103 protein-coding genes, 2 tRNA genes, 4 pseudogenes and 1 riboswitch are annotated in these 115,343 nt (G+C 54.5%); of the genes and pseudogenes, 60 read left to right on the top strand and 49 right to left on the bottom strand.

Features of this window, described 5'->3' with window-relative positions; all coding sequences use genetic code 11:
* Window positions 1-115: 115 nt before the first annotated feature.
* Window positions 116-1,543 (top strand): TIR domain-containing protein, encoded by a 1,428-nt coding sequence (locus ACCW76_RS04385; protein WP_436337860.1) that lies wholly within the window; start codon window positions 116-118, stop codon window positions 1,541-1,543.
* Between the two features lie 140 nt (window positions 1,544-1,683).
* Here ACCW76_RS04385 and ACCW76_RS04380 read toward each other — a convergent pair.
* A pseudogene (locus ACCW76_RS04380) lies at window positions 1,684-2,241 on the bottom strand (phage portal protein); the annotation flags it as partial.
* A gap of 51 nt (window positions 2,242-2,292) precedes the next feature.
* Window positions 2,293-2,643: pseudogene (locus tag ACCW76_RS04375) on the bottom strand (oxidoreductase); the annotation flags it as partial.
* Window position 2,644: 1 nt separating this feature from the next.
* Between ACCW76_RS04375 and ACCW76_RS04370 the strand changes: the two are divergent.
* Together ACCW76_RS04370 and ACCW76_RS04365 are read left to right on the top strand one after the other, a co-directional pair.
* Window positions 2,645-2,782 (top strand): annotated as a pseudogene (locus ACCW76_RS04370) (phage late control D family protein); the annotation flags it as partial.
* A gap of 63 nt (window positions 2,783-2,845) precedes the next feature.
* Window positions 2,846-3,064 (top strand): ogr/Delta-like zinc finger family protein, encoded by a 219-nt coding sequence (locus ACCW76_RS04365; protein ID WP_235765155.1) that lies wholly within the window; start codon window positions 2,846-2,848, stop codon window positions 3,062-3,064.
* Window positions 3,065-3,179: 115 nt separating this feature from the next.
* On the opposite strand, the gene ACCW76_RS04360 is transcribed toward ACCW76_RS04365, so the two are convergent.
* From ACCW76_RS04360 to ACCW76_RS04350, 3 genes are all read right to left on the bottom strand, one after another.
* The gene (locus ACCW76_RS04360) at window positions 3,180-4,088 is read right to left on the bottom strand and encodes a hypothetical protein (RefSeq protein WP_436337859.1); all 909 of its coding nucleotides are present in this window, start codon (window positions 4,086-4,088) and stop codon (window positions 3,180-3,182) included.
* Between the two features lie 293 nt (window positions 4,089-4,381).
* Window positions 4,382-4,457, bottom strand: a tRNA-Ile gene (locus tag ACCW76_RS04355).
* 203 nt (window positions 4,458-4,660) lie between these two features.
* Window positions 4,661-5,443: an SDR family NAD(P)-dependent oxidoreductase gene (locus tag ACCW76_RS04350; RefSeq protein WP_436337858.1), complete on the bottom strand. Its 783-nt coding sequence runs from the start codon at window positions 5,441-5,443 to the stop codon at window positions 4,661-4,663.
* Window positions 5,444-5,579: 136 nt separating this feature from the next.
* Here ACCW76_RS04350 and ACCW76_RS04345 point away from each other — a divergent pair, with 136 nt between their 5' ends.
* From ACCW76_RS04345 to ACCW76_RS04335, 3 genes are all read left to right on the top strand, one after another.
* Window positions 5,580-6,167: a TetR/AcrR family transcriptional regulator gene (locus tag ACCW76_RS04345; RefSeq protein ID WP_436337857.1), complete on the top strand. Its 588-nt coding sequence runs from the start codon at window positions 5,580-5,582 to the stop codon at window positions 6,165-6,167.
* Window positions 6,164-6,679 (top strand): G/U mismatch-specific DNA glycosylase, encoded by a 516-nt coding sequence (gene mug, locus ACCW76_RS04340; RefSeq protein WP_436337856.1) that lies wholly within the window; start codon window positions 6,164-6,166, stop codon window positions 6,677-6,679. The genes ACCW76_RS04345 and mug overlap by 4 nt, the downstream gene beginning before the upstream one ends.
* An 88-nt stretch (window positions 6,680-6,767) precedes the next feature.
* Complete coding sequence (locus ACCW76_RS04335) at window positions 6,768-7,526, top strand: substrate-binding domain-containing protein (protein WP_436337855.1); 759 nt, start codon at window positions 6,768-6,770, stop codon at window positions 7,524-7,526.
* 47 nt (window positions 7,527-7,573) lie between these two features.
* On the opposite strand, the gene rpoD is transcribed toward ACCW76_RS04335, so the two are convergent.
* From rpoD to rpsU, 3 genes are all read right to left on the bottom strand, one after another.
* Complete coding sequence (gene rpoD, locus ACCW76_RS04330) at window positions 7,574-9,418, bottom strand: RNA polymerase sigma factor RpoD (protein ID WP_436337854.1); 1,845 nt, start codon at window positions 9,416-9,418, stop codon at window positions 7,574-7,576.
* Between the two features lie 423 nt (window positions 9,419-9,841).
* Window positions 9,842-11,587, bottom strand: a complete 1,746-nt coding sequence (gene dnaG / locus ACCW76_RS04325; RefSeq protein WP_436337853.1) for a DNA primase — start codon at window positions 11,585-11,587, stop codon at window positions 9,842-9,844.
* Window positions 11,588-11,705: 118 nt separating this feature from the next.
* Window positions 11,706-11,921: a 30S ribosomal protein S21 gene (gene rpsU / locus ACCW76_RS04320; protein WP_001144069.1), complete on the bottom strand. Its 216-nt coding sequence runs from the start codon at window positions 11,919-11,921 to the stop codon at window positions 11,706-11,708.
* 278 nt (window positions 11,922-12,199) lie between these two features.
* Between rpsU and tsaD the strand changes: the two genes are divergently transcribed.
* A complete protein-coding gene (gene tsaD / locus ACCW76_RS04315; protein WP_436337852.1) occupies window positions 12,200-13,213 on the top strand; it encodes a tRNA (adenosine(37)-N6)-threonylcarbamoyltransferase complex transferase subunit TsaD in 1,014 nt (337 codons plus the stop codon).
* Window positions 13,214-13,244: 31 nt separating this feature from the next.
* Here the strand turns inward: tsaD and plsY are convergent, their stop codons facing one another.
* The gene (gene plsY, locus ACCW76_RS04310; protein ID WP_034828352.1) at window positions 13,245-13,844 is read right to left on the bottom strand and encodes a glycerol-3-phosphate 1-O-acyltransferase PlsY; all 600 of its coding nucleotides are present in this window, start codon (window positions 13,842-13,844) and stop codon (window positions 13,245-13,247) included.
* Between the two features lie 107 nt (window positions 13,845-13,951).
* Between plsY and folB the strand changes: the two genes are divergently transcribed.
* Both folB and bacA read left to right on the top strand, forming a co-directional pair.
* Complete coding sequence (gene folB / locus ACCW76_RS04305; RefSeq protein ID WP_034828354.1) at window positions 13,952-14,311, top strand: bifunctional dihydroneopterin aldolase/7,8-dihydroneopterin epimerase; 360 nt, start codon at window positions 13,952-13,954, stop codon at window positions 14,309-14,311.
* Between the two features lie 191 nt (window positions 14,312-14,502).
* Entirely contained in the window at window positions 14,503-15,321 is an 819-nt protein-coding gene (gene bacA, locus ACCW76_RS04300) for an undecaprenyl-diphosphate phosphatase (RefSeq protein WP_038644661.1), read from the top strand.
* Between the two features lie 17 nt (window positions 15,322-15,338).
* On the opposite strand, the gene ACCW76_RS04295 is transcribed toward bacA, so the two are convergent.
* Both ACCW76_RS04295 and ACCW76_RS04290 read right to left on the bottom strand, forming a co-directional pair.
* The gene (locus tag ACCW76_RS04295; protein WP_436337851.1) at window positions 15,339-16,571 is read right to left on the bottom strand and encodes a multifunctional CCA addition/repair protein; all 1,233 of its coding nucleotides are present in this window, start codon (window positions 16,569-16,571) and stop codon (window positions 15,339-15,341) included.
* Between the two features lie 140 nt (window positions 16,572-16,711).
* Window positions 16,712-17,335, bottom strand: coding sequence for a TIGR04211 family SH3 domain-containing protein (locus tag ACCW76_RS04290; protein ID WP_034828360.1), 624 nt, complete (start codon window positions 17,333-17,335; stop codon window positions 16,712-16,714).
* A gap of 204 nt (window positions 17,336-17,539) precedes the next feature.
* Between ACCW76_RS04290 and ACCW76_RS04285 the strand changes: the two genes are divergently transcribed.
* The 3 genes from ACCW76_RS04285 to hldE all read left to right on the top strand — a co-directional run bounded on the left by ACCW76_RS04285 (window position 17,540) and on the right by hldE (window position 23,293).
* On the top strand, window positions 17,540-18,850 hold the full coding sequence (locus ACCW76_RS04285) for an inorganic triphosphatase (protein WP_436337850.1): 1,311 nt from the start codon (window positions 17,540-17,542) through the stop codon (window positions 18,848-18,850).
* 31 nt (window positions 18,851-18,881) lie between these two features.
* The gene (glnE, locus tag ACCW76_RS04280; protein ID WP_436337849.1) at window positions 18,882-21,740 is read left to right on the top strand and encodes a bifunctional [glutamate--ammonia ligase]-adenylyl-L-tyrosine phosphorylase/[glutamate--ammonia-ligase] adenylyltransferase; all 2,859 of its coding nucleotides are present in this window, start codon (window positions 18,882-18,884) and stop codon (window positions 21,738-21,740) included.
* Window positions 21,741-21,868: 128 nt separating this feature from the next.
* Window positions 21,869-23,293, top strand: coding sequence for a bifunctional D-glycero-beta-D-manno-heptose-7-phosphate kinase/D-glycero-beta-D-manno-heptose 1-phosphate adenylyltransferase HldE (hldE, locus tag ACCW76_RS04275; protein ID WP_045814806.1), 1,425 nt, complete (start codon window positions 21,869-21,871; stop codon window positions 23,291-23,293).
* A gap of 240 nt (window positions 23,294-23,533) precedes the next feature.
* Here hldE and ubiK read toward each other — a convergent pair whose 3' ends face one another.
* A complete protein-coding gene (ubiK, locus tag ACCW76_RS04270) occupies window positions 23,534-23,839 on the bottom strand; it encodes a ubiquinone biosynthesis accessory factor UbiK (protein ID WP_034828368.1) in 306 nt (101 codons plus the stop codon).
* A 171-nt stretch (window positions 23,840-24,010) separates the two neighbouring features.
* A riboswitch (FMN riboswitch) is annotated at window positions 24,011-24,160 on the top strand.
* Between the two features lie 111 nt (window positions 24,161-24,271).
* On the opposite strand from ubiK, the gene ribB reads away from it, so the two are divergent.
* Window positions 24,272-24,928, top strand: a complete 657-nt coding sequence (ribB, locus tag ACCW76_RS04265; protein WP_034828370.1) for a 3,4-dihydroxy-2-butanone-4-phosphate synthase — start codon at window positions 24,272-24,274, stop codon at window positions 24,926-24,928.
* Window positions 24,929-25,147: 219 nt separating this feature from the next.
* Window positions 25,148-25,933 carry a 4,5-DOPA dioxygenase extradiol gene (ygiD, locus tag ACCW76_RS04260; RefSeq protein WP_436337848.1) on the top strand — a complete coding sequence of 262 codons (786 nt, stop codon included), beginning with the start codon at window positions 25,148-25,150 and terminating at the stop codon, window positions 25,931-25,933.
* Window positions 25,934-25,970: 37 nt separating this feature from the next.
* Here ygiD and ACCW76_RS04255 read toward each other — a convergent pair whose 3' ends face one another.
* The 3 genes from ACCW76_RS04255 to tolC form a co-directional block, all read right to left on the bottom strand.
* Complete coding sequence (locus ACCW76_RS04255; RefSeq protein ID WP_436337847.1) at window positions 25,971-27,134, bottom strand: glutathionylspermidine synthase family protein; 1,164 nt, start codon at window positions 27,132-27,134, stop codon at window positions 25,971-25,973.
* A gap of 8 nt (window positions 27,135-27,142) precedes the next feature.
* The gene (locus ACCW76_RS04250; RefSeq protein ID WP_038644673.1) at window positions 27,143-27,832 is read right to left on the bottom strand and encodes a DUF1190 family protein; all 690 of its coding nucleotides are present in this window, start codon (window positions 27,830-27,832) and stop codon (window positions 27,143-27,145) included.
* 141 nt (window positions 27,833-27,973) lie between these two features.
* Window positions 27,974-29,446: an outer membrane channel protein TolC gene (gene tolC, locus ACCW76_RS04245; RefSeq protein ID WP_436337846.1), complete on the bottom strand. Its 1,473-nt coding sequence runs from the start codon at window positions 29,444-29,446 to the stop codon at window positions 27,974-27,976.
* Window positions 29,447-29,658: 212 nt separating this feature from the next.
* On the opposite strand from tolC, the gene nudF reads away from it, so the two are divergent.
* From nudF to ACCW76_RS04190, 11 genes are all read left to right on the top strand, one after another.
* Window positions 29,659-30,294 (top strand): ADP-ribose diphosphatase, encoded by a 636-nt coding sequence (nudF, locus tag ACCW76_RS04240; protein ID WP_034828380.1) that lies wholly within the window; start codon window positions 29,659-29,661, stop codon window positions 30,292-30,294.
* A complete protein-coding gene (locus ACCW76_RS04235) occupies window positions 30,291-30,716 on the top strand; it encodes a DUF1249 family protein (protein WP_034828381.1) in 426 nt (141 codons plus the stop codon). The genes nudF and ACCW76_RS04235 overlap by 4 nt, the downstream gene beginning before the upstream one ends.
* A gap of 37 nt (window positions 30,717-30,753) precedes the next feature.
* Window positions 30,754-31,581: a 3',5'-cyclic-AMP phosphodiesterase gene (gene cpdA, locus ACCW76_RS04230; protein WP_038644678.1), complete on the top strand. Its 828-nt coding sequence runs from the start codon at window positions 30,754-30,756 to the stop codon at window positions 31,579-31,581.
* Between the two features lie 3 nt (window positions 31,582-31,584).
* Window positions 31,585-32,166, top strand: a complete 582-nt coding sequence (gene yqiA, locus ACCW76_RS04225) for an esterase YqiA (RefSeq protein ID WP_045831821.1) — start codon at window positions 31,585-31,587, stop codon at window positions 32,164-32,166.
* Window positions 32,167-32,213: 47 nt separating this feature from the next.
* Window positions 32,214-34,109 (top strand): DNA topoisomerase IV subunit B, encoded by a 1,896-nt coding sequence (gene parE, locus ACCW76_RS04220; RefSeq protein ID WP_436337845.1) that lies wholly within the window; start codon window positions 32,214-32,216, stop codon window positions 34,107-34,109.
* Window positions 34,110-34,255: 146 nt separating this feature from the next.
* Window positions 34,256-34,771 (top strand): RNA polymerase sigma factor, encoded by a 516-nt coding sequence (locus ACCW76_RS04215; RefSeq protein WP_436337844.1) that lies wholly within the window; start codon window positions 34,256-34,258, stop codon window positions 34,769-34,771.
* On the top strand, window positions 34,768-35,520 hold the full coding sequence (locus tag ACCW76_RS04210) for an anti-sigma factor family protein (protein ID WP_436337843.1): 753 nt from the start codon (window positions 34,768-34,770) through the stop codon (window positions 35,518-35,520). Before ACCW76_RS04215 ends, ACCW76_RS04210 begins: the two co-directional genes overlap by 4 nt.
* A gap of 105 nt (window positions 35,521-35,625) precedes the next feature.
* Window positions 35,626-36,639 carry a YncE family protein gene (locus tag ACCW76_RS04205; protein WP_436337842.1) on the top strand — a complete coding sequence of 338 codons (1,014 nt, stop codon included), beginning with the start codon at window positions 35,626-35,628 and terminating at the stop codon, window positions 36,637-36,639.
* Between the two features lie 30 nt (window positions 36,640-36,669).
* Window positions 36,670-36,915: a hypothetical protein gene (locus ACCW76_RS04200; RefSeq protein ID WP_436337841.1), complete on the top strand. Its 246-nt coding sequence runs from the start codon at window positions 36,670-36,672 to the stop codon at window positions 36,913-36,915.
* An 18-nt stretch (window positions 36,916-36,933) separates the two neighbouring features.
* Complete coding sequence (locus tag ACCW76_RS04195) at window positions 36,934-37,095, top strand: hypothetical protein (RefSeq protein WP_436337840.1); 162 nt, start codon at window positions 36,934-36,936, stop codon at window positions 37,093-37,095.
* Between the two features lie 114 nt (window positions 37,096-37,209).
* Window positions 37,210-38,109, top strand: a complete 900-nt coding sequence (locus tag ACCW76_RS04190) for a LysR substrate-binding domain-containing protein (protein WP_436337839.1) — start codon at window positions 37,210-37,212, stop codon at window positions 38,107-38,109.
* A gap of 32 nt (window positions 38,110-38,141) precedes the next feature.
* Here ACCW76_RS04190 and ACCW76_RS04185 read toward each other — a convergent pair whose 3' ends face one another.
* Together ACCW76_RS04185 and ACCW76_RS04180 are read right to left on the bottom strand one after the other, a co-directional pair.
* Window positions 38,142-38,450 (bottom strand): putative quinol monooxygenase, encoded by a 309-nt coding sequence (locus tag ACCW76_RS04185; RefSeq protein WP_436337838.1) that lies wholly within the window; start codon window positions 38,448-38,450, stop codon window positions 38,142-38,144.
* Between the two features lie 31 nt (window positions 38,451-38,481).
* Window positions 38,482-39,063 carry an NAD(P)H-dependent oxidoreductase gene (locus tag ACCW76_RS04180; protein WP_038644688.1) on the bottom strand — a complete coding sequence of 194 codons (582 nt, stop codon included), beginning with the start codon at window positions 39,061-39,063 and terminating at the stop codon, window positions 38,482-38,484.
* 163 nt (window positions 39,064-39,226) lie between these two features.
* On the opposite strand from ACCW76_RS04180, the gene ACCW76_RS04175 reads away from it, so the two are divergent.
* Window positions 39,227-39,991 (top strand): transporter substrate-binding domain-containing protein, encoded by a 765-nt coding sequence (locus ACCW76_RS04175; RefSeq protein WP_045831819.1) that lies wholly within the window; start codon window positions 39,227-39,229, stop codon window positions 39,989-39,991.
* 96 nt (window positions 39,992-40,087) lie between these two features.
* On the opposite strand, the gene ACCW76_RS04170 is transcribed toward ACCW76_RS04175, so the two are convergent.
* From ACCW76_RS04170 to ACCW76_RS04145, 6 genes are all read right to left on the bottom strand, one after another.
* On the bottom strand, window positions 40,088-40,951 hold the full coding sequence (locus ACCW76_RS04170; RefSeq protein ID WP_436337837.1) for a ketose-bisphosphate aldolase: 864 nt from the start codon (window positions 40,949-40,951) through the stop codon (window positions 40,088-40,090).
* Between the two features lie 245 nt (window positions 40,952-41,196).
* Window positions 41,197-42,048 carry a class II fructose-bisphosphate aldolase gene (locus ACCW76_RS04165; protein ID WP_436337836.1) on the bottom strand — a complete coding sequence of 284 codons (852 nt, stop codon included), beginning with the start codon at window positions 42,046-42,048 and terminating at the stop codon, window positions 41,197-41,199.
* Window positions 42,049-42,057: 9 nt separating this feature from the next.
* Window positions 42,058-43,149, bottom strand: coding sequence for a PTS fructose transporter subunit IIC (locus ACCW76_RS04160; protein ID WP_034828408.1), 1,092 nt, complete (start codon window positions 43,147-43,149; stop codon window positions 42,058-42,060).
* A gap of 11 nt (window positions 43,150-43,160) precedes the next feature.
* Window positions 43,161-43,475 (bottom strand): PTS fructose transporter subunit IIB, encoded by a 315-nt coding sequence (locus tag ACCW76_RS04155; protein WP_034828411.1) that lies wholly within the window; start codon window positions 43,473-43,475, stop codon window positions 43,161-43,163.
* Window positions 43,476-43,499: 24 nt separating this feature from the next.
* Window positions 43,500-43,970: a PTS sugar transporter subunit IIA gene (locus ACCW76_RS04150; RefSeq protein WP_034828413.1), complete on the bottom strand. Its 471-nt coding sequence runs from the start codon at window positions 43,968-43,970 to the stop codon at window positions 43,500-43,502.
* An 18-nt stretch (window positions 43,971-43,988) separates the two neighbouring features.
* Window positions 43,989-45,551, bottom strand: coding sequence for a BglG family transcription antiterminator (locus ACCW76_RS04145; protein ID WP_045814795.1), 1,563 nt, complete (start codon window positions 45,549-45,551; stop codon window positions 43,989-43,991).
* A 411-nt stretch (window positions 45,552-45,962) separates the two neighbouring features.
* Between ACCW76_RS04145 and parC the strand changes: the two genes are divergently transcribed.
* The 3 genes from parC (at window position 45,963) to ftsP (ending at window position 50,549) form a co-directional block, all read left to right on the top strand.
* Window positions 45,963-48,236: a DNA topoisomerase IV subunit A gene (gene parC, locus ACCW76_RS04140; RefSeq protein WP_097118135.1), complete on the top strand. Its 2,274-nt coding sequence runs from the start codon at window positions 45,963-45,965 to the stop codon at window positions 48,234-48,236.
* A 38-nt stretch (window positions 48,237-48,274) separates the two neighbouring features.
* Window positions 48,275-49,012, top strand: coding sequence for a 1-acylglycerol-3-phosphate O-acyltransferase (locus ACCW76_RS04135; protein ID WP_436337835.1), 738 nt, complete (start codon window positions 48,275-48,277; stop codon window positions 49,010-49,012).
* A 109-nt stretch (window positions 49,013-49,121) separates the two neighbouring features.
* The gene (gene ftsP, locus ACCW76_RS04130) at window positions 49,122-50,549 is read left to right on the top strand and encodes a cell division protein FtsP (protein ID WP_038644703.1); all 1,428 of its coding nucleotides are present in this window, start codon (window positions 49,122-49,124) and stop codon (window positions 50,547-50,549) included.
* A gap of 156 nt (window positions 50,550-50,705) precedes the next feature.
* Here the strand turns inward: ftsP and dkgA are convergent, their stop codons facing one another.
* The gene (gene dkgA / locus ACCW76_RS04125) at window positions 50,706-51,533 is read right to left on the bottom strand and encodes a 2,5-didehydrogluconate reductase DkgA (RefSeq protein ID WP_436337834.1); all 828 of its coding nucleotides are present in this window, start codon (window positions 51,531-51,533) and stop codon (window positions 50,706-50,708) included.
* Window positions 51,534-51,738: 205 nt separating this feature from the next.
* Here dkgA and ACCW76_RS04120 point away from each other — a divergent pair, with 205 nt between their 5' ends.
* The gene (locus ACCW76_RS04120; protein WP_038644707.1) at window positions 51,739-52,647 is read left to right on the top strand and encodes an AraC family transcriptional regulator; all 909 of its coding nucleotides are present in this window, start codon (window positions 51,739-51,741) and stop codon (window positions 52,645-52,647) included.
* Between the two features lie 152 nt (window positions 52,648-52,799).
* On the opposite strand, the gene ACCW76_RS04115 is transcribed toward ACCW76_RS04120, so the two are convergent.
* From ACCW76_RS04115 to ACCW76_RS04095, 5 genes are all read right to left on the bottom strand, one after another.
* Window positions 52,800-53,462, bottom strand: coding sequence for a DedA family protein (locus ACCW76_RS04115; protein WP_038644709.1), 663 nt, complete (start codon window positions 53,460-53,462; stop codon window positions 52,800-52,802).
* A gap of 105 nt (window positions 53,463-53,567) precedes the next feature.
* Window positions 53,568-54,758 (bottom strand): cystathionine beta-lyase, encoded by a 1,191-nt coding sequence (gene metC, locus ACCW76_RS04110; protein ID WP_436337833.1) that lies wholly within the window; start codon window positions 54,756-54,758, stop codon window positions 53,568-53,570.
* A 133-nt stretch (window positions 54,759-54,891) separates the two neighbouring features.
* Window positions 54,892-56,178, bottom strand: coding sequence for a TRAP transporter large permease (locus ACCW76_RS04105; protein WP_436337832.1), 1,287 nt, complete (start codon window positions 56,176-56,178; stop codon window positions 54,892-54,894).
* 15 nt (window positions 56,179-56,193) lie between these two features.
* A complete protein-coding gene (locus ACCW76_RS04100) occupies window positions 56,194-56,700 on the bottom strand; it encodes a TRAP transporter small permease (protein ID WP_436337831.1) in 507 nt (168 codons plus the stop codon).
* Between the two features lie 49 nt (window positions 56,701-56,749).
* Window positions 56,750-57,724, bottom strand: a complete 975-nt coding sequence (locus ACCW76_RS04095) for a TRAP transporter substrate-binding protein (protein ID WP_436337830.1) — start codon at window positions 57,722-57,724, stop codon at window positions 56,750-56,752.
* A 353-nt stretch (window positions 57,725-58,077) separates the two neighbouring features.
* On the opposite strand from ACCW76_RS04095, the gene exbB reads away from it, so the two are divergent.
* The 3 genes from exbB (at window position 58,078) to ACCW76_RS04080 (ending at window position 60,738) form a co-directional block, all read left to right on the top strand.
* Window positions 58,078-58,806 carry a tol-pal system-associated acyl-CoA thioesterase gene (gene exbB / locus ACCW76_RS04090; RefSeq protein WP_072050559.1) on the top strand — a complete coding sequence of 243 codons (729 nt, stop codon included), beginning with the start codon at window positions 58,078-58,080 and terminating at the stop codon, window positions 58,804-58,806.
* 5 nt (window positions 58,807-58,811) lie between these two features.
* Window positions 58,812-59,234 (top strand): TonB system transport protein ExbD, encoded by a 423-nt coding sequence (gene exbD, locus ACCW76_RS04085; RefSeq protein WP_034828432.1) that lies wholly within the window; start codon window positions 58,812-58,814, stop codon window positions 59,232-59,234.
* Between the two features lie 181 nt (window positions 59,235-59,415).
* Window positions 59,416-60,738, top strand: a complete 1,323-nt coding sequence (locus ACCW76_RS04080) for an MFS transporter (protein WP_436337829.1) — start codon at window positions 59,416-59,418, stop codon at window positions 60,736-60,738.
* A gap of 150 nt (window positions 60,739-60,888) precedes the next feature.
* On the opposite strand, the gene ACCW76_RS04075 is transcribed toward ACCW76_RS04080, so the two are convergent.
* Genes ACCW76_RS04075 through ACCW76_RS04055 form a run of 5 tightly spaced genes read right to left on the bottom strand, consistent with a single transcriptional unit; the run spans window position 60,889 to window position 66,117 of the window.
* Complete coding sequence (locus tag ACCW76_RS04075; RefSeq protein ID WP_436337828.1) at window positions 60,889-61,854, bottom strand: Csu type fimbrial protein; 966 nt, start codon at window positions 61,852-61,854, stop codon at window positions 60,889-60,891.
* Window positions 61,851-64,289: a fimbria/pilus outer membrane usher protein gene (locus tag ACCW76_RS04070; RefSeq protein WP_436337827.1), complete on the bottom strand. Its 2,439-nt coding sequence runs from the start codon at window positions 64,287-64,289 to the stop codon at window positions 61,851-61,853. The genes ACCW76_RS04075 and ACCW76_RS04070 overlap by 4 nt, the downstream gene beginning before the upstream one ends.
* Window positions 64,286-64,981 (bottom strand): fimbrial biogenesis chaperone, encoded by a 696-nt coding sequence (locus ACCW76_RS04065; protein ID WP_436337826.1) that lies wholly within the window; start codon window positions 64,979-64,981, stop codon window positions 64,286-64,288. The genes ACCW76_RS04070 and ACCW76_RS04065 overlap by 4 nt, the downstream gene beginning before the upstream one ends.
* Window positions 64,982-65,009: 28 nt before the next feature.
* Window positions 65,010-65,525, bottom strand: coding sequence for a Csu type fimbrial protein (locus ACCW76_RS04060; protein WP_436337825.1), 516 nt, complete (start codon window positions 65,523-65,525; stop codon window positions 65,010-65,012).
* 22 nt (window positions 65,526-65,547) lie between these two features.
* Window positions 65,548-66,117 (bottom strand): spore coat protein U domain-containing protein, encoded by a 570-nt coding sequence (locus tag ACCW76_RS04055; protein WP_045814784.1) that lies wholly within the window; start codon window positions 66,115-66,117, stop codon window positions 65,548-65,550.
* A 547-nt stretch (window positions 66,118-66,664) separates the two neighbouring features.
* Between ACCW76_RS04055 and ACCW76_RS04050 the strand changes: the two genes are divergently transcribed.
* The 3 genes from ACCW76_RS04050 (at window position 66,665) to ACCW76_RS04040 (ending at window position 72,701) form a co-directional block, all read left to right on the top strand.
* Window positions 66,665-68,767: a putative bifunctional diguanylate cyclase/phosphodiesterase gene (locus tag ACCW76_RS04050; protein WP_436337824.1), complete on the top strand. Its 2,103-nt coding sequence runs from the start codon at window positions 66,665-66,667 to the stop codon at window positions 68,765-68,767.
* Window positions 68,768-68,927: 160 nt separating this feature from the next.
* Window positions 68,928-71,018 (top strand): putative bifunctional diguanylate cyclase/phosphodiesterase, encoded by a 2,091-nt coding sequence (locus ACCW76_RS04045; RefSeq protein ID WP_436337823.1) that lies wholly within the window; start codon window positions 68,928-68,930, stop codon window positions 71,016-71,018.
* Between the two features lie 267 nt (window positions 71,019-71,285).
* A complete protein-coding gene (locus tag ACCW76_RS04040) occupies window positions 71,286-72,701 on the top strand; it encodes a PLP-dependent aminotransferase family protein (RefSeq protein WP_436337901.1) in 1,416 nt (471 codons plus the stop codon).
* Between the two features lie 146 nt (window positions 72,702-72,847).
* Here the strand turns inward: ACCW76_RS04040 and ACCW76_RS04035 are convergent, their stop codons facing one another.
* Entirely contained in the window at window positions 72,848-73,330 is a 483-nt protein-coding gene (locus tag ACCW76_RS04035) for a YlaC family protein (RefSeq protein WP_045814780.1), read from the bottom strand.
* A gap of 253 nt (window positions 73,331-73,583) precedes the next feature.
* Here ACCW76_RS04035 and ACCW76_RS04030 point away from each other — a divergent pair, with 253 nt between their 5' ends.
* From ACCW76_RS04030 to ACCW76_RS03980, 11 genes are all read left to right on the top strand, one after another.
* The gene (locus tag ACCW76_RS04030; RefSeq protein WP_045814779.1) at window positions 73,584-74,198 is read left to right on the top strand and encodes a cupin domain-containing protein; all 615 of its coding nucleotides are present in this window, start codon (window positions 73,584-73,586) and stop codon (window positions 74,196-74,198) included.
* A 125-nt stretch (window positions 74,199-74,323) separates the two neighbouring features.
* Complete coding sequence (locus tag ACCW76_RS04025; protein WP_038644733.1) at window positions 74,324-75,763, top strand: circularly permuted type 2 ATP-grasp protein; 1,440 nt, start codon at window positions 74,324-74,326, stop codon at window positions 75,761-75,763.
* On the top strand, window positions 75,757-76,686 hold the full coding sequence (locus tag ACCW76_RS04020) for an alpha-E domain-containing protein (protein ID WP_038644735.1): 930 nt from the start codon (window positions 75,757-75,759) through the stop codon (window positions 76,684-76,686). The genes ACCW76_RS04025 and ACCW76_RS04020 overlap by 7 nt, the downstream gene beginning before the upstream one ends.
* Window positions 76,683-77,483: a transglutaminase family protein gene (locus ACCW76_RS04015; RefSeq protein ID WP_436337822.1), complete on the top strand. Its 801-nt coding sequence runs from the start codon at window positions 76,683-76,685 to the stop codon at window positions 77,481-77,483. Before ACCW76_RS04020 ends, ACCW76_RS04015 begins: the two co-directional genes overlap by 4 nt.
* A gap of 21 nt (window positions 77,484-77,504) precedes the next feature.
* Window positions 77,505-78,209, top strand: a complete 705-nt coding sequence (locus ACCW76_RS04010; protein WP_038644739.1) for a proteasome-type protease — start codon at window positions 77,505-77,507, stop codon at window positions 78,207-78,209.
* A 271-nt stretch (window positions 78,210-78,480) separates the two neighbouring features.
* The gene (locus ACCW76_RS04005) at window positions 78,481-80,199 is read left to right on the top strand and encodes a lysophospholipid acyltransferase family protein (RefSeq protein ID WP_436337900.1); all 1,719 of its coding nucleotides are present in this window, start codon (window positions 78,481-78,483) and stop codon (window positions 80,197-80,199) included.
* A gap of 122 nt (window positions 80,200-80,321) precedes the next feature.
* A complete protein-coding gene (locus ACCW76_RS04000; protein ID WP_436337821.1) occupies window positions 80,322-81,389 on the top strand; it encodes an ABC transporter ATP-binding protein in 1,068 nt (355 codons plus the stop codon).
* Window positions 81,390-81,414: 25 nt separating this feature from the next.
* Entirely contained in the window at window positions 81,415-82,404 is a 990-nt protein-coding gene (locus ACCW76_RS03995) for an ABC transporter substrate-binding protein (protein ID WP_436337820.1), read from the top strand.
* Between the two features lie 2 nt (window positions 82,405-82,406).
* Complete coding sequence (locus ACCW76_RS03990) at window positions 82,407-84,149, top strand: ABC transporter permease (RefSeq protein ID WP_436337819.1); 1,743 nt, start codon at window positions 82,407-82,409, stop codon at window positions 84,147-84,149.
* Complete coding sequence (locus tag ACCW76_RS03985; RefSeq protein WP_436337818.1) at window positions 84,137-85,255, top strand: MBL fold metallo-hydrolase; 1,119 nt, start codon at window positions 84,137-84,139, stop codon at window positions 85,253-85,255. The genes ACCW76_RS03990 and ACCW76_RS03985 overlap by 13 nt, the downstream gene beginning before the upstream one ends.
* Before the next feature lie 166 nt (window positions 85,256-85,421).
* On the top strand, window positions 85,422-88,265 hold the full coding sequence (locus ACCW76_RS03980) for a sensor domain-containing protein (RefSeq protein WP_436337817.1): 2,844 nt from the start codon (window positions 85,422-85,424) through the stop codon (window positions 88,263-88,265).
* Window positions 88,266-88,415: 150 nt separating this feature from the next.
* Here the strand turns inward: ACCW76_RS03980 and ftnA are convergent, their stop codons facing one another.
* Complete coding sequence (ftnA, locus tag ACCW76_RS03975; protein WP_436337816.1) at window positions 88,416-88,925, bottom strand: non-heme ferritin; 510 nt, start codon at window positions 88,923-88,925, stop codon at window positions 88,416-88,418.
* Between the two features lie 238 nt (window positions 88,926-89,163).
* On the opposite strand from ftnA, the gene ACCW76_RS03970 reads away from it, so the two are divergent.
* From ACCW76_RS03970 to mrdA, 11 genes are all read left to right on the top strand, one after another.
* Window positions 89,164-90,267 carry a M20 peptidase aminoacylase family protein gene (locus ACCW76_RS03970; RefSeq protein WP_436337815.1) on the top strand — a complete coding sequence of 368 codons (1,104 nt, stop codon included), beginning with the start codon at window positions 89,164-89,166 and terminating at the stop codon, window positions 90,265-90,267.
* Window positions 90,268-90,754: 487 nt separating this feature from the next.
* Window positions 90,755-92,344, top strand: a complete 1,590-nt coding sequence (prfC, locus tag ACCW76_RS03965; RefSeq protein WP_436337814.1) for a peptide chain release factor 3 — start codon at window positions 90,755-90,757, stop codon at window positions 92,342-92,344.
* A 259-nt stretch (window positions 92,345-92,603) separates the two neighbouring features.
* The gene (gene osmY / locus ACCW76_RS03960; protein ID WP_436337813.1) at window positions 92,604-93,191 is read left to right on the top strand and encodes a molecular chaperone OsmY; all 588 of its coding nucleotides are present in this window, start codon (window positions 92,604-92,606) and stop codon (window positions 93,189-93,191) included.
* Between the two features lie 95 nt (window positions 93,192-93,286).
* Window positions 93,287-93,448 (top strand): DUF1328 domain-containing protein, encoded by a 162-nt coding sequence (locus ACCW76_RS03955; protein ID WP_013510475.1) that lies wholly within the window; start codon window positions 93,287-93,289, stop codon window positions 93,446-93,448.
* A gap of 178 nt (window positions 93,449-93,626) precedes the next feature.
* Window positions 93,627-94,679, top strand: coding sequence for a patatin-like phospholipase family protein (locus ACCW76_RS03950; RefSeq protein ID WP_436337812.1), 1,053 nt, complete (start codon window positions 93,627-93,629; stop codon window positions 94,677-94,679).
* Complete coding sequence (locus ACCW76_RS03945; protein WP_436337811.1) at window positions 94,676-95,452, top strand: TatD family hydrolase; 777 nt, start codon at window positions 94,676-94,678, stop codon at window positions 95,450-95,452. Before ACCW76_RS03950 ends, ACCW76_RS03945 begins: the two co-directional genes overlap by 4 nt.
* 292 nt (window positions 95,453-95,744) lie before the next feature.
* Entirely contained in the window at window positions 95,745-96,524 is a 780-nt protein-coding gene (gene deoC, locus ACCW76_RS03940) for a deoxyribose-phosphate aldolase (RefSeq protein ID WP_436337810.1), read from the top strand.
* 79 nt (window positions 96,525-96,603) lie between these two features.
* Window positions 96,604-97,926 (top strand): thymidine phosphorylase, encoded by a 1,323-nt coding sequence (gene deoA, locus ACCW76_RS03935; RefSeq protein WP_038644763.1) that lies wholly within the window; start codon window positions 96,604-96,606, stop codon window positions 97,924-97,926.
* A 91-nt stretch (window positions 97,927-98,017) separates the two neighbouring features.
* Complete coding sequence (deoB, locus tag ACCW76_RS03930; protein ID WP_436337809.1) at window positions 98,018-99,241, top strand: phosphopentomutase; 1,224 nt, start codon at window positions 98,018-98,020, stop codon at window positions 99,239-99,241.
* A 33-nt stretch (window positions 99,242-99,274) separates the two neighbouring features.
* Window positions 99,275-99,988, top strand: coding sequence for a purine-nucleoside phosphorylase (deoD, locus tag ACCW76_RS03925; RefSeq protein WP_034828492.1), 714 nt, complete (start codon window positions 99,275-99,277; stop codon window positions 99,986-99,988).
* A 272-nt stretch (window positions 99,989-100,260) separates the two neighbouring features.
* Window positions 100,261-102,138, top strand: a complete 1,878-nt coding sequence (gene mrdA, locus ACCW76_RS03920) for a penicillin-binding protein 2 (protein WP_436337808.1) — start codon at window positions 100,261-100,263, stop codon at window positions 102,136-102,138.
* Window positions 102,139-102,239: 101 nt separating this feature from the next.
* Here the strand turns inward: mrdA and ACCW76_RS03915 are convergent, their stop codons facing one another.
* From ACCW76_RS03915 to ACCW76_RS03895, 5 genes are all read right to left on the bottom strand, one after another.
* Entirely contained in the window at window positions 102,240-102,950 is a 711-nt protein-coding gene (locus tag ACCW76_RS03915; protein WP_080748190.1) for a GGDEF domain-containing protein, read from the bottom strand.
* Entirely contained in the window at window positions 102,947-103,333 is a 387-nt protein-coding gene (locus ACCW76_RS03910) for a DUF1987 domain-containing protein (RefSeq protein ID WP_034828496.1), read from the bottom strand. The genes ACCW76_RS03915 and ACCW76_RS03910 overlap by 4 nt, the downstream gene beginning before the upstream one ends.
* A gap of 7 nt (window positions 103,334-103,340) precedes the next feature.
* Window positions 103,341-103,892, bottom strand: a complete 552-nt coding sequence (locus tag ACCW76_RS03905; RefSeq protein WP_038644769.1) for a SiaB family protein kinase — start codon at window positions 103,890-103,892, stop codon at window positions 103,341-103,343.
* Between the two features lie 11 nt (window positions 103,893-103,903).
* On the bottom strand, window positions 103,904-105,127 hold the full coding sequence (locus tag ACCW76_RS03900; protein WP_038644771.1) for a SpoIIE family protein phosphatase: 1,224 nt from the start codon (window positions 105,125-105,127) through the stop codon (window positions 103,904-103,906).
* Window positions 105,128-105,228: 101 nt separating this feature from the next.
* Complete coding sequence (locus ACCW76_RS03895; protein WP_436337807.1) at window positions 105,229-106,551, bottom strand: methyl-accepting chemotaxis protein; 1,323 nt, start codon at window positions 106,549-106,551, stop codon at window positions 105,229-105,231.
* Window positions 106,552-106,745: 194 nt separating this feature from the next.
* On the opposite strand from ACCW76_RS03895, the gene ACCW76_RS03890 reads away from it, so the two are divergent.
* Window positions 106,746-106,821: transfer RNA gene (locus tag ACCW76_RS03890), tRNA-Phe, on the top strand.
* A gap of 147 nt (window positions 106,822-106,968) precedes the next feature.
* Here ACCW76_RS03890 and ACCW76_RS03885 read toward each other — a convergent pair.
* Window positions 106,969-107,133: pseudogene (locus tag ACCW76_RS03885) on the bottom strand (type VI secretion system tube protein Hcp); the annotation flags it as partial.
* Window positions 107,134-108,028: 895 nt separating this feature from the next.
* Between ACCW76_RS03885 and ACCW76_RS03880 the strand changes: the two are divergent.
* A complete protein-coding gene (locus ACCW76_RS03880; protein WP_436337806.1) occupies window positions 108,029-108,196 on the top strand; it encodes a DUF4223 family protein in 168 nt (55 codons plus the stop codon).
* A gap of 143 nt (window positions 108,197-108,339) precedes the next feature.
* On the opposite strand, the gene ACCW76_RS03875 is transcribed toward ACCW76_RS03880, so the two are convergent.
* The 7 genes from ACCW76_RS03875 to ACCW76_RS03845 all read right to left on the bottom strand — a co-directional run bounded on the left by ACCW76_RS03875 (window position 108,340) and on the right by ACCW76_RS03845 (window position 115,222).
* Complete coding sequence (locus ACCW76_RS03875; RefSeq protein WP_436337805.1) at window positions 108,340-108,681, bottom strand: hypothetical protein; 342 nt, start codon at window positions 108,679-108,681, stop codon at window positions 108,340-108,342.
* 85 nt (window positions 108,682-108,766) lie between these two features.
* Window positions 108,767-110,809 (bottom strand): FAD-binding oxidoreductase, encoded by a 2,043-nt coding sequence (locus tag ACCW76_RS03870; RefSeq protein WP_436337804.1) that lies wholly within the window; start codon window positions 110,807-110,809, stop codon window positions 108,767-108,769.
* A gap of 10 nt (window positions 110,810-110,819) precedes the next feature.
* A complete protein-coding gene (locus ACCW76_RS03865) occupies window positions 110,820-111,437 on the bottom strand; it encodes a glutathione S-transferase family protein (RefSeq protein ID WP_436337899.1) in 618 nt (205 codons plus the stop codon).
* 221 nt (window positions 111,438-111,658) lie between these two features.
* Window positions 111,659-113,011 (bottom strand): PTS cellobiose transporter subunit IIC, encoded by a 1,353-nt coding sequence (gene celB, locus ACCW76_RS03860; RefSeq protein WP_436337803.1) that lies wholly within the window; start codon window positions 113,009-113,011, stop codon window positions 111,659-111,661.
* A gap of 193 nt (window positions 113,012-113,204) precedes the next feature.
* Window positions 113,205-114,521: a 6-phospho-beta-glucosidase gene (locus ACCW76_RS03855; RefSeq protein ID WP_436337802.1), complete on the bottom strand. Its 1,317-nt coding sequence runs from the start codon at window positions 114,519-114,521 to the stop codon at window positions 113,205-113,207.
* Entirely contained in the window at window positions 114,514-114,855 is a 342-nt protein-coding gene (locus tag ACCW76_RS03850) for a PTS lactose/cellobiose transporter subunit IIA (RefSeq protein ID WP_436337801.1), read from the bottom strand. Before ACCW76_RS03850 ends, ACCW76_RS03855 begins: the two co-directional genes overlap by 8 nt.
* Window positions 114,856-114,916: 61 nt before the next feature.
* Complete coding sequence (locus ACCW76_RS03845) at window positions 114,917-115,222, bottom strand: PTS sugar transporter subunit IIB (protein ID WP_200536693.1); 306 nt, start codon at window positions 115,220-115,222, stop codon at window positions 114,917-114,919.
* Between the last annotated feature and the right edge of the window lie 121 nt (window positions 115,223-115,343).

Here is a 115,343-nt window from a genome sequence, read left to right as displayed (position 1 = left end):
ATTAGTCTGTAGTCATGTCATTAGTTGCGTTTTTAAATTGTAAATCTCCTTCTAATTTATTAATGTGGTTTTAATAGTAAATTTTTCAAAATTATAGCTAGAGTGAGGTGAACTAATGATTCAGCCAAAAGTGTTCATATCTTATAGTTGGTCAAGCAAAACACATCAACAGCATATAAAAGACATCGCAGATAGATTGGCAGCTGATGGCGTCGAATCAGTTGTAGACATTTTTGACTTAAATGAAGGTGATGACAAATACCATTATATGGAGAGGATGGTACAAGATAGTTCCGTTACACATGTCTTAGTAATTTGCGATCAAAAATACTCTGAAAAAGCAGACGCAAGGAAAGATGGTGTGGGTGTTGAGTCGATGATTATTTCGCAAGAAATATACTCAAAGGTTTCTCAGTCAAAATTTATACCTTTGATATTTGAATATAAGGATGGTGGTGAACCTTACACTCCAACTTTTTTGAAGAGCAGAATATATATAGATTTCTCTACTCCTGAAAAAGAGAATGACAACTGGGAACGATTGATTAGAGTTTTATTTGGTCAGCCGGAGTTCACTAGACCAAAGTTAGGAAAGCCACCGGCATACTTACAGCAAAGCACTTTAGCGCCAACTTATGAACTTCATGCGAAGTTCAATAACCTTAAATCTGCCATTTCCAACCAAAGAAGTAATATTAAAGAATGCAGGCGTCAGTTCTTAGATACGGTATATGAGTACTGTGAGTCATTAAGAATTGTTGAAAATCCTTCTGATGATATTCCGGGTGAAGTAATACTAGTCCATAAAAATCTCATCTCAGCTCGCGATATTTTAATTGATTGGATTTTACTTGAGGGGGAAAGTGAAGGCGATGAATTTACTAAAAACATGTTGCATGTAACTGAGTGGTTATTCGGAATTAAAGAACGGCCAGAATCTCTGCGCGCGTATAGTGATGTTTGGTTTCTTCCGCACAGAATTTTCGCTTATGAGACCTTCTTATATGCTGTCGCTGCTTTGGTAAAAGTTGAAGCATTCAGTAGAATTTATGAGTTGTTGAATTCAAGCTATTTACTTCCTGCTCACATTCGCAGTAGAGGAATGGAATTTTCTGATTTTAGCGAGTTATATATAAACTCGGATTACCTTCAGAGTAAACTTGCTCCTGAGAATTATCGATTAAATTCCCCTGTTGCAGAATTGATAAAATTAAGTGCAACTCGAGCAGATATAACTTTTGATGATGTAAAACAAGCGGATCTTGTGGTTTTGATGGTTAGCCTCATAAAAGGAAGGCATTGGTATCCCCAAACCTTACTATATTCTGGGCATTATGAAACTTATCCTCTTTTTACTAGAGCGATACAGCGTAGAGGATTTAAGAGTATTGCTGAAATAACTGGTATTAGTGATAGCGATGTTCTGGCGCAGAAAGTTAAAGAGGGTGACAATCTGGCTAACACCAGAAATTGGAATCAATTTGGTTTTGGTCGGAATTTTTTAGATGCCATGAATATTGATCGCCTAAACACACATAGCTGATAAATAGGCGCTCATCATTGAGCGCCTGATGATTTCAGAAGTCCATGCTATATGAATTAAATCGAATGATATCTTCACCAAGCCATTCATTTATTTGACCTAAGCGTTTTTGCAGCGGTAACAATTCATTGCGCACGAATAAGGTAGTATTTACGGCGAAACAGCGTTGCCGACTCGTTTAGCAGGGTGGACGGGATCGCCGAAAGATACTCCGGCAGGCCGTAAACCTCCTGATTTAAATCCGGCTCCATCAGGTGAAACACACTGCCTTTAGTGAACTCATAGGGCTGCGTGTTCATGCCGTACTGAACGAACCAGTAGGTTTCTAAATCGGTACCGCGTCGGGTGAATTTTGCCAGTGCCGGCTCAAGCGCCAGCACGCCGCCGAGCCTGCTGGTGCGCTTCTCCAGATAGGCGTTACCAAACACCAGATAGTCCTGCACAAAACGGCTGAACGCCTGCTGGCTCAGCAGCGGGTGAGGGATGAAGGTGCTGGTCAGGAAGTTGCGCTTCACGTTGATCGGCGAACTGTGATGCACGGCCGCGCGAAACGTGCGCGCCAGCCCGTCAAAGCTTACAGGTGGTTCATACCACTTATCCATGACCACACATTCCACGTAGTCCAGCAGCTCGCGACGGTCAAGAACCGGCACCGGATCGCCAAAGGTGAACGCTTCCGCCGCCGGGCCGCCGGTCATCTGTTGCTGCTGCACGGGCTGCGTGCGCGTGCGGTTCCTTCGTTTGCTCATTTAAAAAATCTCCATAATGTTGCCGGTGTGGGCGGCTTCGCCCTGTAGCGGTTCGTTTGCCAGCGCGTGCATGGTCGCCCACGCCAGATCGGCGTGGCTTGCGTCTTCGCTGCGGCTGGCTTCGTAGGTCGGGCGGTTGCCGCTGGCCGTGGTGGCACGGCGGATTGCCATAAATGACTGCGCGATGTCGAGGTGCCCAGCGTCGAACTCCAGACGCCCGCTGCTAATGATGTCGAACGCCTTCAGCACCAGGGCGTTTTTCACGTTCGGGTTATAAACGAACTCCTTCACCGCCGGATAAAACATCTTCACGTTTTCGTACACACCTAGGCCGACGCCGGTGGAGTCGATAAGGGTGAGCGGGTTTAAACAGCAGATTGATGCGGGGGAGTGGATTATTACCACACTCACGCATAGCCTGAGTGCTGACAGCGGCTTCACAACCAGCATTGATTTTGAAGTGAAAATAGATTCAATCGAAATGGAATGAATACTATCTCAAAATGGTTAATTTAAGTTTCATGCATTTCAATTGGATTGGGGAGGTGACGCGATGATGAATTGTCCTTTGTGCGGGAACGCCGCACATACACGCAGCAGCTTTCAGGTGTCAGCAACGACTAAAGAGCGCTATAACCAGTGTCAGAATATTAATTGCAGCTGTACTTTTAAATCTCATGAGACTGTATCAGAGATCATCATGAAGCCAGGAAGTGTTAAACCAGTGCCACCCCACCCGGGAAGAGACCAGCAGCAACCATTGTGGCTTTGATTTCTGTGGTTTATGCATTGCCGGTTCAGCACGGGCTAATTTATATCTTTAATGCATCAAACACCAGTCGAAGATTAGAAAAAATTAATTGGAAAATTAATTTTTTCTAATCATTTCATTGATACATTTCAATGAAATCATCAACATTCATTCTGAATGAGTGCGAAGTTAAATCTGTTAATGAGAATATACCTTCTTTATTAATAGGCCTTTTTATAATTAGTGGTATGCCTGGTTTATTTAGCTTTGGGGTCATAAGGCTTGTGCCATGATTGTGTATGAATCTACTGGCTATCTTCGCCACTCGTTTTTCATCGTTTTCGAGATGTGTAAAGTTCATAATGAATAAGCCCTCTACTTCATTGTCAATTCTTCTGATGAATGGCGTAACTCTTAATATATCTTGATATAATTTTGAGTCTTGTTCAAAACAACTAATTCCTAATGCCAGTAACAAGGATGCATCTGGTTTTTGCTGTAGTATTTTACCGTAAGCCAGTCTCCTCAATTTGCTATTCAACACTTCCCCATAACCCGTGCATATTATTTCATTTAGTGGCCTGCCGGGAAAAAGCTCAGCACCACTATAATAATTTTCAATGAATGAATCTCTTTCCGGTTTTTCACAGCTTCTTATCCTAAGGGTAATCCAATTTGAATCAAGTTTTACATAACTTGATTCATGAAAGTTAACCTCAGATATATAATCTAATTTTTCTTCCCATTCCCACATTTTGCAGGCATTAATTGCATCATTCCTCGATTCAAAGAAAAAAGCACCGCTTAGTCTGGATGGTTTGTCAGGGAATTTTGATGCACGAATTTTTTCTATATGAAACTCTGACTCTAGGTCGCTCATATATTTATCGTTAATAGACGATTTAATGTTGCTATATAACCATAATGAAGGTGCTATAAATTCTATGCCTTGTTCATCTTTAGGTGGGTTTGCTAAGACCCGGCCAATAGCAACCTCCCAGGCAACCATCGGGTGGTCTATATCAAGAATAGCGAACAACCTCATTTCTTAATCCCTTGTTAAACAATTTTTCAGTGTTTAGTAAAAAACATTCATTACATACATTGATTAAGCATCAATCTGACCTTTAGTTATGCCTGGATAAAGACTATTTCTTGCATGTGTTCAACACTAGAGGGTCAAAAGTAACAAGTTTCGAACCTGGTTCTGAATGGCATTCTGTGGCAACTAGGGAAGAAAGTATAAAATCTGCTGCCATTTTGCTGCCAATCGATTATTTGGCTACAAAAAAACCGCTTAGGAAAGCGGTTCAACTGCATGATTTATATCACTAAATTTGGTGGCCCCTGCTGGGTTTGAACCAGCGACCAAGCGATTATGAGTCGCCTGCTCTAACCACTGAGCTAAGGGGCCAGCGGAGCGGGGATTATAAAGTATCTCGGAGGGGTGATCCAGCGTTCGCCAATCGGTTGGTGAAAATTAGAACAATATCTGAGTCATTGATCTCCAAGCAAAAATCCCTTTTCACAGCATATCAACGCTCAACCCACATCCAGCCGTTGCTGTTTTTATGAGGCAAGGCACACCACGCACCTTGCCTTAGCAACGCCCAAAGCTTACAGATAACGTGATGCGGGCTTATTCAATGAGATGTACGGAATCATCGCACCACGCGCTTCATCAAGCTTCTGCCACAGGCTCATCTCTTCCACGGAAGGGATGGTAATCAGCTCGCCCGCATCCAGACCGCTCAAGGCTGCCGAGACCAGATCCTCGACTTCCATCATCTTCTCAGCCGGGATGTCATTAATCGATTTCCCGGCACGATCAAAGATCTCCGTCCGCGTGAAGCCGGGCAGCACGGCTTGCAGCACCACGCCGCTGCCTGCTAACTCGCGATCCATATTGCGCGTCAGCGATAGCACATAGGCTTTGCTGGCGTTGTAGGCGCCATTCATCACTTCATGTACCAGCGCGACCACTGAAGCGATGTTTACGATGGTGCCTTGCCCACGTGCACGGAAGGCTTGTGCAGCGCTGTGGGCCAGTTCGGTCAGCGCGATGATATTGAGCGACAGCATAGTTTGAATTGGCTGAATATCGGCGTCGGTAAATTCACCTTCCACCACCATTCCCGCATTGTTAACCAGCATCGTAATGTCGTGGTTGTCACGCAGTTCACGTGCCACTTTAGCCAGGTCATCCGTTTGCGTGAGGTCCGCTGCCAGCACGCGGACGTCAACGCCATGTGCCTCTCGCAGCGATTGCGCCAGCTGGTTAAGCCGTGAGGCATCACGCGCCACCAGAATCAAATTACTGCCGCGTGCGGCCAGCTGTTTCGCGTAAGTTGCACCAATGCCGCTGGATGCGCCGGTAATCAAAGCCAGTTGTTGTGTCATGGTCGGTTCCTGTAAATGATGGTTGTCATATCTGATGGAACTTAATATGACGATCATCATATTTTTCGTCAAGCTGGAATATGATGATCGTAATAATTACACTGATTGCCATTAACGATGAGCAGGATGGTGAGAGATGGAAAAGCAAAGCCACAAGGCGCGCACGCGGCAGCGCATACTGGATGAGGCAGCGGTGGTGATGCGCGAATGCGGCACCGAATGCATTGGCGTGGCGGCGCTGATGAAGCGCGCAGGATTAACTCACGGCGGCTTCTACGCCCACTTTGATTCGCGCGAAGCGCTGGTTGAAGCGGTGATTGCCGAAATGTTTGCTGATTCGGCGCAGCGCTTTGCGGCCATCACCAGCCTGGCCGATCCTGCCGAGCGGCTGACACAACTGATCGATAACTATCTCTCTGAGCATCATCGCAACACGCCTGGCGAAGGCTGCCCGATGCCTGCGCTGGTGAGTGAAATTGCCCATCTGCCGATTGAAACACGCACGCTGTTCTCGCAACGTCGCGATGCGGTGCGGCAACGGCTGGCACAAGCCCTCAACGAAATGCATCATCCTCAGGCTGATGACGTCGCCGCTAGCATGCTGGCCGAAATGGTCGGTGCGGTGGCGCTGGCGCGTGCCTGTCCGGATGATGAGGAAGCGCGCAATATGCTGGCGGTGAGTCGTCGGTTAGTGAAGCAAAGGGCGGGGCTGGAGAGCGCATGAGCGAGCACGATATTCAGGACATTATTGCGCCGGATTTGCAGGTGCTGTTTTGTGGCATCAATCCAGGCAAATCATCGGCGCACACCGGCTTCCACTTTGCTCATCCGGGTAATCGCTTCTGGAAGGTGATCCATCAGGCCGGTTTTACCCGCGAATTGCTGAAACCAGAACAGGAGCAGCGGCTGCTGGAAACCGGTTGTGGCATCACTATGCTGGTTGAGCGTCCCACCATTCAGACCAACGAGTTGGCGGGTGATGAGCTGCGCAATGGCGGGGCGCGTTTGCAGGAGAAGATCTTACGCTATCAGCCGCGTGCGCTGGCGGTGCTGGGCAAAGATGCGTTCCAGAAGGCGTTCCGACAGCGCAAAGTGGAGTGGGGCGAGCAGTCGCAAACCTTGGGTGAAACGCGCTTATGGGTGCTGCCCAATCCCAGCGGTTTGAACCGTGCGACGATAGAGGAGATGGCGGCAGCTTATCGCCAACTTCATGATTGGTTACAGAATAACGCGTGAGCGTGCTCCGCTTAACGCGGCCCTGAAGTTGTTCAATCTGTGGTTTCTGACTAAACCCAAATCTTTATGGCAAATAAAGAGAGGGAAGATGAAACGCACAATCGCGTTAGCGGCGCTGCTGGTGATGGCCCAACAGACGGCACAAGCGGAAACGCTGAAAGTATTTAGCTCCGGTGGCATGTATCCGGTGATTGAGAGCCTGAAGCAGGATTATCAGCAGCAAACCGGCAATACCCTACAGCTGGAAGCGGCACCCTCGATGGGCGATACGCCACAGGCTATCCCTAATCGTCTGAAGCGTCAGGATAATGCCGATGTGCTGGTGATGGTCGATTACGCCATCAAGCCGCTGGAGCAGGCTAAATTTGTGGATAGCAACAGCCATCAGGTGCTGGCGCACTCTTATATCGCGATGGCGGTGAAGCAGGGCATGACGCCGCCGGATATCAGCACGGTGGCGAAATTCAAACAGGTCCTCACGGAAGCCTCAAGCATCGCGATATCAGACAGTGCCAGCGGCAAATATATTCAAGGCAAGATGCTGAGCAAGCTGGAGTTGGGGCCGAAGACCGCCAGCAAAGTGTCAGTGATCCCCGCCACGCCGGTGGGTGAAGCGGTGGCGCAGGGGAAAGCGGAGCTGGGCTTCCAACAGAACAGCGAATTGCAGGCGGTGAAGGGGATCACCATTGTCGGTCTTATCCCGCCAACGGTGCAGCAGGACACGCTATACGGCGCGGTGATTACGCGCAGCACGCAGCAGAAGCAGGCGGCGGCGCAGTTTGTGAAGTATTTGCAGAGCGATAACGCGCGCAAAATGATGCAGGAAAAAGGGCTGACGCCGTTTTAAGGCAATAAAAAACCCCGGCAAGCCGGGGTTTTTCGTCTTAACGAGGATTAATCGTCAAGGAAGCTACGCAGCACTTCGGAGCGGCTTGGGTGACGCAGCTTACGCAGCGCCTTGGCTTCGATCTGACGAATACGCTCACGGGTAACGTCAAACTGTTTGCCAACCTCTTCCAGCGTGTGGTCGGTGTTCATATCGATACCGAAACGCATACGCAGGACTTTCGCTTCACGCGCAGTCAGACCCGCCAGCACGTCGTGGGTGGCTGAACGCAGGCTTTCTGAGGTAGCAGAATCCAGCGGCAGCTCCAGCGTGGTGTCTTCGATAAAATCGCCCAGATGTGAATCTTCATCATCACCAATCGGCGTCTCCATAGAGATCGGCTCTTTAGCAATTTTCAGCACTTTGCGAATCTTATCTTCTGGCATCAGCATACGCTCAGCCAGCTCTTCCGGCGTTGGCTCACGGCCCATCTCTTGCAGCATCTGGCGCGAAATACGGTTGAGCTTGTTGATGGTCTCAATCATATGCACCGGAATACGGATGGTACGTGCCTGGTCGGCGATAGAACGGGTGATAGCCTGACGAATCCACCAGGTCGCATAAGTTGAGAACTTATAACCACGACGGTATTCAAACTTATCAACCGCTTTCATCAGGCCGATGTTACCTTCCTGAATCAGATCGAGGAACTGCAGACCACGGTTGGTGTATTTCTTGGCGATAGAAATAACCAGACGCAAGTTTGCTTCAACCATCTCTTTCTTCGCACGACGCGCTTTGGCTTCGCCGATCGACATGCGACGGTTGATGTCTTTAACCTGCTCGATTGTCAGGCCGGTCTCTTCTTCAATCTGCTGCAATTTCTGCAGTGAACGCGTCACATCATCTTCAACTTCAAGCAGCTTCTCTGACCAGGGCTTATTCATGGCCAGCGCCGCTTTGAACCAGCTTGGGCTGGTTTCGTTGCCGGTGAACAGGGTGATGAAGTTCTTCTTCGGCATTTTGCAGATTTCAATACACAGCTTCATGATCAGGCGCTCTTGCGTACGCACGCGCTCCATCATGACGCGCATACTGTTCACCAGGTAGTCGAATTGCTTCGGCACCAGGCGGAACTGTTTGAACACTTCAGACAGGTTATTGATTTCTGCAACGGCATCAGCGTGGCTGCGGCCTTTGGCTTTGATCACGGTACGGGTGGTTTCGTACTGAGTGCGCAGATCGTTGAACTTCTCGCGCGCCAGTTCTGGATCGATGGAGTTATCATCGTCAGAGCTGTCATCGTCGCCATCTTCGTCTTCTTCATCGTCGTCGTTACGGTCTTCTTCAGACAGTTCAGAACCCACGTGAGTGGCGGTTGGCGCGATATCTTCTTCCGCGTTCGGGTCAACAAAGCCGGTGATCAGGTCAGACAGGCGAGATTCGCCCGCTTCCACACGATCATACTGATCGAGCAGATAGGTGATGGCTTCCGGATATTCGGCAACCGAGCACTGAACCTGGTTGATACCGTCTTCGATACGCTTAGCGATGTCGATTTCGCCTTCGCGCGTCAGCAGCTCAACGGTACCCATTTCGCGCATGTACATACGCACAGGGTCAGTAGTACGGCCAATTTCAGATTCAACGCTAGAGAGTACCTGCGCGGCAGCTTCTGCGGCATCTTCGTCAGTATCACTGCTGTTTTCATTCAGCATCAGATCATCGGCATCAGGTGCTTCTTCAACAACCTGAATACCCATGTCGTTAATCATCTGGATGATGTCTTCGATCTGATCGGAGTCGACGATATCTTCCGGCAGATGGTCATTGACCTCAGCATAGGTCAGAAAGCCCTGCTCCTTACCACGGGTGACAAGCAGCTTAAGCTGTGACTGCGGGTTTTGCTCCATAAGACGGTATCCACACTTCTGTTAATTAGATTGGTGTCGGTCGGCAGCGAGCCAACTATAACAGTGAAGGCGTTGTTCTTTTGCCGCTGCCTTCAACACGGCCAGGGCTTCAGCCCTTCATATATCGGCACTTAAGCCGCTTGAGTTCTTTCATTGCGGGCCTGGCTTACTCGCCATTTTCATCCCCGGCAGTGCTCGTACAAGTTGCTTTAGCAACTTGAACGCCCTTCAGGGCGGCCCCGAAGGGGCGAGCTTCGCGAGTCATCCTCACGTACTTCAGTACGCTCCGGTTACTGCGCGCTGGCGGTCACGAAACTGGCTTCGACGCCGACGGCCCTCGTACGGTGCGCTTAAAACCGAACCGAACGATCAAACCAAAACGGCAGCTTTAACAGCCTTCAACGTTCTGGTCTGGTAAAAATCTTATTTTTTCGCTAATGCCTGGCTTAAGGCCCAGAACTCGCGGCGTTCGGCGGCGCTCAGGCCATCGGTACGATCGCGTGCGATAAGCGCTTCAAGGCGCTGTTCAAGGGCTGAGTCGTAAAGACTCGCCAGTGAATCCTGGAACACGGCTTCTGCTTCTTCATCCACTATCATGTGGTTCCAGGTGGCCAGCGTTTCAAGGGGCTGGCTAAATTCTGTCCCGCGATATAACTCTAGTAGCTGTCCGGTCGTCAGGCCAGGATTCTCCGTACAACGACTGACTAACTCCACAAACAGCGGTAAACCCGCCATTTTTGACTGCTCAAGCCCATCCAGCGTAGGAACGATGGCGGCAAATTGCGGATTCTGCACCAGTAACGCAATCAACACGCGCATGGTGGTGCGCTTCAACGGGGGAGCCGTTGGCGCAGTCCCGCTTTCTGCCTGCTTTGGCATCAGCTTGTCTAACTGGTTATCGTCCAGAATGCCGAGTTTATTACCCAGATTCTGACGCATATAAATGCGTAAAGTTTCACCGGGGATCTGGCTAATTAACGGCAGCGCCAGCGTTGCCAGCTTGGTTTTACCGTCACGCGTGCTCAGATCGACCTGTGGCATCAGGCTGTCGAATAAAAACGTGGAGAGCGGTAAAGCCTGCTCCATCCGCGCTTCAAACGCCTCTTTGCCTTCTTTACGCACCAGCGTGTCCGGGTCCTCGCCATCAGGCAAAAACATAAAGCGTAGCTGACGACCGTCATTCATGTAGGGCAATGCGGTTTCCAGTGCACGCCATGCGGCTTCGCGCCCCGCGCGGTCGCCGTCGTAACAGCAAATCACCGTGTCGGTAGAACGGAACAGCAGCTGAATGTGCTCAGCGGTGGTCGAGGTGCCCAGCGAGGCAACGGCATAATCGATGCCAAATTGCGCCAGCGCCACCACGTCCATATAGCCTTCTACAACCAGCAAACGCGCGGGCTGCGGATGATTCTTTTGCGCTTCATACAGGCCATATAACTGACGGCCTTTATGGAAAATCGGTGTTTCCGGCGAGTTCAGGTACTTCGGCGTATCGTTGCCCAGTACACGTCCACCAAAACCAATGACGCGCCCACGCTTATCGCGAATCGGGAACATCACGCGATCGCGAAAACGATCATAAGTGCGGCCGGAATCGTTACTGACCAGCATGCCCGCTTCCATTAAGGATTCGCGGTCCTCTTTCTGCTGACCAAAACGTTTCAGCACGTTATCCCAGCCTGCTGGCGCATAACCAATCGCGAAGTGATCGATCACTTGCTGGCTGAGACCGCGTGTGGCGAGATAATTTTGTGCAGATGTCGCTTGCGGGTTACGCAGGCTTTGCTGATAGAAACCGTCGAGGCCTTCCAGCAGCTGATACAGACTTTGACGCTGATGACGTTCCATCGGGCTGGGGCCGTTGCCCGCTTCATACGGCACTTCTAAGCCGTGTTGCGTGGCCAGCTCCTCAACGCTTTCGACGAAATCCAGACGATCGTGATTCATCAGGAAATCGATGGCGTTACCTTTGGCGCCACAGCCGAAGCAGTAATAAAACTGCTTCTCACCGCTTACGGTGAAAGAGGGGGTTTTCTCGTTATGAAAAGGACAGCACGCGTGATAGTTCTTACCCTGCTTTTTCAGCTTAACGCGGGCATCGATAAGATCCACGATATCCGTGCGGGCAAGTAAGTCATTGATAAATACGCGTGGAATTCGTCCAGCCATAAGCCCCGGTTTTTCAGCTCATAAACGGCAACAAGCCGCGCTTCCTTTCGGAAAGCACGGCCTCTTACTTGACTCTGTCTGCGTTTAACACGCGGCGGAAGCGAACTTCCGAAAGAAATTAGTACAGACGAGTGCGGCGTGCGTTTTCGCGAGCCAGTTTCTTGGCGTGACGCTTAACAGCAGACGCTTTAGCGCGCTTACGCTCAGTCGTTGGTTTTTCATAAAACTCACGACGACGAACTTCCGCCAGAACACCTGCTTTCTCGCAAGAACGCTTGAAGCGACGCAGTGCTACGTCGAAAGGCTCGTTTTCACGTACTTTAATTACCGGCATGTAACTCTTACCTCGATAAATTCGGTTTTGCTGCTGACTGCGGCGCCAGCACTTTTAAAATGGTGCAGCATTTTACTCCAGCCGTAGCCGAGTTGTAAAGCACCATGAACAATTTAGAACCAACAGAGACATATGCCATCGCGGCTGCCGGTTTTTTCAGGCCGTGGAGTATAGCGCACTCTTTGTGCGACAGAAAAACACTTTTTCCTGGCAAAGTCGTCCAGCGTGTGATTCGCCTGTGCTACACTGCGCGCCGCAAGAAGAGGGTGATAAAAGCTATGCGAGTTCTGGGTATTGAAACGTCCTGCGATGAAACCGGCATCGCGATTTATGACGATGCGTCCGGTCTGTTGGCGAATCAATTATATAGCCAGGTCAAACTGCACGCCGATTACGGTGGCGTAGTGCCCGAACTGGCCTCACGTGACCACGTGCGCAAAACCGTTCCGCTGATTCAGGCTGCGCTGAAAGAAGCCGGATTAGCCGCAAAAGACATTGATGCCGTGGCCTATACCGCCGGTCCAGGTTTGGTCGGGGCGCTATTAGTCGGGGCGACTGTCGGCCGTGCACTGGCGTTCGCGTGGAATGTGCCTGCCGTGCCAGTCCATCATATGGAAGGCCATCTGCTGGCACCGATGCTGGAAGAGAATCCACCGGAGTTTCCGTTTGTGGCACTGCTGGTCTCCGGCGGTCACACGCAGTTAATCAGCGTCACTGGCATTGGTGAATACACTTTGCTGGGCGAATCGATTGACGATGCGGCGGGTGAAGCTTTCGATAAAACCGCCAAACTGCTCGGTCTGGATTATCCAGGCGGGCCGATGCTGTCACGCATGGCGCAACAGGGCACGCCGGGTCGCTTCAAATTCCCGCGCCCGATGACCGATCGCCCAGGGCTGGAATTCAGCTTCTCGGGTTTGAAAACCTTCGCCGCTAACACCATTCGTGAACATAACGGCGATGAGCAGGCGCGTGCCGATATCGCTCGTGCGTTTGAGGATGCAGTGGTGGATACGCTGATGATCAAGTGCAAACGCGCGCTGGAGCAGACCGGCTTTAAACGCCTGGTGATTGCCGGTGGTGTCAGCGCCAACCGCACGCTGCGTGAACGCATGGCCGAGATGATGCAAAAGCGCGGTGGCGAGGTGTTTTACGCGCGTCCGGAGTTCTGCACCGATAACGGCGCAATGATTGCCTATGCAGGCATGGTGCGGCTGAAAGGCGGTACGCGCGGTGGACTGGGCGTCAGCGTCCGGCCACGTTGGCCACTGGCCGAGTTGCCCGCCATCTAAAACGAAAAAACCGGCATCGCGCCGGTTTTTTTTATTTCTTTTTCTTTCGCTTCCAGATCTTATTTTCCTGGCCGCGCCACAAGCGCTGGATGTTGTCGTGATGGCGCAACAGAATCAAACAGGAGAGCATCGAAACCGGGAAGGTGAATTGGGGTTTGAACCACCACACGTAAAACGGCGCGATCAGCGCACTGACTATCGCACCCAGCGAGGAGTAGCCGCTCAGCAGTACCGTCAGCAGCCAGGTGCCGGTCATCAATCCCGTCAAATCCCAGCCAATCGGCGCAATCGCACCAAACGCGGTTGCTACGCCTTTACCACCACGGAAACGGAAGAACACCGGATAGATATGGCCGAGGCAGGCAGCAATCGCGGTTAAGCCGAGATACATCGGCGTGACGTGCAGCAGATAGGCGATCCATACCGGAATCATCCCTTTTGCCACGTCGAAAATCAGTACCGCAGCCGCAGCGGCTTTGCCACCAATGCGCAACACGTTGGTCGCGCCTGGGTTGCCGGAGCCAGCGGTACGCGGATCGGGTAAGCGCGCGAGTTTACAAACCAGGATCGCACTGGAAATCGAGCCGCAAAGATACGCGAAAATAATCATACCAAGCGCGATAGCACTCATAGCGTCGTACCGTTCCTTTTGGGTCGTTTTGTTCTCGATAAGCGTGGATAATACGCATAATCCGCCGGAAGTGGTATCCGGCTTAGCCAAAAACAGAGACTGACATCATGGATATCGTATTTATAGAACAACTCACCGTGTTCACCACCATTGGCGTTTACGACTGGGAACAGGGCATGCAGCAGAAGCTGGTGCTCGATGTCGAAATGGCGTGGGACAACCGTCGTGCCGCGGTGAGTGACGATGTGAACGACTGTCTGAGCTATGCCGATGTCACCGAGGTTATCCTCAATCATCTGCAGGGCCAGCGCTTTGCCTTAGTCGAACGCGTGGCGGAAGAAATTGCCGATCTGTTGATGAATCGTTTCAAAACCCCCGGAGTACGCATCAAAGTCGGGAAACCTGGCGCGGTGGCCCAGGCAGCGACCGTTGGCGTGCGTATTGAGCGCGGGACTATTCCTAAATAAATCATCCGTGATTGCCATCACAATGAAACCAAACCAAATTATGGTGTGTCTCACTTGAGGCCGTTGCGCTAACGGACGCGAAGTTGCCGATTTTCTTAAGGTTTCCTTCAGCGTGGCGCAGGCATAATTTTAGGCGGTAGCACCTTGCGACCGCCTTTTTACTGTTTAAAACGGATAGAGGAAAAATTTTGATGGCAGATATTCACCAGCTTTGGGTTGCTGCAATCCTGGGGGTTGTGGAAGGCCTCACGGAATTCCTGCCGGTCTCTTCTACGGGCCATATGATCATTGTTGGCCATCTGTTGGGTTTTGAGGGTGATAAAGCTGAAACCTTTGAAGTTGTCATTCAGCTGGGTTCAATTTTAGCGGTAGTGGTGATGTTCTGGCGCCGCCTGTTCGGACTGATTGGTATTCACTTCGGTAAGGAGCCGCATGAAGGCACCGGAACCGGGAAACTGACGCTGATTCACATCCTGTTAGGTATGGTTCCCGCGGTGGTGATTGGTCTGGTGCTCCACGATCAAATCAAAAGCCTGTTTAATCCGATTAACGTGATGTACGCGCTGGTCGTTGGTGGTGTGTTGCTGTTGGTCGCGGAGTACTTCAAGCCGAAACAGCCTAAAGCGGTAGGTATCGATGATATCACTTACCGCCAGGCGTTTATGATTGGCTGCTTCCAGTGTCTGGCGCTGTGGCCGGGCTTCTCGCGTTCGGGTGCCACCATTTCTGGCGGTATGCTGATGGGCGTGAGTCGTTATGCCGCATCGGAGTTCTCGTTCATCCTTGCGGTGCCAATGATGATTGGTGCGACTGGCTTGGATCTTTACAAGAGCATGGGCTTCCTGACGATGCAGGATTTCCCGATGTTCGCCGTCGGCTTCGTGACCGCCTTTATCGTTGCGCTGCTGGCCATCAAAGTGTTCCTGGAACTGATTAAGCGTATTTCGTTTGTCTCGTTCGCTATCTATCGCTTTATCGTGGCGGCGGCGGTTTACGCCATCTTCATGTAAGCGCGGCGTGCGGCCAGTTATGCTGGCCGCACGTTGATCAACCCTTCCTGTACTGCCATTACCCGACGACGCGTCAACTCTTCCCGCACGGCTGGACCTTTAAAACCTGCTGCAACTACCTCCTTCGTCGGTACCGCCTGAGACAGTGCAAACGCCTGACGTAAATAATCGCCTTGTGGATAGGCCAGGCTTTCCATTCCGGTGCGACCGCGCGCATCAGCTTCGCTGGTTAGCGCCATCTTCTCAACGCGATCGGGCTTACGCCACGCATCAATGCGATCAAACAGAGCCACCAGTGACTCCGCTGACTGACGCTCAATGGTGTGGACGATATCGTGGAATTCGGTGACGATTAACGCCAGATCGCGCACCTGATTGGGTACGCGTAGCCGCTGGCACAGTGCCTCGACAATCGGGACGCCAGCTAAACCGTGACCATGATGGCTCGGCCATTTTTCCGGCGGCGTCAGCGCCTTACCGACATCGTGGAACAGCGTGGCAAAGCGCACGTCCAACTCCTCTGAGAGGGCGGCAGACATCGTCAGCGTCATTAGCGCGTGCACGCCGGTATCAATTTCGGGATGCCATTTGATCGGCGCCGGAATGCCGTACAGCTTATCCAACTCCGGGAACAGCACCTGCAACGCACCGCAGTTACGCAATACCTGAAAATAGACCTGCGGGTTGCGGGTCAGCAGGGCTTTTTCGGTCTCTTTCCACACGCGTTCGGCCGTGAGGTCAGCTAACTCGCCGCTCTCCGCCATCTCACGCATTAAGGCCTGAGTTTCATCCGCGACACGGAAATTGAGGTGGGCAAAACGGGCAGCGAAACGCGCCACGCGCAGGACGCGCAGCGGATCTTCGTTAAAGGCGGCGGAGACATGGCGCAGGGTGCGATTCGCCAAATCCTGCTGTCCGCGATAAGGGTCGATTAAGCTGCCGTCGTCGGCCTGCGCAATGGCATTGATGGTGAGATCGCGGCGCTGCAAATCCTGCTCCAGCGTCACGTCCGGGGCAAATTGTGTGATAAAACCGGTGTAGCCTTTGCCATTTTTGCGTTCGGTACGCGCCAGTGCATACTCTTCACGACTGCGTGGGTGCAAAAAAACCGGAAAATCCCGGCCCACCTGCTGATAACCTTGTGCCAGCATCGCTTCAGGTGTGGCACCGACCACCACCCAATCTCTATCTTTTACCGGCAAACGCAGTAAGGCATCACGCACCGCGCCACCGACCAGAAACGTCTTCACTCAACCACTCCAGAGGCAATGTATTCTGCGCGCCGTGCACGCATGTTGCGTTATTGTTGCATACTTTGGCTAAATATCGGGCACGCCAAAAGGGGCATCTTACGATCCCCTTGAAGAAAAGAACAAATCGGCGTGGTGGTTTAGTTCATCCAGCGATCGTTTTTCTTACGGCGTGGCACCATGTGCGGCAATACCAAACCAAGCAGTAAGCCGACACCCAACACGCCGCCACCATACATAAACCACTGCATGATGATGGTGCGCTGTTTGTCATCCAGCTGGACGTTCGCGGCGCTGACTTTCTTCTGCGCGACAATCAGCTCATTTTTCAGCTTCTGATTTTCCGCTTTCAGGCCGTCAATGGTGCCGTCGCTGTTCGCCACTTTGCTCTGCATTTCAGAGGTGCGCTGATTCCAGCTGTTGTCGATATTCGCCAGCTTAGCGGTGAGATCTTTGACCTGTTGCTCCAGCTGCGGCACGCGGGTGCGCAGGCTAGGTTCGGCACTCAACTGGGACAGTGGGATCCAGTTGGTTTTCCCTTCGGCATCACGAATCTGACCATATTGGGAATCGTTGTTGACCTGCAACAGGGTGACTTCCTCTCCGGCATTCAGCTTGCCAATCAAGCGATATTGATCGCCCGGACCGCTGCGTACCCAAGTGGATAATTCATCGGAGATATAACGCTTTTCGTCAGCAGCATGAACGGGGGCGATGGCGCTAAATGCCAGCAAAGAAAGGGCAGCAAGTGTGATTTTTTTCATTCGATGTCGTTTTTTCTTAATGGCGTAAAATTACCGGCACAGTCTGGAGACGCTTCTCAAAAATCTGAATGAGAACTATCCTGGTCTCAATCTGGTGCGAAAAGGGTCGTAAAAGCACAAGAAAGCGGAGACAGCGGGCTTCCGGTGCATTACTCTTCGCCAGATTAAACTCGTAAGTGCCAGCAGCGTATTGAATAAAAAATTATGACCATCGAAATCGAATTAAAGTTCATTGCCACACCACAAGCCGCCGAAAAACTCGGTGAAACCCTTGCCGCGTGGCCACATCAGCACTTCGCCGCACGCGAGCTGACAAACATCTATTTTGAGACCGATGACAATCAGCTACGTCGTTGGGATATGGGCCTGCGCATCCGCGGTGTCGATCAGCGTTATGAGATGACGCTGAAGGCCGCCGGAAAAACCGTAGGCGGTCTGCATCAGCGCCCGGAATATAACGTCGACCTCACTGAGCCTACGCTGGATATCGCCCAGCTGCCGGCCGAAATCTGGCCAGAAGGCACCGATGTCGCGGCATTACAGCAGCGCCTGCAACCGCTGTTCAGCACCCACTTCCAGCGTGAAGCCTGGCTGGTGCAGTTTGGTGAGAGCGAAATTGAAGTGGCGTTTGATCGCGGAGACGTCGCCGCAGGTGAATTGAGCGAGCCTTTGTATGAAGTGGAGCTGGAGCTGAAAAGCGGCCAGCGTGCCGACATGCTGCAGTTCGCAGAAGCCTTGATCACCGCTGGCGGCCTGCGCCTGGGCAGTTTGAGCAAAGCGGCGCGCGGTTATCAGCTGGCTCAGGGCAATCCTGCCCGTCCACTGCGTGCGTTAGCGCTGCAAAAAATCGGCGCCAAAGCCACGGTAGAGCAGGGCATGGTCAATGCGATGACCGCCGGTCTTAACCAGTGGCAGTACCACGAAGAAGTCTGGCTGCGCGGAAATGCCGATGCCAAAGAAGCGGTGATGGATGCGCTGGAAACCCTGCGTCAGGCGTTTTCGTTGTTTGGTGCGCTGGTACCGCGCAAGGCGAGCAGCGATCTACGTCAGAAACTGACGCGTCTGGATGAGCTGTTAGCGGATGCGGAAATTGATGCGGAAACCGCCTGTTTCTCACCTGTCTCTGTTGATGCCCAGTTAGCACTTACTCACTGGCTAGTGGAGTCGAAATGGCAGAACTGGCTGGATGATAAGAGCAAAAGCAAGCTGCAGGGTTCGTTCAAACGCTTCAGCGACATCATGCTCAGCCGAATTGCTGCCGATCTGCGTGAGACCTTCGTCGATGTGCAGCTGTTTAACGAATTCCAGGACAAATCCACGCGCCTGAATCGCCAGCTGTTAGCGGTGCATCTGCTGGCAGGGGCTTACCCAGCGGAAGAGGTGAATGTCTGGCTGGCAGGCTGGCAGGAACTGCAGCATGCGATCCGCATCCAGCAGGATCGCGGGTTGATTCAACTGGTTAATCTGGCCATTCGGCCATCGCCGTTCTGGCTGAATAGCGGAGTGAAACGCTAAGCCGGACGCACAATCGAATCAGGGAGGGAAGATGTTGTTACCGTTACCGGCGCTGATGCAGGCGCAGTTAGCTATCGTGGCCGAGCGCCTGAATATGCCGCCTTCCGCCTTTACGGCAGAGCAGGCGGGCGCGCTGACCTTTAGTGACTTTATCGTTGATAACCTGCAGCAGCATCCGGAGTGGTGGCAACAGCTCCAGCAGCAACCGCCTGCACCAGATGAGTGGCAGCACTACAGCACCTGGCTGAATCAGGCGCTGACAGGTGTGGAAAATGAAACTTCCCTGATGCGCGAACTGCGTCTGTTCCGCCGCCATATGCTGGTGCGTATGGCGTGGATGCAGGCGCTACAACACGCCAGCACCGAACAGAGCCTGACACAACTCAGCACGCTGGCGGAGATTCTCATCGCTGCCGCTCGTGATTGGGTGTGGCAGGATTGCAGCCGCGATTTCGGCACGCCGTGCAATGAAGCCGGTGAAGCGCAGCCCATGCTTATCCTCGGCATGGGCAAGCTGGGCGGCGGCGAACTCAACTTCTCTTCCGATATCGACCTGATCTTTGCCTGGCCGGAAAACGGCGTGACGCAAGGTGGCCGTCGCGAACTCGATAACGCCCAATTCTTTACCCGCATGGGCCAGCGCCTGATCAAAGTGCTGGATCAGCCGACCGTGGATGGTTTCGTCTATCGCGTGGACATGCGCCTGCGTCCGTTTGGTGACAGTGGCCCGCTGGTACTGAGTTTTGCTGCACTGGAAGACTACTACCAGGAGCAGGGGCGTGACTGGGAGCGCTATGCGATGGTTAAAGCGCGCCTGATGGGCGACGATCAAGGCCACTGGAGCCAGGAGTTGCAGCAGATGCTGCGGCCGTTCGTCTATCGCCGCTACATCGATTTCAGTGTGATTCAGTCGCTGCGCAACATGAAAGGCATGATTGCCCGTGAAGTGCGGCGTCGTGGCCTGAAAGACAACATCAAACTCGGCGCGGGCGGCATTCGCGAAACCGAATTTATCGTGCAGGTGTTCCAGCTCATTCGTGGTGGACGTGAGCGCTCACTTCAGCTCCGTTCCCTGCTGCCAACGCTGCAGGCGATTGGTGAACTGGCTTTGCTGAGTCCGGCGCAGGTGAAACATTTGCGCGAGGCCTATCTGTTCCTGCGTCGTCTGGAAAATCTGCTGCAAAGCATCAATGATGAGCAGACGCAAACCCTGCCGGAAAACCCACTTGATCGTCAGCGTTTAGCCTGGGCGATGGGCGCGGCGGATTGGGATGCGCTGATGGTGCAACTTGAACAGCAGATGGCGGGGGTGCGCAGCATCTTTGATGAACTCATTGGTGATGATGCACCAGACGTGGACGATCAACCGCAGCTGGCAGAATTTGCGGGTCTGTGGCAGGACACGCTGGAGGAGAGCGATCTCATTCCTGTTGTGCCACAGCTGAACGAAGCGCAACGTCACGCGCTCTTCGAATCGCTGAACAGTTTCCGCCAGGATGTCAGCCGCCGTACCATCGGTCCGCGTGGGCGTCTGGCGCTTGATCAACTGATGCCGCGCCTGCTGAGCGAAGTCTGTCCACGCGAAGATGCTGATGTGGTGCTGGGGCGTCTGACACCGCTGCTGCTCGGTGTATTGACGCGTAGCACCTATCTGGAGCTGCTGACGGAATATCACGGGGCACTGCGCCATCTGATCCGCCTGTGTGCCGCCTCGCCGATGGTCGCCAGCCAGCTGGCACGTTATCCGCTGTTGCTGGATGAACTGCTCGATCCCGCCACGCTGTATCAACCCACGGCCACCGATGCCTATCGCGATGAACTGCGCCAGTATCTGCTGCGCATTCCCACCGATGATGAGGAACAGCAGCTGGAAGCGCTGCGCCAGTTCAAGCAGGCGCAGCATCTGCGCATTGCCGCGGCCGATATCGCTGAAACGCTGCCGGTGATGAAAGTGAGCGATCACTTAACCTGGCTGGCAGAAGCCATTATCGAATCGGTGGTGCAGCAAGCGTGGCAAATGATGGTGCAGCGCTATGGTCGTCCTTCGCACCTCACCAGTGACAGCGAACGCGGTTTTGCCGTGGTCGGCTACGGCAAACTGGGCGGCTGGGAGTTGGGTTACAACTCGGATCTGGATTTGGTGTTCCTGCATGACTGCCCGGACGATGCGGAAACCGATGGCGAACGCGTGATTGATGGCCGCCAGTTCTACCTGCGGCTGGCGCAGCGCGTGATGCATCTGTTTAGCACGCGCACCTCCTCTGGCATCTTGTATGAAGTCGATGCGCGCCTGCGTCCGTCTGGCGCGGCGGGCATGCTGGTGAGTACCTTTGCCGCCTTCGATGATTATCAGCGTAATGAAGCCTGGACCTGGGAACATCAGGCGCTGGTGCGCGCGCGTATTGTGTTTGGCGAGACGGCGCTCTGCGATCGTTTCAATGACATCCGTCGCGGCATTCTTTGCCTGCCGCGTGAGCGTCCTGCACTACAAAAAGAAGTGCGAGAGATGCGCGAGAAAATGCGTGCCCATCTTAGCAACAAACACAAAGGACGCTGGGAGATCAAAACCGATGAAGGCGGCATCACCGATATTGAATTCATCGCGCAATATCTTGTCTTAGGCTACGCGGCAGAGCAGCCTGCGTTGACGCGTTGGTCGGACAATGTGCGAATTTTTGAATTGATGGCGCGTCAGGAGATCATGGATACAGAGGAAGCGCAGGCGCTGACTCACGCATATGTCACGCTGCGTGATGCATTGCATCATCTCGCATTGCAAGAGCTGCCGGGGCACGTCGCGCCGGAATCTTTTGCTACTGAGCGTGCAGCCGTGCATCGCAGCTGGCAACGCTGGCTGGCTGCCACCGAATCTGATAGCGCGGAAGCGTAAAATAACGCTTCGCCCCTTAGTGACCCGGCATACAGGAAGGCGCGCAGCCCACGCACCTGTGGCTCGAAGTATCATCGGGGTATGTTATTATCCGCGCATAATTTTGACCGTAGTCTGGAGTCTTTGGAATGAAAGTAACGCTGCCCGCTTTTGGCAAAGCCGCTGTGCTGGTTGTTGGCGATGTCATGTTAGATCGCTACTGGTATGGCCCAACCAGCCGTATCTCGCCTGAAGCCCCGGTACCGGTGGTGAAAGTCGATACCATCGAAGAGCGTCCAGGCGGCGCGGCCAACGTGGCGATGAACATTGCTGCACTGGGTGCGGGCTCGCGTTTGATTGGCCTGACGGGTGAAGACGATGCGGCACGTGTGCTGAGCGAGACGCTGGAAAAGGTCAAAGTCGACTGTGATTTTGTCGCAGTGAAAAGCCATCCCACCATCACCAAACTGCGTGTGCTTTCGCGCAACCAGCAGCTGATCCGCCTCGATTTCGAAGAGGGTTTCGAGCAGGTTGATCCACAGCCTATCCACGATCGTATGCGTCAATCGCTGGCGCAGGCCGGTGCATTGGTGCTGTCAGATTACGCCAAAGGCGCGTTGAGCAGCGTGCAAACCATGATTCAGCTGGCGCGTGAAGCCAACGTGCCGGTGTTGATCGACCCGAAAGGCACGGATTTTGAGCGCTATCGCGGTGCGACTCTGCTGACGCCTAACCTGTCTGAGTTCGAAGCCGTGGTGGGTAAATGCAAAACCGTGGAAGAGATTGTGAGCCGCGGCATGCAGCTCATCGCCGATTATGAGCTCTCCGCGCTGCTGGTCACCCGCTCTGAAAACGGCATGACGTTACTGCAACCGGGCAAAGCGCCGCTGCATCTGCCGACGCAGGCGCAGGAAGTGTTTGACGTCACCGGTGCAGGTGACACCGTCATTGGCGTGCTGGCCGCCGTGCTGGCGGCCGGAGACAGTCTGGAAGAAGCCTGTTTCCTCGCCAATGCGGCAGCGGGCGTGGTCGTGGGCAAACTCGGGACTTCAACCGTGAGCACCGTTGAGCTGGAAAACGCCATTCATGCTCGTCCCGACAGCGGGTTTGGTGTGATGACCGAAGCCGAGCTTAAAGCGGCGGTGGCGCTGGCGCGCCAGCGCGGTGAAAAAGTGGTGATGACCAACGGCGTGTTCGACATCTTGCATGCGGGCCACGTTTCCTATCTTGCCAACGCACGTAAGCTGGGCGACCGTCTGATTGTTGCGGTAAACAGTGATGCTTCCACCAAACGTCTGAAAGGCGAAACCCGTCCGGTTAACCCGCAGGAAAACCGTATGATCGTGCTCGGTGCGCTGGAAGCGGTGGATTGGGTGGTGCTGTTTGAAGAAGACACGCCACAGCGTTTGATTGCGGGTGTGTTACCGGATCTGCTGGTGAAGGGCGGCGATTATAAGCCGGAAGATATTGCGGGCAGTAAAGAGGTTTGGGCCAACGGCGGTGACGTGCGGGTGCTGAACTTCGAAGACGGTATCTCCACCACCAACATCATCAAGACGATTCGCAGCCACTAACGGCGAGCACTGAGATCCCAGATGATTCGCCGTCACTACAAGCGAGCACTGGGATTTCGAATGATTCGCAGCCACTAACGGCAAACTCTGAGAGTTCAGACGATTCGCCGTCACTCACGGCGATCGTAGGGCAAGTGGATACAAACTCAACAGGCGGCCAAAAGGCCGCCTGTTATTGTCTGCGAGCAATGTATGCTCAACGGGTGCTGGCAAGTGATATATGCCCAGCGAGTCAGTGGTTTACTGCGGAGTGTCGATTTTACCCGCCGGATCCGGTGTCACTACCGCGGGTGCCGGTGCGGCTGGGCTCTCACTTTCCAGTTTTGCCAGGCGCTGTTCCAGTGCGGCCAGCTTCTCACGCGTGCGCAGCAGTACCTGCGTCTGCACATCAAACTCTTCACGATTAACTAAATCCATGCGGGTTAACTGCGCCTGCAATACCTGACGAATTTTCTTTTCGACATCGTCGCCAAAGTCGCGAATCCCTTTTGGCATGGCTTCATGGACCTGGCGAGCCAGTTGTTCAATTTTTTTCGTGTCGATCATGATGATTTCCTGGTTGCGGTGGCTGATAACAGCACGTGTTCCGACTCAACAAAGGTTAAGTGTAATGCCTGAAACGAAAAGGTTAAACCTGAATTCCGCATCGCAGTAAATGCAAAAGCATTTGCGCTTTTGTCGATTGCCCGTCCAGATGATTGGCGTTATAGTGACCTCGCTTATTCTCAGGGCGGGGCGAAATTCCCCACCGGCGGTAAATCAGCTTCGGCTGAAAGCCCGCGAGCGCTTTCGCTGCAAAGTGAAAGGTCAGCAGATCCGGTGTAATTCCGGGGCCGACGGTTAGAGTCCGGATGGGAGAGGGTAACGACATCAGCCGGGCTTACGCCCGCGTCACGTTTTTGCCATGTGTATTATTTGCGCACTCCTAAGCACGCCCTGGTTCTGGTAACTCATATATTTTTTATAAGGTTTTTTACCATGAATCAGACGCTTCTTTCTGAATTTGGCACGCCGGAACAGCGTGTAGAACGCGCCATCGATGCGCTGCGTAACGGTCGCGGTGTGATGGTGCTCGACGATGAAAATCGTGAAAACGAAGGTGACATGATCTTTGCCGCCGAAACCATGACCGTAGAGCAAATGGCATTAACCATTCGCCACGGCAGCGGCATTGTCTGCCTGTGCATCACTGAAGAACGCCGCCAGCAGTTGGATCTGCCGATGATGGTAGAAACCAACACCAGCTCTTATGGCACTGGCTTTACCGTCACCATTGAAGCAGCGGAAGGTGTCACCACCGGAGTTTCTGCCGCTGACCGAGTCACCACGATTCGTGCCGCTGTGGCAGATGGCGCTAAGCCGAGCGATCTCAACCGTCCAGGCCATGTCTTCCCGCTGCGCGCGCGCGAAGGTGGAGTGCTGACGCGTGGTGGTCACACTGAAGCCACCATCGATTTGGTGACGTTAGCAGGTTTCAAACCCGCCGGTGTGCTGTGTGAATTGACCAATGACGACGGCAGCATGGCGCATGCGCCAGAAGCGATTGTGTTTGCCAAACAACACGATATGCCGGTCGTGACGATTGAAGATCTGGTGGCATATCGCCGCGAGCGTGAAACGCGCCAGGCAAGCTAAGCCTCAGTTATCGTCATCAAAAAATCCGCGGCTTCTCCAGGCTGCGGATTTTTTTAGCGCTTAAGTACGTTTTTAAACCCCATTTTCACTGCCCATCGACTGCACAAATTCTTATTCAAATTCCCTGATAGAGATCATCACAGTTATCAGCGTTAATCCCGGCACGAAAGCGCGTATCGTAGCGGCTAATAAAGCGACACTTTCGTCAGAGGAACCATCATGAGCCACAACCGTATGCCCGCCCTGTTTTTAGGTCACGGCAGTCCGATGAACGTACTGGAAGACAATACCTATACCCGCGCATGGCAGCATCTGGGGGCAACATTGCCACGTCCGCGCGCCATTCTCGCAGTGTCGGCACACTGGTACACACGCGGTACGGCGGTGACGGCCATGCAGAATCCCCGCACCATCCATGATTTTGGCGGCTTCCCGCAGGCGCTGTTTGATGTGCGTTATCCGGCTCCGGGCTCGCCAGAGCTGGCACAGCAAGTGATCGATCTGCTGGCACCGATTGACGTCCATGCCGACCAGGAGTGGGGATTTGATCACGGCTCATGGGGCGTGCTGGCAAAAATGTATCCGCAAGCCGATATCCCGGTGGTGCAGTTAAGTATCGATGGGACGCAATCGGCGCAATGGCACTTTGAATTAGGTCGCAAACTGGCGTCACTGCGTGACGAAGGCGTGATGATCGTCGCCAGCGGTAACGTGGTGCATAACTTGCGGATGCTGCGCTGGCAGGGTGCCGCCACAAGCTATCCATGGGCAGAAAGCTTCAATGAATTTGTGCGTGAGAATTTGAGCTTTGCCGGTGAAGCAGCAGATCATCCGTTGGTGAATTATCTGCAGCACGAAGGTGCAGAGATGTCCAACCCAACGCCAGAACACTATCTGCCGTTGCTGTATATTCTCGGTGCGCGTGCAGCTGAGGAGTCGATCAGCATTCCGGTGGAGGGGATGGAGATGGGCGCAATCAGTATGCTTTCGGTGCAGGTAAGTTAATCAACTGGCCGCCCGCGTCTGACGGGCGGCACAGCATTTATTCAATAAAGGTATGCGGGTAGAAGCGTGACAGATCCTGAGTGATCAGCGCGCGATCTTCACGAATGCCGATACCAGCGGGTTGATCGTCAATCAGCCAGCTACCGATCAAGGTGTAGCTGTCGCTGAACTTCGGCAACGGATGGAACTGCTGGATGATCATTCCCTCTTCGCCGTACGGACCTTCAGCACGGGCGATCTCCTGACCATTTTCGATGATGCGAATATTGGCACCTTCACGTGAAAACAGCGGTTTCACCACATACTTGTCCATCTGCGGGGCATTTTTGTCGTCGGCAAAGTAGGCGGGCAGCAGGTTGGGATGGTCAGGGAACATCTCCCACAGCAGCGGCAGCAGCGCTTTATTCGAGATAATGCTTTTCCATGCCGGTTCTAACCAACGCACACCGGCATCTGCCAGCTTGGTGGAAAACACTTCACGCAGCATAAATTCCCACGGATAAAGCTTAAACAGGTTGCTGATCACCTGGTCATGCTGATCGGTAAACTGGCCTCTTTCACCCAACCCAATATCATCGATATACAGGAATTCATTCGGCAGGCCGGCTTCGGTGGCGCAATCCTGCATGTACTGCACTGTGGCGCGATCTTCTTCGGTATCACGGCAGCAGGCAAAGTGCAGCCAGTTAAAACCGTGCTCCTGATGCAACGCGGCAAAGCGCTCAATCAGCTTTTCCTGCAGGCTATTAAACTGGTCACTGCCTTGTGGCAGGTTGCCCGCATTGACTTGATCTTCCAGCCAGATCCACTGGAAAAAGGCCGCTTCATACAGAGAGGTCGGCGTGTCGGCGTTATTCTCCAGCAGCTTGGCATCGCCTTTACCGTCCCAGGCTAAATCCAGACGGGAATAGAGCGACGGCTGACGCAGCTTCCACGAGTCTCGTACGAAGTCCCAGGTGTGTTTGGGAATGCAGAAGCGGGTGAGCAGTTCATCACTGTTCACCACTTTTTCCACCGCCTGCAGACACATCTGATGCAGTTCAGCGGTGGTATCTTCTAATTGCTCAACCTGTGCGAGGGTGAACTGGTAATAAGCGTCTTCACACCAGTAAGGTTCACCGTACATGGTGTGAAATTGGAAGCCATATTCGTTGGCTTTTTCGCGCCAGTCCGGACGTTCGCTGATAGCAATACGTTGCATACTGCGGCTTAGCCTCCCATCGAGCGGCTGCTGCCAGTGCTGCTGCGATTGGTGCTGGTGGCATTGCTGCGCTGCATGGTGTTTTGTTTCGCAACGCTCTCACCGAAGCCACCACGCGTGATGGTGGAGGTGGTCGCTGGCTTAGGTGCCATGGCGGTTTTCGGCACGTTCATGCTGCGGCCTGAGGTCGCGGCACCATAGTTTTTGCCTGAAGCATCGACAAACTGACCGTTAGCCGGGCTGTTCGGGGTTTTCGGTGAGAACAACGGTTGCTGCGCAAAGCCCGCGCCGCCGCCCATCATGCGACCCATCATGTAACCGGCCATCAACGGCATCCAGAAGCTACCGCTCTGCTGCGCTTCGGCATTGTTAGTGGTGCCGACACCGGCCTGAGCAGGTGTTTGCTGGCACTGATTCTCACCGAACTCTGCGACGCAATCTTCGCGCGTGGCGTATTTCGGTGCGGTGCGTTCGGCTTCTTTCTTCGCATTGTTATATGCAGTGGTACATTGCGCGCTCTGGCTAGGGTTAGCTTTCGCACAATCATCCGCGTTTTGGTACAGCGATACTGTCTCATCGCTCTGTTCGCAGCCAGCCAGCATAAACACTGCGGTCACCGCGAGTGCAACTGGCGTTAAATGGCGTGCCTGCCAGCTTTTACGAAAAGCGGCATGACGAATATGTTTAGTCCGTTTCATTATTTTCATCCTGTGCCCAAAGGTGGGGCTTAGGATAGGTGATGAGTGGTGGAAAATGAAGCGAGAAGCCGGATGGCTGGGGGATCTTTACGTTGTTATACGTTTGAATGCGAAAGGGGCCGCAAGCGGCCCCTTAAGGGATTAATTACCGAAAGGATTTCCGCTGCTGTGCGTGGCAGCCGGGCGTGCTTTCGCGGCGGCTGAAGGTGCCGAAGTTTTCGGACCATTATCAACACGTGAAGCCTGCTGGCTGTTTTCCGGTGCCACCACTTCTGGTGCGGTGGTGATTTCCTTGCCCAGCGTGCTGTTCAGTTGCTGCAGGTCCTGCTCATTCAAGGTACCCAGCGCATATTTGATGTTCAGCTGGTTAATCAGGTAGCTGTAACGCGCATCAGAAAGCTGCTGCTTAGAGTTGAACAGGGTCGTGGTCGCATCCAGCACATCAACGATGGTACGGGTACCCACCTGATAACCGGCTTCCATCGCATCCAATGAACTCTGAGCAGACACAACGGCCTGTTTGTAAGCATCGATGCTACTGATAGAGGCGTTAACGTTGTTGAACGAAGAACGCACGGTCTGGATTGCACTACGATGTGCGCCTTCCAGCTGCTCGCTGGCGGCAACAAAGTTGTACTGCGCCTGTTTCACCTGCGAGGTCACCGAACCACCGCTGTACAGCGGCATTGAGAAGCTCAGGCCAACCTGGTTGGAACCCGTGATGGCGTCGGTAGTGCCAGAACTCTGATTAGCACGGCTACCGCCATATTTGCTGTTAGAGAGACCCGTCGATGCAGTCAGACCCAGCGTTGGCATATGGCCAGACTCAGCCGATCGAATTTGCTCACGAGCTAAATCCTGGTTCAGACGCGCAGAAAGCAGGTTGAGGTTGCGGCTTTCAGCCTGCTTCAGCAAGGAAGCAACGGCATCCGGGCGTGCGGTTTTGAAACGATCGATATTCAGTGAAGCCAGTGCCAGATAATCCATACCGGTGATCTGACGCAGCGATTCCACCGCATTATCGAGGTTATTACGCGCGGTCACTTCATTGGCCAGCACGCTGTCGTACTGCGCACGGGCGTTCTGCACGTCAGTGATCGCCACCAGACCCACGTTGAAGCGCTGGGTGGTTTGATCCAATTCGCGGTAGATCGACTGTTTCTGCGCTTCCGTGTAAGAAAGGGTATCAATCGCCTTCAACACGTTGAAATACGCGGTTGCGGTGTTCAGAATCAGATCCTGTTGTGCGACCTGATAGGTGACATCCTGAATCCCGGCGGTTTTTTCCTGCAGCGACAGCGCACGCCATTTCGACATATCGAAAATGGTTTGTGTTAATTGCAGAGAAGCGCTGGTCGTGTTGGAATGAAGACCGCTGCTGTCACGGTAACCATTATTATAGGTATAATCTGCGCCCAGACCGAGCTGTGGCAATAAAGGGCTACGCGCTTCGTTAATTTTCTCAAAGGCTGCATCACGGTCAGCGGCAGAAGCACGCAGATCCGGGTTGCTAAGGCGCGCCTGCTGGTAAACCTGCAACAGGTTCTCTGCCTGGCTGGCAAGGCTAAATCCGCCCAGGCTCAACCCAATAAAAAGTGGGAGCAGTTTTTTCATTTGCATTCCTTTTGTTGCAGCAAATTGCACTGGTAGTGCTGCAGGTAAGCCAAAAAATAATCGCCGATTCTACAGAGGCGGCGTCAGAGATAAGTTGGCTGAACGTGCCTTCTTCCCCTAATTTACGTAAATAATTCAGAAAGAACCACTCGGACGGAGCACAAGGGTTGGCTTTTCTTCGCTCCATCCCAATCTGCATAAGGAACCAGATGATGGCGGGTGAAAAAAAATCCCCTGTGACTTTCACAAAAAACGATGTAGAAATTATTGCACGCGATACACGCTACGATGGTTTTTTTTCCATTGTCCGCTACCGTTTCCGCCATCGCCGCTTTAATGGCGAGATGAGCGGTGAGGTGGTACGCGAAGTTTTTGAGCGCGGACACGCCGCCGTGCTGCTACCCTATGATCCCTTACGCGACGAAGTGGTGCTAATCGAACAGATTCGCATCCCGGCTTATGATTCCAGCCCAACGCCCTGGCTGCTGGAAATGGTGGCCGGTATCATTGAACCCGGTGAAACGCCGGAAGATGTGGCGCGACGTGAAGCAGTAGAAGAAGCAGGCCTCAAGGTCGGGCGTGTGAAACCGATAGTGAATTACTTAGCCAGCCCAGGCGGAACGTCTGAACGTTTGTCGGTGCTGGTGGGCGAAGTGGATGCCAGCCTGGCAGAGGGAAATCACGGGCTGGAGGAAGAGAATGAGGATATTCTTGTCCATGTGGTGAGCCGCGAACAGGCTTATCGCTGGGTGGAAGAGGGGATTATTGATAACGCGGCATCTGTCATCGCCCTGCAATGGCTGGCGTTGCACCATGAAAAACTACGACAAGAGTGGAAGCTAAAATGAAACAGCGCTATACCCCTGACTTTCCCGAAATGATGCGATTGTGCGAAACCAATTTCGCCCAACTGCGTCGCCTGCTGCCGCGTGATGACGAGGCAGGCGCGTCGGTGATCTATCAGGTGAGCGGCGCCCGTTATCAGCTGACTATTCAAGAGTCGACGCGTTATACCACACTGGTGGAGATTCGCCAGGTGGCCCCGGCAGTGAGTTACTGGAGCCTGCCATCCATGTCCGTTCGGCTGTACCATGATGCGATGGTCGCTGAAGTGTGTTCCACTCAGCAGATCTATCGTTTCAAAGCGCGCTATGATTACCCTAATAAAAAACTGCATCAGCGCGATGAAAAACATCAGATTAACCAGTTTCTTGCAGATTGGTTGCGCTATTGTCTGGCGCACGGTGCTGTAGCAGTGCCGGTCTGCTGATAGCATACAACTATGGCGTGGAGAGAAAGGAAACGCTTTGGATAGCCTGCTTACTCTTCCTGCGGCAAATGGGGCCGATATCAGGATTTTACAAATCACGGACACCCATCTTTTTGCAGGAAAACATCAATCGCTGCTTGGGGTAAATACCTGGTCGAGTTTTGATGCGGTGCTGGACGCCATCATGGCACAACAGCGCGATTATGATTTGATTATCGCCACCGGCGATCTCGCCCAGGATCACACCGTCGAAGCTTATCAACACTTTGTAGCGGGCATTTCACGCCTGCCAAAGCCGTGTGTCTGGCTGCCGGGGAATCACGATTTTCAGCCCGCGATGGTGAATACACTTGCCGATGCCGGAATCGCTTCCGATAAACATGTGCTGCTGGGTGAACACTGGCAACTGGTGCTGCTGGATAGCCAGGTCTTTGGTGTGCCGCATGGCATGTTGAGCGAATACCAACTCGAGTGGCTCGACAAGGCGCTGCGCCAGCATCCTGAGCGCCATACGCTAGTGCTGCTGCACCATCATCCGCTCGCTTCCGGCTGTACCTGGCTGGATCAGCATAGCCTGCGCAATCCCCATCAATTAGAAGCGGTGCTGCAACACTTCCCGCGTGCGCGTAATCTGGTGTGTGGCCACATTCATCAGGAATTAGATCTCGACTGGCATGGTCGTCGCGTGCTGGCTTCTCCTTCGACCTGCGTGCAGTTCAAACCGCATTGCACCAACTTCGCCATCGATGACGTGGCACCGGGTTGGCGCTGGTTAACCCTTAAAGCCGACGGCGTACTGGAAACCGAAGTGAATCGTTTGCAAAGCGATCTGTTCCGCCCCGATTTAGATTCCGAGGGCTACTAAGCGATGGCGGCGCTGATCTATCTGCACGGATTCAACAGCTCTCCGCAATCGGCCAAAGCCACACAACTGCAGCAGTGGGTAGCGCAACAGCATCCGCACATCAACGTGCTGGTGCCCCAGCTGCCCACGTTTCCCGCCGAAGCCGCCAGCATGCTGGAAGAGCTGGTGATGCAGTACGCCGGTGAGCCACTTGGCCTGGTGGGATCGTCGCTCGGGGGCTACTTCGCTACCTGGCTGTCGCAATGCTTTATGCTGCCTGCGGTGGTGGTCAATCCTGCGGTGAGGCCGTTTGAGCTGCTGGTGGATTATCTCGGCGAGAACCGTAATCCCTACACCGGCCAGCAATATGTGTTAGAGTCACGCCACATTTACGATCTGAAAGTCATGCAGATTGACCCTCTCGAAGCGCCCGATTTACTTTGGCTGCTGCAACAGACCGGCGATGAAGTGCTCGATTACCGCCAGGCGCTGGAATACTACAGCGCATGCCGCCAAACGGTCGAAGAGGGTGGCAATCATGCTTATATCGGATTCGAACGCCATTTTGCGCAGATCATTGATTTTCTGGGATTAAATGCTCCCTGATTGCTGCGAGATGGACCCCTATTCCTATTGCTAATCAGACAGTTACGATGAGCCAATCAAGTTATAATGCCGATGCCATTGAGGTCTTAACCGGCCTTGAACCGGTGCGTCGTCGTCCGGGGATGTACACCGATACCACGCGCCCAAACCATCTGGGCCAGGAAGTGATCGATAACAGTGTCGATGAGGCGCTGGCGGGTCACGCCAAACGCGTGGAAGTGATCCTGCATGCCGATCAGTCACTGGAAGTTATCGATGACGGTCGCGGCATGCCGGTGGATATTCACCCGGAAGAGGGTGTGCCAGCGGTTGAGCTGATTCTTTGCCGTCTGCATGCGGGCGGTAAATTCTCCAACAAAAACTACCAGTTCTCCGGCGGCCTGCATGGCGTGGGGATTTCGGTGGTCAACGCCCTGTCAAAACGTGTTGAAGTCACCGTGCGCCGTAATGGCGAGATCTACGATATTGCCTTCGAAAATGGCGATAAAGTGCAGGATCTGACGGTGACCGGCACGGTCGGCAAACGTAACACTGGCACGCGCGTGCATTTCTGGCCGGATGAGAGTTTCTTCGATAGCCCACGCTTCTCGGTGTCGCGCCTGACGCATGTGTTGAAAGCCAAAGCCGTGCTGTGTCCGGGTGTGGAGATCGTGTTTAAAGACAAGGTCAATGATACCGAGCAGACATGGCTCTATCATGGCGGCCTCTCTGATTACCTAGCAGAAGCAGTCAACGGCCTCCCCACCTTGCCGGAAAAACCCTTTGTCGGCAGCTTCGCGGGTGATGTGGAAGCGGTGGATTGGGCGCTGCTGTGGCTGCCTGAGGGTGGCGAGCTGTTGATGGAAAGCTACGTCAACCTGATCCCCACCATGCAAGGCGGTACGCACGTTAACGGCTTACGTCAGGGCTTGCTGGATGCGATGCGTGAATTCTGTGAATTCCGCAATATCCTGCCACGTGGCGTAAAACTGTCTGCGGAAGATATCTGGGATCGCTGCGCCTACGTGCTGTCGGTCAAAATGCAGGATCCACAGTTCGCCGGTCAAACCAAAGAGCGTCTCTCTTCGCGTCAGTGCGCGGCATTTGTCTCGGCTATCGTTAAAGATGCTTTCAGCTTGTGGCTAAACCAGAACGTGCAAGCCGCCGAAATGCTGGCCGAACTGGCGATTTCCAGTGCTCAGCGTCGTATGCGCGCGGCCAAGAAAGTGGTGCGTAAAAAGCTCACCAGCGGACCGGCACTGCCGGGCAAACTGGCAGACTGTAGCGCACAGGATCTGAATCGCACCGAACTCTTCCTGGTGGAAGGGGACTCCGCAGGCGGATCGGCCAAACAGGCGCGCGATCGTGAATATCAGGCGATCATGCCGCTGAAGGGTAAGATCCTCAATACCTGGGAAGTGTCGTCAGACGAAGTGCTGGCATCGCAGGAAGTGCACGATATTTCAGTGGCGATCGGTATCGATCCTGACAGTGAAGATCTGAGCCAGCTGCGTTACGGCAAGATCTGTATCCTTGCGGATGCGGACTCCGATGGCTTACACATCGCCACCTTGTTGTGTGCGCTGTTTGTGAAACACTTCCGCTCGCTGGTGCAACATGGCCATGTTTATGTCGCCATGCCACCGCTGTATCGCATCGATCTCGGCAAAGAAGTCTTTTACGCGTTAGATGAAGACGAGAAAGAGGGCGTGCTGGAGCAGTTGAAGCGTAAGAAGGGCAAACCGAACGTGCAGCGCTTCAAAGGTCTGGGTGAGATGAATCCGCTGCAGCTGCGTGAAACCACGCTCGACCCTAACACCCGTCGTCTGGTGCAGCTGACGGTCAGCGATGATGATGTTGAGCAGACGCTGCGCGTGATGGACATGCTGCTCGCGAAAAAACGTTCTGAAGACCGCCGTAACTGGCTACAGGAAAAAGGCGACCTCGCCGACCTGGAAGCTTGATGACCTAAGTTGATCATGGGCTCAGTTTTTTGAGCCCATAATTTCCCTCCTGACCCTCGCTAAAAAAGTTTCTCTCCGTAAGGAATAAAGTGCTCTGCCGATGCTCTTATGCATCAGAACACTCACCATCAGATGAAAGCCGCCCTATGTCCAGGAACGACATTGAACATCAATTAAGGGAACTGATCCCCCGGTTGCGCCGCTTTGCTTACTGGCTGACGCGAGATGTGCACGAGGCCGATGATTTGGTGCAATCTACGCTAGAGCGAGCGTTGACTAAGTGGTCGATGCGACGCGAAGAGGCATCGTTAAAAAGCTGGTTGTTCACCATCCTTTACCGACATTTTCTGGCGGAAAAACGGCGTAAGGCACGTTATTGGGGGCTGCTGAATAAATTTAGATATGAAGAACCTGAATATTGGCCATCAGCAGAAGATGAGGCGGCAACACAAGGCATGCTGGCTGCCTTTAACCACCTTTCACAAGATCAGCGAGGCTTACTGCTTCTTATCGTTATTGAAGGGTTCAGCTATCAGGAGGCGGCCGCCATGTTAAATGTGCCGATTGGTACGGTGATGTCTCGTCTGTCACGGGCACGAAAAGCCATGCATCATCTTTGTCAGGGTGACGTCCCTCAAGTGACGTTGAGAGTAATGAAATGAGAATTCCGCCGAACGAACACGACTTGCAGGCATATGTGGATAATCAACTCAACGATCATGAACGTGCCATCGTTGAGCGTTATCTTGCCCAGCAACCGCAGATTGCCAGACAAGTTCAGGCATGGCAGAGGGAGGCGCGTTGCCTGCGTACTGCCCTCTCTGAATTTCAGCTGCCGATGTTACCTGAGAGGCTTGATCCCACTTCTATCCGGGTTCGCCACACCCAGCGATTACGTTTACGTCTTAAACTGGCAGCCTGCTTTGTGCTCTGCGTTGGACTAAGTTCCGCCGGGGGGTGGCAAATGCATGACTGGCGAAATCAAAACGCTGCGCCAATGGGCGATGCGATAGAAGCCTATAAACTGATGGTTGTCGATGGAAGTATTGGTGCTGATGTTGTTCAGCATCAGCCAGATACACTGAATGCATGGTTGAATCAGCACGTCGGATCAGGCGCACACTTACCTGATTTGCGAACGGCCGGATTCAGTCCGGTGAGCGGACGTTTATTTGCCACTGAACAAGGTGCAGCAGCCATGGTGCTGTACCAGGATGCTTCAGGACACACCATCAGCTTCTATCTGCGCCAGCCTGATTCACGTCAAAAATTGCTGGAAAGTGGGCAGCGTACTGAGAGAGGACTTCAGGCGAGATATGGGTCTTGTCGCGGTTTGAATTATGCGATGGTTGGCACGGTGCAAAACCTAAGCAATCCTAAATTGGAAAAAATAATGAATACGCTGACTTGATTGCTTTTTAAATTAAAATGAAATGTCAGGGAATAATTCATTTTTTGAAGCATCTTATCATCAACATCATCCATGAAGGTTGATGATCTACAGGAGTAAAATGAGATGCGAATTATCCGCTATTCAACAACGGCAATGGTATTGGCCGGGGTTATGTCTTTTTATTGTCCAACCACGGTTTATGCGAAGAGTGATAGCAAACATCAGATGGGAATTATGACTTTTGATGGAGCGATAAAAAATAACACCCTGGCCATGCATCCGAATGAAAAAATGGCAGTGGTCGCCAGCAGTGAAAAGCCAGAAATTGTCATTTATGATTTAGCTAACGGCAAAGTTAAGAGCATTTTAAAAAATTATCTGACGCCACGTAATATCGTCTTTGCACCGGATGGAAAAAGTTTTTATATCTCAGACAGCAGCAAAGGTCTTGTTGAACGTATTGATAGTGAGTCTCTTAAGACCATCAAGCAATACGCTATTGGACCCGGAGCATTTGGTACGGCACTGAGCAATGATGGTCAAGCGTTGTATGTGAACAATCAATCAAACGACACGGTAACAGTGATGAATACTGACACTGGTGTTGCGCAGGCGGTGATCAAAGGGTTTGCCCAGCCGAGGCAAGGCGTGCGTCTTAGCCCTGATGGACATCGTTTGTATGTGACCAATTTCCTTGGGGATAAGATCACGATAGTGGATACCGCTGAAAATAAAATTATTGGAGAGATTAACGGCTTCAATAATATTCGTGCTATCTCAGTCACGGCTGATGGTAAAACACTTTTTGCTGCTAATAGCGGTAGCGACACGGTAGCCGTCGTTGATATTGAAAGTCAAAAGGTCACTGCGGACATCCCCGTGGGTAAACAACCCTACGGCGCGGCATTGTCTCCCGATGGAAAATATATTTACAGCGGAAATCTCGCAGATAACAGTGTCTCAGTTATCGATGCTGAGAAACAGAGCGTTATTACGACTATTGCAGGTTTTAATCATCCTCGTCAGGCATTAGTTTTCACGCGGGATAATAAATATGCCTATGTATTGAACCAGGATTTAAGTCTCTCAAAGATAGATCGTGTCACACAACACATTGTAGATACCCTCACGTTGTAAATGATAAATAATAAAACCAAGGAGCTAGATATGTTGAGAATGAAATCATTACTGATGTCCTCTGTGTTATTCGTTTTGTCAACGGGGCAAAGTTTTGCGGCTGATGCAGATAATGCGCGTGCACATTTTCAGGCGATTGCGGCGGGTAACACTGCTGAGATAATGACGCATTATGCAGCAAATGCGCATCTTGAATGGGTTGGAGGACCGTTGGATGGGGCCTATAACTCCAGCGATGCCATTCAGCAGGTATGGAGTAAATTCAGTGCTGCCTAGGGAAATTTGCAATACACCGTGAACAATCTCACGGAAGCGAGCAATCCTAAAGGCAGCACGGTTTCAGCGCAGGTGCACTTTAACGGTAAAAATGCGTTGAACGTGAGCTACGTCTTGACCTATCGCGCCGGAAAAATTGTTTCCGAAATCTGGCAGGCCACGCCTAATCCCGCAAAATAGAGGCGATTAGTGCTGTCCCGCAGTGTGTGGCGGGGCAGCTATGTCGATTATGTTATCCTGCCGCCTAAAACCGTACCGTTGTGCCAGTCGGTGCAATGCGAAAGGATGGAATGCGTGAAAATCACACTGGAAGAACTGCGCGCCTGGGTGGCGGTGGTGGATACTGGCTCAATCACGGCGGCGGCCGAGCAACTCGATCAAACCAGTTCTGGTATCAGCCGGGCGCTGAGTCGGCTGGAAAGCAAATTACAAACCACCCTGATGCACCGCACCACGCGGCGTCTCGCCCTCACTGAGGAAGGGTTAATCTTCCTCGATCATGCGCGCCAGATCCTCTCGTCGGTAGAACTGGCGGAAGAGCAGATTGCCCAGCGCCGCGATATTCCCTCCGGCAGATTGCGCATCAATGCCAACGCACCCTTTATGCTGCATGTGATTATGCCGCTGGTGGCCGAGTTCCGACAGCGCTACCCGCTGATACAGCTGGAGTTGAACACCGACGACATCATGATCGATTTGCTGGAGCAGCAGACCGATATCGCGATTCGCGTCGGGGAGTTGCGTGATTCTACGCTGCGTGCCCGCGTGCTGGGCAGCAGCGCGACGCGCTTAGTGGCGAGCCCGGCTTATCTGCAACAGCATGGCGAGCCTGAAACGGTTGAGGCGTTGTCAGCCCATCAGCTTTTGGGATTCAGCCAGCTGGATGCGCATAACGTCTGGCCAGTGTGGCAGCGTGAAGGTGAGTTCTTACAAATTAAGCCGACCCTGTCGGCCTCCAGCGGAGAAACCTTACGTCAACTGGCGCTGGCAGGGCAGGGTATTGCACGCTTGTCTGATTTTGTCAGCCGTAAAGATCGCGAGCGGGGCGATTTAGTGCAGGTGCTGGAGCAGGAAACGCGCGAATGGCGTCTGCCGATTCACGCCGTGTATTACCGCAACCAGTCTCTTACCTCGCGCATTACCTGTTTTCTCGATTTTCTGCGCGAGAAGATAGAGCAAGATCGCCTGTTATAAAAAAGCCCCTGCATAGGCAGAGGCTTGGGCGATTAACGCGCTGGCTCTAACACCAGGATTTTCACGTCCACCACATCATCTTTGATCGTGGCGCGATGCGCGTCCATGTGCGGCATCTGCTGATGCTGCTCAAGATGGCGCAGTGATTCCCACTGCTCCAGCATAAAGATCGAATCCGGTGAATTCTGCTTCCACGGCACCTGCGCCTGATGGTCAACCAGCGCGTCGTATTGGTGGCAACCCTCCTCTTCCAGCACGGTAGGGATCAGTGTCTTGATGGCATCCAGCACCACATGACGGCGGCCTGGCTTGACGCAAATTTCTGCAACGACGGTTAACATAGCGCTTCCTCTTTTCCCGGTGTGCTTACAGTTAAGCAAAAATCTGGCTGAGATGAGTCCGATAACGTTCGATATCGCGCGGCACGTCCGGCATCTTGATCACATCGTTACAGATAAAGGTCGGTAAACCTTCCATACCGAGGAACTGGTTGGCTTTGTGGAAGTGCAGATAGAGACCGTCCACGCCCACGCCTTCAAAGAACTGCTCAGGATCGGTAAACGCCTCCAGCGGCGCATTCCACGTCAGCGACAGCATGTATTTTTTGCCCTGAATCAAACCGCCAGAACCGTACTTTTTGCCCGCGTCGCTGCGCGTACGGCCATCGCTGGCATACAGTGAGCCATGACCTTCAGTGAACACGTCATCAATGTATTTTTTCACCGTCCACGGCTCGCCCATCCACCAGCCAGGCATTTGATAGATCACCACATCGCTGTCGAGATATTTCTGCACTTCCTCTGCCACGTTGTAGTCGCTGTCGGCAAGGGTGACCACCACGTTATGGCCCAGATCGCGCAATTGGCTGGCCGCCACCTCAGTGAGGGTATGGTTCAGTTCGCCTTTCGAGTGGGCAAAGGTTTTTCCGCCGTCGATGATTAAAATATTGCTCATGGATGATTCGCTCTGTTTCCCGTTGATGGCGCACACTCTACGCGCGCAGGCGGAACAAAAAAATGCGTGATTGATCACAAGACTTTTGCTAATAAAGCAACAATGCGCAGGGCTATGCAACAATCCGCGCGCAAACCGACATCAACATAAAAAAGAAGAAATCATGAAAACCGCGATACTGAGTGCATTACTTCTGGTGAGTGGCGCTGCGTCGGCGCAATCCCACCTCGACGAAATTCGTAGCAGTAAAACCCTGAAAGTCTGTACCACGGGCGACTACAAGCCTTACAGCTATCTGCGCAGCGATGGGCAGTATGAAGGGCTGGATATCAGCATGGCGCAGTCACTGGCGGCAAGTCTGGGCGCCAAAGTGCAGTGGGTGCCAACGACCTGGAAAACCATGAGTGACGATTTCGTGGCGAAGCAGTGTGATATCGCGCTGGGTGGCGTGTCCGTGACCTTAAAACGTCAGCAGATTGCCTGGTTTGCCGAGCCGCTGGGTGTGGATGGCAAGATCCCGCTGGTGCGCTGTGATGATAAAGACAAATACCAAACCGTCGCGCAGATCAACAAGCCGAGCGTGCGGGTGATTGAACCGGCTGGTGGTACCAATGAGGCCTTTGTGCACAGCCACTTGCCGCAGTCGACGCTGCAACTGGCCGATAACGTCGGTATTTTCCAGCAGCTGGTGGATAAGAAAGCCGATGTGATGATCACCGATGCGTCCGAAGCATTGTTCCAGATGAAGCACTACCCGACGCTGTGCGCCATCAATCCGGATAAGCCGATGCAGTATGGTGAAAAAGCCTACATGATTCCGCGTGATGATATGAGCTGGAAACTGTATGTCGATCAGTGGCTGCATCTCAGCACCGCCACCGGCGAATATGCGCAGATCGCCTCGCAGTGGCTGGGTGTGATTAAGTAAGATCTTCCAGACGGAAGCGTGCCGCTACCCTTCATGGCGATAGCGGCGCGATGGATTACGTCAGGTTATAGGGGCGCGGTTGCCCCCTTACTGTCCTCAGCGATACAAACTCGCTTTACCCAATCCACCAAACAGATTCATCTTGTAGCGAATCACTGCTTTGGCGGCAGTAATGGCTTCCGGATAAATCACGTTGGGATCCCACCAGGTTTCACGCGCCAGAATTTCGCGCAGTTTGGCGAAGTAGGCGTACTTCATATCGCTGGAAATATTGATTTTGCCCACGCCGAGGGTCACCGCTTCAGCAATCTCCGCATCCGGGTTAGCAGAACCCCCGTGCAGCACCAGCGGAATATCGGTGCGCTGAGCAATATCTCTCAGAATATGCATCTGCAGTTCCGGCTTCATATCTTTTGGATAGATACCGTGCGCGGTGCCAATCGCTACCGCCAGGGTATCGACGCTGGTGCGCTGGATAAAATCTTCTGCCTGCGCCGGTTCGGTATAGATCACTTTGCTGACGCCGCCTTCCACGGTGGTGCCGGTATCGCCAATGGTGCCGAGTTCACCTTCCACTGACACGCCTACCGAATGCGCCAGCTTCACCACCTCTTTGGTCAGCGCCACGTTCTCTTCGTACGGCAGCAGCGATCCATCGATCATCACCGACGTAAATCCACACTGGATGGCGCGCAGCACCTGCGCAATCGATGCGCCGTGGTCAAGGTGAATGGTGAAGGGCACTTTGCTTTTCAGCGTACGTTCACGCACATAGCCAAAGAATTCATCGGTGACGAACTCCAACTCACTCGGGTGAATCGAGATGATCGCCGGAGTATTGGTGGCCTCGGCTTCCTCCACCACAGCACGAATAAAGCAGCTGTCTGCTACGTTAAATGCGCCGATGGCGAAGCGGTGTTCACGAGTCGGTGCCAACATCTCTTTCATAGAAATCAACATGTTAATATTTCCTCAACGTGAGTTTTACCAGAGCCGACGCGTGCGCCGACCCGATGATGGATAAAAAGGGAAATGCTTCTGCATCCTGTTGCTGCGCGACTTATCGCGCTGTATCTTGCCGCTGCTTTACATCGCGATGATCGAAGCGGCTTTTCAGGTGCGTGTTAATGCGTCAAATCACGAGTGTTCTTTTCCACGCGTACCCTACGGGGCCCCGTAGGGGTGCCATTTATGGCGTCCGCGCCCTATGCTTTGCCAGCCGAACCCGACCAGCTCAGATACTCAATCACCACTTCACGGCAGGCGGATTCCATCAGCCCAAGCAGATCGGCCAGTTCCGCGTGCGGATGCTGTTTCAGCGCCTGCTCAACCGCGTTTTTACCGGCATCAAACACTGCGGCGCCGACGTTAATCTTCGCCACACCATGCTGACTGACGCGGCGAATATCCTCGGCGGGTGTGCCCGAACCGCCATGCAGTGCCAATGGGCGTGTTGAGACCGCATGCAGCTCCTGCAAGCGCTGGAAATCAATCTTCGGCTTCACGCCAGCCGGATAGAGCCCGTGCGCGGTGCCCACCGAAATCGCCAGCAAATCAATATCGGTTTGCTCAATAAACGGCAGCACGTCAGCAACCTGCGTCATCTTCACCGACGCATCCGCCAGCTCATAGGTGGGTGCATCGGCGATATGCCCTAACTCGCCTTCGACGCAAACGCCAGCGGTGTGCGCCATCTTCACTACCGCTGCGGTCTGGCGGATATTATCGGCCAGCGGATCGGCAGAGGCATCGATCATCAGGCCGGTAAATCCGGCGCGAAATGCCTGGCCAATCAGCGGAAAGGCCTTGCCGTGGTCAAGCGCCAGCGCAACGGGTACCGTGGAGGCATTCGCCAGTGCCTGCACCAGCGGCACCGCGACGGCAGGTGGGAAGTGCGTGCTGTGGCCCTGATAGACATTTAATATCAGCGGTGCGCGCTGTTGCTCGGCGGCCTGAATCGCCGCCCGCGCGGTTTCAAGGTTGAAGCAGTTGATCGCCAGCACGGCATACTGCTGCTTAGCGGCGGCCTGAATCAGGTCATTCATCATGGCAAACATGGTGGCTCCTTATTCCAGTGTGAATTTGATCTCTTCGTCGCGGACGCCAGGGGCTTCCACGTCATCGAACTCTTCATCTGCCTGCGTTACCGGTTTTTTCATCAGCGACAGCATCACGCCGCACACCACGGTGCCGATTCCCAGCGCCAGACAGAACATCAGGGGTTTGGTGAACAGCGGCACCACAAACATCCCGCCGTGCGGCACCGGTGCTTCCACGCCCCACACCATAATCAGCCCACCGGCGATGGCAGAGGCCACCACGCAGCTGCCGACCACACGCAGCAGGTCACGCGCCGCAATCGGAATCACCCCTTCGGTAATCATGCAGATACCCATCGGGAAGGCGGCTTTCAGCGCCTCTTTCTCCGCTTTGGTGTACTTATGGCGCGTCAGCAGATACGACAGCGTGATGCCAAACGGTGGAATCATTGAGCCGACAAACTTCACTGCTTCCGGGCCATAAATTCCGTCGACCAGCATGCCGTCGGCGAACAGCGACATGGTCTTGTTGATGGGGCCGCCGAAGTCAAAGGTCGCCATCGCGCCCAGCACCGCACCCAGCACAAACTTCGATCCGCCCTGCATCGATTCCAGCAGATGAATCAGCGCCTTCTGCAGCCAGACAATCGGCTGGCCAATAAAGGTCATCATCAACAGCCCGGCGATGATGGTACTCAACACCGGCAGCACCATAATCGGCATCAACCCCTGCATCGACTGCGGCAGCTTAATGGTGCGGCGCAACAGCAATACCGTGTAACCCACCAGGAAGCCGCCGAGCATACCGCCGATAAAACCGGTGCCGATCTGCCCGCAGATGAAGCCGACGATCAAACCTGGCGCAAAGCCGGGACGATCGGCGATCGAGTAGGCAATCGCCGCGCTGATCAGCGGCACGATCAAGCCCATGCCCCAGCCGCCGATCTGATTCAGCATCCAGGCGATAGTGCCGGTTTGCTTGCCGACATCCGGCCCGCCAATCACCTGGCCGAGTGCGATACAGATCCCGGCGGCGACGATCAGCGGGATCATCCAGGAGATCCCGGTGAGCAGATGACCTTTAATCTCTTGTCCGTACTGACGTTTGTTGTCGTTCATGATGGATCTCCTCAGGCACGCGCCAGTGAATCCGCCACTTTTTCGAGGAATTTCACCGGTGACTTGATCACCACTTCGGTTTTCACTCGCACAATGGGTTTGCCCTGGAAACGTTCTTCGCCGTTGATCTTCACATCAATGGCGAGGATCACTACGTCAGCGGCGGCGATGTCTTCACGCGTTAGCGCGGTTTCAGTGCCAATGGTGCCCTGGGTTTCAACGTGGATGGTGTGGCCTAGTGCATGAGCGCCTTTGATCAGTTTTTCACGCGCAATATAGGTATGCGCGATGCCTGCGGTGCAGGCCGCTACACAGACGATATTCATGTTTCACCTCAAAGAGTTAGGGGATTAACAGAGGTCGGTTTCGGCGTACTGGCTAAACAGCCGGATGATATTGCTGGGGTCGTTTTCCACCAGCAGTTGGGCAATCACCTCATCATCGGCCAGCGCGCTGGCCACCTGCGACAACAGGCGAATATGGGTGGTGTTCTGATCTTCCAGTCGTACCGCGAACAGGATGATGCAGCGCACCTGGCTGCCATCGAGCGTTTCCCAGGGGATATCCTGTTGGGTACGACCAATGGCTAATGTGGTGTGTTGGACGGCGGAAGACTTGCCGTGCGGAATGGCAACGTGGTTTTCGAACCCGGTTGAGCCTTCAGCTTCACGCAGCCAGACATCTTCAATAAAGGCTGCGCGATCGGTGATGGCGCCGTCCTGATACAGCAGATCGGTCAGTTCGTTGATCACTTCTTCTTTGGTGGTGGCGGTGAGCGCCAGGTTAACGCGGCGTGGCGTCAGAATGCGGGAAATGTCCATGGGTTTTACCTCATTCAATTAATGTTCAGCCAACGCGCAGTGCGCGCCGTCCGGCAGCTGGCTGCCAATCATGGCGTCAGTCACCCGCCGGATATCGTCATCGTTAAAAAATGCACTCACATACACTGCCGGAATAGGCCCGGCGTTGAGATGGATAGTGGTGATCACTAAATCCACCGTCTGGTTCTGACAAAACGCGGCGTGATTGCTGGCGGAGACCACACCGGCAATTTCCCAGTCAGGGAACGCCCGCAAGATGCGGCTCTTCAGCAGATGCGATGTCCCCACGCCGCTGGAACACACCACCAGAATGCGTTTATGGGCAATTTGCCGCTCCAGCGCGGCCTGGAAATGCACGCAGAGATAACCGATTTCGTCGTCAGCCACTGGCGAAAGCCCATAAGTGCGAGCGGTCAATTGCATCGCCTGTTGCGTTAACGAAAATATGCCCTTCATTTCCTGCTGAATATCCTCCAGCAGCGGATTGCGAATATGAATGTGATATTTGAGTCGATTTAATAGTGGCTTTATATGTACCAGTAAGCCGTCAAATAATAATCGGTCCTGCGCTAAATCTTGCTGAATAAAGGCTGCGAAACGATCAATTAATTCACAGGTTATTTTTACGGACTCTGCGGTGGAGAATTGATTATGCATCGGCGCATTATCGCCGCGCTCTTCCACCACAATGCCGGATGACACAATATATTGATAAATAAAACCCACTTCATCGGCGGGCAGGGCGCAGCACATCCGCTGTTCAATCTGCGTCACCATTTGCTGGGCAATCAGTAAAATGCGCTGATCGAGATCCTGCATTGTGGCCAGAGTGGCCAGTGCCAGCGCATTCCCCTGCGCCATGCGGTGCATCATGATCAGAATATGGGTGCAGAGATTCAGATACCAGGCATCGCCTAGCGGGTAACTGAGTTGCTGCTCCATCTGTTGCAGCAGCGTCTGCACAAAAGCCACATCCTCATCGCCAAAATAATGCACCAGTGCCTGCTGGCTGCCTGGATCGAGACGCGGCAACAGCGGCGTACCGGCAACGTTTTGCTGCATCACATCATTGATCAGGGAGACCATTGCCTGACGCAGCGCCTGCTCGTTGCCTTCGATATGGGTGCCACCGGGCCCACGTTGCAGCGTCAAACCCAGCGGCTGCAGCCACTCTTCAATCACCTTCAGGTCATTCACAATCGAGGCGTGGCTAATAAAATAGCGTTCCGACAACTTACTGATAGAGGTTGCACGCGGCGCGTCACTCAGCAACTGCGAGGCAATTTTTACTCTGCGGCTGTTTTGCCCCAGCGCATCGGCACTGCTTTCATCGCCATTGAGTTGCTGCTCCAGTTGCAGGCGCTGCTGGATATCATCAACCCGCAAACGCACGCCGCGGCCTGGGGTTTTCTCCAGTGTCAGTGACCAGCTACCGAGCCAGCTTTCCAGCCACTGCAAGTCGCGCTGAATCGTCTTTTCTGACACGCCCAATTGTAGGGCTAATTCTCTGATCGGCTGCGGTGCAGCATGTTGCAACAGCAGTTTGACTAAACGGTGTTGTCGCGAAGTCAGTATTTGCATTCGGTCACCCTTTATTTTGGCAAAGCGTTTTTAAGATTATTTCCTCGTTATCTATTTCTTCATGCCAGAAATCAGGAGCGCAATATTGATGTCTTATGGAGTATAAATTTAGGAAAGGACGGTGTAAGCAACAATACTAAATGTTGTCCATGATTACGGACAGCTTTAATACACCTGAAATCGTTAATAATTAATTGCGATCCTGCTCACATATTAATTGGGATATTAATTGTGATATTGCTCTCATTCCTTTTTCATTTTCCAACCGATATCACGTTATTTAATGCCATACGATTCTGCCTGCGGTCATTGGCTTCCCTGTGACTAACTCGCACGAATAAGGTACTATCCTCGCCAAATGAGCGCCGGATGCCCCGCCGTTGCGGGCCACGAAGTGAGGATGCGAGCTTAATGAGCGAATTGACGCAGGATGGTGCAGAGCGTCTTGCCCTGCACAAATTTACGGAAAACGCGTACCTGAACTACTCCATGTACGTGATCATGGACCGCGCACTGCCGTATATCGGCGATGGTCTGAAACCGGTGCAGCGTCGTATTGTTTACGCGATGTCGGAACTGGGCCTCAACGCCAGCGCCAAATTCAAAAAATCTGCCCGTACCGTGGGTGACGTATTAGGTAAATACCATCCGCACGGCGACAGCGCCTGCTATGAAGCGATGGTATTGATGGCGCAGCCGTTCTCCTATCGCTATCCGCTGGTGGATGGTCAGGGTAACTGGGGTGCACCGGACGATCCCAAATCCTTCGCCGCGATGCGTTACACCGAATCACGCCTATCCAAATATGCCGAGATTTTGCTGGGCGAGCTGGGACAAGGCACGGTGGATTATATCCCCAACTTCGACGGCACCATGCAGGAGCCTAAGATGTTGCCGGCGCGTCTGCCGAACATCCTGCTGAACGGCACCACCGGTATCGCCGTGGGCATGGCCACCGATATTCCTCCGCACAACCTGCGTGAAGTGGCGGAAGCGGCGGTGAAGCTGATCGACAAACCCAACACCACGCTGGATGAGTTGCTGGATATTGTGCAGGGCCCGGATTATCCGACCGAAGCCGAGATCATCACGCCGCGCAGCGAGATCCGCAAAATCTACCAAAGCGGGCGCGGTTCGATCCGTCAGCGCGCGGTATGGAAGAAAGAAGACGGCGATGTGGTGATCACCGCACTGCCGCACCAGGTTTCCGGTGCGCGCGTGCTGGAGCAGATCGCCAACCAGATGCGCAATAAAAAGCTGCCGATGGTGGAAGATCTGCGTGATGAATCCAACCATGAGAATCCCACGCGTCTGGTGATTGTGCCGCGCTCCAATCGCGTGGATGTGGAGCAGGTGATGAATCATCTGTTTGCCACCACCGATCTGGAAAAGAGCTATCGCGTTAACCTGAATATGATCGGACTGGATAACCGTCCGGCGGTGAAAAACCTGCTGGAGATCCTGTCTGAATGGCTGGTGTACCGTCGCGATACCGTGACGCGCCGCCTGAACTATCGTTTAGAGCGCGTGCTGCGCCGCCTGCATATCCTCGAAGGTTTGCTGGTGGCGTTCCTCAACATTGATGAAGTGATTCACATCATTCGTACCGAGGACGAGCCTAAGCAAGTACTGATGTCGCGCTTTGAACTCAGCGATACGCAAGCCGAATCCATTCTGGAACTGAAACTGCGCCATCTCGCCAAACTGGAAGAGATGAAGATTCGCGGTGAGCAGGCGGAGCTGGAGAAAGAGCGCGATCAGCTGCAGGCGATTCTGGCGTCCGAACGCAAGATGAGCAACCTGCTGAAGAAAGAGCTGCTGGCAGACAGCCAGACCTACGGTGACGATCGCCGTTCGCCGCTGCATGAGCGTGAAGAAGCTAAAGCGCTGAGCGAAACCGAGCTGGTGAGTGCCGAGCCGGTGACGATTGTGCTGTCGCAGATGGGCTGGGTGCGCAGCGCCAAAGGGCACGATATCGATCCAACCGGTCTCAGCTACAAAGCCGGTGACAGTTACCTCGCCGCCGCCCGCGGTAAGAGCAATCAGCCAGTGGCCTTTATCGACTCCACCGGCCGTAGCTATACGCTGGACCCGACCTCGTTGCCGTCGGCGCGCGGGCAGGGCGAGCCGCTAACCGGCAAACTGACGCCACCGCCAGGTGCCGCGTTTGAACAGGTGCTGATGGAAGCGGACGACCAGAAACTGTTGATGGCCTCCGATGCGGGTTACGGCTTTATCTGTACCTTTGCCGATTTGATTTCGCGCAACCGCGCCGGTAAAGCGCTGCTAACGTTGCCAGACAATGCCAAAGTGATGACGCCAATGGCGGTGCATTCGGGCGATGATATGCTGCTGGCGATTACCCAGGCCGGACGTATGTTGATGTTCCCGGTGGGCGATCTGCCACAGATGTCGAAAGGCAAAGGTAATAAAATCATCTCTATTCCATCAGCGGATGCCGCTGCGGGCGTGGATAAGCTGCAGTGGTTGCTGATTCTGCCGCCGGGCAGTTCGATCACTCTGTATGTCGGCAAACGTAAGCTGATCATGCGTGATGAGGATCTGCAAAAAGTGCGTGCCGATCGCGGTCGTCGTGGCAGCGTGTCGCGTGGCCTGCAGCGCATTGATAGCGTTGAAGTGAACGCGCCAGCGCGCCCGAAAAGTGACGCCAGTAGCGAAGAATAAGACTGACCAGGCAATGGATTGCCCAACTTGAGGAAGCTATGTTACTAATTTTACGCACGATTATTGTTATCGTTTATTCGATTTTGGTGTGCATCTTCGGCAGTATCTGGTGTTTGTTCTCACCGCGTAATCCCCGCCATGTGGCGACGTTCGGCCATATGTTTGGTCGCCTGTCGACGGTGTTTGGCGTCAAAGTCGAACTGCGCAAACCCGCTGACGCGGAGAACTATGGCAATGCGATTTACATTGCCAACCATCAGAACAATTACGACATGATCACGGCGGCGAAGATCGTGCAGCCGACCACGGTCACCGTCGGCAAAAAGAGCCTGCTGTGGATCCCGTTCTTTGGTCAACTCTACTGGCTGACCGGTAATTTGCTGATTGACCGTGATAACCGCGCCAAAGCGCATGGCACCATCGGTGAACTGGTCGAGCAGTTTAATAAAAAGAAGATTTCATTCTGGATGTTCCCGGAAGGTACCCGCAGCCGTGGCCGTGGTTTACTGCCGTTTAAAACCGGTGCGTTTCACGCTGCAGTGGCAGCAGGTGTGCCTATCATCCCTGTGGTGGTGTCGAATACCCACGGCAAAGTGAAACTTAATCGCTGGAACAACGGCCTGGTGATTGTTGAAATGCTGCCGCCAGTGGATACGAAGCAGTTTGAAACCACCTCGGTGCGCAAGTTAGCCACCCACTGCCGCGAATTAATGTCTGCTAAGCTGGAAGAATTGAACGCCGAAGTCGCCGAACGCGAAAAAAACGGTAAACTCTAGCCATCCACGGGGCAGAAACGCTGCCCCGTGCTCATCACAGCAAAAACTCACTAACAAGAACAACATGGACACGGCGTCTTCACGCCCCGCTCAAAAGGTCTGAAGTTTTATGTCTTGCAGCAGACGTCAGTTTATTCAGCTTTCCGCCGGTGTTGCGCTGGCGACCAGTAGCATGCCTTATGCCGCCTACGCTGCGGCCCCGATGGGCGATGTGCCGCTTCCTGTTCCGCCACTGCTTGAATCTCGCCGTGGCCAGCCGCTCTTTCTGACGCTGCAACGCAGCCATTGGTCATTTAGCGGTAATAGCAATAAAGTGCCGGTTTGGGGCATTAATGGCATGTACCTCGGCCCCACGGTGCGCGTCTACAGCGGCGATGATGTGAAGCTGATTTACAGCAACCGTCTCAACGAACCGGTGGCGATGACGGTCAGCGGATTGCAGGTGCCGGGCGCTTTAATGGGCGGTGCGCCGCGCATGATGTCAGCTGGCGTTGACTGGGCGCCGGTATTGCCGGTTCGTCAGGGTGCATCAACTTTGTGGTATCACGCCAATACGCCAAATCGTATGGCGCCACACGTCTACAACGGCCTGGCGGGCATGTGGCTGATTGAAGATGACGTCAGCAAAGCGCTGCCGTTACCTAAGCACTATGGCGTTGATGACTTCCCGCTGATTATCCAGGACAAGCGTCTCGATAACTTTGCCACGCCGGTTTATAACCCACCCTCAGACGGCGGTTTCCTCGGGGATACGTTGCTGGTCAACGGCGTGCAGAATCCGTATGTCGAGGTGTCGCGTGGTTGGGTGCGTCTGCGTCTGTTGAATGCTTCGAACGCGCGTCGCTTTGATTTGAGCTTCTCGGATAATCGTCCGTTTACCGTGATTGCCAGCGATCAAGGCTTCCTGCCTGCGCCCGTTGCGGTGCAAACGCTGTCGCTGGCACCCGGTGAACGCCGTGAAGTGCTGGTGGATATGTCGCAGGGCGATGAAGTCTCGATTACGGCAGGGACTGCGGCGGGCCTGATGGATCGCCTGCGCGGTCTGTTTGAACCTTCCTCAATTCTCGCCAACACGCTGGTTCTGAGCCTGCGCCCGACCGGCTTACTGCCGCTGGTTACCGACAATCTGCCGATGCGCTTATTAGCAGATCAGATTCTGGATGGTGTGGCGGTGCGCACGCGCGAATTCCGCATTGGCGACAGTGTGCCGGGCATCAATGGCGCACTTTGGGACATGAGCCGCATCGACACCACGGTGCAGCAGGGCACCTTTGAACGCTGGATTATCCATGCCGATCGCCCGCAGTCGCTGCATATTCAGGGCGTGATGTTCCTGATCAAGAGCGTCAATGGCGCGCAGCCGATGGGCGAGGATCGCGGCTGGAAAGATACGGTGTGGGTGGATGGTGATGTCGAATTACTGGTGAGCTTCCCACAGAGTTCGTCGGATCACTTCCCGTTTGTCTACTACAGCCAAACGCTGGAGTTAGCCGATCGCGGCACGGCGGGGCAGCTACAGGTCAATCCCGTCCCTTAAGAAAAAAGGTGCGCAGCGATGCGCACCTTACAAGAGATCGTCAAATTGACAGGGTCACGATGCATAGCGATCCGCACATGACCGCACGACTGTTGTGAAGCCAACGCAGGCGAGCACGCGCTAGCCGTATCCGCCTGGCGGTTAAACTGTGTCGACTTACCCGTTAAAGTTCTCGGGATCTGGCCCCAAACGATTTCCTTTATCGAGCTTAGTAATCTCGCTGATCTCAGTTTTTTCCAGTCTGAAGTCAAACACCTGGAAGTTTTCACGAATACGTTCCGGCGTCACCGATTTTGGAATCACCACTAATCCGCTATCCAGATGCCAGCGAATCACAATCTGCGCTGGCGTCTTACCGTATTTCTTCGCCAACTCGCGGATGATCTCCTGATCGAATACCCCTTTACCGCCTTGCGCCAGCGGGCTCCAGGATTCGGTCTGAATCTGATGCAGTGCGTTCCAGGCATGCAGCGTGCGTTGTTGCAGCATTGGATGCAGCTCAATCTGATTCACCACCGGCGAGACGCCTGTTTCATCGATCAGGCGTTTGAGATGGGCTTCATGGAAGTTACAGACGCCAATGCTTTTGGTTAAGCCCTGCTGCTGCAGCTCAATCATCTTTTTCCAGGCTTCAACGTAGTGATCTTTTTCCGGGCACGGCCAGTGCATCAGATAGAGATCGACACTCTCCAGTTGCAGCTTCTTCAGGCTGGTCTCTATCGCCTGCTGGCCGTTCTGCTGATCGTCATTCCACAGTTTGGTGGTAATAAAAATGTCTTCGCGTGCGACATCGGTGTCCTGCAGTGCCTGACCGACGGCTTCCTCATTTTTGTAGATGGCGGCGGTATCAATCGAGCGATAGCCTACTTTTAAGGCCTCGACAATCGCCGCCCGGGCATCCTCGATACTCGCTTGCCAGACACCGAGTCCGAGTTGCGGCATCATATTGCCGTCGTGCAGTTTGATAATGGGTTGCTCTGCCATAGTTGCTCCTTATCTGTCGCAGTGACTTACCGTAAAAGCGCTGAGGTTAAGTCTAGTCAACAAACTCAACCGCAGGATCATTGTGGCAATCACCTCGCCCTTTTACCCTGGTCATTTCTGCCAGAATCTTGCCTGATTCTGCTGAAGGGTGGAGCTTTGAGCAGCATTGCGGCACACTGATTTTTTTGCTGCCTGAGAGTGATCCATGCCGAACGATGCCCTTTGCCGCCAGCTGGCGCAGCGCGTGACCGCGCTAATGAATGATGCGCGTAAGCCGCTGTGCGCCGTGGAAAACGTCAAGCTCATCTACGCCTGCGAAACACTTCCGCGCACGCCGATGATGTATCAACCTGGCATTGTGATTCTTTTTCAGGGGCGTAAAACCGGTTATCTCGGCAGCACGGTGTTTCATTACGACGCCACGAAGTATTTGATGCTGACCGTACCGCTGCCGGTGGAATGCGAAACCGAAGCCACGCCGGAAGAGCCGCTGGCCGGCATGTGCCTGAGCGTGGATATCGCCAGCTTGCAGGATCTGTTGATGGATATTGGCGACGACGAACAATTTCAGCCGCAGTTGCATACTTCCGGTATCCATTCAGCGTTTATGAGTGAAGAGATGCTGTGCGCTGCCGAGCGTTTGCTGGATGCGATGAGCCATCCGCGTGATGCGCGCGTGCTGGGACCACAGCTGGTGCGGGAAATTATCTACTATGTGCTCACCGGCCCGATTGGCGGTGCGCTGCTGTCGCTGGTGAATCGTCAGACCCAGTTCAGTCAGATTGCGCGCGCCTTACGCCGCATCGAAAGCCATTTCGCCGAAAGCCTCAGCGTCGATATGCTGGCTGCTGAAGTGAACATGAGCGTTTCGGCGTTCCATCACAACTTCAAAGCCGTCACCCAGACCTCGCCGCTGCAATATCTGAAGCGCTATCGTCTGCATCAGGCACGATTGATGATGTTGCAGGATGGGATGAAAGCCAGTGCGGCAGCGGTGCGCGTGGGCTATGAAAGCCCTTCGCAATTCTCGCGGGAGTTTAAGCGCTATTTCGGCGTGACGCCGGGAGAGGAAGCCAGCCGTGTGCGCCAAACGTTGCCGTTTGACGCTGCCTGAACCAATGCAGATCAATGTGCATTGAAAGAAATGGCACTGCGCTATGGGTTGCTGTTTGACGCCATCTGAACGGCCAAATGTGCATGAATGCGCGCGCGACGAAACGGCACTGAACCCTTGAAGGGTTGCCATTAATGGCAACCCGAACCGAATTAGCTCGTTTTCTGGCGGCGTTTTTTCCAGATCACCACGATGCTGCCGGTCAGACCGACAAACAGCAACACCATCGGCAGCACCATCAGCACTGCCATCACCTGATCTTCGTGACGCTTGATAAACGGCACCTGACTGATGCCATAGCCCATGGCGACCACAATCCCGACCCACAGCGCGCCGCTCAGCCAGTTAAACAGCTGGAAACGCCCATTCTGTAAACCCGAAATACCTGCCATGGTCGGCAGTAATGTGCGAACAAACGCCAGGAAACGCCCGACCAGCAGCGCCATCAAACCGTGGCGGTTAAACAGATTCCAGGCGCGCTGATGATATTGCGCTGGCAAATGCATCAACCAGCTTTTCACCATCCGCGTATTGCCCAGCCATCGCCCCTGTAAATAACTCAACCAGCAGCCCAGGCTGGCGGCAGTGGTCAGAATCACCATCGTGGGCACGAAATCCATCACGCCTTTGGCAATCATGGCACCTGCGAGCAGCAACAGGCTGTCACCCGGCAGAAAAGAGGCAGGCAACAAACCGTTTTCCAGAAACAGCGTTAAAAACATCACGCCGTAGACAATCCACACGACATCCGGATTGGCCAGCGCGGCAAAATCCTGATGCCAGAGCGCGTGAACAATCTCATGTAAAACACCCATCTGCTATCCCATCGAGTCACAAGGATTCTATTTTAACCATCTGTGGCATCGCAGACGTTGATCTCACCGATGCGGCACGAAATGGTTTAGGTTTTGTTTAAATATTTACTGTTTTAAGCGCGCAAAGCCCGCTTTCAGGTCGTTCAGCAGGTCATCAACGTGTTCAAGACCAATGTGCAAACGCACCAGCGTACCGTCGAAATCGACGCCGCCTGCCGGGCGAATCTCCGCCAGCTCTTCCGGTTGGTTGGCCAGAATCAGGGATTCATAGCCACCCCATGAATAAGCCATGCTGAAATGGTGGAAGTGATCGAGGTAATTAGCCAGCTGCTCACGGCTCAATTTTTCATGCAGGATGAAGGAAAACAGTCCACTGCTGCCGTTGAAATCACGCTGCCAGAATTCATGGCCTTTACTCTGTGCCAGCGCCGGATGGTTGACGCGCGCCACTTCCGGTTGTGCTGCCAGCCATTCCGCGACCTGCAAACCGCTCTCTTCATGCTGGCGCAAACGCGTACCAAGTGTGCGCAAACCGCGGCTGGCCATGTACGCCGTATCGGCATCCACCATCTGGCCCATCAGGTACGAATTCTCTCGCAGCTGCGGCCAGCAACGTTCATTGGCGACGGCGGTGCCAATCATCGCATCGCTGTGGCCAATAATGTATTTGGTGCCTGCCTGAATCGAAATATCGATGCCATGCTCCAGCGCGTTAAACAACACGCCCGCCGCCCAGGTATTATCGATCATGATGATCGCATCTGGTGCTTTAGCGCGCACGGCGGCCACGATGGCAGGAATATCCTGCACTTCCATGGTGATAGATGCGGGAGACTCGAGGAACACCACGCGAGTATTAGGCTGAATCAGTTCACCGATTTCACTGCCAATGCAGTGATCAAAGAAAGTAGTGGTGACATTCAGCTTACTGAGAATTTTGGTGCAGAAATCCTGCGTTGGCTCATAGACCGCGCCGCTCACCAGAATGTGATCGCCCGCTTCGACAAAGGAGATAATCGCATTGGATACTGCAGCCGCACCGCACGGATAAAGCGCGCAACCCGCGCCACCTTCCAGTTCGGTCATGGCGTCTTGCAGCGAGAAGTGGGTGAGGGTGCCACGGCGGCCATAAAAAAGCTCGCCCGATGCACGACCCGCGGTCGCCCGTTTTTTGTCTGCAACCGTGTCAAAAACCAGTGAAGATGCGCGTTGAATGACGCTGTTAACTGAGCCCTGAGTGTAACGTTTGCTTCGTCCCGCGCTAACCAGCGTGGTATCAATTTTATTCGTTGCCATCACTGCCTTTCCTGACACTTACCACAAAACATCCACGTTACCACGAAACACCGCAGTGGGTTGCGCCTGATTGCGGATTATCAGAGTCAGTCGATAAATTGGTCGAACAAAAGCGCGTCCCTGCGATTTCGCGTTACATCACACCCATGACATGCGGCAGCCACAGCGACAGCGCGGGGATATAGGTGATCAGCATCAGGATGAAAAACAGCGTCACATAGAAGGGCAGCATGGCGGTCACCACCTGCTCAATTTTTTGCTTACTGACAGCGCTGGCAACGAACAGTACGGTACCGACCGGTGGGGTGATCAGACCAATACCCAGGTTCGTCATCATAATCATGCCAAAGTGCACAGGATCGATGCCCAGACTGGTGGCAACGGGCAGCAAGACGGGGGTTAAAATCAGAATAATGGGGGCCATGTCCATCAGGGTGCCAATCACCAGCAGCAATACGTTGATGCACATCAGAATCACGTATTTATTATCAGAGATGCTGGTGAAGGCATCGGTGATCATGGTCGGCAGTTGCATAAAGGTCATCACTGCACCAAAGCCCGCCGCAAAGGCAATCAATACCATCACAATGGTGACGGTCTTAATGGTACGAAACACCAGAATATGCAGCTGATTCCATTTGAAATCGCGATAGATAAACATCGTGACAAAAAATGCCCACAGGCAGGCAATCGCAGCGGATTCTGAGGCGGTAAAAATGCCGGAAAGAATGCCGCCCAAAATAATGACGATGGTAAAGAGTCCCCAGAACGCATCGAAGAAGATTTTCACGGCCTGACGCAACGGAATCGCTTCGCCTTTGGGATAGCCGCGCTTGCGTGCGAACGCCAGGCACATCACCATCAAACAGAATCCCAGCAGCAGCCCCGGTATAATGCCCGCGACAAACAGAGAGGAGATGGTGACGACGCCACCGGTGGCCAGCGAGTAGATAACGGAGTTATGGCTGGGCGGCGTTAATACCGCCTGCACTGAACCGCTGGCGGTCACGGCGGCGGCAAAATCCCTAGGATAACCTTTCTGCTCCATTTGCGGGATCATCACCGATCCGATCGAGGCGGTATCGGCCACTGACGATCCTGAAATCGCGCCAAAAAATGTCGATGCCACGATATTCACCAACGACAATCCCCCACGGATAAAACCGACGAAGATATAGGCAAAGTTCACCAGGCGGCGGGCAATCCCTCCCTCGGCCATGATCGCCCCGGCCAGAATGAAGAACGGAATGGTGAGGAGTGAAAATTTGTTTACCCCGTTGGTGATCTGAATCACCACGGCTTCCAGTGGCAAATCAATCCACCAGGCGCCAATAAAAGCGGCAAACCCCACGGCAAACGCCACCGGAAAGCCGACCAACAGCAGCAACACCAAACTACCAACCAGAATGAAAGCATCCATTTTAGTGCTCCGAATTTAGTGTGTGCCGCCCAGCGTCACCAGCGGACGCTGACTTTGATCGCCATTCAGTATTCGCTCGATCACAAATAGCAGCGTAAACAGCGCGCCGATGGGAATCGGCAGATACATTTCGCCATACGTCACAGCAGGCAAGGCCGCCAGCGGTTGAATCCACATGGCCTCGCACAAGCTGTAGCTGGCCTGTAGCAGGATGAGACACACCACGATCAGCAGTAGGTTACACAGCCGTTGCGCCCATTTTTGCCCAGCCTCAGAGAGGCGATCGGTCACCATTGAGACACAAATATGTGTGCCTGCCCGCAATCCGACAGGTGCACCAATAAAGGTAAAGATGATCATGCAGACGATAGCGACCGGCTCCGGCCATGAGAGGGCGCCATTCAGCACATAGCGCGCGAAAATACCGATGGGGATCACCGTGACCATAATCAGCAGTGCTATCGCAGCGATGCCCATGCACAACAGATAGAGCCCATCCATCAAACGGGAATATGCATTCATACTTCATTACCTGAGCAAGGCGCCACGCGGTCGCGCAGCGCTGAGAGGGTTATTTCACATCCGCAATCTGCTTCATCAGATCCTGATAATTGCCACCAAACTGGTCACGCACCGGTTGCGTGGCTTTCATAAAATAGTCGCGGTTGGTCTCCTGAAACGTCACGCCACCGGCTTTCATTTTCTCCACTGACTGCGCGGTGTAAGTGGCCCACAGCTGGCGCTCTTCATCCTGCGCTTCTTTGCCGAGTTTCTTCAGCAGAGCCTGATCTTCGGCGGAGAGTCGTCCCCATGAGGCTTTAGAGAACAGGATCATCTCCGGCTGAATAAAGTGGCCGCTCAGGGTGTAGTACTTCGCCACGGGCAGATAGTTGTGGGCGACAAACGTCGGTGGATTGTTCTCTGTGCCATCGACCACGCCAGTTTGCATGGCGCTGAACACTTCGCTGACGCCCATTGCCACAGGATTAGCACCCATCGCTTTCAGGGTAGCGAGTGAAATGGCACTGTTCTGCACGCGAATTTTCATCCCCTGTAAGTCTTCGGGTTTGGTAAGGGGTTTTTTGGTGATCATGTTGCGTGTGCCCGCATCGGTCCAGCCGAGGAACACCATGCGCGTGCGGGGATCGTTATCGAACTTTTCGACAATCTGCTTACCAACATCGCCATCCAGCACTTTGTGCATGTGGTCTTCATCGCGGAAAATATAGGGCAGGGTTAACACACTGGTTTCAGGGGCGATGGTGGTCACCGGGGCCAGCGAGACGCGAATCATATCAATCGCGCCAAGCTGAACCTGTTGCAGCGTTTGATCCTCATCGCCCAACACGCCCCCGGCGTAAACCTTCAACTCTAATCTTCCTTGTGTCGCTTCTTTTAACTTATCGCCCATATGCTGCAGAGCGACCACGGTGGGATAGCCGGCGGGTTGTACTTCCGCGACTTTTAACACTTTGGCGTGAGCACTACTCGCCAGCAGCATAACCAGAGAAGAGATTGCAATCGTGAGTCGTTTTTTAGATGTCATTATTATTGCTCCAGCTTGATGATCATAAGAGGTGTCAGGTACACCACAATCGGGAAGGGCTGGCTCAGAATAGTGAAATTGCGCTGGCGAAAAAGTGGTCAAATGTTGATTGGATGAAATACATCACATTTTGAAACGATGTTTTAATAAATTTTCAGTTAATGTCACATTTGTAAAACATCAGCTAGCGTATCCATAAAAGCCACATAGATTGCTGGAAATTGAAGCATTAATCGTTTGTAAATAGTAATGAGAACTACTATCACTTCGGTCAATTTTTTTGCTATGATCCGCGCTTCAATCGTGAACTGTGCAACAGAAGTTGGAGACGCAGCGTGGTAGCCAGTGATTTGATGCAAACGGACCTCTCCGTTTGGGGCATGTATCAGCATGCCGATATCGTGGTAAAAGTGGTGATGATTGGCCTGTTACTGGCCTCGGTTGTCACCTGGGCGATTTTCTTCGGCAAGTTTGCTGAGCTGAGCGGGGCGAAACGTCGCCTGAAACGCGAACAGCAGGCGCTGGGCGAAGCACGTTCGCTTAATGATGCTTACCGCGCCGCTGAAAGCTTCAAAAGCAACAGCCACAGTGCGGTGTTGCTGAACGATGCGCAGAACGAGTTGGAACTCTCTGCGGGTACCGAAGACCTTGATGGCATTAAGGAACGTACCAGCTTCCGCCTTGATCGTCGCGTTGCGGCTTTCAGCCGTCATGCCGGTCGCGGTAACGGCTTCCTTGCTACCATCGGTTCTGTTGCTCCCTTCATCGGCCTGTTTGGTACCGTGTGGGGCATCATGAACAGCTTTATCGGTATCGCTAAAACTCAGACCACCAACCTCGCTGTTGTGGCGCCGGGCATCGCAGAAGCGTTGCTGGCGACCGCGATTGGTCTGGTTGCCGCTATTCCTGCTGTTGTTATCTACAACGTCTTCGCGCGCATGATTGCCAGCTACAAAGCCTCATTGGGTGATGTTGCGGCGCAGGTGATGCTGCTGCAGAGCCGCGATCTGGATCTCGGCAACGTGGAAACCGCGAAAGAAGCGACCCGTCCGGCGGCGGCACAGAAACTGCGCGTAGGATAAGTATTATGGCGATGCGTTTAAACGATGATTCGGTAGGCGATGGCGAAATGCATGAAATCAACGTGACGCCGTTTATCGACGTTATGCTGGTTCTGCTGATCATCTTTATGGTCGCCGCGCCATTAGCTACGGTGGATGTGCGCGTTAATCTGCCTGCGTCCACCAGCGCACCGCAACCGCGCCCGGAAAAACCGGTTTATCTTTCTATTAAGGAAGATAAGCAGATCTATATCGGCAACGATGCGGTCACCAAAGAGACGCTGGTGAATGCGCTGACGGCGCAGACCGAAGGCAAGAAAGACACCACCATCTTCTTCCAGGCGGATAAGTCAGTGGATTATGAAACGCTGATGAGCGTGATGGATCAATTGCGTGAAGCGGGTTATCTGAAGATTGGTTTGATGGGCATGGAGACGGTGAAGAAATAATTCCCCCCTCTGAACGCTCACAAGGGCCGCTATCCATAGCGGCCCTTTTTATTTGCTCTCGCCGCCAATGTTAATTTCTTGTTACTTTTAGTCTCACCTTTGTAAACTGCAATGGTGAAGCGGATCACATCTATTCCTGGCGCAACCCGCTACAACGGAAGAAAAACCCAGGAAGGACAATATGAGCGCGAGTCAATCTTTACAAAAGCCATCGCAAGGCGGTGCCAAAACCATCTTTAGCGTTACCAGCGGTAACTTTCTTGAGATGTACGATTTTATGGTGTTTGGCTATTACGCTACGGCGATCGCCAAAACCTTTTTCCCCGGAGATGATCCCTTTGCTTCATTGATGCTCACGCTGATGACCTTTGGCGCGGGCTTCCTGATGCGTCCACTTGGCGCGATTATTCTGGGTGCCTACATTGACCATCACGGACGCCGTAAAGGGCTGTTGCTGACACTGGGCTTGATGGCGTTGGGTACACTCACCATCGCCCTGGTTCCGGGCTATGCCACGCTGGGGGCTGCCGCGCCGATTCTGATTCTGCTGGGTCGTTTGCTGCAGGGCTTCTCTGCGGGCGTGGAGTTGGGCGGTGTGTCGGTTTATCTGTCTGAAGTGGCGCCAAAAGGACGCAAAGGTTTCTATGTCAGCTGGCAGTCCGGTAGCCAGCAGGTCGCGGTGATCTTCGCTGCGCTGCTTGGCCTCGGTCTTAATCATCTGCTGGCGAAGGAAGCGGTCACCGAATGGGGCTGGCGTATTCCGTTTGTTGTCGGTTGTATGATTGTGCCGTTCCTGTTCTGGATCCGTCGCATGCTGGAAGAAACAGAAGCGTTCAGCAAGCGCAAACAACATCCTTCCATGGGACAGATCATGCGCTCGGTCGGTGAGAACTGGGCATTGGTGCTGGCGGGTATGCTGATGGTGGTGACCACCACGGTGATGTTCTACATGATCACCGCCTTTACCCCGACCTTCGGTAAAACCGTGCTGATGATGAGCGATGAGCAGAGTTTTATGGTGACGCTGTTCGTCGGTATCTCTAACCTGATTTGGTTGCCGGTCATGGGCTCGCTGTCGGACCGCATAGGGCGTCGTCCGCTGCTGATCACCTTTACTGTCCTGATGATTCTCACCACTTGGCCGGTATTGCACTGGCTGGTGGGATCACCCACCTTTGCGCATCTGGTGGAAGCGGAGCTGTGGTTATCATTCCTCTATGCCAGCTATAACGGTGCGATGGTGGTCTACCTGGCGGAAATTATGCCGGCTGAAGTGCGCGCCACCGGCTTCTCACTGGCGTACAGCCTGGCGACCGCGCTGTTTGGTGGCTTCACGCCAGCGGTTTCAAGCTACCTGATCCATGCCACGGGCGATAAAGCGATGCCCGGCGTGTGGTTGTCATTCGCGGCGGTGTGTGGATTAATCGGCACGCTGCTGATTGGCCGCATGGTGAAACAATATCAGGCGCGCCATGGCGGCACGCCGGTGGGGGCTTCGCTGTAACGTCCTGGCTGACAACGGGTCACATGTCAGGCCGTTGAGAAGCCATTCGAATAAAGCAGCCTCTTTCTGAAGGGGCTGCTTTTTTGTTTGTGTGGGGGAACTCATTCATCGAGTCCTTGTTAACACACTACATCGTCGCCAATGCCCTGCCTAAAACGACAGGTCAACCACCACGCTATCCGTGTAACTCCCCGCCGCTGGCGTATTCTGCGTCGTCAGAATCTGCGCGGTATACGTGAAGTTGCGCGTCACCAGATCCGCGTTCAGAGAGGTGGCGCTGGCGCTGCTCCAGCGGTCGGTGCCGGTCGGTCCCCAGCGCGTGGTGGTGGTGGTGCCCTTGTAGATGTCATACGCCAGTCGGTTGGTGCCGCTCGCCATCTGGCGCGTGGTGCCGCTGTAGTAACTGCCATTGCTCAACCCCACAGTGAAGGTGCTGCCTTTTGAACACACCACGTTGATGGTCTGCTGCACCGTGGAGAAACTTCCCACCAGCGGCGCGCTGCCAAAACTCACGTTAGGGGCGGTGATGGTGGTGCAGTCATTCGTCACTGTCAGGTTAACGGTAATTGGCATCGCGGTGCCGGTACTGGTTTGCACCGTTCCTACACACAAACCTGCAACGTTCAACCCGGCACATACCGTATAACTTACCGTAAGCGTAATCGTCGTCGTATAACTGCCTGCGGCAATCACCTGTCCAGGCACTGTACGGAAGTAGAGCGGGATATTGAAATTGAGTGTGCCGCCCAGGGTTAATAATGCCGATGAACTGTAAACGTGGTTAGAGCCCTGCGTGAGTTCGCTGGCACAAGCACTGTCGATGCACATCTGAATCGGAATACTGTCCGTGCCGGTACTGGCGGTTTTCAAGACGGCCCGCGTGCCGCTGAGATAGGTCGCAGTGGTGAAGGCGTATGTGACGTTATCGGTGCCCAACAGCGAAAGCGTGCCGGAACCGCAGTTGACGTTGGTGGTGCTGGAAGTGTTCTGCGCGGTAGAGCCAACCGCGAAGGTGGTCACGGAGCCGAAGGTCGCCGCTGGGGCCGATAAACTACAAAGCGCATAACTGGTGCCCGGCAAGATAAACAGCGCCAGCAGCAAAAAAATCTTTCTCATGGTGAGATTCCTGACTGTGAATTATTGGCCGTGCTGACCGCCGAACCCGGTGCCGGCGGCGGCAGATCGCACGTCAGCGGACCGTAGGTTTCCAGCGCTTTTGGCTGGCCGTCTGCAATGGTCAGCGTGGTATCACAACTGCGCCCATCAGGCGTCACGACATGAATCGGGTTTTCAGCGCTCAGATTCTCCATCCAGACAATGCCATCCCATCCGATATATTCCGTACCCTGATTCGGGCGTAACACCTGGCTGGAGATTGGCAACGGTTGCCCCTGTTTATCATGCAGCACCACGCTGGCGGCGCGCAGGCGCTCCACCGGGAAGTTCAGCAGGTAACCACTTTTCCGTTTCACTGCAAAACGCTGTTCCACCTTTGGCGCGGTGCGGTCAGCCGGTAAATCCAGGGTATCGATGTCATATTTCGCGCCGTAGTAACTGCTGATCGAGGGCACCAGCAAATAGCCCTGATTATCGGTGCGTCCCATTGCCTGGTTTTCATAGCGCACCGTGACATCGGGGTAGTCGGTTTTCACCACCACAAACGCATCATTAATATCGTTGGCGGCAAACACGCGGTTATCCATCAGCACCAGCGAACCGGTGAAATCGGCCCACTGCGTGGTGTTATCGTTATCGCCGTAGAATCCGGCGGAGGTGTCGATTTTGTTATTGCGATAGCGCAGGCTTGCCTGGCGGTAATCACCGCTGTCGCCGCCCTGATTGGCCCAGGCTGCATCGTACGCAAAGCCACCATCGGTCGGCATGGCGCGTGACACGTAGAGGCGCTGATTGTTGTTGCCCTGCTGATCGCGCTCGTAGCTCACCGACGCGCTGCTCTGTTCGCCGAACGGGATCACCAAAGAGATAGCACCGCTCCAGTCGCCCTGTTCCTGATCGCGGCTGGCGGAGATATACAGGCTACTGTTACCCCAAAGGTTTTTACTCCAGGACAGGTTCCATAAACGGGTGCGATCGCCCGATCCTCCGGCAATATCAAAATAGGCCAGACCCAGACTGCCATATTGATTGAGTGACACGCTGGCGGTGTATTGTGCACTGCGTCGCGCCAGTGAATAGCTGGTGTTAGCGCTGTCGCCCCGGCTGCCGACCAGCGCCAGATTGCCGTAATCTGCAGTGCGTAAAATATGCTGCGTGCCGAGGCTGAACCAGCTGTTGTTATATTGATAACCCCAGCTGTATTGCGTGCCGGGTTTTCCCTCCATCTGGCTTTGTGCCAGGGCACCATTCACCACCCCCCAACTGCCGAGTTTCACTAAGCCTCCTGCGCCGCCGGTGGCCACGTTGTCGCTGCCTTCCGCATGGCTCTCCAGCGTCAGCCAGTCGGTTAACCCGTAACGATAAGATCCGCTGGCTGCCGCTGCGCCATAGTCAAAGTTTTCCAGTCCGTAGTTTTCACGCAGGGCACCAGCAGAGAAGGAGTAATCCGACAAACCCTGTCGCAGCAGGCTGCTCGAGACATAAAACGGCAGCGTGGTGGTGACCTGACGCCCCACGGCATCGGTGGTGGTGATCACCGCATCGCCCGCGCCATTGACGAACGGCACATTGGTCAGCGACCACGGACCCGGCTGCACATTGGCTTGCGTACTGCGATAACCGTTAATAAACAGATCGACGGAAGAGGGCACCGCCGCCTGGCCGGAAAACGCCGGGAGAGGGTAAGTGACCAAATCCGGTCGTACGCTGAAATCACGCGCAATCTGCACGCCACCCAGACGCACGCTGTTACTCCAGCTCAGCGCATCGGTCACCAGGTCCCCGGCACGCCAGCTGATCGCATCGTTCTCATCTTCATTGCTAAACCAGGTGTCGTAGCGAATATATCCCTCTTGCTGACCGCTTACGCCGCCTTCAAGTTGTTGGGTGTAGACGCCATTGGTGGAGAACTGCCCGCTGGGGCCAAACACGCGCAGCTCATTCCAGCTTGACAGGCGGGAACCGGCATTATCGGTACGGGTGGCGTAAAAGTCGTAATTGAGCAGCGCACCGTTACTGGCGCGCCCCGGATAGCGTGGGCCGCGCTGATCTTTACCGATCACCTGTCCGGGCAGCCAGGCAGGCGGAACGGTGAGCAACAGGCGCTGACGGCGCTCGTCATATTCGGCTTTCACCTCCGCAAGTTGATTCACATCGATTTGCTCGCCCTGAAGTTTCTCCGCAGGAATACCGGCACGCTGTAAATCGCCACTGCGCAGCCAAAAGTCCCCGTTTTTACGCTCCACCGGCACAATATCGCCGCGCGCGTTCTGATTCACCACCAGCTCTAGCATGTACTGCTGACCGCTGGCGTTGTTCTCCAGCGCAGGGGGCGGTGGTAGCTCGGAAAAGGTCTCCGCGCTACTGATTTGAGGTAACAGGCATAGCACGCTAGCCACTGCCAGCGTGCAGGGATGCAGCGAAAACGTCATCAATGCGCGGCCGCGCTGCTCCAGTGCCCTTTATTCACCTCCGCTGACAACTCTCCGCTCACGCTGCTGGTTAATGGCCAGCGGTTGCTGCTGTTTGCCAGTACGTAGCCAAACAGACCATTGCCCAGGCGGCGACCACCAATGGTGACATTACTCAGCCGCGCATGGCCGTTGCCACGATTGGTGAGCTCCAGCCAGCGCTTGCCACCACTGTCCACCTGTTGCCAGCTGAGTTGCGGCTTCGCACTGTCGCTGGTGACGCCGTTACCATAAACAAACAGCGGTACCGAATAGCGCATCTGGAAGGTTAATCCCGCCTGATTTTCGCCGGGCGTGCGTGGCGTAGGGATTTCATCCAGCACCACGCGGTAGGACATTTCGCGTCCTGCTTGCGGCGCACCCTGCTTAATGAGTCGCACCAGCTGTTTCTGACCCGGTTCGAGGCGCACCATTGGTGGGCTGGCAACCACTTGCTGCTGGGTTTGATACTGTTCCTGACCGCCCACTTGCAGCCAGCTAAAGATGCGCACCTGCATCATGGTGGTGGCATTCCCACGGTTCTCCAGCCACAGCTCACTGGCTTTATCATCGGGATTGATGGCGGGATCGATGGGCCAAATCATCAGCGAATTGGCGGCGTGGGCAGCAGGCATTAGTGCCATGATAAACAACAGTAACAGGGCGCGCAGGTTCATGATTATTCATCCTTCTTTATCACTGCCGTCACCAACTAAGCGTAACGGTTAAGGTGTCGGTATAAGTGCCGGCGCGCGTGGGGCCGGGCAGCGTTAACAGGCCATAAATCGGCAAAGTAATGTTATTGGCGTTGCTGTAACTCAGCGCCACGGCGCTATTCACTGGGATAGCCGTGGTGTGTGCCGCGTTGGTGTAAAGGGAATAGGGCACGGTATTGGTGTTGCCCGAGACCTTGAGATTACGGGTAGTGGAGTAATTGGAGCCGCCATTGATACTCATGCTAACGGCGGTGCCTGGCGTGCAGGCGAGAATGATGGTGGTGCTTTGCACATAGCTGGCGCTCACGCTGCTGGACGACACACCCGATTGCGTGCCGAAATTAAGCGTGCCAAAGACCCCGGTATTGGTACCGGAGACAACACAGCCTGCCACTACTGATGCAGAGACCTGAAAGGTTGCGGTTGGCAACCCCCAGGCAGAGACGCTCCCTATCAGCAGGGCGAGGCCGCCTGCACTGTGCGCCCAACGCTGCACCACGGCCACCCTGATTACCCCACAACTGACCTCAGTAGTTCACCGCAACGTTAATGGTGTCGGTATAAGTTCCTGCCGGGATCAGTGGGTTAAACCCGCCCCCCACGACACGACCGTAAATGGCGTAATTGGTGCCTAAGGTCGGGTCCGTGGTGCCGCTGGCGGCAATGTTGGTGTTATTGGCGATGGCGGTGGTGAATGCCGCATCGCTATACAGGGTATAGGCAATGCCTTGGGTGTTATTGGAACCGAGGATCAGATAGCGCGGCTGGCCGCTAACGGTGCCATAAATGGTCGCCGGTGCAGCATTACTGCTGGTGACCTGCACGTTGAAAGTCTGGCCGGTGGTGCAGCGAACATAAATACCGTTGCCCGATGCGCCGACCAACGTGGCGTTCAGGGTATCGAAGGTTGCGGCGCTGCTACCAAAGTTCAGGGTACCGAAGTTGACCCCCGTGGTGGCAGACTGACCATTCACCAGGCAACCAGTGGTCAGGGTCAGGGTCGCATTAATGGTTCCCGTTGTGGTGGCGGCAAAAGCCGCGTGAGGGGCGAGCACGACGCTCAGGCTGGACGCCAAAAGAAAAAGCTTGAGTTTCATAATCATTCCTTACTGATTATCCAAGGTCAGTGCTTTTTCACCTGGTGATTCATTTATGTAACGAATCCGAAGTCAAACAAGAGCCACGATCGGCTTTACCGCGTAAGTGCCCGACATCTAGGAATATTCTTAGATGGTGGGTTTATGATTTATATCAGTTTTCTTTACTATAGATCAGCAAATCAACACTGCGAGCGTTGCGCTTAGATTTTTCATTAATCAATTCACACTTTTCGCCGATAACGCAGTAATCGCAAGGGATGACAACCGGTTAAAAAAACTAAACAGCGAGTGATTTAACCCTCTACCGCGATTAACCGTTCAATGCTATGTTCGTGCATTAATCAGATATTATTAATTTTTCTGACTGCGACTGACGATGAAAAACCAAAAACATAGCGCGGTGTTTCCAGAATTGTCTGGATCGGCTCCCCCCTCTGCCTCACTGCGTGCGGTCATTACTCACCCTTAATCAATGTTCTCGACCTTTTGATCATTTTTGACGATACAGCTTCTGCTCCGCAGCAGGCTGAGTTTAGGAGCGCACATGCTGCTAGTTACCTGGGATAGCGTTCTGGTCACGGTTTCATTGATCGTGGCCTTCATTGCTGCGTTTACCGCACTGGATACGGCGGGACGCGTCGCGGTATCACGCGGCTGTCTGGCGAAAATGTGGCTGATTGGCGGTGGCACCGCGATGGGCATTGGCATCTGGGCGATGCACTTTATTGGCATGCTGGCGATGATGATGCCGATGACCATGCGTTATGACATTACCCTCACCACGGTTTCCCTGCTGGTAGCGATCCTCTCTGCCATCTTTGCTTTCGCGCAGGGCGTGCAGGGCAGCCATTTAACTCCACGTCGGCTGGTACGTGGCACGCTGATACTCGGCAGCGGTGTTGTGGCGATGCATTACATCGGCATGAATGCCTTGATGATCGAACCGGCGATTCGCTGGGACATGCCGCTGGTCGCGCTCTCCGTGGTGATTGCCTATGCTGCCTCAGGTGCGGCACTGTGGCTGGCGTTTCATCTGCGCCAGGGCGAGAGCGTGTGGATTATGCGCGTTTGTGCTGCGCTGGTGATGGGCATTGCCATCGCCGGGATGCACTACACCGGCATGGCTGCGGCGGAGTACAGCATGCCGAGCACCATGCAGCAGCATCATGGCATCAGTGAAGATGGATTGGCGGTGTGGGTGACTGTTATCACGCTGTCCATTCTTGGCCTCACGCTGTTAGTTTCCATGCTGGATGCCCAGCTGCGCGCGGCACGTCTGGCCGCCAAGCTCAAACGCGCCAACAGCGAACTGCGCCAGCTGGCGATGCATGACAATCTCACCTCGCTGCCCAACCGCGTGCTGCTGGAGCAACAGCTGACGGCGCAGATCAAGCAAGCTACTTTGCAGGATGAACATTTTGCGCTGATGTTTATGGATCTCGACGGCTTCAAAGCCGTCAACGATACCTGGGGCCATCATGTGGGCGATCGCCTGCTCATCGCGGTAGCCGAACGTCTGCGCGTGCAATTGGACGAAGGCATACTGCTGGCGCGGCTCGGAGGCGATGAATTTGTGCTGCTGTGTCCGCAATACACTGATTTGCAAGCCTCGGCGCTGGCACAACAGCTGGTCAATGTCATTGATACCCCGTTTGAACTGGATCGCTATTCGCTGCGCGTGTCACTCAGTATTGGCATCGTGGTGTTCCCACTGCACGGTCGTAGCCAGCAGGAGATGATGTTCAACGCCGATTCCGCCATGTACCACACCAAGCACAGTGGCCGTAACGGCTGGTGCCTGTTTGAACCGGTGATGAGCGCGGTGGCGCAGCATCAGCTGGCGCTGGCGAATGATCTGTGGAATGCGCTGGAGTATCAGGAAATGTGCCTGTTCTATCAGCCAAAATTCCGCGCGGGCGGCACGGTGCTGATGGGCTTCGAAGCGTTATTGCGCTGGCAGCATCCACGTCGGGGATTGCTGATGCCAGATATGTTCCTGCCGCGCGCGGAGAAAACCGGGCAAATCGTGGCGCTGGGCAATTGGGTGATCAACGAGGCGTGCCGCCAGTTGAAGCAGTGGCACGATGAAGGTCACCGCGACTGGAGCGTGTCCGTCAACCTTTCGGCGTTGCAATTCCATCAGCGCGATCTTATCGACAGCTTACGTCATGCACTGCAACGTTATCAGCTGCCGGAGGGCGCGCTGATGCTGGAGATCACGGAGAATATCGCGATGCGCGACCCGCAGTTCAGCCAGCAGCGCATTGCTGAATTGCACCAGTTGGGCGTAAAAGTGGCGATCGATAACTTCGGTATCGGTTATGCCAATTTACTGCATCTGAAACATCTGGAAGCCACCGAACTGAAAATCGACCGCGCCTTTATTAACAGCCTGCGTGCCGACAGCGAGGACGCCACCGTCGTGAGCGCGATGCTGACGCTGGCCCAAAGTCTGAATCTGCGCATGGTCGCCGAAGGGGTGGAAACTGAGGAGCAGCAGCGTTTGCTGACCGGACTCGGTTTTGACACGCTGCAGGGCTATCTGCTCGGCAAGCCGACACCGGCGGAGCGTATCGGTGAATTCACCGCTGCGTTTAATGCACCGCCGCTGTTTGCTGAGCACCCGCTGCCTTTAACCAGCGCCTGATAAACAATTTTTATTTTCTTCCGCATCGGAAGGTTTCATCGTTCAAAGACTCAAATCGGCAGTTTATCTGCCGATAAATTACACAATAAAACCAATGACATTGACTTTTTCTTTATAACACCACAGCTGAATGACAACGGCTTTAACTTGGGAAATCACTATGTTAGTGACTTCGTACGATTCGTTTACCGTCATCGTTTCCATTCTGGTGGCGATGCTGGCTTCGTTTACCGCGCTGGATATGGCGGGCCGCGTAGCTTCTTCAACCGGCAAGGTGGCGCTGGTTTGGTTATTAGGCGGTGGATTCGCCATGGGCGTGGGCATCTGGGCGATGCACTTCATCGGCATGCTGTCGATGAGCCTGGATATGGTGATGAGTTACGATCCGCTGCTGACGGCGACGTCGATGGCGGTGGCGATTCTGGCATCGATTTTTGCCTTGTGGCTGGTGTGCTCATCCCATGATTTATCCTGGCGGCGCTTAACGGGCGGGGCTTTGGTGCTCGGTTCCGGCGTGGTCGCCATGCACTACATGGGCATGGCCGCGCTGATGTTCGCGCCGGGCATCGTCTGGAACTGGGGCTGGGTTGCCGCTTCGGTGGTGATTGCGCTGGTGGCATCGGGCGCGGCACTGTGGCTCGCCTTTAATCTGCGCGAAGGACATGGCCGCGTGACGATGCTGCGTCTCGGCGCTTCGGTGGTGATGGGCTGCGCGATTGCCGGCATGCATTACACCGGTATGGCCGCTGCCAGCTTCCCGATGATGAGTCATGCCACGCACATGGGCGTTAACAGCAACTGGCTGGCGATTGTGGTCACCGTGGTGACGCTGGCGATCCTCGGTATCACCTTGCTGGTTTCGATGCTGGATGCTCGGCTGCAAGCGCGCACCTCTATCCTTGCGCACTCGCTGGCGGAAGCCAACCGTGAACTGGCGCAACTGGCCCTGCACGACAACCTGACACGCCTGCCAAACCGTATTTTGCTTGAGGATCGTCTGGAGCAATCCATCAACAAGGCCAACCGCGAAAAGTCGCAGTTTGCGCTGATGTTTATGGATTTGGATGGCTTCAAAGCGGTCAATGACGCCTTTGGTCACCATGTCGGTGACAACCTGTTGATTGCGGTGGCCGAGCGTATGATCGGCCAGATGAAAGGGCACTACACGCTGGCGCGCATGGGCGGCGACGAGTTTGTGCTGCTGATTGAAATCGATGAGCCCAATGATGCTGCAGCGGTAGCGGATGCGCTGGTGAAAGCGGTCGATCGCCCGTTCGATATTTCGCGCTATGAACTGATGGTGTCACTGAGTATTGGCATCGCGGTCTACCCAGGCGACGGTAAAGATGAGCGCGAGCTGATGTTTAACGCCGATGCCGCGATGTACCACACCAAGAACAACGGTCGTAACGGCTACAACTTCTTCCAGCCATCGATGAACACCCTCGCACAGTCGCAGCTGCAGCTGAATAACGACCTGTGGCAGGCGCTGGATAACGAAGAGTTACGTCTGTTCTACCAGCCAAAATATTGTGCGCCAAGCGGTCCAATTATTGGATTTGAAGCATTGCTACGCTGGGAGCATCCGACACGCGGGTTGCTGGCACCGGACAAATTCCTGCCGATTGCCGAGAAGACCGGCATGATCATCAACATCGGCAATTGGGTGATCAACGAAGCCTGCCGTCAGCTGCACTGCTGGCATTTGCAGGGCCATCCACACTGGTCGGTAGCGGTGAACCTCTCCGCGCTGCAGTTTGAACAGAGCAACCTGGTGGAAACCGTGACGCAGGCGCTGGCGAAGCACCAGATTCCGGCTGAATTGCTGACGCTGGAAGTGACGGAAACTACCGCGATGCGCGATCCGGAAGAGAGTGTGCGTATCCTGACGCAACTGACGGATATGGGCGTGAAAGCCTCGATCGATGATTTCGGCACGGGTTACTCCAGCCTGCTCTATTTGAAACGTTTGCCCGCCAGTGAGTTGAAGATCGACCGAGCGTTCGTTAATGAGCTGCAGGCGAAATCAGAAGATGCCACCATCGTTTCCGCCATTGTGGCACTGGCGCAGTCACTGGATCTCAAAGTGGTCGCAGAAGGGGTGGAAACACAGGATCAGCAAGCGTTTCTTACCGGACTGGGTTGCGATACGTTGCAGGGTTATCTGCTGGGTAAACCGGTGCCGCCGGAACGCATCCATGAGTTGCCGAATTTTGTCGAAAACGAGCAACAGCTGGTGCAACTACCCTAAGGCATGGGGGCAGTGATTGCCCCCATGGCAACCTCTCCTGCAAGCAGGGAAGGTGCACGCCTGTACGCGGCAGAAAGTGAGTACCTGAGTGTGATTCCCTCGCCTGTATAAGTCTCTCAACTCAATACCCCTTCTCCTTTCAGCAGGAGATGGGGGTAAAGCCTGAGTACAGCGTCAATTCCCTGCCCAACGATGCTCTCTCTTGCTTGCGGGACAGGCCCAGGGTGAGGGAAAATGCTCGCCTCTATCCCCCATATCGGAGCCAGGGTGGCGAAATATCAGCAGTTGGTTGATCAGCTTCGGACGCAGATTGAAGCGCGCATCTGGCCGCCGGGCGAAAAGCTGCCGTCGTTGCGTCAGCAGGCGGAACAGAGCGGCCTCAGCCTGATGACGGTGATGCACGCCTATGAAGTGCTGGAAAGCCAGGGCTGGATCCTGTCAAAACCGCAATCCGGTTACTACGTAGCGCCGCGTGCTGCCGAAAGCCGTCCACGTTTGCCCACACAGGCGATTGCCAAAACCGAGCAGGCAGACACCAACAGTTTCGTTTTTGATGTGCTGCAAGCCACGCGTGACCCGGGCATCATGCCGTTTGGCTCTGCCTTTCCCGATCCTGAACTCTTTCCGCAGCGTCAGCTGATGCGCTCGCTGGTTAAGGTCTCACACAATCTGAAACCCAGCGATGCCCTGAATAACCTGCCGCCTGGCAACGAAGCGCTGCGTAAAATTCTGGCGCAACGTTATGCCCAGCAGGGCATCACCTTGTCGCCGGACGATATCGTCATCACCAACGGTGCGATGGAAGCGCTGAACCTCAGCCTGCAAGCGGTGACTGAACCCGGTGATTGGGTGGTGATTGAAAATCCTTCGTTTTACGGTGCATTGCAGGTGATTGAGCGGCTGAAATTGAATGCGATTGCCATCGCCAGCGATGTCGAGCAGGGCATCGATCTCGACGAGCTGGAGCAGGCGCTGCAACGCTGGCCGGTCAAAGCCTGCTGGCTGATGACCAACCGGCAAAACCCGCTGGGTTTTACCCTGAGCGCTGAACGAAAACAGCAGTTGGTGTCTTTGCTGGCGCGCTATCAGGTCGCGATGATTGAGGATGATGTTTACAGCGATCTCTACAGCGGCCACGACAAGCCTTTGCCCGCCAAAGCCTTTGACCGCGAGGGCAATGTGCTGCACTGCGGCAGTTTTTCGAAGAATCTGGTGGCGGGGTTTCGCGTGGGTTGGGTGGCTGCCGGGCGCTACGCACAGCGCGTACAGCGTATTCAGCTCATGAGCACGCTCTCCACCAGCGCGCCGATGCAGCTGGCATTGGCCGACTTCCTCAGCACCCGCAGTTACGACACGCATTTAAAGAAACTGCGTCAGACGCTGGCTAAGCGTAAGCAGTTGGCGCAGCAGGCTTTACGTCGCGTGCTGCCTGCTGACGCGCAGATCAGCGATACGCCGGGCGGCTATTTCCTGTGGATTGCGCTGCCGCAGCAGATCAACACCACGCAGCTCTATCATCTGGCGCTAAAAGAGGGCATCAGCATCGCCCCTGGCCAGCTGTTCTCGGGCAGTGAAGGGTTTAGCCACTGCTTCCGCTTCAACACCGCCTGGCCGTGGGATGCCCGCGCTGAGGCGGCGGTGGAGACGTTAGGGAGATTGATTGCTCAGCTGGAGTCGTCCTAAATGGCGACGCTATAAATGCGACTGACTTTAATCGCGGCATACAGAAGCGGCCCGATAAATGCCGCTGCCGTATTAGGCGAACCAGCACAATCGCGAGAATTTTGCAGGGTGCGCGTTAATGCGCACCTCCAATAAATGGCAAAGAATCAGATGGATGCCGCCTGCTTGTTTCCCCATGTCAGGTAATAAACATCATAAAAATCCACTTCGCCTTTCTGCTTCATCAGGCGATCGATGCCGCTGCGCACGCGGTCGGGCGTGCCGGGATTTTCCACGATTTTATCCAGCGCCTGCTGAGATACCGGCTGCACGTAATACCACTCCCCGTTGTAGCACACGCGCAGATCCAGCGTGTCGATATCCTCAAAGCGGTATTTGGGGTTGATATCCATCAGCATCAGGAAGCTCATCACCAATACAAAGGCGGTGGCGAACCAGAATGCGGGCCAGCCGAGCATCTCTGTGGAGAAGATCAGCGCCACGCAGAGCGCGTAGCACAGGTACATGATCGCCCACAGCCCCGGATGGGTTTTGAGGAATGAAAAGCTAAAGCGTGGCAGATTATCGCGCTGGCCTTCACGGTTCAGCGTGGCGATTTCATCGAGCAGAATTTGTTTGATCGCTTCCATAGTTCACCTCTAAATGTTACTGCCTGCCAGTTAATCACATAACAGTGAAGCGAATCAGACACAGATCCTGAGTGTTTTTTTATAACAGTTTGCTGGCGGTTTTATTGGCCCCACAAAATGTTAAATATGTTGCTAACTAATTTGGCTTTAGTAAGGTAAATCATTCTTTTATGTGAATTTTGTTGGCGGGCGCACATTGCAATGCCGTCGGGGTTTGCCACAATTAAGCAACGTGGCTTCCCGGAGAAAGAGTATGACTGCCAACACTTCCAGCCTGCTGTTACTGATGTCTTTCGCCGCCGGTACCTTTTCTGCAGGTTCATCCAATAATCCGCAGCATTTGATGCTGTCGCAGCCCTCAGGCGGCGTGCCTAATAATCTGCTACCGCTGATCATCTGGCCGGGCATCGCGCCTGACTATGATGAAGAGCTGCAAAGCAACAGCGCCGAATGGTTTGAAAAAACCTTCACTGCCAACGGCTGGCCGGCCGCGTGGCGCGCACCGATCTTTCCCTACACTCATTACCATCCGAATACCCATGAAGTGCTGGGTGTGGCGTCCGGTTGGGCGGAAGTGCTGTTTGGTGGCGATAGCGGCCGCATGGTGACGCTGCGCGAGGGTGATGCTGTGCTGATCCCCGCCGGTGTCGGCCATAAACAGGTGTTCGCCTCAGACGACTTTTTCGCCGTTGGCGCCTATCCTGAAGGCATGTCCCCGGAAACCGTGCGTGATGAACCTTCTCGTTTACGCGCGGCGAAAGATCAAATCGCGCGCGTACCTTTACCGCATCGCGATCCTTTCACGGGGGGCGATGGAGCGATGACGGATATCTGGCTGCCAATTGCGCAGCAGTTAATGCACCAGTAAGGTGCAATCTGAGGGTTATTCGGCGCTGCTCCGCTATCGGGGCGCGTGTGCCGTTTGGGGCGTGAGCCTCTGGCACACTTTGTGCAGGAGAGGATTCAGGTCCTCTGACAAGCGCCGGGTAAATCATGAAAGAAAGCTACCAGATAGCGTCACACTTCTATGATGAGATGTTATTGAGCAACGGCGAACACCGTGCGCACTATCAGCATTACTGGGAGTGGTTACAACAGGCGGACAAAGAGGCCGTGGCGCGTAAGCGCGAAGAAGCGGAACTGTTGTTTCATCGTGTGGGCATCACCTTCAATGTCTATGGAGACGATGGCGGCGCGGAACGGCTCATCCCGTTCGACAGCGTACCGCGTATTATTCCGGCGGGTGAATGGGCGATGCTCGATCGCGGCATCCGCCAGCGCGTGCAGGCGCTGAATGCCTTCCTGCATGACATCTACCATCAACAACACATCCTCAAGGCGGGGATCGTGCCTGCCGAGCAAGTGCTGGTAAACGATCAATATCAGCCCTGCATGCAAGGTGTCGATCTGCACCGCAACATCTATGCGCACATCACCGGTGTCGATATGGTGCGCAACAACGACGGCGAGTACTACGTACTGGAGGACAATCTGCGCACGCCTTCTGGCGTCTCCTACATGCTGGAGAACCGCAAGATGATGATGCGCCTCTATCCCGAGTTATTTGTCGAGCAGCATGTGGCACCGGTAGAACGCTATCCTTCGCATCTGCTACAAACCCTGCGCGAAAGCTCACCGGTCAACGATCCGGTGGTGGTGGTGCTGACGCCGGGCCGCTTCAACAGCGCCTACTTCGAACACAGTTTCCTTGCGCAGCAGATGGGCGTCGAGCTGGTGGAAAGTGCCGATCTGTTTGTCAAAGACGGTGCGGTGATGATGCGCACCACCGCCGGGCCGTGCAAAGTCGATGTGATCTATCGCCGTGTTGATGATGCGTTCCTCGATCCGCTGGCGTTCCGTCCCGATTCGATGCTCGGCGTGCCGGGCCTGCTGTCGGTGTATCGATCCGGCAACGTGGTGCTGGCCAATGCGATCGGCACCGGCGTGGCCGATGACAAATCGATCTATCCCTATGTGCCCGACATGATCCGCTTTTATCTGGATGAAGATCCGATCCTCAACAACGTGCCGACCTGGCAGTGCCGTAAGCCGCAGGATCTGACTTACGTCCTCGCCAATCTCAGCAAAATGGTGGTGAAAGAGGTACACGGCGCCGGCGGTTACGGCATGTTGATTGGCCCGGTGGCCAGCCAACAAGAATTGAGTGATTTCCGCGATCGTTTGAAAGCACGCCCGGAAAACTACATCGCGCAGGACACGCTATCGCTCTCCACCTGTCCGACTTTTATCGACAACGGCCTGGCACCGCGTCATATCGATTTACGTCCCTTTGCCTTATGCGGAGCGGATATTCGTTTAGTACCGGGTGGCTTAACCCGCGTGGCGCTGACCGAAGGTTCGCTGGTGGTGAACTCGTCGCAGGGCGGTGGCACCAAGGACACATGGGTTCTGGAGGATGACGCATCATGCTAAGCCGCACGGCCAGTGGCCTCTATTGGATGGCGCGCTATCTGGAGCGCGCAGAACAACTTGCCCGGGTGCTGGATGTCACCAACCGGCTTTCGCTGATGCCGGTGCGTAATAGCCAAACCGATGAGCTGCTGTTGCCGCTCAATCTCACCGGCACGCGCCAGCTGTTTGAAACCCTCAACGGGCGTTTCACCATGCCGCAACTGTTTAACTTTTTCGCCCTCGACGATCGTAACCCCAGCAGCATTTTTAGCTGCTGGCAGGAGGCGTGGAACAATGCGCACGCGGTGCGCGGCAGTCTGTCGTCTGAGGTGTGGGAGAGCATCAACTCGACGTGGATTGAGATGCGTAACATGCGGCGACGCGGCATCACCAGCGCCAACGCTGACAGCTTTTTTGACTGGGTTAAAGAGCGCTCACACCTGTTTCGCGGCGCGATGTTCGGCACTTTGCTGCGTGGCGATGCGATGTGTTTTATCCGTATCGGCACGCTGATGGAGCGCAGCGACGGTACCGCGCGCTTGTTGAGCGTCAACCAGCAACTGCTGGAGCAGAACCCCGATTCGGTGCGGGAATATTACTGCCTCGATACCTTGCTGCGTGCAGTGTCGGCGCGTGAAGCCTATAACGCGATCTTTAAGCAGCAACTAATGCCGGATCTGGTGAATGAGATGCTGATCCTGCGTAACGAAAGCCCGCGTTCGCTGCACTCCTGCATTGAGGAGATCGCCAACCAGCTGGAACAGATCGGCAGCAGCGGTGAGGATCGTCCACGCTATCTGGTGACGGTGCTGTTGGCTGAAATGCGCTTCAGCACCTGGGAAAGTCTGACGCGTGACGGGTTGTATAGCTGGCTTAATCACTTTCTCTCGCAGACCAACGCGCTGGCAGAAAGCATCAATCAGACCTATCTGGAGGCGAAATGAGACTGAACATCGAGCACAAAACCTGGTATGCCTATGAGCATCAGGTCAAACTCAGCACCCAGTATCTGCGCCTGACGCCGCAAAACTCGGTGCACCAGCAGATTTTGTCATGGGATCTCTATTTACCGTGCGAAGCCACGCGTACCCTGGATGCTTATGGCAACGTGTTGCACGTGCTGACGCTGGATACGCCACATCAGCAACTGGAGATTGCCGCGCGTGGCGTGGTGGAAATTCTGGATGAAGGGGAGTATTCCCCCGATCCTGAATCGATCCTTTCGCCATTGGTGTTTCTGCGTGCCACGCCATTAACCATGCCCGATGCGGCGATACGCGATTTCGCACAGCGCTACTGGCACGCAGAAAAACCGCTCGCCAGCCTGGAAAAACTGATGGATGAGCTGCTGTTGAAAATGCCGTACCAGCCTGGCAGCACGCAGGTGAGTGATACCGCAGCGAAAGTATTTGCGGCGGGCAGCGGCGTTTGCCAGGATCACAGCCATGTGTTTCTGGCTTGTTGTCGCAGTCTCGGGATCCCGGCGCGCTATGTCAGCGGCTATCTTTATACGGACAATGTCGAACACGTTGCTACTCACGCCTGGGTTGAAGCCTGGCTGGATGGCAGTTGGCACAGCTTTGATATCACCAACAATACGCGCAGTACGCGCCAGCATTTACGTCTGGCGGTGGGTGTGGATTATCTCGATGCTTGTCCGGTGCGCGGTATGCGGCTGGGCGGCGGCGGTGAGGATATGCTGGCGATGGCCGCGGTGCAGCAGGTGCATGCGCAGCAGTGATATTTTTTTGCAGGCGTGACTATGACTTATTGTGTGGCAATGCGTTTATCGTCAGGGATGATTTTTGTATCGGATTCACGCACCAACGCGGGCGTTGATCATATTTCCTCGTTCCGTAAATTACACGTGTTTCAGGTGGATGATGAACGCACGCTGGTGCTGCAAAGCGCCGGTAATCTGGCGACCACGCAAAGCGTGATGAGTTTGCTACGGCGTAATAACCACGACAGCGATCAGCCCAATCTGCTGAATGGGCGCTCGCTGTATGACATTGCGCTATTGGTGGGGGAAACCCTGCGTGAAGTGATCAAGCGTGATGGCGAAGAGTTTGGTGGCACGCTGCTGTTAGGCGGACAGATTCGCGGTGAAGAGCCGCGCCTGTTCCAGATCTATCCGCAGGGCAACTTCATTGAAGCCAGCGTGGATACGCCTTATTTCCAGATTGGTGAAAGCAAGTACGGCAAGCCGATTATTGATCGCGTATTGCGTTATGAAACCCCGCTTAGCCAGGCCATGCAGTGCGCGCTGATTTCCATGGATTCAACACTGGCGAGTAACATTTCGGTAGGCCTGCCGCTGGATGTGATGGTCTATCACACCGACAGCTTCAAAGATAACGAACAGCATCATATTACCGAACAACACCCTTACTTTTCGCAGATTCGCCAGCTGTGGAGCAAAGGCTTGTTGAGCGTGTTCTCACAATTGCCGCCGTTAAAACTATAGAGCAACCCCGCGCGAGACATCACGCCGCTACCTTAAAGCGTCCCATTCGGTAGCGGCTTCACTCCTTGCGCATTTTCCCGCAATAACGCCGTGTCAGTCCCGCGTGATAAACCGCGCTGCTGCAATGAATTGATCAATTCAGTCGCGGCGCACTGTAGTGCATCTCCTTTCCGCTCCTGCTTTTTCCGTTCCGCTTCGGTACTGGTCATAAATCTGAAAACAAGCCTGTTTAACTTCGGTGCCATAAACCTCTGCGCACAAAAGGTGAATGATGTTTTCTGTTGATCAGCTTCTCGATACTTACTGGCCAGGCCATCACCCCGCGAACTGGCAAAAAAGCCTGTTGAAATGGGCCGTTCGCGAACATGAATTCCAATCTTTTGCTGACCGTTATCGCCACCTGAAAGGGGTGGATATGGTCGAGCAAGTGCTGGAGCACCTGGATGTGCGCTGTGAATTAAGTGAACGCGATTTGGAGCAGATCCCGACCAGCGGCCCGGTGGTGATTGTCGCCAACCATCCGCTCGGTGCGCTCGACGGCCTGGCGCTGCTGGCGGCCGTTTCTCAGGTACGTCGTGATGTGAAAATCGTGGCGAACCGCATGCTGATGATGCTGGAGCCGATTAACAACCTGATGTTGCCCGTGGATAACATGGGCAACCGCACCAGTCGCGAACAGCTGACGCGCATGCAGCAGCATCTCGACAATCAGGGAGCGCTGATTATCTTCCCGGCAGGTGAAGTGTCCCGTCTCTCCAGCCGTGGTGTGCGCGATAACCGCTGGCATCACAGCTTCCTGCGCCTGGCCGCCCGTGCTCGTGCGCCGATTGTTCCGGCACACGTCGTCGGGCGTAATAGCCTGGCGTTCTATGCCGCCGCCAAAATCGCCTCACCACTGGCGCTGCTGATGCTGGTGCGCGAAATGTTCCGCCAGCGTGGATCGCGCATCAAGCTGCATATTGGCGAGCAGATCCCGTTCGCCAACTGGCACGATGGCCACACGCCGGGCAAAGAGCTGGCGAAACGGCTGCGCAAGCACTTGTATCGCATTGGTCAGGGCCGTCGGGGTCTGTTCCAGACTGAAGCGGCGATTGCGCGCCCGGAAGACCGTGCCGAACTGAAAAAAGCGCTGATGGAGAGTGAGCGTCTGGGCTCGCTGCCGGATGGCAAACAGATCTACCTGTGGCGTCGTAACGGCGCGACCTGGGTGCCGCTGCTGCGTGAACTCGGACGCCTGCGTGAAATCGCGTTCCGCGCCGTGGGCGAGGGCAGTGGTCGCCGTCGTGACCTCGATAAATACGATGACGATTACTATCACCTGATTCTGTGGGATGACGATGCGCTGGAAATTGTTGGCGCTTACCGCTTTATTCCGGGTGCCGAGCAGCTGGAACGTCGTGGTCTGGAGGGCATCTACAGCGATAGCCTGTTCCATTACGACGAGCGCATGCTGCCGATCATCAATCAGGGCCTGGAACTGGGTCGCAGCTTTATCCAGCCCGCCTACTGGGGCAAACGTGGTCTGGATTATCTGTGGATGGGCATTGGTGCCTATATCGCCAAATACCCGGAGACCCGCTATCTGTTTGGGCCGGTGTCGATCTCTGGCGGCATGCCGCTGGCGGCGCGCGACCTGTTAGTGGCGTTCTACCGCATGTACTTCCCAACCGAGTTACCGCTGGCGAAGTCGCGTCGCCCCTATCCGGCCTCGTTGCCAGAAGTGCTGACGCAGTTTACCGGTGATAACTACGCGGAAGACTTGCGCCGCCTGAAGCATCTGCTGGCGAACCTCGGCACCGCGATTCCCACGCTCTACAAGCAGTACTCCGAAGTGTGTGAGCCGGGCGGGGTGCAGTTTATCGATTTCGGCAGCGATCCCGATTTCAACAACTGTATCGACGGGCTGGTGCTGGTGGATCTGTCACGCGTGAAGCCATCGCGCTATGAGCGCTATATCGGCATGCATTTGCAGGCTGAAAGCGTCGAATAAGGTACAGGGAGGCTCTCGGGCCTCCCGTTCTGTTTGAGCACGGAAACGTCAAGTTGATGTCACGGGATCGTCATCTGATTGTCGTAGGGTCTTAGCCGGACTGTCAGATAAAGGCCAGAAACATGGCAACGATCACACTTCGCGGGTTAAGCAAAGCCTTTGCTGCCCAGCCGGTACTTCAGGATATCTCGCTGCAGATTGCGCAGGGAGAGTTCATCGCCGTTCTGGGTCCTTCGGGCTGCGGCAAAACCACCTTATTACGTCTGCTGGCGGGCTTTGAAACCGCTGATGCCGGTGAAATCCACGTCGGCGAGCGCTGCTTTGCTGCGCCGGGCGTGCACCTGCCGCCAGAAGATCGCCAACTTGGCGTGGTGTTCCAGAGCTATGCGCTGTGGCCACACATGACGGTGGCGGAAAACGTTGCCTATAGCCTCAAAGTCAACGGCGTGGCGCGCCATGAGCGTGACAGCCGCACGCAGCAGGCGCTGGAACTGGTGGGATTAGAAAGCTTTGCCTCACGCCGCCCCGCCGATCTTTCAGGCGGACAACGTCAGCGTGTGGCGTTAGCCCGCTGTCTGGTTGCCAAACCCACGCTGGTGCTGCTCGACGAACCATTAGCCAATCTTGATGTGCACCTGCGCGCCACCATGGAAGAGGAGTTTCGCCGCTTCCATCGCCACAGCCACGCCACCTTGCTCTACATCACCCACGACCAGCACGAAGCGATGGCGCTGGCCGACCGCATTGTGGTGATGGACGGCGGCCGCGTGATGCAGTTTGCCACGCCGCAAACCCTGTGGCGTGAACCGGCGAATGCAATGGTGGCGGGTTTTATCGATGACGGCAAAGTACTGCCGGTCAGCGATATCGAACCGACAGGCGAGGGCAAAGCGCTCGCCACGCTGTGCGGTCTGCGCGTCACCCTGCGCTGTGCGGCCGAACAACGCCCGATGCCTCACGGCAAAGCCAGTTTTCATGCGGTGGATTTCCGCCTCGCTGAACCGGATGAACCGCAGTTTGCGGTGCGCGTGCAGCGGGTGATCTATCGCGGCAGCCATTACCAGATTGATGTTGCGCCACTTGATGCGCCAGACCACAGCATCACGCTGCAGCTGGCGGAGACCGCTTTACCCGTTGTGGATGCGACCCTTGGGGTGGCGCTGCGCGACGGTTGGATCCTTCCTTCATAACATTCAGATACTTAGGGAAATTGCTATGCGCACGTCTTTTAACGCTTTGATGTTAGCCAGTGGATTAGTGTTTGCCGCCACCAGCCACGCCGATGATGCCCCGTCCGGCAAGCTGGTGATTTACACCTCACAGGCACCGGAAATCGCGCAGCAAACCGTGGATGCGTTTAAAGCTGCCTATCCGAACGTGCAGGTGGAGTGGACGCGTAACGGCACCACGCAGCTGATGAACGTGTTGCAGACCGAGATGATGAGCGGTGGCGCTAAGCCCGATGTACTGCTGATTGCCGATGCGATCAACCTCGGTGCCCTGAAAAATCAAAATCAGCTCTACAGCTACGCCGATGCGCCGTTGAGTCACATCAATCCGTCGTTCTACGACAAAGACAAAACCTTCTTTGGTACCAAAATCATCGCCACGGTGATTGCTTACAACACCCAGCATGCGCAGCCGATTGACAGCTGGAACGCGCTGGCGGTGGAGGCCAATAAAGGTCAGATCGCCATGCCAAGCCCACTCTACTCCGGTGCGGCACTGTACAAACTGCACACCGATATCAACACGCCAACCATCGGCTGGAATTTCTACAAGAAGCTGGCAGCGATTGGCGTGGCACCGCAGGGCGGTAACGGTCCGGCGCTGAAAGCGGTCGCCAGCGGGCTGGATAAGTACGGCATCATCACTGACGCTGACGTGATTCTGGCGAAGAAAAAAGGCTCGCCCGTCGATCTGGTGTACCCGAAAGAGGGCGTGTCTTACGTGACGGAGCCGGTAGCGATCATGAAGTCGGTGCACAACCTGCCAGCCGCTAAAGCCTTCGTGAACTTTATGCTGTCTGAGGAAGGTCAGAAGCTGGTGGTCGAGCAGGGTAACCGTCCGGTGGACGATCGTGTTTCTGCACCGGCGGGCTTCACGCCTATCAATAAAATCAAGCTGCTGACGCCTGACGTAACGAAAGCCATCAAGGAAGATGCCACGGTGCGCGATCAGTTCACCGCGCTGTTTGGCGGCTAAGCATGAGCGTGGTGAGCAACGAGTGGCGTAACGCGACGCGTGGCGGTCAACGCTGGCGTCTCAACAGCGAAAAGCTGATCCTGGCACTGATGGTGCTGCTGATTGGCTTATTGTCGGTGGCGCCACTGCTGCGACTGGTGTGGACAGCGATTGCCCCGCAAGGCGTGCCGGATCTGGCGCGCTTGTCGCGCCTGATAGCCAGCGACCGCGTGCTGATTGCCAGCGGCAATACGTTGCTCATCGCCTTTAGCTCGACCCTGATTTCAGTGCTGCTCGGCACCGCCGCCGCCTGGCTGGTGGCGCTGAGCGATCTGCGCGCCAAAACCGCCTGGGTGTTTGCCTTTATCCTGCCGCTGATGATTCCGCCGCAGGTCACGGCGCTCGCATGGCTACAGGCGCTGGCACCGTCCAGCCCGTTAGCCCTGCTGTTTGGTTCACTCGGCTTGCCATGGTTTGCACCAGGCGAGCAACCGCTTTATTCGCTGAGCGGCATCGTGCTGCTGCTCGGTACACACAACGCGCCACTGGTGTTTCTCACTGTGCGTGCCGGTTTGCGTCGTTTACCGGCTGATTTAGTCGAAGCGGCGCAGATCAGCGGTGCCTCGCGGATGCGCGTGTTGTTGACCATCATTCTGCCGCTGGCGCGCCCGGCGATCTTTGCCGGGGCTGCACTGACCTTTGTTGCGGCCGCCGGTAACTTCGGTATTCAGGCGATGCTGGGCATTCCAGCCCGCGTGCCAACGCTGATTACGCTGGTCTATCAGCAGCTTAACGGCATTGGCCCGAGTGCCTTACCCAATACCGCCGTTTACGCGCTGCTGATTGCCGTGATCACGCTGGCGGGTATGGCGGCCAGCGCCTGGCTCGGCGGTCGTCACGATGTGCGCGTCAACGGTGCGCCGCGTCTGTGGCAGCAACCGTTAGGACGCGGACGGTTGGCGATTGAAGGCGCGGCCTGGCTGTGGATGGCGCTAACGCTGCTGCTGCCGGTCAGTGCGTTGCTGATCACTGCACTCACCAGCGGATATGGTCAGGCGCTCACCTGGCAAACGCTGACGCTGGAAAACTTCCGCAGCGCGCTATGGGGCTATCCGGCGGTGCGCCATGCCTTTATGACCAGTCTCGGGCTGACCACGCTGGCAGCGATGATTCTGACGTCCACCGCGCTGTTCCTGGCGTATTTCCTCAGCTGGCGCCGGACCAAACTGGTGCGCGGCCTGTGGCTGGCAAGTGAACTGACTTATGCCTTGCCGGGGATTGTCACCGGCGTAGCGGCGATGCTGTTCTTCCTGCGCCCGCTGCCGATAATCAATGTGTCGCTGTATGGCACGGTGTGGATCATCCTCGCCGCTTATCTGGCGAACTTCCTTGCGCTGGTGTTGCGTCCAACGCTGGCCGGATTCGCGCAGCTGGAACCGGCGCTGGATGAGGCGGCACGCTTGTGTGGTGCCAGCTTTATGCGCCGCATGCGCGATATTTTACTGCCGCTGGCGGCGCCTTCTGCGCTGGCGGGCACGGTGCTGGTGTTCCTCACCGCACTGAATGAAATCCAGGTTTCGGTATTGCTGGTGACTTCGCAAACCCAAACCATCGGACCCACCATCGTGTTCCTTGACGAAGGGGGCTCCGCCTCGCTGGCGGCCGCGGTAGGCTGCCTGATGATTCTGGTCGTGTGTTTGCTGATGGGACTGGCAACGCGGCTGGCGCGGCGTCTGCCGCAAGGGGTTTTACCATGGCAAGCTTAACGGTTATCAGCGGTGTGGGTGGCAAGCTGCCCGCGGCTTTTTTGGTCGAGATGGAAGGTTATCGCCTGCTGTGGGATCTCGGGGCCGGTCCACAACCCGGCGTGCGCCCGGATATCCGCGCCATTGGCCGCGTTGATGCGCTGTGTTTGACCCACTCGCACATTGACCACGCGGCCTCGCTCGACTGCTGGGCGCAAATCGGCTCGCCGCCGGTGTACGCCACCGAGCAAACCTGGTTGCAGCTGGCTAATGTCGCCGTGCCGATGTATGCGCGACGGTTGTTACCGCTGCGCGGGCAAACGGCCATTGGCCCGTTGCATCTGTTTACTGGCCGCAGCGGCCATTCACCGGGCTCGGTGTGGTTTCATCTGCCGATCGCCGGTGGCATCACCTACATGGGCGACTGGAGCCGTGAAGCGCTGCTGTTGCCGTTTGACTGCCCGCCGTCGGCAAAACTATTAATCACGGATGCTTCCTACGGCGACCGCACGCAGCGGTTGCGCGATCAAATGGATGCGCTGGCGATGGCCGCTGCTCACGGCGCGGTGATTGCCGTGCCGGAACACGGACGCGGGCCGGAAGTGGCTTTACAGCTCACCGCGCGGGGTCTGGCGGTTCAGCTCTGCCCACAAATTCGCAGTGAGGTCGCGCAACTGCTGGCGATGGACAAGCTGCCCGCCACCACGGCGCTGGGATTGGTGCGCTTGTTGAAACAGCCGCAGCCGCAACAATGGCAACCTGCAGATGTGATTGTGGCGGCTGATGCGGTGGCCGACAGCGGCTTAGCCGCGCAGCTGAGTGCTCAGCCAGGCTTTAAGCTGATCTTCAGCAGTCACGTTGCGCCCGGCACACGCGCAGCCAGATTGCTGGCCGATCAGCAGGCAACCTGGCTGCCGTGGAACGTTCATCCGCCGATTGACGATCAACTGTGGTTGATCGAGAAAACCGCTGCCCAGCGCGTGATACCAGCCTTTGTTGCGGCGGCGGAGTGCCCGATTTTAGCGGCGCGCGCCCCTTTGTGCTGGCAAGCGCATTTTCCCCTGCAATGCCATCTTGATAGCCCCCGTTTCCCCCACGAGCAGCGTCAACGCAGCAGGATAAATTGAGTATCCCGCTGAATGTTTTTTCGCCATTGCCGATAACCTGACTACCAACTTTTGTCTGTGGACGATTAACGCTTGTCAGCGCTGTGCTTTTGCGTTTAAGTCTCCACAGCAATTAGGATTTTTCTTAAGAAGCAATTTTTACCAGGCCAGCAATAGGCGAACAACAATGAATAATAACTCAGACGTCATGTACCGGCTGCTGGTGCAGAGCGTGGTGGATTATGCCATTTACATGCTCAAACCCGATGGCACCGTCGCCAACTGGAATGCAGGGGCACAACGCGCCAAAGGTTACACGCCCGACGAAATCGTCGGTAAAAACTTTGCGCTGTTCTACAGCGAAGACGATCGTAAAAACGGTGCGCCACAGCGTGGACTTTCCGTCGCGACAGCGGTGGGGCGCTTCGAGACGGAAGGCTGGCGCTATCGCAAAGATGGCAGCGCCTTCTGGGCACATGTGGTGATTGATGCGATTCGCGATGACTTCGGCGAACTGCTCGGCTTCGCCAAAGTCACGCGTGACTGCACGGTTCAGCAGGAGCAGCAGCGTAAGCAACAGGAACAGGAGCAACGTTTCCGTTTATTAGTTGAAGGCGTAACGGACTACGCCATCTACATGCTTGATATCGACGGCAACGTCGAAAACTGGAATGCCGGCGCGCAGCGTGCCAAAGGCTATGTGGCTGAAGAGATTGTCGGTCAGAACTTTGCACGTTTCTACAGCGCGCAGGATCGTAAAAATCATATTCCGGAAAAGAACCTCAGCACCGCTTTCAAAACCGGCCGCTTCGAAGATGAAGGCTGGCGCTATCGCAAAGATGGCAGTGCGTTCTGGGCACATGTGATTATTGATGCGATTCGTGATGATGCGGGCAAGCTGATTGGCTACGCCAAAATCACCCGTGACTGCACTGAACAGCGTGAGCTGCAGCGCAAGCAGCAGGAGTACGAGAAGACCTTCCGTCTGCTGGTGGAGGGCGTCACTGATTACGCCATCTATATGCTGGATTTGCAGGGCCGCGTAGTGAACTGGAACGCCGGTGCGCAGCGTGCAAAGGGTTACCTTTCTGACGAGATCGTCGGCCAGCACTTTTCGGTGTTCTATGGTTCGCAGGAACGGCTGGCCAACACGCCGGAAGCCAACCTGGGTATCGCGCTGAAGACCGGTCGCTTCGAGGATGAAGGCTGGCGCTATCGTAAAGATGGTTCGGCGTTTTGGGCGCATGTGGTGATCGATGCCATCCACAATGAAGAAGGCAAGATGATCGGCTTCGCTAAAATCACCCGTGATGTCACCGAACGTCGTGAGAATGAACAGCAACTGTTGCGCGCGCGGGATCTGGCGCAGGCGCAGAGTGCCAAAATGTCCGAGCTGTCTGGCTTCCTGGACACCATCATCAGCAATATCCCTTCATGCGTCATTGTGGAAGACGCCATCAGCCGCGAAATCCTGATGGTTAATGACAAAGCCGAACAGCTGTTTGGTGTCAGTAAGTCATTGATTATGCACAAGCGTCCGCACGAATGTATGTCGGCGGAGCTGAGTGACTATTTCAACAGCCTGGCGGATATCGCGCTGCGCAGCGAAGGCATTCATTCACGCGAGCAGTTGCTGCTCACCGCAGGCGGCGACCGTATTCTGCATACCCGCGCCACCACTATCAGTGGCAAAGATATGCGTCAGAACTACGTGATGCTGATTGTCGAAGACGTGACCGACCAGCGTGAAGCCGATGCGCGTATTCACCATATGGCGCACCACGATAACCTCACCAGCCTGCCAAACCGTATTCTGTTCCGGCAGAAGCTGAGTGAAGCGCTGCGCCAGGATAACCAACACCATGCGCTGAGCGCCACGCTGTGTCTCGATCTCGATAACTTCAAGAACGTTAACGATGCGCTGGGTCATCAGATTGGTGACGATCTGTTGCGCGTGGTGGCAAAACGCTTGCGTAGTGCGCTGCGCGACCATGACACGCTGGCGCGTATTGGCGGCGACGAATTTGCTATCGTGCTGCCGAACATCAATAACGCGCAGGAAGCGGCGGTGGTGGCACAGCGCCTGATTGAAGCGATCCGTCCGCCTATCAATGTTGAAGGGCACAACCTTTCCGTTGGGTTGAGCGTGGGCATTGCGTTGACGTCACAAGTCACCAACACGCCAGAGCACATGCTGCGCTGTGCGGATATGGCGCTGTACGAAGCCAAACGCAACGGGCGCAACCGCTATGAACACTTCACCATGGAAATGGATGATGTGGCGCGCAGTCGCCGCGTGATTGAAAACGATCTGCGTGAGGCGATCACCGGGCGTCAGCTGAAACTCTACTATCAGCCGATCACCAATGAGGACGAAATCATTGGTTATGAAGCGCTGATGCGCTGGCACCATCCGGTTAAGGGCTTGATCATGCCAAATGATTTTATCCCGATTGCCGAAGAGACCGGGCTGATCCACATGCTGGGCGCTTATGCGCTGTATGAAGCCTGCCGCGAGGCACAGAGTTGGGGCACCGAGCAGTCAGTGTCGGTTAACTTGTCGCCGCTGCAGTTCAAGAACAGCTCGCTGGTGTCGGTGGTAGAAGGCGCGTTGCGCGAATCCGGATTGGCTCCGCAACGCCTCGAAGTGGAGATCACTGAATCGGTGCTGCTGGATGACACGCTGGGCAATATCCGCACCCTGCAAAGCCTGAAGGCGATTGGCGTGCAGATTGCGCTGGATGATTTCGGCACGGGCTACTCGTCGCTCAGCTATCTGCGATCTTTCCCGTTCGACAAGATCAAAATCGACAAGTCGTTTATCAACGATATGGGTGACAGTCGCGAAGCGCTGGCGATTATCCGGGCGATCACCGGCATGAGCCGCAGTCTGGATATTCAGATCACCGCCGAAGGGGTGGAGAGCAGCGAGCAATTCTCCAAGCTGCGTGAAGAGGGTTGTACGCTGTTCCAGGGCTATTTCTTTGGCCGCCCGCAGCCTTCGGAACTGCGTCTGAAAGAGCTGGAATAAGCTCGCTATAAATGGCGACGTTACAACCCAGGGGCGCATTGATACGCTCCTGGTTGTTGATAAGCTCGTCGCAATCCAGGCGTAAGATTTCAGCATAAAAAAACGCCCGGCATTGCCGGGCGTTTTGCTGTTTGCTGTGTGAAATCTTTATTATGACTGGCCGTGGCCTTCGACGTTCATGCGGCCCAGGTCTTTGTCCACCAGGAACAGGCCTTCGCCTTTATTGCCGACCAGCGCCAGTTTATCCAGTACGGTTTTGAACAGCTTCTCTTCTTCGTGCTGTTCAGCCACATACCACTGCAGGAAGTTGAAGGTTGAGTAGTCCTGAGACATCAACGCGGTGTGTACCAGGTCGTTGATGCGCTGCGTGATCAGCTGCTCATGCTTCAGCGCTTCTTCCAACACGTCATTCAGTGAGTTCCAGTTAACGGCAGGGGCGGCAATGCTGCCCAGCACTGGCAGAGAACCGGCATCGCTAACGTAATCGAACAGACGCTGCATATGTTCCATTTCTTCGCGAGAGTGCATTTTCAGGAATGAAGCGGCACCTTCAAAACCTTTGTCGCTGCACCATGCGCTCATCTGCAGATACAGGTTGGCAGAGAAGAATTCGAGGTTCAGTTGATCGTTCAGGCGAGAGGTCATTTCAGCAGTTAACATGGCTGAGTCCTTTTTAATTTGTCAGGTGAAGTACGGTGAATTATGCATCAATCTATACTTTTTTGTGAAGGCTTTTTCGTCAAAAAGTTGAAATTATCTTATTGATTGTAAATGGAATTATTTCATTTATTGAATGCGAAGAGTTCTCAGTTTTGACTCATTTTCATTCACGCTGGATTGATTATAGCCGTACATCGGCGGATGCTGTGGCGAGCCTTTACTTGTCAGGAGCTTAGCGGTGTCGAACGTATTAGATCATTACCATTACCTGCATGAAATCCCGGAACTGGGATTCGAAGAATTCAAAACTTCCGCCTACATCGCCGACCAGCTTGAGCAGGCTGGCATCAGCGTGACGCGCGGCATTAATCACACCACCGGCATCGTGGCGGAAATTGACAGCGGCGTGCCGGGGCCGGTACTGGCGCTACGTGCAGATATGGATGCACTCGGCCACATCATTAACGGCGTCGCCTGTGCACGCCATACCTGCGGCCACGATGGGCACTCTTCGGTGGTGCTGACGGCGGCACAGGAGTTGCTGAAAGAGGGCGCGATCAAGCGCGGCAAGCTAAAGCTGCTGTTCCAGCCTGCGGAAGAACTCGGTGCGGGTGCGTTATCGATGATTGAGGGCGGTGCGCTGGATGATGTCGAGATGATCCTCGGTTTCCATGTGCGCCCATTGGAAGAGTGCCATGTCGGACAAGCCACGCCAGCCGTGCTCTATTCGGCGTGCAGCACGCTGGAAGCGACAATTAAAGGTGTGCCTGCTCATGCCGCGCGCCCACATTTGGGTGTCAATGCGCTGGATGCCGCAGTACAAGCGGTACAGGCGGTGAACAGTATCCATCTGGCGCCGGGCCTGACATGGAGCGTGAAAGCCACTCGCTTCCTGTGTGATGCCGGTGTCACCAACTCGGTGCCGGATGAGGCGCGCGTGGTATGGGATCTGCGTTCGCAGGAGAACGCGCCGATGGAGGTGCTGAAACAGAAAGTGACGCAGGCGATTCAGCACAGCGTGGCTGCATTGGGTGCGAGCGCTGAAGTGGTGGTACTGAAAGAGATGCCCGCAGCAGAAATCCATGAGGAAGCCACGGCGGTGATCCGGGCTGCGATCGTTGATGTGCTGGGGGAAGAAGGGCTGCTCGACACCAAATCCACGCCAGGCAGTGAAGACTTCTTCTACTACCCGGTGAAAAAACCGCAGGTGAAAGCCGGTTTCTGGGGTTTGGGCACCAATCTGGTGCCGGGCCTGCATCATCCGGATATGCGTTTTGAGCTGAGTTCGCTGGAGATCGGGGTGAAGATCTTTAAGGCGGCAGTGGTGCGCGTGCTGGGTTAGCCGTGTGTCGTTTCCCACAATCCAGCCTCTCCCGCAAATGGGAGAGGCTGTCACCCGGAATGAAAGCCTCGCTCGAATAGCCTTCTTACTCCTCACTTGCAGGGCAGCGGTCGAGTGAGGCTGTCACCCGGAATGAAAGCCTCACTTGAACAGTCCCTTCTTCTCATTTGCAGGAAAGCGGCTGAGTAAGACTACCAACTGGCATCAAAGCCTCACTCGATAGCCTCTTCTTCTCGCTTGCAGGAAACTGGCAGGGCGAAGGTGCATACAGGTCCCATCCCACGATTTCCCCGCCTGCTGAAATATTGTATGCTATGCCGCCTTAATGCTGACTGGATAACCGGACTGCCGCCAATGTAGATCGCGCACATCTTGCTGTGAACTGACGCCACTGCGTCACCATTGGTTCCGTTATCCCCCGGCTTTGCCCGGAACGATTTATTCGCAGCGCGCCGCCCGCGCGTTGCCCTTGAAGAAGAATTCACACATGTCTATTGCTTCCTTTTTAGATGAAGTGGCGCGCCGCCGTACGTTTGCGATCATCTCGCACCCGGATGCCGGTAAAACCACCATTACCGAAAAAGTGCTGCTGTTCGGGCAGGCGATCCAAACCGCCGGTACCGTCAAAGGCCGCGGCTCCAGCCAGCATGCTAAATCTGACTGGATGGAGATGGAGAAACAACGTGGTATCTCCATCACCACCTCGGTGATGCAATTCCCGTATCGCGACAGTCTGGTGAACCTGCTGGATACCCCAGGGCACGAAGACTTCTCTGAAGATACCTACCGTACGCTGACGGCGGTTGACTGCTGTTTGATGGTGATCGATGCCGCGAAAGGTGTTGAAGATCGTACCCGTAAGCTGATGGAAGTGACCCGTCTGCGCGATACGCCGATCATCACCTTTATGAACAAACTTGACCGTGACATCCGCGATCCGATGGAACTGCTGGATGAAGTTGAGAGCGAGTTGAAGATCGCCTGCGCGCCAATCACCTGGCCGATTGGCTGCGGTAAGCTGTTTAAAGGCGTGTATCACCTCTACAAAGATGAAACTTACCTGTATCAAACCGGTAAGGGCCACACCATTCAGGAAGTGCGCATTGTTAAAGGTCTGGCGAACCCGGATCTCGACGCGGCGGTCGGTGAAGACCTGGCACAGCAACTGCGCGATGAGCTGGAACTGGTGCAGGGCGCATCCCACGAGTTCGATCAGGAGCTGTTCCTGAGCGGTGAAATTACCCCGGTGTTCTTCGGCACCGCGCTGGGTAACTTCGGCGTCGATCATATGCTCGATGGCTTAGTGGCTTGGGCACCGACGCCGATGCCACGTAAAACCGATGCGCGTCTGGTGGAATCCAGCGAGGAGAAATTCAGCGGCTTCGTGTTTAAGATCCAGGCGAATATGGATCCAAAACACCGTGACCGTGTTGCCTTCATGCGTGTGGTTTCTGGCAAGTACGAGAAAGGCATGAAGCTGCGCCAGGTGCGTACCGGCAAAGACGTGGTGATCTCGGATGCATTGACCTTTATGGCCGGCGACCGTTCGCACGTGGAAGAAGCCTTCCCCGGCGACATCATTGGTTTGCACAACCACGGCACCATTCAGATCGGCGACACCTTTACCCAGGGTGAAAACATGAAGTTCACCGGTATTCCGAACTTCGCCCCGGAGCTGTTCCGTCGTATTCGTCTGCGCGACCCGCTGAAGCAGAAACAGCTGCTGAAAGGGTTAGTACAGCTGTCGGAAGAGGGCGCGGTGCAGGTGTTCCGCCCGGTGCACAACAACGATCTGATCGTGGGTGCGGTCGGTGTGCTGCAGTTTGAAGTGGTTGTGGCGCGTCTGAAAAGCGAATACAACGTTGAAGCGATTTATGAAGCTATCAACGTCGCAACCGCTCGTTGGGTTGAGTGCAGTGATGCGAAGAAATTCGACGACTTCCAACGCAAAAACGAAGTGAACCTGGCGCTGGATGGCGGTGATAACCTCACTTACATCGCCCCGACCATGGTGAACCTCAACATCACACAGGAACGCTATCCTGACGTGACGTTCCGCAAAACGCGCGAACATTAATCCCGCCTCACAAACAGGGCCAGTGATTTTCACTGGCCCTGTTTTTATCCTACAGACTCCTCCTATTTGCGCTGCGTTTATCGCTTTTTGGCGAGATATCAACCACAAAAGCCAGCAAAACCTGTAATCCCTACTATGATTATCCTGTCGGACGAGAAAAGAGACCTCTGGTTTCATTACGTCCATCAATGCAGCAACGCCGTTTGTTGCTGGCGCATTCGCAGTTGCGAGTGAGTTAACTGATAGAAGGATGATATCGATGAATAAGACTAAGGTTGCCAAAACCCTGATTGCGGCTCTGGCCTCTACTGCCTTGATGGGCGGCGCGGCGTTTGCTGCGGATACCAGCAGCACGGGTTCTAAAATCGATAGTTCTATGAAAAAAGTCGATGGTTTTATGGATGACAGCGGCATCACGGCCAAGGCCAAAGCGGCACTGGTGGATGATGAAGCGATTAAAAGTACGGATATCTCAGTGAAAACGCATCAGGGCGTGGTCACGCTGAGCGGCTTTGTCGCTTCGCAGGATCAGGCGGAAAAAGCCGTGGCGCTGGTGCAAAAAGTTGAGGGCGTGAAATCCGTCAGTGACAAACTGCACGTTAAAGACAGCAAAGAGACCACACTGAAAGGTTATGCGGGGGATACCGCAACCACCAGTGAAATCAAAGCTAAGCTTTTAGCAGATGACATTGTGCCATCGCGCAACGTGAAGGTGGAAACCACCGATGGCGTGGTGCAGTTATCAGGAGAAGTGGCGAACCAGGCACAGTCCGATCGTGCTGAGAAAATCGCCAAAGCCATTGAAGGCGTCAAAAGCGTGAAGAATGACCTGAAGGTGAAATCTTAACGCGAGCGAAGCGGCACTGTTTCGGTGCCGTTTCGTAATAAAAACAATGTGGTATGAATAAGCAGTTCGATTTTCACTACGGTAAGGAGAGGCTTATGTTTCGTTGGGGTATTATCTTTCTGGTCATCGCTCTGATTGCTGCAGCATTAGGTTTCGGCGGTCTGGCGGGTACGGCAGCATGGGCAGCTAAAATTGTCTTCATCGTCGGTATTATTCTGTTCCTCATCAGCCTGTTTACCGGGCGTAAACGACCCTGACCGATTGCGTTAACACAACGCTAACCCGCGAGTCACTAAAGCGGAGACCAGTCATTTGCGGCATAATAGGCAGCCGCACCGATTGCACGATGCAATAGGTCAGGGAATGACAATGACTGGTTCTCCGGGATGCTGCCGTCAGCGGCTCCCTCAGAGCAGGAAAACTGAGGGACATCCATTGGGAATACGCATCCCGGTGTCACTGGACACCTTTGAGCCACTGGCGCTCACCCCATTTAAATCCAAAAAAATTGCCCTGGTCTGCGAAGGCGGCGGTCAACGCGGCATCTTCACCGCAGGCGTCCTTGATGAGTTTCAGCGCGCCGGTTTTAACCCGTTTCAATTGATGCTGGGCACCTCCGCTGGGGCACAAAACCTGTCTGCGTTTGTTTGCGCCCAGCCGGGCTACGCGCGCCGCGTCATCACGCGTTATACCACCAGCAAACTGTTTTTTGATCCGTTGCGCTTTGTGCGCGGCGGCCATCTGATCGATCTCGACTGGCTAATCGACATCACCAAACAAGAGTTTCCCTTGTCGCTCAGCAACGCCGAAGGGCTGTTTGCCAAAGGCAGCGAGTTCTATATGTGCGCCTGTCGTGGTGACGATTACCGCGCTGAATATTTCAATCCCACCAGCCTGAACTGGCATGACGTGATCAAAGCTTCCAGCGCCATTCCGGGTTTCTATCGCAGCGGCGTGCTGATGGATGGGGTGAACTATCTGGATGGCGGTATCAGTGATGCCATTCCGGTGCGTGAAGCGGCACGGCGTGGCGCCGATACCATTGTGGTGATCCGCACCGTACCATCACAAATGTCTTACACGCCGAAATGGTTCAAACGCATGGAGCGCTGGCTGGGTGACAGCGCGCTGCAGCCGATGATCAACATCCTGCATCACCATGAAGAGAGCTATCGTGAGATTCAGCAGTTTATCGAACAGCCGCCGGACGACCTGCGCATCATTGAAATTTACCCGCCGAAACCGCTGGCGAGTATGGCGCTGGGCAGTCGTTTGGCTTCACTGAATCAGGATTACCATTTAGGGCGCCGCAGCGGCCGCTATTTCCTCGCGACGCTGGGTCAATGGCTGAGCGATGCCGAACCGTTCCTGCGCCAGACTACCGTGACACCGCCGGCCGCCGTGGCGAATGCGCCAGACAATCGTGCCGTGCATAGGCCGCCGCTGGCGGATAATGATGCCGATTTTGATGCAGGATCGCTGGCATGAGATTTATCGACACCCACTGCCATTTCGATTTCCCGCCTTTTGTCGATGACGCCACAGGCAGCATCGCCCGTGCGGCGCAGTCGGGTGTGGAACGCATTATTGTGCCGAGCGTCGATGCCAGCCGCTTTGCACTGGTCAGCCAGCTGGCGCAACAGCACGAGGCGCTGTATGCCGCATTAGGGCTGCATCCGATCAATATTGCCGCGCATCAGGATACGCACCTGGATCAGCTGGAACAGTGGTTGAAAACGCCGGATAGCAAACGCGTGGCGATCGGCGAGATCGGCCTCGATCTGTACATGCAAGACGCGCAATTTGATAAGCAGACGCGGTTACTGGATGCGCAGCTCAAACTGGCGAAACAGTATGATTTGCCGGTGATCCTGCATTCGCGACGTACCCACGATCAGTTAGCGCTGCATTTGCGTCGCCATGATTTACCGCGCCGTGGTGTGGTACACGGTTTTGCGGGCAGCCAGCAGCAGGCAGAACGCTTTATCCAGCTTGGCTATGCGATCGGCGTGGGCGGCACCATCACCTATGAACGCGCCAGTAAAACTCGCAACACCATTGCTAACCTGCCGCTTACCTCGCTGTTGCTGGAAACCGATGCGCCCGATATGCCGTTGCAGGGTTATCAGGGGCAGCCCAACCGTCCTGAGCGCGCGCGTAACGTGTTTGATGTGCTGTGTCAGTTGCGCAGTGAATCACCCGATATCATTGCCGATACGCTGTGGCAAAACAGCCTGCGCGTGTTTGCCCTGCCTGCCTGATCCCCTCCCGACACAATCTGGATTTCCCGCGGTTTTGGCGGGCATTGGCTACAGTAATAAAATCGGCATTATCCTTTTTCACCCTGTTTTGTGATAATATTCACAACCTGTATTGCGCCTGAAAACGGGTGTGCTGGCGGTTATTTGTGACTTAAATCACTAAATAATTGTATTCATATGACGAATTTTCTTTTTTCATGTGACATGAAGCGCAATTCATTCAGGTGTGGTTTGTTAGAATTATCACATTATCCGGTGGGCACAGTCTGCCGGTCACCTTTTGGAGAGCATCATGACCGATCTTAAAGCGGCCGCACTACGCGCCCTGCAACTGATGGATTTGACCACCCTGAACGACGATGACACCGATGAGAAGGTGATCGCGCTGTGCCATCAGGCGAAGTCGCCAGCCGGTAATACCGCGGCCATTTGCATCTATCCGCGTTTCATCCCTGCGGCACGTAAAGCACTGCGCGAGCAGGGCACGCCTGATATCCGCATCGCCACGGTCACTAACTTCCCGCACGGCAACGATGACGTTGAGATCGCGCTGGCAGAAACCCGTGCGGCGATTGCATACGGTGCAGACGAAGTGGACGTGGTCTTCCCGTATCGCGCGCTGATTGCTGGCAATCGCGACATCGGTTTTGCGCTGGTAAAAGCCTGTAAAGAAGCCTGCGCCGCTGCCAACGTGCTGCTTAAAGTGATCATCGAAACCGGTGAACTGAAAGAAGAAGCGCTGATTCGCGCCGCTTCTGAAATCGCTATCGATGCCGGTGCGGATTTCATCAAAACCTCAACCGGTAAAGTGCCGGTGAACGCCACGCCAGAGGTGGCAGCCATCATGATGCAGGTGATTCACGATAAAGGCGTGCAGCAGCAGGTGGGCTTTAAGCCTGCGGGTGGCGTGCGCACGGCGGAAGATGCCGCGATCTATCTGAAGCTGGCGGATGACATTCTGGGCGAAGGCTGGGCAGATGCGCGCCATTTCCGCTTTGGTGCTTCAAGCCTGCTGGCGAGCCTGCTGAACACCCTGGGCCACGCGACAGCGACCAGCAAAGCGGGCTACTGATCCCAGCCTCAGGGTCGCCATCAATGGCGACCCAAAGAATGTTTGGTGCATTTCACAGCAATCCCCCGGGGAGGCAACCTTGTTCCTGCCACAAGAAATTATTCGAAAAAAACGCGACGGTCAGCCACTGAGCGAGGCGGAGATCCGTTTCTTTATCAATGGCGTGCGCGACAACAGCGTATCAGAAGGCCAGATTGCCGCACTGGCAATGACCATCTACTTCCACGATATGAATCTGGAAGAGCGCGTGGCGCTGACCATGGCGATGCGCGATTCCGGCTCGGTGCTCAACTGGAAGTCGTTGAACCTCAACGGCCCGATTGTTGATAAGCACTCCACCGGCGGCGTGGGCGACGTAACATCGCTGATGCTCGGTCCGATGGTGGCCGCGTGTGGCGGTTATGTCCCGATGATCTCCGGGCGCGGCCTTGGTCACACCGGCGGTACGCTGGATAAGCTGGAAGCGATCCCCGGTTTCGATATCTTCCCGAGTGACGATCGTTTCCGCCAGATCATCAAAGATGTGGGTATTGCCATCATTGGCCAGACCAACTCACTGGCGCCTGCCGATAAGCGTTTCTACGCCACGCGTGATATCACCGCTACCGTTGACTCGATCCCGCTGATCACCGCCTCGATCCTCGCCAAGAAACTGGCGGAAGGACTGGATGCGCTGGTGATGGATGTGAAAGTCGGTTCCGGTGCCTTTATGCCGACCTTTGAAGCTTCAGAAAATCTGGCGCAGGCGATTGTTGGCGTGGCGAACGGTGCGGGCTGTAAAACCACCGCGCTGCTCACCGATATGAATCAGGTGCTGGCATCCACCGCCGGTAACGCGCTGGAAGTGCGTGAAGCGGTGCAGTTCCTGACGGGTGAGGCGCGCAATCCACGCCTGCTGGAAGTGACCATGGCGCTGTGCTCGGAAATGCTGATCTCCGGCAAATTGGCAGAGAACGACGCCGAAGCACGGCAGAAACTGCAAAACGTGCTGGATAACGGTAAAGCGGCGGAAGTGTTCGCGCGCATGGTGGCGGCGCAGAACGGCCCGGTTGATTTTATCGAGCGTATGGATAGCTATCTCCCTGCACCGACCCTGAGCAAAGCGGTGTATGCCGATCGCGCCGGGATTGTCAGCGCCATGGATACCCGTGCGCTGGGGATGGCGGTGGTGTCGTTGGGTGGGGGTCGTCAGCGTGCCAGCGACAGCATTGATTACAGCGTGGGCTTAAGTGACATGACCACGCTCGGCACGCAGGTTGATGCACAGCGCCCGCTGGCGGTGATTCATGCCGCGTCGGAAGCGCAGTGGCAGCAGGCTGCGGAAGCGGTCAAAGCGGCTATCACATTGAGTGACAGCGCGCCTGCGGAAACGCCGGTGGTCTATCGCCGCGTCAGCGAGTAACGCTTCTTCGTGCCAGGGAGCGGCCATTCGGGTATACTGATCTGATCGCTTTTTTTTGACTTGTCATCGCGCCATTGCGCAGGAGACTTGCATGAAACGTGCTTTTATTATGGTTCTCGACTCCTTCGGGATCGGTTCCAGCAAAGACGCCGATAAATTCGGTGATGAAGGATCGGATACGCTCGGCCACATCGCCGAAGCGTGCTTCGAAGGCCGCGCCAATGAAGGTCGCGAAGGCCCGCTGCATCTGCCAAACCTGACCGCGCTCGGCCTGGGTAAAGCGGCTGAACTCTCTACGGGGCGTTTCCCGCAGGGGCTCGACGCCAATGCAGAAATCATTGGTGCCTATGCTTACGCCAGCGAGCTGTCATCCGGTAAAGATACGCCGTCAGGCCACTGGGAAATCGCCGGTGTACCGGTGCTGTTTGACTGGGGCTACTTCAGCGACAAAGAGAACAGCTTTCCGCAGGAGCTGCTTGATGTGCTGGTGAAACGCGCCAATCTGCCGGGTTATCTCGGTAACTGCCACTCTTCGGGTACGGTGATCCTCGACCAACTGGGCGAAGAACACATGAAATCCGGCAAGCCGATTTTCTACACCTCGGCGGACTCGGTATTCCAGATTGCCTGTCACGAAGAGACGTTTGGTCTTGATCGTCTGTACGAGCTGTGTGAAATCGCACGTGAAGAGCTGACCAACGGTGGCTACAACATTGGCCGTGTTATCGCGCGTCCGTTTGTCGGTGACAAAGCGGGCAACTTCGAGCGTACCGGCAACCGCCACGATCTGGCCGTAGAACCGCCTGCGCCAACCATGCTGAAAAAGCTGGTGGATGAGAAGGGCGGTGAAGTGATCTCTGTGGGTAAAATCGCGGATATCTATGCCGAGCAGGGCATTACCCAGAAGGTGAAAGCCACCGGGCTGGATGCACTGTTCAATGCCACCATCGAGCAGATGAAAAAGGCGCCGGACAACTCCATTGTGTTCACCAACTTCGTTGATTTTGACTCCACCTGGGGCCATCGTCGCGATATCGCGGGTTATGCCGGTGGACTGGAGTTCTTTGACCGTCGCTTGCCGGAGTTGATGGAGTTAGTGAAAGAGGGTGACATTTTGATCCTCACCGCTGACCACGGCTGCGATCCAAGCTGGCACGGCACTGAGCACACGCGCGAGCACATTCCGATTTTGATTTATGGCCCGAAAGTGAAGCCGGGATCGCTGGGTTACCGCGATACCTTCGCGGATATCGGCCAGACCATTGCGAAGTATTTTGGCCTGTCCAGCATGGACTACGGTAAAAGCCTGCTGTAAAACAGCCCACCAATTTTAATAAGGAAAATAACCATGGCAACGCCTCATATTAATGCAGAAATGGGTGATTTCGCGGACGTCGTACTGATGCCAGGCGATCCCCTGCGCGCTAAGCACATTGCTGAAACCTTCCTGGAAGATGCAGTAGAAGTGAACAACGTGCGCGGCATGCTGGGTTACACCGGGACTTACAAAGGCCGCAAAATCTCAGTGATGGGCCACGGCATGGGCATTCCATCTTGCTCGATCTACACCAAAGAGCTGATCACTGATTTTGGCGTGAAGAAAATCATCCGTGTGGGTTCCTGCGGTGCGGTGCGTGCCGATGTGAAACTGCGTGATGTGGTGATTGGTCTGGGTGCCTGTACCGATTCCAAAGTGAACCGTATGCGTTTCAAGGATCACGACTTCGCCGCGATTGCAGATTTCGACATGGTGCGTAATGCGGTTGATGCGGCAAAAGCACTGGGTGTGGATGCGCGCGTTGGCAACATCTTCTCTGCCGATCTGTTCTATACGCCAGATCCGCAGATGTTCGATGTGATGGAGAAGTACGGCATTCTGGGTGTGGAAATGGAAGCTGCCGGTATCTACGGCGTGGCAGCGGAGTTCGGGGCTAAAGCGTTGACCATCTGCACCGTGTCGGATCATATCCGCACGCACGAGCAGACCACGGCTGCTGAGCGCCAGACCACCTTCAACGATATGATCAAGATCGCGCTGGAGTCGGTGCTGCTGGGGGATTAATCCCGTCTGTTTTGTTCGGTGCGCTGCAAGGCGCACCTGACGAAACGCATCAGTGCACAGGGTCGTCATTGATGGCGACCTTATTCTTCACCCTGCCATTTATGACGACCTCGTGAGTCACCGCTCGGAATCAGCGATACCACTTAGGGCGACCTGAACCTCTCCTCGTAAACATCTGACACACTTTTACCCAGGCTTGTGCATCTTCGTGCTGGCTCTAAAGCAATCTCTGCTTATCATTAGCGTGATAACAAAGAGACTAAGCCCCCCTGATGAATTTCCGTAATTTCGAAGCTGAAGAAAAACTGTTTGTCCGCCGTGCGCTTGTCGCTTTTGCTCTGGTCGTCATCTGTTTCATTATCCTTGGCGTTAACCTGTATCGTCTGCAGGTGGATCAGCACAGCTATTACCAGACGCGGTCCAACGAAAACGACATCAAAATGATCCCCATCGCGCCGACGCGAGGGTTGATCTACGATCGCAACGGTATTCCGCTGGTGCGTAACGTCACCTGGTACGACATTCTCGTGACGCCGTACAAAATCGACAATATGCAGGAAACGCTGAAGCAGCTGACGCCGATTGTCGACCTGACGCCAGAAGAAATTGAAACCTTCGAGCACGAACTCAAACAGAACAGCCGCTATAAGCCGGTCGAGTTAAAAGCAGAACTCACCGATGAGCAGGTGGCGCGCTTCTCCGTCAATCAGTTCCGTTTCACCGGCGTGGCGATCGATACCTATGAGGACCGCGAGTATCCCTATGGCGCCGATTTAGCCCATGTGGTGGGCTATGTTTCCAAGATCAACGATAACGATTTCAAACGCCTTAATGCCGAAGGCGTCGGCGAAAACTATGCTGCCGACCACAACATCGGAAAGCAGGGCATTGAAGGCTATTACGAGTCAATTTTGCACGGCAAAACCGGTTATCAGGAAGTGGAAGTGGATAACCACGGTCGCATTGTGCGCGTGCTGAAAGAAGTGCCGCCGGTTGCCGGGCAGAACGTCTATCTGACGCTGGATCTGCATCTGCAACAGTACGTTGAGAGCCAGCTCGCCGGTCAGCGTGCGGCGGCGCTGATTGAAGATCCACGCGATGGCAGCGTGTTAGCGATGGTGTCTGCGCCCAGTTACGATCCCAATCCGTTTGTGAAGGGCATCAGCTACAAAGCCTATAAAACTCTGTTGCAGGACAAAAATCTGCCGCTGATCAACCGTGTCACGCAAGGCCTGTATCCACCGGCCTCGACAGTTAAACCCTATATGGCGATGTCCGCGCTGCTGACCAAGGTGATCACCCCCAGCTTTACCATTTTTGGTGCACCGACCTGGACACTGCCAGGCACCGATCGTAAATATCGTGACTGGAAAAAATCGGGGCATGGCACGCTGGATGTCACCAAGGCGATTGAGGAGTCGGCGGACAGCTTCTTCTATCAGGTGGCGTTTATGATGGGCATCGATCGTATTCACACCATGCTGAGCCAGTTTGGCTACGGCAAACCGACCGGCATCGATCTCAATGAAGAGTATGCCGGGCTGCTGCCAAGCCGCGAGTGGAAGCAGAAAGTACATAAACACGCGTGGTATCAGGGCGATACGGTTTCGGTAGGGATTGGGCAGGGTTACTGGATCGCTACGCCGATTCAGATGGTGAAAGCGCTGGTGGCACTGCTCAACAACGGCCGGGTGATTAATCCGCACCTGCTGGAGAAATCGCAGCGTGGCACTGAGCAGCAGCTGTATCAGCCGAAAGACCCGCAGCCGCAGATTGGCGATCCAAAATCACCGTACTGGTCGCTGGTGCGTCACGCGATGTTCGGCATGGCCAATGCACCGAACGGCACCGGTTATAAGTATTTCCACACCGCGCCTTACGGCATTGCGGCGAAGTCGGGGACGTCTCAGGTGTTCAGTCTGAAGCAGAACCAGGTCTACAACGCGAAAATGATCCCGACGCGCCTGCGTGACCACATCTTCTATACCGCGTTCGCACCCTTTAATGATCCGAAAGTGGCGGTGGCGTTGATTCTGGAAAACGGGGGAAGTGAAGGGGTGACGGCAGCGCCGTTGATGCGCAATATTCTCGATCACATCTTCCTGCCGCCACCGTCTGAGCCGCCGGTGGAAACAGCACAGAAAAATTAATTTGCGCGAGACCGCACACACCGTCGTGGTGCGATTTATCGCGCGAACCTGAGCGGTAATGCTAATCTCTGCGCTCTAGATGCTGTCGCGACAAGGCTCGTCTAGCGGAAGAAAACCCGATTGCGACCGTGGTTTTTCGCATCATATAGCGCGGCATCAGCATTGTTATACAGGGTTTCGAAATCAGAACCCGGTTTGCCGTAGCTCACGCCGAGGCTGGCCGTGACTAATTGACCCGGCAGCACCGCCAATGGCGAGGCGTTCAGTGAGGCATGAATCGCGCCCGCGACAATCACCGCGTCCGATAAACGGTAGTGCGGCAGCAGCACGGTAAACTCTTCACCGCCAATACGGCCAATGCTGGCATCTTCCGGACAGTGCGTCTGAATACGCGACACCAGGCCGCAAATCACCTTATCACCCATTGGATGACCGAACTCATCGTTGATCTTCTTGAAGTGGTCGATATCGAGAATGATCAGCGCCGCTGGGCCATTGCTCAACGTATTCGTAATACGCTGAATGATGGCACCGCGGTTCCAGACAGCGGTGAGAGGATCGTGGCTGGCTTTGTATTCCAGCTCCTGAGCCAGTTGATGCAGCTGCTCATTGACGCGGTTCAGCTCGCGTTCAGCACGGTCACTGCGCGAGATCATGCGATAGGTCTCGCGCATCAGGCGCTGATAGTGGCGATTAACGTTCAGCAACGCATTACGATAATCGTCTGCACTGAGCGAGGTCTGAGCCGCAACATCCTGAGCGCGCGTTAGCACCTCGCTCTCTTCGCGAAACAGCTCATTCAGGTCCATCATGAGGCCATTTCCGCTCGCAGATTGACCTGCAGATCGGTAAAGTCCAGCGCCAGTTCCTGACCGAACTCTTCAGACACATCATCTTCTTCATCAAAGAACCAGTTGAGTTCAACCTTTTGGCCTTTCTGCGCCAGCTGATTGAACAGATCAAACAGGCTAAACAGCATTTTGGTGCTGGAGCTGTTGAAATAGCGCAGGGCAATATTGGCTTCGATCTGGCCGCTTTGTGCGGGCTGCCAGCTTTCCAGCGCATCCAGCAACGGACGGTAGAAGGCGGCGGCGTTTTCTGGCCAGGACTCTCCGCGCAGGGAAAACTGGCCGCTTTCGAAGTCAAAATTGACCTCGGGAGTGCTTTCTGTGGCAGCAATAACAAGGTTTTGCATAAACAATTCAATCCTGGTGAATGGTGGCTTTGAGCCAAAACGTGGCGTAACCACTGGACTCCAGCGGACGCAGTTCATACTCCAGCGGTTCACTGACATCACGGGCAAGTGTCAGTAATCCTATGTTGGCCCCTTTGCTTGTGGCAGGGCTCTCAGCTCGCAGACCTACGCGGTATGCCTGTTTGATCTCTTCATTGCTCATGGTACGCAGCAAATCCAGCCAGTAACGCAGCTGCTCACAGGCGACTTCATCGACCTGATTGCTGCTTTCCAGCACGTAGTTGTCGCCATCTACGCGCAGCGTAACGGTGCCAAAGCGAAAATCCTGCTCGGCGTGGTTCATGACGCGGCTATCCTGCGAATAACGCAGGATATTCTGTACGATTTCAACAAAGCTGGAGAACAAGCGGCGGCGCACTTTCACCGGCGCCTGCTGGTTCTCCAGAAAGACCTTAATCACCTCGCCCATGGCGGTGATGTTCTGCGGCGAGAAGAAGCCAGTATAGTGCAGTGCAACGCTTTCTGGCGGTACGCGGCTAAGGGTTGAACCTGAGTTCATAGGGTGCTCATTCAATAACGGAAGCCAAACCAGGTGACGTCATCGCGTCGCGGCTGGTTGCCTTGCCAGTTGAGAAATTCCCGCTCAAAGGTCGCTGACAGCTCGTCCATCGGCAGGGTTTGATATTGTGTTACCAGCGTCTGAATGCGCTTTTTGCCAAACATAATATGGCGTTCACCGCCGGGCTGATCGGTCACGCCATCGGTCATCACCAACAACATATCGCCGGGATGCAGCGTGCGTTGATGTTCCGGCCAGATGTAATCTTGCGGCGTATCGGTGTAACCCACACCGACGCGATCGGCCTTTAGCGATTCCGCTTCGCCAGCAGCCGGATGTAACAGCGCATGCATGCGTGCGCTGGCCCAGCTGAGTTGATGTTGGTGAGTATCAAGGCGTAGCGCGATAGCATCACAGCCGTCATTGGAGAGCGACGTTTGCTGCGTAGCATTGAGCTGCCCAAGGGTTTGTTTAATATGACGATTCAGTGATTGCAGCAGATCGGACGGTGCCCGACGGTTTTTCTGCAGCGCGTTTTCCAATGCGGATTGCAGGATCACCGTCATAAAGGCACCCGGAATGCCATGGCCGGTGCAGTCGGCAATCAATGCCAGCCAGCCGTGTTCATCCTGATGGAATGCATAATAGTCGCCGCCCACGCCATCGCGCGGCTGCCAGTGCAGGCACCAGTCATTGAGTTGCTGGGCCATTTGCTGTTTTGAGCGATCAAGCATCGCGTCCTGAATCACGCGTGCATAATCGATACTCTGCAAAATTTGTTGATGCTGTTGTGCCTGCAAATCGGAGACGGTGCGGATCAAATCGATCCCCAAACCGATACCGATATAGCGGCCTTGTTCGGTCAAAATAAATCCGTCGGTGACCGATTTATCACCGGTTGCCACCACCTGATGCGCCACCTGATCCAACTCGGTATCGGCATCAATCACCAGCGGCTCTTTGTCCATAAAAGCGATGCAGCTTTTGCGGTCATAGAGTTCGCGGAAAAACGGGCGCGTCATCTGTGACAGGAATATATGGCGGTTGATCATGCCAAACGGCGTGCCGTTCTCGATGACCGGCAAACCGATCAAATCTTTGTGTTCGGTAAACAGAGCCATGACCGCAGTGTTGTCCATGGCGGGACTCACAAACGGTACCTCAATGCACAGCGAACGCGCACGGGAACGGCTCGACAGGGAGGTTAATCCTGCGCGTAAATCAGGCAGCTGCATAAGAATTTTTCTGGCATTGATTAGGATTTATCCTAGATTACTGCACTGCCATGACAGTTTTATGTCACAGCAGTGCAATAGAAGAAGAGATAAGACGAAAATCACTCTTCTTTCAAGGCTTCAGCCACATGACTGATGGCGCGCACCACTTCGCTGGAGCTGCCGCGAATCTCAGAGATCACACCGCCCGCTTCTTTGGCTAACACGACGCCATGATCGGCACGTTTCAGGTTAGATTCGATGCCTTTCAACGCTTTTTCGGCGAGAGTGTGATTATGTTGCACCATATTCTCGATCTCGGTGGTGGCGCGGTTGATATTCGCCGCCAGCGTGCGAACCTCGTTAGCGACCACAGCAAAGCTGCGACCATGTTGCCCGGCACGCGCGGCTTCCACCGCGGCGTTGAGCGCCAGCAGATTGGTCTGATCGGCGATGCGGCGAATGCTCTCGACAATCGCACCAATGCGGTCTGAGGATTCGCTGAGGTTGCTGATATCGCCGGAAATACCGTGCAGTTCGCCCGCCAGTTCATTGATGGTTTGCACACTGTTTTCAATCACCGTGGCACCGAGTCGTGTGCTTTCGCTGGTTTGCAGCGCCGTTTGATATGCCTGCTGTGCCGCCTCGCGCTCCAGATGGTTCTTCTCCACCTGTGCGGTCACATCGGTGGCGAATTTCACCACTTTGTACAGTTCGCCCGCTTCGTTGAACACCGGGTTATAGGTGGCACGCAGCCACACGGTGCGTCCCAGCTTGTTGACGCGCTCAAACTGGCCGGAGATATATTCGCCCTGATTCAGCTTGTGCCAGAAGCGGCGATACTCGTCACTGTTACGCATCTGCGGCGGGCAGAACTGGCTGTGATGAACGCCAATTACTTCATCGCTGCGATAACCCATGGTTTTAAGGAAATTGTCATTGGTCATCAGCACTTCGCCTTTGAGGTTAAAGGCGATGACCGCCATCGAACGCTCAATGGCGGTGGTCATGGCGCGCTGCTCTTGCGCATCAATAATCCGTGCGGTGATATCGCTCGCCAGCTTAACGATTTTGATCACCCGGCCGCTGCGGTCCTGCACCGGCACATAGTTGGCTTCCAGCCAGATTGGGCGGCTGTGTTTTGCCACGCGCAGGAATTTGTCGCTAAAGCCTTCGCCACGGTTCAGGCGGCGCCAGAAATCGCGATACTGCGGGGACTGGACTAAATCAGCCGTGCAAAACATGCTGTGATGCTGGCCGACAATCTCCTTCAGCGTGTATCCCATCCGTTCAAGGAACAGTTCATTGGCGGTGAGAATGTGGCCTTCCGGCGTAAATTCAACCATCGCAATCGCATCCTGCAACGAACTGAGCGTTGCACTGCTGCGAGCGCGTTTCTGCCACGCCAGGCGTGACAGGATTCCCGATGTAATTGTGCTAAACATGGTGGACCTTATTATTGGTATTTGTCGTCACATTGGTTATCGGCGGGTGCGGTTAAAAATTCACCACTAAAGTTGGTAGTTGCAGAAATTTTTTACCGGATGGTCTGAAGGTTGCTGTAAAAGCCAGCAGTCAGCGGATTTTTGCTGAAAAGCGTTTGACGGTGCGGCCTGAGTAGGGTTTAATGCGCCCCGTTGCCCGGATAGCTCAGTCGGTAGAGCAGGGGATTGAAAATCCCCGTGTCCGTGGTTCGATTCCGCGTCCGGGCACCAACATTCTGAAAACCCAGCCTTTATGGCTGGGTTTTTGCTTTTCTGGGTTTCTAAAACATCTTCACGTACTCACCCCATCAAAAGCATTAATTTTGATTCCTGTGCTTTAACGGTATGCACAGCGGTAGCTCACCAGATACAGAGCGCTTTTCGGATGACGATAATTCTACCGTTAGAACCATCGACCGGCAGGTTAATGCCGTGGCTCATGCCGATAATTTCAATGCTGCCTTCACGATCTTGAACATCAACAGGTCCTCGAATATCTTCTCCACTATCGTCTTTCAGCCACATATGCGGAGGGAATGGCATTTTACTTTCTCTTTGTTTTTTTAATTAGCTTCATGATTGTTAAGTAAACAGCTGTAGAACTGGACATCACGATGGAAAAATCAATATAGAAATAGGCGTCGTAGAGGGTTTCAATATTGGATTCGCCACTGATGAAAACGGCGACCTTATGGGCGAAATCCGGAGAGATATACGTATCGGCACAACCGATCGACCTGCCCACAACAAGCGTTATAAGTATAAAGAAAATGCATTTTGCGATTCTAAGGGCAAGTACTTGAACCATTGGCCACAACCTCAATTAATCCTCGGGCCATAAAAGAAAGCTGGCTTGGTACAGACACCATTGCAGTGTTCATAAACGTCTGGCGGATAAGCACATAATCTTCGCCATTTAAAATCGATGTTCCCTGAAGTGCCATTACCTGTCCCTAATTAACAATCATGTAATAACTGTGGGTAATGTTACATATGATGAATTTTTAGAGCCAGTGAGAATAATGACGTGTTTTCATTTTTGCATAGTGGCCCACATTATATAATCGTCTGAAGGCAAGATTTGGTATGGATCCAGTTAATCCTTAAAAATGAAAAGAACCGACTGAATACTGCGAAGTCGTTTGAGTAAAGTGCCAACTAACTCTTTATCTGATAAAAAGCTTATCAACCTGAAGAATACCCTGACATTAATGGAAGTCGTCAGGTTTTCACTACAAAAATTTAATCAAAAAATGATAATAATGAGATGATTCGTAATGTTGTCTTCAGTTATGTATTTAATTAATAATTTATCACATAAGCGCTGTAAGGTTCTTATGTTCTGTTGTTCGCTATTCTCAGTGATTTTTTGATTTCTAGCTAGTGGGATTGGTGATTCAACCTCTTCGAAATATTTTTAACAAATGGACTCGTTATAATGAATAAGATCTTTAAATTTTCAATTGCCGCTGCGGCAATCGCGTTGCTGTCTGGATGTACTGGAAGTGTGTACAACAAAGAAAAGAATTGTGACTACGATTACTTACTTCATCCGGCTGTATCAATATCTAAAATCATCGGTGGTTGTGGGCCGGTAGATAAATAATTTTTATTGTCATGCGCGGCTGGTTTTAACGTCATGCCAGCCGCGATATTTATCATCTCGTTCGGTTTTCTCGCCTTAATTTCACTTCAACTACAATCTCAATGCTCAATGCTCAATGCTCAATGCTCAAACTACGCATGTCGCTAATAGTAATAAACCTCAAGGTAAGCATTATGCGCACCTGTGGCGGGCATACGATGTAAAGTCAGTTGGCCGCGGGTTTCACCGGGTTTACCCCTGGCAGCGCTCATGTCGATCTTCGCTCCATCAGGTGTATAAGCCTGGCGTAATACCGCATTACTTCCCGGCTGACACTGAAACGTGTACGACGTACTGAGTGATGATGCCGAAAGTGTTGGCTGAATGACCTGCGTTTCGCAACCTGACGGTTGAATGACGCCCGTGACGCGTAATTCAACACTTTGCGCGAGGGTCAGCCCGCTCGTGCACATGGATAGTAGTAAAATCAGTGGTTGAATACGCATCGTACTGCTCCGATTCAGGTGATGATTCTGTTATCGGTTACTGTGCGTTATGACTTTAATTTGAATATCGAGCCGTCGTGCACACTTAAATATCCAGATGAATTTCTTCAATGCCCCCATCCTGCTGGGCCGGAACCGCGCAGCAGATCAGCACTTCATCCTTAGCCACACTGGCACTCGGAAGGGTTGTGTAAGTGACTGCACCTCGCAGCAACCGGGTTTTGCAACTGCCGCAATGCCCTTCACGACAGCTGTACTCCGGGCTTAACCCACGCGCTTCAGCCAGTTCCAGCAGTGAACCGCTTTGCGGTGTCCAGCGCGCCTCTTTCAGTGATGCCATAAATTTAATCGGCACGTCATGAGTTGCAACCGCTGGCAGCGCCAGTTCGGGCTCAACTTCATCTTTTTGGCGCTGTAGCGATGAGGGACCAAAAGCCTCCGCGTGAATGCGCTGGTCGGCGATATTGTAGCTGCGCAGCCCGTCATATATTGCCTGCGTAAACTGCGGCGGGCCGCACAGGTAAAAATCGTAGTCGTTGAACGGCAGCACCTGGGAGAGTAACGGCATATCGATGCGGCCGGCGATATCGTAATCAAAACCCTGTTCCGCTTCTTCCGTCTGGCTCAGCACACGCACCAGCTTGAATGCGCCCAGTGAAGCGGCCAGCAGCGAATCTAACTCTCGTACAAAAGGGCGCTCAGCTTTATGGCGCGCGGACTGAATAAAGTAGGTCGGGCGCATGCGCTGTTTACGGCGTCCTTCATAAACCAGATGACGCAGCATAGCCAGCATCGGAGTAATGCCGACGCCCGCCGCCATCAAAACGGCTGGGCGCGCCTCTTGTGCATCGATGGTGAAATCACCGGCTGGTGCGCGTGTTTCAAGCCGATCGCCAACCTGCAAATGATCGTGCAGATAGCGCGAAACCACGCCATCGCGTTTGACGCTGATGCGATAAAAACCGTCTGACGGCGCGACGGACAGGGTGTAGTGGCGAATAAGTGGTTTCTCAGCATCGGGTAATCGCACACGAATCGGCAAATGTTGTCCGGCCTGGTGCGGCAGCAAACCCGCGCCATCATCCGGCATCAGATGAAATGAGCGAATCGACGCGCTCTCATCAACAATCTTCGTCACTCTGAATGGCCGCCAGCGCTGGGCCAGTTCGCTGGCGCGCAGGCGTTCGGCGGCAGATTGCCAGTCGCCAGTCATTTCTGAAGCCGGTGAGATACCGCCCGCTTCCGTTTCCCAGCGCAAGGCGAGGGCGGCGTGACGACGCACGATGCGGCGCGGGCGGAAGGTCCACAGCCGTTCGGCACCCTGAAATGCAGCGATCTCCGGCGAATCGAGGATCACGCTGGCATCACCGGTCATTTGCAGCGTATCGCCGCTGCGGTAATCGACAAACATCAGCCCGGCTTTACCGTTCTGGTGGATGTTGCCGAGCGTGGAGAAAAACAGGTTGCCGTTAAAATCGGGAATGGTCAGCAGGCCATCGTCATTCACGCGCACAAAGCCGGGTTTGCCGCCGCGATGCGAGGCATCCACCTGCCGTTCATTGTAGGTGGCAACGTAAAACGCATCTGCGTTGATGATAGTGGTGAGGGCCGACTGATCCAGCGTGCTGAGTACTTCAATCTCACCTGTCGCAGGCTCATCGGGCGAGCGAGTAAAGCGGAAGTCGCGCAGCTGAATATAGCGCGGGCAGTTGCCGAAACTCTGCTCTACCTGTACCCGAAAGCCACCGCCAATCGCGCTCAGGACACCGTTCATGCGGTTACGTCGACGGGTGTGCAACTCGATGCCGAGCAGGCCAACCGGTGCGCCGTCAGTAAACCCGACAGCAGCCGGATCGCGGGGATCGGGTTGGGCGGCAATATCCAGCGTGGTGGCGTTGGGCGAGAAAATAAAACCGGGTTGGCCTTCCAGCAGCGTAGCCCAGGCATCGCCTTGCGCGTCCACGCTGCCTGCCACGATAAACGGCAGCTGCGCGTAGAAGTCACGATGCTGATCGGGCATGTAGTCGCGAATCACGCGCTGGCCGACTTCCGCCATGCGTTCGGCTACGCCCGCCTGTTGTTGCAGGGCTATTTCACCTGCATGCCATACCGGAAGTTTCTCGCCCATGATCGTTAACTCACGCGATGCTGCGCAGACCGGCAGCGGTTTGCGGGAAGGGAACAAAGCCCGGCAGCGCTTCGATACGGCGTAACAGCGCATTGACCGCCGGATAGCCAGAGAGATCCACATTGCCCTCCGGCGCGCCGATCAGGTAGCTGTACTGCGCGATATCCGCGATGGTCGGGCGATCGCCCACCAGCCATTCACGCCCGGTAAGATGTTGTTCCATCAGCGCCAAAATGGTGTGCGCACGGGCGATCACTTCGTCAGGGTTGAACGAGCGGCCAAACACGGTAATCAAGCGTGCCGCGCAAGGGCCATAAGCCAGTTCACCTGCCGCGACAGATAACCAGCGCTGCACCTGCGCCGCACCCAGAGCATCTTCAGGTAACCACTCACTGCGGCCTGATTTTTTCGCCAGATAAACCAGAATGGCGTTGGAGTCGGAGATATACACGCCTTCATCTTCCAGCACCGGCACCTGACCGAACGGGTTGATGGCGAGAAACGCCGGGGATTTGTGTTCACCGTTAGCGAGGTCTACATCAATCACCTCGTGTGGCAGGTCAAGCAGGGACAGGAACAGACGTGCACGGTGCGCATGACCAGAAAGCGGGAAGTGGTAGAGTTTCATCATTAATGTCCTTTAGTGGTGGATGGGGTGATCCCAAACGCTGTCTAAAGGTTGTCATAGCCTGTGTCGCGGCAGAATAGCCGGGTTTGCGAAGTCATTATTGCGGAAAATGGAAGAATGGCGGGCAGTGCTGATACACGGCGGCCCTGCAAAATCGTTAAACCTATTTGCAGGGCGCGCAGTCATGCGTATCGCTATTGCCGCGAGGGGTTGGCCGGGAACTAGGAAACCACCGCACTCCCTGCCACAGCCTGAGCCTGCTGTTCGCTTTGCTGTTCTTCGCGCTGTTTCAAACGATCCCATACACGGAAGAATGGATAGTAGATCACCATCGAGATCGCCAGGTTGACCACCTGTAACACGGTGCCGGAAATGTGCCCGCCGGTTGCCAGATAGCCGCTGACAAATATCGGCGTGGTAAACGGCAAAGCGATCCCGGCGGGTGGCGCGACTAATCCGGTCGTCATGGCCGCCCAGGAGACAATCACCAGCACTACCGGCGTCAAAATAAACGGCAGGAACAGATAGGGGTTCATCACCAGCGGAATACCAAACACCAGGGGTTCGCTGATATTGAACAAGGCGGCGGGTCCGGCAATCTTACCCAGCTGTTTCATCTGGCGGCTGCGTGAACGGATCAGCATAAAGATCACCAACCCCAGCAAGGCACCGGTGCCGCCGGGCGCAATCCACAAATCATAAAACTGCTGCGTGAAGATGTGCGGGATCGGCTGGTTATGCTGGAACGCTTCCAGGTTTTCACTCATGTTGGAGAGCCAGACCGGCTGGATGAACACCAGCACAATGGCATCGCCGTGCAATCCCAGTGTCCAGAGAATGCCAATCAACAGCACTGAGAAAATCATGCCCGGCAGCGTGCCGCCTACGTGGTGCATCGGCAGCCCAATCACGGTGGCGATCAGGTTGTTGATGTCACCAAACGGCGAGGCTTCCACGGCCAGACGGATGATCAGCACCACCGCCAGCACGCAAAAGCCGGGCACCAGTGCGAGGAAGGATTTGGCCACCGCAGGCGGCACACCTTCCGGCATCTTGATCACCAGATTGCGGTTATGAACGAAGCGATAAATCTCTGTCGACATCAGCGCAATCACAATGGCCACGAACAAGCCCTGGCTGCCAATCATCGAGATCGGCAGTACGCCGGTCACCAGCTGTGCGGGCGCATTTTCCACTGGGGCAAACAGTGTCTGCTGCGGAATGGTCATCACAAATGCCACTAACGCCATGGCGCCGCTGGTGAGCGGGTCCAGCGTGCGGTACTTCTCCGCCAGACGGTAGGCGATGCCGAAGCTGGAGATCAGCGCCATGATGTCGTAGGTGGCACGCACCGGATAGAGCAGTTTGTTGCGCCAGGTGTCGCCAAACAGATCCGCCATCAAGTGGCCCCAGGCTGGGATGGGCAGATAGGCGAAAATCAGGAAGAAACTGCCAATCAGCATAAACGGCATATTGAGAATGATGCCGTCACGCACCGAAAGCACATGTTTCTGGCCCGCGACTTTCAGCGCTGCGGGCAACACATAACGTTCAATAAAAGTACGGTTGGACACAGGGCCTCCTCAGGCTCAATGGCGCAACGATATGATAATAAGCGGTCCATTTGCACCTTCACTCGCGGCGGAAAAATCGCGCCGCCAGCGTTAGTGCAGGTGACCTTACATTGCCAGATGCCTTCAATTGCGTAGCGGCACGGTTTATCGGGCATATCGGGAACCGCATGCTCGCGATTGCACCGCTACGGCGCTATTGAGCCGATGAGAACTGCGGCAACCACGGTTTGTTCAGGGTTAACACTTCGTCCAGCAGGGCTTCCGCTGTCGTGACATCACCCACCAGAGGGTTGCCCAACAGCGCCAGCAGCGCCTGATCCCGGTCACCGTGTATTGCCGCTTCAATGGTTAAGCGCTCGAAGGCTTTAATCTGCTGCGTCAGACCGTGCATCAGCGGCGGCAACTCGCCAAACACCAACGGGTGCGCACCCTGGGCATCCACCAGGCAGTTCACTTCCACCACCGCGTCATCGGGCAGGCCGTGAATTGCGCCGTTATTGCGGCAGTTCACCACCAGATTCTTGCCGCTGTTGTTGTGAATCGCGCTAATCAGCTCGACCGCCACTTCAGAGTAATAGGCGCCACCGCGGAAGCTTAACTGCTCGGGCTTGTGCGCCAGCAGCGGGTCGGCATACAACGCAAACAGCTCGGCTTCCACCTTCATGACCTGCTCAGCGCGGGTGCCTTCGTGCCCGTTTTTGGCTTTCTCCTGTTCTTCAGCCAGCATCTGCGGCGTCTGCCAGTAGTAGCGATGATACGGACAAGGAATGGCATTCAGCGCGCGCAGGAACTGCGGCGACCACGGCATATCTCTGATGTTGTTCATGGTCAGCGACTGGCCATCACACAGTTGATCAATCACCTGTTTGGTGACATCTTCGCCACGACAGGTGACCTGATGCACCCACACCAGATGATTGAGCCCGGCAAAGCGCAACTGCACATCATCCCATGGCGCGTCGAGCATACCGGCAATCATATGATGCATATTCACCGGTACGTTACACAGACCGATGATTTTGGTGTTGCTGTAACGCGATACCGCTTCAGTGACGATCCCGGCGGGATTGGTGAAGTTGATGATAAAGGCATCGGGCGCCAGCTCTTCCACTTTCCTCGCCACGTTCAGCATCACCGGAATGGTGCGCAGGGCTTTGGCAAAACCGCCCACGCCCGTGGTTTCCTGGCCGAGTCGTCCATATTTCAGGCCAAGACGCTCATCGGCTGCGCGCGCCGCCAGCTGGCCGACGCGCAGTTGGGTCAGCACGAAGTTCGCACCGCGAATCGCATCATCCAGCTCAAAATGGACGCTGACGTTGACCTGCTCTAATCCCTTCTTCTGCAGCATCCGGCGGGTGAGGTCGGCAATAATATTCACTTTCTCGCGACCCGATTCCACATCCACCAGCGCCAGTTCAGTCACAGGCAACTGCGCATAACGGTTGATGATTCCTTCCACCAGTTCCGGTGAATAGCTGCTGCCACCACCAATAATTGCCATTTTAAGCATCGCTTCCTCCTGCCGCAGTACGGCGATAGAGTTCAATGATTTCGCCTGCCAGATCCTGCACCAGCATGGCATTCATCAGGTGATCCTGGGCATGTACCAGAATCAGAGTGACAGGCAGTTTGCCGCTGCCCTCATCGAGGCTGATCAACGCCGTTTGCTGCTGATGCGCGCCATTGACGCTCTCTTTGGCCGCTATGAGCTGCTGCTCGGCGGCGGCAAACTGGCCTTCACGCGCCAATCGCAGGGCGCTCAGTGCTGCACTGCGGGCAGCACCGGCCTGCACCAACAGCAGCATGATCTGTTCTTCAAACTCGATAACCACTTCCTCGGACATGCAGAATCCCCCACAGCACAAGGCCGTGTTTAAATCGGTCAGATTGGATAAAACGGGGGTATTACGAGGCGTGTAACGCTAGGGCGGTATCCAACACCTGTTCACCACGCATCATGCCGTAATCCATCATGTCGATTACGGCGACAGCTTTGCCCTGCGGCTCAGCGATGGCAGTCAGGCGGGCGGCTTCAAATTTCACCTGTGGGCCAAGCAGCACCACATCGGCATCCGGCAGGATGCGCTCGAATTCCGCTACCGGCACCGCTTTGATATCTATCGTCAATCCGCGCCCCTGAGCAGCGCTCTGCATTTTGTTGACCAGCATGCTAGTGGACATGCCCGCAGCACAGCAAAGTACGATACGCATATGATTTCCTCCTGTGATTTGTCGGGGCCATTTAAGACCTGGGTTGGAGGCGGTGTAAATACCCTCTGGACAGACGATTTTCTGATGAATGAATAATTAATGTCTTAAAATTAATGGTTTA

The organism is Pantoea sp. C8B4 (assembly GCF_051336905.1).
GTDB lineage: Bacteria > Pseudomonadota > Gammaproteobacteria > Enterobacterales > Enterobacteriaceae > Pantoea > Pantoea rwandensis_B.
This window is presented reverse-complemented; position numbering and strand designations above follow the sequence as displayed.

Coding starts and splice junctions, on each gene's coding strand:
- rpoD (WP_436337854.1), bottom strand. CDS start 9,418: ATGGAGCAAAACCCGCAGTCACAGCTTAAGCTGCTTGTCACCCGTGGT.
- ACCW76_RS03875 (WP_436337805.1), bottom strand. CDS start 108,681: ATGCGTATTCAACCACTGATTTTACTACTATCCATGTGCACGAGCGGG.
- glnE (WP_436337849.1), top strand. CDS start 18,882: ATGTTGTTACCGTTACCGGCGCTGATGCAGGCGCAGTTAGCTATCGTG.
- ACCW76_RS03845 (WP_200536693.1), bottom strand. CDS start 115,222: ATGCGTATCGTACTTTGCTGTGCTGCGGGCATGTCCACTAGCATGCTG.
- osmY (WP_436337813.1), top strand. CDS start 92,604: ATGAATAAGACTAAGGTTGCCAAAACCCTGATTGCGGCTCTGGCCTCT.
- ACCW76_RS04050 (WP_436337824.1), top strand. CDS start 66,665: ATGCTGCTAGTTACCTGGGATAGCGTTCTGGTCACGGTTTCATTGATC.
- ACCW76_RS03945 (WP_436337811.1), top strand. CDS start 94,676: ATGAGATTTATCGACACCCACTGCCATTTCGATTTCCCGCCTTTTGTC.
- parC (WP_097118135.1), top strand. CDS start 45,963: ATGAGCGAATTGACGCAGGATGGTGCAGAGCGTCTTGCCCTGCACAAA.
- ACCW76_RS04045 (WP_436337823.1), top strand. CDS start 68,928: ATGTTAGTGACTTCGTACGATTCGTTTACCGTCATCGTTTCCATTCTG.
- ACCW76_RS04235 (WP_034828381.1), top strand. CDS start 30,291: ATGAAACAGCGCTATACCCCTGACTTTCCCGAAATGATGCGATTGTGC.
- ACCW76_RS04160 (WP_034828408.1), bottom strand. CDS start 43,149: ATGAACGACAACAAACGTCAGTACGGACAAGAGATTAAAGGTCATCTG.
- ACCW76_RS03980 (WP_436337817.1), top strand. CDS start 85,422: ATGAATAATAACTCAGACGTCATGTACCGGCTGCTGGTGCAGAGCGTG.
- ACCW76_RS03895 (WP_436337807.1), bottom strand. CDS start 106,551: ATGTTTAGCACAATTACATCGGGAATCCTGTCACGCCTGGCGTGGCAG.
- ACCW76_RS04155 (WP_034828411.1), bottom strand. CDS start 43,475: ATGAATATCGTCTGTGTAGCGGCCTGCACCGCAGGCATCGCGCATACC.
- parE (WP_436337845.1), top strand. CDS start 32,214: ATGAGCCAATCAAGTTATAATGCCGATGCCATTGAGGTCTTAACCGGC.
- tsaD (WP_436337852.1), top strand. CDS start 12,200: ATGCGAGTTCTGGGTATTGAAACGTCCTGCGATGAAACCGGCATCGCG.
- ACCW76_RS04285 (WP_436337850.1), top strand. CDS start 17,540: ATGACCATCGAAATCGAATTAAAGTTCATTGCCACACCACAAGCCGCC.
- ACCW76_RS04290 (WP_034828360.1), bottom strand. CDS start 17,335: ATGAAAAAAATCACACTTGCTGCCCTTTCTTTGCTGGCATTTAGCGCC.
- ACCW76_RS03985 (WP_436337818.1), top strand. CDS start 84,137: ATGGCAAGCTTAACGGTTATCAGCGGTGTGGGTGGCAAGCTGCCCGCG.
- ACCW76_RS04095 (WP_436337830.1), bottom strand. CDS start 57,724: ATGACATCTAAAAAACGACTCACGATTGCAATCTCTTCTCTGGTTATG.
- ACCW76_RS04000 (WP_436337821.1), top strand. CDS start 80,322: ATGGCAACGATCACACTTCGCGGGTTAAGCAAAGCCTTTGCTGCCCAG.
- ACCW76_RS04015 (WP_436337822.1), top strand. CDS start 76,683: ATGAGACTGAACATCGAGCACAAAACCTGGTATGCCTATGAGCATCAG.
- ACCW76_RS04065 (WP_436337826.1), bottom strand. CDS start 64,981: ATGAACCTGCGCGCCCTGTTACTGTTGTTTATCATGGCACTAATGCCT.
- mrdA (WP_436337808.1), top strand. CDS start 100,261: ATGAATTTCCGTAATTTCGAAGCTGAAGAAAAACTGTTTGTCCGCCGT.
- ACCW76_RS04035 (WP_045814780.1), bottom strand. CDS start 73,330: ATGGAAGCGATCAAACAAATTCTGCTCGATGAAATCGCCACGCTGAAC.
- ACCW76_RS03900 (WP_038644771.1), bottom strand. CDS start 105,127: ATGCAGCTGCCTGATTTACGCGCAGGATTAACCTCCCTGTCGAGCCGT.
- rpsU (WP_001144069.1), bottom strand. CDS start 11,921: ATGCCGGTAATTAAAGTACGTGAAAACGAGCCTTTCGACGTAGCACTG.
- yqiA (WP_045831821.1), top strand. CDS start 31,585: ATGGCGGCGCTGATCTATCTGCACGGATTCAACAGCTCTCCGCAATCG.
- ACCW76_RS04345 (WP_436337857.1), top strand. CDS start 5,580: ATGGAAAAGCAAAGCCACAAGGCGCGCACGCGGCAGCGCATACTGGAT.
- ftsP (WP_038644703.1), top strand. CDS start 49,122: ATGTCTTGCAGCAGACGTCAGTTTATTCAGCTTTCCGCCGGTGTTGCG.
- dkgA (WP_436337834.1), bottom strand. CDS start 51,533: ATGGCAGAGCAACCCATTATCAAACTGCACGACGGCAATATGATGCCG.
- ACCW76_RS04255 (WP_436337847.1), bottom strand. CDS start 27,134: ATGCAACGTATTGCTATCAGCGAACGTCCGGACTGGCGCGAAAAAGCC.
- ubiK (WP_034828368.1), bottom strand. CDS start 23,839: ATGATCGACACGAAAAAAATTGAACAACTGGCTCGCCAGGTCCATGAA.
- metC (WP_436337833.1), bottom strand. CDS start 54,758: ATGGCAACGAATAAAATTGATACCACGCTGGTTAGCGCGGGACGAAGC.
- plsY (WP_034828352.1), bottom strand. CDS start 13,844: ATGAGTGCTATCGCGCTTGGTATGATTATTTTCGCGTATCTTTGCGGC.
- ACCW76_RS04145 (WP_045814795.1), bottom strand. CDS start 45,551: ATGCAAATACTGACTTCGCGACAACACCGTTTAGTCAAACTGCTGTTG.
- ACCW76_RS04200 (WP_436337841.1), top strand. CDS start 36,670: ATGTTGAGAATGAAATCATTACTGATGTCCTCTGTGTTATTCGTTTTG.
- ACCW76_RS04250 (WP_038644673.1), bottom strand. CDS start 27,832: ATGAAACGGACTAAACATATTCGTCATGCCGCTTTTCGTAAAAGCTGG.
- ACCW76_RS04075 (WP_436337828.1), bottom strand. CDS start 61,854: ATGAGAAAGATTTTTTTGCTGCTGGCGCTGTTTATCTTGCCGGGCACC.
- ACCW76_RS03910 (WP_034828496.1), bottom strand. CDS start 103,333: ATGCAAAACCTTGTTATTGCTGCCACAGAAAGCACTCCCGAGGTCAAT.
- ACCW76_RS04135 (WP_436337835.1), top strand. CDS start 48,275: ATGTTACTAATTTTACGCACGATTATTGTTATCGTTTATTCGATTTTG.
- tolC (WP_436337846.1), bottom strand. CDS start 29,446: ATGAAAAAACTGCTCCCACTTTTTATTGGGTTGAGCCTGGGCGGATTT.
- ACCW76_RS04055 (WP_045814784.1), bottom strand. CDS start 66,117: ATGAAACTCAAGCTTTTTCTTTTGGCGTCCAGCCTGAGCGTCGTGCTC.
- ACCW76_RS03915 (WP_080748190.1), bottom strand. CDS start 102,950: ATGATGGACCTGAATGAGCTGTTTCGCGAAGAGAGCGAGGTGCTAACG.
- exbB (WP_072050559.1), top strand. CDS start 58,078: ATGCAAACGGACCTCTCCGTTTGGGGCATGTATCAGCATGCCGATATC.
- ACCW76_RS04150 (WP_034828413.1), bottom strand. CDS start 43,970: ATGGACATTTCCCGCATTCTGACGCCACGCCGCGTTAACCTGGCGCTC.
- ACCW76_RS03855 (WP_436337802.1), bottom strand. CDS start 114,521: ATGCTTAAAATGGCAATTATTGGTGGTGGCAGCAGCTATTCACCGGAA.
- ACCW76_RS03880 (WP_436337806.1), top strand. CDS start 108,029: ATGAATAAGATCTTTAAATTTTCAATTGCCGCTGCGGCAATCGCGTTG.
- ACCW76_RS04020 (WP_038644735.1), top strand. CDS start 75,757: ATGCTAAGCCGCACGGCCAGTGGCCTCTATTGGATGGCGCGCTATCTG.
- ACCW76_RS03955 (WP_013510475.1), top strand. CDS start 93,287: ATGTTTCGTTGGGGTATTATCTTTCTGGTCATCGCTCTGATTGCTGCA.
- folB (WP_034828354.1), top strand. CDS start 13,952: ATGGATATCGTATTTATAGAACAACTCACCGTGTTCACCACCATTGGC.
- ACCW76_RS04005 (WP_436337900.1), top strand. CDS start 78,481: ATGTTTTCTGTTGATCAGCTTCTCGATACTTACTGGCCAGGCCATCAC.
- ACCW76_RS04030 (WP_045814779.1), top strand. CDS start 73,584: ATGACTGCCAACACTTCCAGCCTGCTGTTACTGATGTCTTTCGCCGCC.
- ACCW76_RS04360 (WP_436337859.1), bottom strand. CDS start 4,088: ATGAGGTTGTTCGCTATTCTTGATATAGACCACCCGATGGTTGCCTGG.
- ACCW76_RS04115 (WP_038644709.1), bottom strand. CDS start 53,462: ATGGGTGTTTTACATGAGATTGTTCACGCGCTCTGGCATCAGGATTTT.
- ACCW76_RS04185 (WP_436337838.1), bottom strand. CDS start 38,450: ATGTTAACCGTCGTTGCAGAAATTTGCGTCAAGCCAGGCCGCCGTCAT.
- ACCW76_RS03990 (WP_436337819.1), top strand. CDS start 82,407: ATGAGCGTGGTGAGCAACGAGTGGCGTAACGCGACGCGTGGCGGTCAA.
- deoD (WP_034828492.1), top strand. CDS start 99,275: ATGGCAACGCCTCATATTAATGCAGAAATGGGTGATTTCGCGGACGTC.
- ACCW76_RS03905 (WP_038644769.1), bottom strand. CDS start 103,892: ATGAACTCAGGTTCAACCCTTAGCCGCGTACCGCCAGAAAGCGTTGCA.
- ACCW76_RS04175 (WP_045831819.1), top strand. CDS start 39,227: ATGAAAACCGCGATACTGAGTGCATTACTTCTGGTGAGTGGCGCTGCG.
- ACCW76_RS04170 (WP_436337837.1), bottom strand. CDS start 40,951: ATGTTGATTTCTATGAAAGAGATGTTGGCACCGACTCGTGAACACCGC.
- ACCW76_RS04080 (WP_436337829.1), top strand. CDS start 59,416: ATGAGCGCGAGTCAATCTTTACAAAAGCCATCGCAAGGCGGTGCCAAA.
- ACCW76_RS04335 (WP_436337855.1), top strand. CDS start 6,768: ATGAAACGCACAATCGCGTTAGCGGCGCTGCTGGTGATGGCCCAACAG.
- ACCW76_RS04105 (WP_436337832.1), bottom strand. CDS start 56,178: ATGGATGCTTTCATTCTGGTTGGTAGTTTGGTGTTGCTGCTGTTGGTC.
- ACCW76_RS03850 (WP_436337801.1), bottom strand. CDS start 114,855: ATGTCCGAGGAAGTGGTTATCGAGTTTGAAGAACAGATCATGCTGCTG.
- ribB (WP_034828370.1), top strand. CDS start 24,272: ATGAATCAGACGCTTCTTTCTGAATTTGGCACGCCGGAACAGCGTGTA.
- ACCW76_RS04165 (WP_436337836.1), bottom strand. CDS start 42,048: ATGTTTGCCATGATGAATGACCTGATTCAGGCCGCCGCTAAGCAGCAG.
- ACCW76_RS04365 (WP_235765155.1), top strand. CDS start 2,846: ATGATGAATTGTCCTTTGTGCGGGAACGCCGCACATACACGCAGCAGC.
- ACCW76_RS04215 (WP_436337844.1), top strand. CDS start 34,256: ATGTCCAGGAACGACATTGAACATCAATTAAGGGAACTGATCCCCCGG.
- ygiD (WP_436337848.1), top strand. CDS start 25,148: ATGAGCCACAACCGTATGCCCGCCCTGTTTTTAGGTCACGGCAGTCCG.
- dnaG (WP_436337853.1), bottom strand. CDS start 11,587: ATGGCTGGACGAATTCCACGCGTATTTATCAATGACTTACTTGCCCGC.
- ACCW76_RS04120 (WP_038644707.1), top strand. CDS start 51,739: ATGCCGAACGATGCCCTTTGCCGCCAGCTGGCGCAGCGCGTGACCGCG.
- bacA (WP_038644661.1), top strand. CDS start 14,503: ATGGCAGATATTCACCAGCTTTGGGTTGCTGCAATCCTGGGGGTTGTG.
- mug (WP_436337856.1), top strand. CDS start 6,164: ATGAGCGAGCACGATATTCAGGACATTATTGCGCCGGATTTGCAGGTG.
- deoB (WP_436337809.1), top strand. CDS start 98,018: ATGAAACGTGCTTTTATTATGGTTCTCGACTCCTTCGGGATCGGTTCC.
- exbD (WP_034828432.1), top strand. CDS start 58,812: ATGGCGATGCGTTTAAACGATGATTCGGTAGGCGATGGCGAAATGCAT.
- ACCW76_RS04205 (WP_436337842.1), top strand. CDS start 35,626: ATGCGAATTATCCGCTATTCAACAACGGCAATGGTATTGGCCGGGGTT.
- ACCW76_RS04385 (WP_436337860.1), top strand. CDS start 116: ATGATTCAGCCAAAAGTGTTCATATCTTATAGTTGGTCAAGCAAAACA.
- ACCW76_RS04025 (WP_038644733.1), top strand. CDS start 74,324: ATGAAAGAAAGCTACCAGATAGCGTCACACTTCTATGATGAGATGTTA.
- nudF (WP_034828380.1), top strand. CDS start 29,659: ATGGCGGGTGAAAAAAAATCCCCTGTGACTTTCACAAAAAACGATGTA.
- ftnA (WP_436337816.1), bottom strand. CDS start 88,925: ATGTTAACTGCTGAAATGACCTCTCGCCTGAACGATCAACTGAACCTC.
- ACCW76_RS03995 (WP_436337820.1), top strand. CDS start 81,415: ATGCGCACGTCTTTTAACGCTTTGATGTTAGCCAGTGGATTAGTGTTT.
- ACCW76_RS04350 (WP_436337858.1), bottom strand. CDS start 5,443: ATGACACAACAACTGGCTTTGATTACCGGCGCATCCAGCGGCATTGGT.
- ACCW76_RS04010 (WP_038644739.1), top strand. CDS start 77,505: ATGACTTATTGTGTGGCAATGCGTTTATCGTCAGGGATGATTTTTGTA.
- hldE (WP_045814806.1), top strand. CDS start 21,869: ATGAAAGTAACGCTGCCCGCTTTTGGCAAAGCCGCTGTGCTGGTTGTT.
- ACCW76_RS03865 (WP_436337899.1), bottom strand. CDS start 111,437: ATGAAACTCTACCACTTCCCGCTTTCTGGTCATGCGCACCGTGCACGT.
- prfC (WP_436337814.1), top strand. CDS start 90,755: ATGTCTATTGCTTCCTTTTTAGATGAAGTGGCGCGCCGCCGTACGTTT.
- ACCW76_RS04180 (WP_038644688.1), bottom strand. CDS start 39,063: ATGAGCAATATTTTAATCATCGACGGCGGAAAAACCTTTGCCCACTCG.
- deoC (WP_436337810.1), top strand. CDS start 95,745: ATGACCGATCTTAAAGCGGCCGCACTACGCGCCCTGCAACTGATGGAT.
- ACCW76_RS04100 (WP_436337831.1), bottom strand. CDS start 56,700: ATGAATGCATATTCCCGTTTGATGGATGGGCTCTATCTGTTGTGCATG.
- ACCW76_RS03870 (WP_436337804.1), bottom strand. CDS start 110,809: ATGGGCGAGAAACTTCCGGTATGGCATGCAGGTGAAATAGCCCTGCAA.
- ACCW76_RS04210 (WP_436337843.1), top strand. CDS start 34,768: ATGAGAATTCCGCCGAACGAACACGACTTGCAGGCATATGTGGATAAT.